This window comes from Bacillus sp. Xin1 (assembly GCF_013314535.1).
In the GTDB taxonomy this organism is placed as follows: Bacteria; Bacillota; Bacilli; order Bacillales; family Bacillaceae_G; genus Bacillus_A.
In genome coordinates this window covers 1-91332 of the sequence record NZ_JABUAE010000018.1, presented here as the reverse complement: position 1 = coordinate 91332, position 91332 = coordinate 1, and the positions used below count along the sequence as shown (strand labels likewise).

Below are 91332 nucleotides of genomic sequence, written 5' to 3'. Positions count from 1 at the left end.
AATATATCGACCGTTTCTCACCATATATCGGCGATTCAGCACAACATATCGATCAACCGACAAATTTCGCCATCTCATTCCAACAAAAAAGAGTTTCCTCTCACACTTAAATTATTCACAAAAAATAAAATAATAAGAATAATTAATATAATGTTACTTAAAACCCAATATTAAATAGCATGTTCTCCTACTGAATTTGATTCTACGTTATTTTTAAAATATACTTTTATATATAACTAGAAAAGGAAGTGCATTACATGATCGATACTTTTAGTAAATTTCTTGAAATAACGAATAACATTTTATGGTCATATATTCTTATTGTAATGTTAATCAGTCTCGGACTTTATTTTTCTTTTAAGTTACAATTTGTACAAATTAGCCATTTTGGTGACATGATACGATTAATCAGTAATGGGTTTAACAAAAAGACAAAGAAAAAGGATAGTATATCCCCGTTTCAAGCATTTTGTTTGAGTGCAGCAGCTCGTATTGGTATCGGAAACTTAGCTGGTGTAGCGCTAGCTATTTCAATGGGCGGACCTGGTGCAGTATTTTGGATGTGGTTCATCGCGATTATTGGAGCCGCTACAAGCTTTGTAGAGTGTACACTTGCACAAATTTATAAGGTCAAAGACGGACGTGGATTCCGCGGGGGTCCTGCTTATTATATGGAAAAGGGCTTAAATAAACGCTGGATGGGCGTTTGGTTCTCACTCCTCATTACCGTTACTTACGGATTAATTTTCAACTCTGTACAAGCAAATACAGTAACATTAGCATTTGAAAATGCTTTTGGTTTGGAACGTTACATCGTAGGAATTGTAATGGCTACACTCGTTGCGATTATTATTTTTGGTGGTATTAAAAGCATTGCACGTATTACAGAAACGATTGTTCCGCCAATGGCTATTGTTTATATCGCCGTAGCTGTTTTTGTTGTGATTAAAAACTTCTATATATTACCGGATGTTTTTCTAGAAATCTTTAGAGGTGCATTTGGTTTAGATCAAGCAGTTGCGGGTGGCATTGGGGCAGCAATGAAGTTCGGTATTCAGCGCGGTTTATTCGCAACGGAAGCTGGTATGGGTAGTTCACCAAACGCTGCCGCTACATCGGATGTCTCGCACCCTGTAAAGCAAGGACTTGTTCAAGCGCTCGGCGTTTTCGTTGATACATTTTTAGTATGTACTTCAACAGCATTTATAGTCCTATGTTCCGGAGTATATAAGCAAGCAAATTTAGAAGGAATTGAGTTAACACAAAATGCATTAAGTTCTCAAATTGGCCCATGGGCAAGCAGTTTCTTAGCGATTATTATTTTCTTATTTGCGTTCAGTTCATTACTAGGAAACTACTATTATGGTGAAACAAATATTGCATTCATTAAAGAAAGTAAAGGCTGGTTAATGATTTATCGTGTTGCGGTAGTTGCGATGGTTGTATTCGGATCCGTTGCGACACTTCAAACAGTTTGGAATATGGCCGATTTATTTATGGGTCTGATGGTATTTACAAATTTAATTGCCATTACCCTTCTTGGTAAGTTTGCATACGCCGCTTTAGCAGACTATATAAAACAAAAGAAAGCTGGAAAAACCCCAGTTTTCCAAGCTGATTCTATTCCTAGCTTACAGAACACAGAGTGTTGGGAAAAAGATAATTCAGAAAAAGAAAAACAAGCCGTATAAGAAAACAAATTCAATTTCTTACTATGAAAAATCCCCCTTATTACAATTCCATTTGTAATAAGGGGGATTTTTTTGCTCTCGTTTGAATTAGAGAAAAGTGTGCTGCGTTACTTATTCAATCAAATAATTTTAAAAATTGCAAAAATATATGTTACTTTTCATACATTATGAGTTTTTCACTGCTTCAATTTCTAAAGATTCTTCGTGCCACCAAAGTGCTTCTTCTGGGTCTTGCTTCGCTATTTCGTGTGCTTCTTTTTTTGTTTCTACAGTCGGGTACGAACCTTTCAGTGCACGACCTGACGTTGTTATAAATAGTAGGCTAAATACAAGTAAGCCGATGACGCTGACACCAGTTAAATAAAATGCGGGTGCTAGTGCATTTCCAGTAGCATGAACTAAATATGAACATACGAGCGGTGTTGTTCCACCAAATATGGATACGGAGATATTAAATGATATCGAGAGTGCACGATAACGTACATCTGTGAAAAAGAGAGATGGTAATAAAGAAGGCAGTGTTCCTTCATAAACACTAAGGAAGAAACCTAAAATAATGATACCTATAAAAATTGCTGCAATATGTCCATTGCCGATTAGTAAAAAGGCAGGAATTGAACATAATGTCAAACCGAGTAATCCGAATTGTACTACACGTTTATTACCAACTTTATCGCTTAATTTCCCGAAATAAAGCGCCAGTGGAATCATGAGTGCCATCGTAATTGAAATAATAATTAAACCAGTCGTTTCTTTGACTTTTAATACTTGTGTTAGATAAGAAGGAATATAAGAAAGGATCATATAGTTTGTAATATTAAAGAAGGCAACAATTACTGTGCTTAAAAGAAAGTCTTTTTTATGATATTTCAAAATATCAATAAACGAAAATTGTTCATCTTCTTTAGAATCTTCTTGTGCTTTTTCCATCTCTTGGAATATAGGAGATTCATCTAAATGGCGGCGTAAATATAAACCGACCAAACCAATTGGTGCAGCAATTAAGAACGGGATACGCCATCCCCAGCTAAGCATTTGTTCATCTGTTAACACGACTGTCAAAACAGTAACGATTACCGAAGCGGCGATGTAACCAGAAAGCGTCCCAATTTCAAGGCCACTGCCGAGTATACCACGCTTCTTATCGGGTGAAGATTCAGCGATATATACCATCGCTCCTGAATATTCGCCTCCTGTGGAAAATCCTTGAACCATACGAGCAACTAATAATAAAATCGGTGCCCAAATTCCAATTTGTTCGTATGTTGGTAGTAGCGCGATAAATAATGTGGAAAGTGCCATTAAAATAATCGTTGTACTCAGCACAATCTTTCGGCCATGTTTATCACCAATTCTACCGAAGAAAATACCACCAATCGGTCTAACAAGAAAGGCAGCAGCGAATGTACCAAATGTGAGTACAAGCTGTAAGCCACTATTGTGAACACCAGAGAAGAATAATTGACTTAGTATAACGGCTAAATACGCGTATAATCCAAAGTCAAACCATTCCATCGCATTCCCGATACCAGTAGCAATAACAGCTTTCCTGGCTTGTTTTGGGTTCACTACATTTACATCTTGAGGTCCAAAATCTAAATCATTTTTTGTTTGCATATAATAAAAACAGCTCCTTATTTCATTTAAATCATTAAGCACACTTTCTCTTATAGAATAAATTCAATACGAAGCACTTAAGGAAAAGCACCCTCTCCTTATCTGTTACTATTGTTTCATAAAATCAATTCCCTGTCTAACGATGTGGAATATAGGTTAACGAATAAAGCGCTTTCAACAGAGAAACTACACCTTGTCAATATTTCAATACCATCCGGATACCCCCCTATTTCATATAGAAATATCGAGTATTCCTATCCCATATTAGTTATTTTTCAAATATATCGCTTATTTCTCAAGATATATCCGTAATTCAACAAATTTCATAATTCACCAAAAAAAAATTAAAAAGCTACCTCAAAAAGTAGCTTTTGACAAAGAAATTCGGTCTGAAATTACACCTGGTACTTTCCCCGCAATCTCCTCCCCAATCTTCAAACTCGCTGTTGCCGCTGGGGACGGTGCATTGCAAATATGCATCGAGTTGATGCCTGGGATAATGCAAAAGTCATCTACCATGTTTCCGTTTGATAAGATTGCCTGCGCTCTTACACCGGCATGAGTTGGAACGATATCTTTCTCTGTAAGTTCTGGTATTAAGCGTTGCAAGCTTTTAAGAAACGATTGTTTACTGAAAGAACGAATCATTTCCTTCATGCCTTCTTTCATATTCGGCATTGCCATTTTCCAAAAGCCGGCGTATGTCATTGTTTCCATGAAGTCTTTTATATCAAAGTCTTTTTTCGTGTAACCTTCACGCTTGAAACTTAATACGGCGTTTGGCCCAGCATGTACGTCCCCGTTGATCATTCTTGTGAAGTGAACACCAAGGAACGGGAAGTCTGGGTTTGGGACAGGATAAATTAAGTGTTTGACAAGGTGACGTTTTTCTGGGACGAGTTCGTAATATTCACCTCGGAACGGTACGATTTTCATATCTGTTAGTATTCCTGTTTTTTTAGCGATTCGGTCACTATGTAATCCAGCGCAATTAATGAGAAATTTTGTTTCGAAGACACCTTTGTTTGTTTCGATTGTAACGAAATCTTTGTGTTCAAAAATTTGTTCTGCTTTTGTGCCTAAGTGTACTTCTCCTCCGCTTTCTTCTATAAAACGGGCAAATGCATGACTGACTCCTTTATAATCGGCAATGCCGCAAGACGGAACGCGAATGGCTCCTAACCCTTTTACATGGGGCTCGATTTCTGCTAGTTCCTCTTGATCGATTTTCGAAATATGTAACCCATTTTGTAAGCCTCTTTCATACAAGTTATGTAAAAGAGGGAGTTCTTCTTGTTCTGTCGCAACGATCACCTTGCCGCACATATCATAGGCAATGCCATTTTCTTTGCAGAATTCAACCATCGCTGCGTTTCCTTCTTTCGCAAATTTCGCTTTATAGCTGCCTGGTTTATAGTAAATGCCAGAATGAATGACACCGCTATTATGTCCTGTTTGATGATGCGCAAGTTCGTCTTCTTTTTCGATGACTGCGATTTTCGCATGTGGAAACTTTTTCGTTAAGGCCCTTCCCGTTGAAAGACCGACAATTCCTCCGCCGATAATTAGAAAATCATGCATGTAACTTCCTCCTTATGTTTGTATCCCCTATATTAGGAAAGGCAGGCCTTGTGAAAAGACCCGCCAAATCTATTATTTAGAAAAGCAACCGCGCTGACGCATAAGCTCACGATATAAATCTTTGTTTTTCTCAAAAGCAGCGCGCCCGTGCATCCAAAATAGATTATTTAAAAGAACTAAATCTCCAACTGGTAATTTCAATGCGTGTGTTGCTGGAGAATTCTCCACAGAGTGTGATAATTCCTTCAAATATGTTGCCTGTTCAATGTTATCTGGATAAGCGAATTGATCAATAAAGCAAATGCATGGTGCATTGTTTACATCAAAAAACGTTTCACGATATACAATTTCTTGCATATTTTTACTTGGAGGTGCTTTATACGTAATTTTAACTGATGCGAGTGGGTGCTTTCTAAATCTATCAAGCTCTTCCCAATCATCTAAATGAAGTAAACGTGATTCTCCTCCTACTGCATTCTTTTCTTCTATTTTCATCATCAGAAGCCAGTCTGTCGGTTCGTCAACAAATGTTCCATCTGTATGAAGCGTAAATAATCGATACGCTTGGCGAAGATACGAATCGCTGCTGTCTGTATCTTTCACATTAAATCTTGCATAGTACGTTCCTGTCATCGCATCAAAGTTCGATGTCCCGATTAAATGCGTTAATGCCGTTGCGAATTTCACATAGTCTCCTGCGTCTGTTGTTTCGCCTTGTACCCCAATTGTAAATCCGCCTGTTTCCCGGTCGTGAATAATACCTCGAACATTTTCCATAAATGAATCACCAAATAGTTTTTTCATTTGATCTGCGATAATAAAGCGGGAATACGGAATGTATTGCAGTGATTGCTCCGAATGATCTTTTACCTCTTGGAAAAATTGCTGAAGCAATTGCCCGTCTAACACAATATGATACAAACGTTTATGTTCTGGATGAGGAACAATTTCATACCCCTCATATTTCTTTGCGAACTTCATCTTCACTTCTTGCTTCGTAATCACTGACATGTTATTTCCTCCTTTAGTTTAAATAAACAAAAAAGCCAGTCATACGCATCTACAATACAAATTGTAGAAAACGTACAACTGGCTTTAAATTACGAGTGTTCTTTAATCTCTTAAAGTACAGTAATAATAGACAGTTTATTATTTTAATATGGGCAGACAGAAAATGAAGATCGGATATAGAGAAGGCTAATTTCTCATATGGATCTTATCACTTACAATTAAATGATAATTCAAAATATTCACACTGTCAATATGTTTCTTTCGTCAATTTTAATTTTTTCTCATGTTGTAGTTCCTTTACCACTGTACACGCTTTACACATCTTACAAGCTTTCACCACACCATTTTCCGTACATCTTCTTTTTTGTTTTCCACCCTGATTTAATTTTGACATTTTTTTAGCCTCCTCATTCATTTAAAAATAAAAAGCCAGTTATATTCCGCTCACCAAATAAGCTGAAATATAACTGGCTCTCGTTTATGAATGTACTTTAGGAAATAAAGTACGATAAACTGGGCAGTTTGTTATAGATTTGTTTCTTCATATTCTTCTTGTGGTTTTTCGCCGTTTACATAGCTTGTATATTGTCGGTACAAGTCTTTTAACGCACTAATAATCGCATTTTGTGCTTTTCCTTGATAATGGTGCGAGATTTCTTGCGTGATCTCTTCAATACCATCTCGCAAACTATGTCCTCTTAACATTTGAGCAATAAAGTCTCTCCCATGTTCTGTAGCAAGGGTACATGACGCTTCAATAATAACGTGATATTTATGATCTGCTTCTATTGTAATTGTTAATGTTTCATAGACACTGCGCACAGCCATCCCTTTCGGAAGTCTTGAGTGTCCTGCCATGAAAAAAGTACCTTTACGCATGTTCATCCCCCATTATTATGTGTTTATTCTATAACTCATACTTGATCGATATATACCGTTTTGACTCTTGTATAAAATTCTGAAGCTGTTTTTCCTTGTTCTCTTGGTCCCGCGCTAGAATTTTTCATACCACCAAACGGAACTTGCGGCTCTGCTCCTGCTGTTTCTGAGTTAACATGAACCATCCCAACTTCCATATCATCAATGAATTGCTGGGCTAGACTGAGATTATTTGTACAAACAGATGCGCTCAGTCCGTATTCTGTATCATCCGCTACATGAATCGCTTCTTGATAATTGTTCACCTTAAATAAACAGATAACAGGACCAAAGATTTCTTCTTTCGCAATTCGTGCATCTTGTGGTACGTCTTCAAAAATCGTCGGCAGGACATAATATCCTTGTTTTAACTCATCTTCTTCTGGTACACTGCCTCCGCAAAGTAAAGAAGCTTCTTTCTTTCCTACTTCAATCATCGATAAAACTGAGTGCTGTTGGCTCTCGGATACGCATGGTCCCATAAATGTATCTTGCTCAAATGGATTGCCCACCTTTAATGCCTTTGTGCGTAATAAGAGCTCATTTCGAAACTCTTCATAAATAGCTTCTTCAACAATGACACGACTTGTCGCTGTACATTTTTGTCCTGTTGACACGAATGCACCTTTGATTGTAATATCAATTGCTTTCCCGATATCAGCATCCTTTAATACGACTAATGGGTTTTTCCCTCCCATTTCTAACTGCACTTTCTTTCCGCTTGCAACCGCTGTTTGCTGAATCGTTTTTCCAACGCCATTTGAACCTGTAAAAGAAATCGCTTTTATATCCGGGTTTTCTGTTAATTCCGTTCCAACGACGGAACCTTTCCCAAATACACAATTGATCACTCCTGGTGGAATTCCTGCCTCATGAAAAGCATTCACAAGATGATAGACTGATTTTGGCGTAATTTCAGCCGGTTTTATGACAACCGTATTCCCGTAAATAAGCGCCGGTGCCATTTTCCAAGCTGGAATCGCAATTGGGAAATTCCACGGTGTAATGAGTCCGACCGGCCCAACTGCGACGCGTTTACTGTAAAGCATCGTATTCGCATTCACCGAAGGAATCATTTCTCCAATCGGCTGATTTGCTTCTCCTGCATAATATTCCAAAATGCTGATCGCTCGATTCGTCTCGCCGATTCCTTCGGCAAGTGTCTTCCCTTCTTCACTCGTTAAATCTTGGCCAATCTCCGTCACTCGTTCTTTTAAAATCTGAGCTGCTTTCCATAAGTAACTAGCGCGCTCATGAAACGATAACCGTTGCCAACTTTGAAACGCTTCTTTCGCTGATGCAATCGCAGATTGTGTATCTTCCTTTGAGCTTAACGGAAATTCACCTAATACTTCTCCGTTATGCGGATTGTAGTTTTTCGAATATTGATCGGTAGATGGCTCTTTCCACTGGCCGTTTATATAATTTAAAAACTTCATTGCTCTGCCTCCATCATCGTTTCCTATTTTGATAGTTTTGCAATTGCCGTTTCAAGAATATGAAGTCCTTCTTCCAGCTGTTCATCTGTTATAACAAGCGGCGGTAAGAAGCGTAGGACATTTCCATAAATACCAGCGCTTATTGTGATTACACCTTTGCTATGTGTTTCTTGCATAATCGCTTTTACTTCTTCTGTTGCCGGTTCTTTCGTATTGCGATCTTTGACAAGTTCAATCGCCGTCATCGCTCCAAGGCCTCTGGCATCTCCAATGCACTCATATTTTTCCTTCCAACTATTGAACACTTCCATCATACGGCTGCCGATTATTCTAGCACGTTCTACTAGCTGCTCTTCTTCAATTACATCTAAAACAGCGAGTGCAGCTGCGCAAGCAACTGGACTTCCTGAGAACGTACCACCAAGTTGTCCCGGGCCAGGTGTATCCATCAATTCCGCTCTTCCTGTCACTGCGCTAAGCGGCATACCTGCAGCAATCGATTTTGAAAATGTCATTAAATCAGGAGCAACGCCAAAATGATCCATTGCAAACAAACTTCCTGTACGAGCAAAGCCCGTTTGAATTTCGTCTGCGATCATAATGATTCTATATTTATCACAAAGGTTTCTGACGCCCCTCATAAACGTAGTGCTTGGAACGATAAATCCACCTTCCCCTTGAAGCGGTTCTAAAATGATGGCAGCGATATTGTCACTTGCTACTTCTTCTAACATAAAGCGTTCGAAATACGCTAAAATTTGCCCATCTACTTCTTCTTGCGTCAAACCGTTTTCCGCGCGGTAATAATATGGATAAGGAAGTTTGTACACATCTGATGCAAATGGACCAAATCCATGTTTATAAGGCTTTACTTTACTCGTAAGCGACATTGTCATCAGTGTACGGCCATGATACGCACGCTCAAACGAAACAACAGCACTCCGTCCAGTCGCTTTTCTCGCGATTTTGATCGCATTTTCTACCGCTTCTGCCCCGCTATTAGCGAACATCGTTTTTTTCTTGAAATCTCCTGGCGTTAATTCGTTCATTCTCTCAGCTAGCTCAATATAGCTTTCATACGGCGCTACGTGAAAACAACTATGAATAGAAGATGCCACTTGGCTTTGAATAGCTTGTACAACTTTCGGATGACAGTGCCCGACATTTTGCATACCAATCCCGCCAGCAAAATCGATTAATTCATTGCCATCTACATCTGTAATAATCGCTCCTTTTGCCGACCCGACATACAACGGTGTAATATTATAGGGACCTTGAGGAACCGCATTGTTTCTTCTTTCATGTAAACTATTAGATTTTGTCGTTACAATATTTTGCTTTTCTTTTAACATGGAATATACCCCTTTCTTACTCCTTCTCTAAGCTAACTTCTGAATCTTTTATTATTGTAAAATCTTTGTTTATCGGTACGCGCTTATTTCTATCTCTTATAAAATAGATTGCGATTACGATAGCAGTCGCTAAAATTGTCATATAAAATTGCATACGCATATCCGCGATAAATGCTTGTGCAACAAATATCGTAATAATCATCGCAAGCGTTACATATGTGAGATACGGGAACAACCACATTTTCACCTTTAATTTCCCTGGGTCTTCTCTTTCAGCTTTTTTTCTTAACCGAATATGTGAAACGGCAACAAACATATACATCAGCATCGTAACCCCGCCTGAGCTATTCGCTAAAAAAGCAAATAGTTTATCAGGAGAGATAAACTTCAGCATGGCGCAAATGAATGCAAATACGATACTTGCATAGATCGCCCAAACCGGTGTCCCGCGACTATTTAACTTAGAAAACACATCTGGTGCGTCCCCTTTTTTCGCAAGTGAAAATAACATACGAGAACTCGTGTATATTCCGGAATTCATAACCGAAAGGAGCGACAGAAATACAACCCCATTCATGATTTCCGCAGCCGCAGGAATCCCTGCCATCTGAAATAAACTTGCATAAGGCAGTTTCAATAATTCTGCATTGTTCCACGGCATAAAAAGAACCAAAATTGATACAGAACCTACGAAGAAAATCATAAGGCGCCATACAACGCTGTTAATTGCTCGTATTACATTCTTCTCTGGATTGTCAGATTCCCCAGCCGCAATCGCTGCGACTTCACTCCCCGATAAAGAGAAAGAAATAAACACAACACTAAGTAGTACTGGCATAATCCCTTTTGGGAAAAAGCCTCCGTTTTCAGTAATAATCGAAAGACTTGGCCTGTCTACACTAGGAACAATTCCAAAAATCATCCCAATTCCTAACGCTAAAAATGCTAGAATCGCAACAACTTTAATAAACGCTAACCAATATTCAAACTCGCCGTATAACTTTACCGAATAAATATTTGTCATTGTCATAATGATCAAAACAAGCAAACTCGCAATCCATGTCGGTATGGACGGGAACCAATTGTTAAGCATCACCCCTAATAGCACTGCTTCAATTGCGATAATGATGAGCCAATTGAACCAATATAACCAGCCAATTGTATACCCTGCCCAAGGTCCAATCGCTTTATGAGCATATGTCGAAAAAGAACCACTATCAGGATTTACCGCAGCCATCTCCCCAAGCATCCGCATCACAAGTACAACCATTAAAGCTCCGATAATATAGGACAAAATAGCAGCTGGACCTGTTGATTGAATAATTGCCCCACTTCCTACAAACAATCCGCCCCCGATTACCCCGCCAATTGAAATCATCGTGATATGTCTGGTTTTCAAGTCTTTTTGCAATTCTTGTTTTTCTTTCGCCAAAAAGATCACCAACCTATACGTATTTATTTTCACAAACCCTCTGAGTGAGCATATATAAGGTTGAAATATCACTATGATTGATAACGCTTTCTTTGAATTCTTCGACAAATGAGCCACCTGCCCAGCACACGCCACACTCAACCTTTTCCTGTTTAAAGGAAAAATAAAAAGAGCCAGAAAAGCAATGTAAAGAATTACATTGGATTTTACTGTCTCTATCCCTACGGCTCGTCTTCCTGCTAAGGAAGTTCAAGTGGAAAGAAGCCAATCATCTTCTATGAAATTAAACGAAATTGTATCCGGGCATGCAGAGAGGCTAATCACTGTCATCGGATAATAAGATAATATTAATACAAATAGACTGAATATTCAACATTTATTTTAAATTCAGTTATATATCATAAAAAGCGAAATTTATCAATTCTAAAACATATACTGTTCAAAAGCAAAAAGGAAGTGATCTCCATGTATTTCGGATCAAAAGGGTGGTACGTAGCGGAACTAAAAAAATTAGGCGTCCGTTATTTGGAAGGAAGAAAATTAGAAAGCTATCGAGGCCATGTTTTACGTAACTTATTAGCTGCAAAACAAGAAGAACTTAAAGAAAAGTAATCTATGTATACATCAATAAAACGATATCGATCGTTCTTTCAAATATATCGGCGATTCGACATAGGATATCGACCGCTCGACAAAGTTCACGCCGCTACGCACACAAGAAGAAGCTATCCTATAAAAGGATAGCCTCTCTATCTATTATAAACGGTAAGCCGAAACGTCATTACCTTTCCACTCATAGTAATCTAAAATTCCAGAGTAAATCGCTTCTGCAGCACGTTGTCTCCATTCTGGGGAGGATAGTTTTTCACCATCGATCTGGTTGTCAACGAATCCTAATTCTGTTAATACAGCAGGCATCGTGTTTTCTCTAACAACGTAGAAGTCGCCTTCTTTTACGCCTCTGTCACGTGTTCCAAGTGCGTCCACAAGACGATCTTGAATTTTTTCTGCTAGCATGCGGCTTTCGTCTACATATGGGTTTGTTTGGCTTGTTGCTGATCTATAGTAGTATGTTTCTGTGCCACTAGCGCTTCCATCAAAGCCATTGCCGTGAATACTTACAAAGACATCACCATGATTTTCTTGTGCAAATTCTACACGTTCTTGTAAAGAGTCTTTTGCATCCGTTCCTGGTCTTACGTCAGTTTCACGTGTTAACAATACAGTGAATGGTGTTTTTTGTTCAAATAATTTTTGTACTCGTAAAGATGTGTCCAGTACAATTTGACTTTCATCCACGTTTACGCCTTCATGGCCTGGATCTACACCACCATGACCTGGATCAATAATAATTGCTTTTCCTTCTAAGAAGTTGACTTGGTTTAATTGATTTTTATCAAGCCATTGGAAACCAGCGTTTGTACGAATACGAATCCAGCTTCCTTTTTCTTCAATGACTGTTACAGTTTGCGGGCCATATTTTCCTAATACTTTAGAAGAATGTGATGCTTCTTGATATGTAGTAAATGCTTTATCGATATGCTCTGTTTTTTCTTTTAACGGCGTCCATTTGTCACCGTTATCCGTTACGATCTTTAACCAACCATCTGCACGTTGTTCTTTCACTACAATAATTTGCGGATTATGTTGATTAGATGTAATACCTGATGATAGTGATGGCTCATGATATGTAATAAAGTTTCTATTCATGTACATTCTTTTCGATGTATCTGCTTTTCCCATATCTGTTTGTGCGATAAATTGAGCTGCTTCGGCACGCGTTACAATCCCATCAGGTTTCCAGCCGTTATCAGTTCCGTTAGAAATTCCTAAACCCACTAAAATATTAGCTAGTTTTTCACCCCAATGACCTTTTAAATCATTAAACTGTGTCGGTAATTCCCCAATGATTTTGTTTTCTAATCCATAAGCATTCACAAGCATAGATGCCATAGAAGCACGATCGATATTGCCGGACGGATTAAAATTCCCTTTATCATCACCTTGAATGACACCTGCTTTTTCTACAGCTGCGATGTATGATGCTGCCCAGTGAGTTTGTGAATCTTTGAAAGTTGGTTTTGCGCTTTGATTAATCTCTAATCCTAGTACCATCGCCATTAGTTTTGCAGCTGAACCTCTATCAATCGTTTCAGTTGGCCCAAAAGTGCCGTCGGGCTTTCCATGAAGCGCTCCTTTATCAACTAAATAGTTCACCGAGTTTTCGGCCCAGTTTGGAACATCCGGAAATGTTTGAGTTGCGGCTGAACTACTTAATGGGGCAGATAGTAAATTTACTGCTAGAATTCCTGCTGCGATTACTCCGTATTTCATTAAAACTTTTCTCCTCTCAAATCTTTTCAACAATTTTTTCTATTAAACAATAAAAAATTGAAGGGATCATTTCCCTTCTACTAATCTACTATTCAATAGCAACTCAATTAGTTTATGCCATTACTATCCTAGAGTAAATACGTATATTGATAACAATTATTAAGTATTTATTACAGGTAAATTACGGTAATATATTAGGAGATATTGATGTTACAGTAATTTCGTTAGGAGGTTAATGTAAGGATATACATTAAGTGGTTTTTGCTGTTATAGAAAAAAGTGATTGGCTTATACCAATCACTTTTTATTCTAAAATATAAAATTTCTCTCTATTATTCCCCAATCAACACAGACATCACATAAGCAAACACAAGCGCCTCTGTATGCGCAATCGAGCTTTCATGCGTACGTTCAAATGCATGAGAAGAATCAATTCCCGCACCGATTAGGGCGTGTTTTACATCAAAACCTGCGTGGATTGCGGCAGATGCATCTGATCCGTAGTATGGATAAATATCTACTTTATATTCGATATTGTTTGCTTTCGCAAGCTCTACTAAGTGTTTACGTAAAGCGTAGTGGTATGGACCGCTAGAGTCTTTCGCGCAAATAGATACTGTGTATTCATCTGATGCTTGCCCGTCTCCCAGTGCTCCCATATCAACAGCTAAGTATTCTACTGTTTCTTCTGGAATATTTGAGTTACCACCATAGCCGATTTCTTCATTATTAGAGATCAAGAAATGAGTTGTATATGGCAATTTGATATTTTCGTCTTGTAATCTTTTAATTAATTTTAATAGGATTGCTACGCTTACTTTGTCGTCTAAGTGACGTGATTTTATGTAGCCGCTCTCTGTAATTTGGACGCGTGGGTCGAATGAAACAAAGTCCCCTACTTCAATTCCGAGTTCACGAACTTCATCTGCTGAAGATACGCGCTCATCAATGCGAACTTCAATATTTTTTTCATCGCGTTTTGCTTCACCTGCGTCTTTGTAAACGTGGACAGATGTTTGGTGCATTAAGATTGTACCTGTATATGTTTTTCCGCTTGCTGTTTCAATTTCGCAATATTCCCCTTCAACAGAGTTCCAGCGAAATCCGCCGATCATCGATAAGCGAAGGCGACCATCAGATTTAATTTCTTTTACCATTGCACCTAATGTATCAACGTGAGCAGTTAGTAAGCGGTGCTGCTCGTCGTTTTGTCCTTTTAATGTTAAGATAAGCGCACCTTTATTGTTACGCTTCGTTTCTACATTCCATTCTTTTACGTAGTTTGCAATAAAGTTAATGATTTTCCCTGTGTTTCCAGATGGACTTGGAATGGAAACAAGCTGTTTAATAAGTTCCATTGTTTCTTTTGCATGATGTGCCAATGTTGGTCCCTCCACTTCGTTTTTCTAATATTCAGTATAACGGAATTGTCATAAAACCACTACTAATAACGTTGGGGATTTATATATATTTCACCTTTACAATTACATAATTATGGTAAAATATTTTATAGTACATTTGAATAACAAAGGGGATTGATTGTAATGAAATTAACAAAAAAACATGTAGAAATTGCATTCATTTGGTTTTTAGCATCTTTGTTTTGTTTACAAGTTTCTTATGCTCTTCATACCTCTACTGCAATTATAATTGGATGGGTGCTAACAGGAGTGTTTTTTATCATTAGTCTTTTTGTAATTAAAATAAAGTGAAACTTTAATCAGTGGGGATTTTCTTCATCCCCCACTGATTATTAGTTGAACCAATCGGGCTTTTACGGGCAGTTTATCTCCCACCTAACTTCTTTGCTCTCGCCGAATTTTGAGGTGGGAGTATTACTGCCCGTTAATGCGGGATAAAACTAGCAAAAGCCAAATAACAAAAAGCTCAACCTTTCTAGAAAAGGGTGAGCTTTTCATCTATATATACTTAATTACTTATTTTCCTGCTCTACTGGCTTGCTGAAAAAGTCATTTAATAGCCGCTCGTACAATTTCGTATTCTTCGGTATGTTGTACAATTCTCTATTCCCGTCAAGTTTCATTTGCAAGGCTCCTGTTTCAGTGTTTAGCCATAGACGATAGTCCCCAACCTGATACAAGTGTTTGCTGTTTTCCATATCATTCTCTCCCTATCTAAAATAGATCCCCTCTATCAAACTACTCCTCCGAAACATCCAGCAAATAGATTCCTCTTTCAAACCCACCGCGCTCTTCTTCTTTTTGCTTACGAAGACGTTCAATATCTTCCAATGTTGCACCTTCTGCACGCGCTAGTGAGATAATAATTTCTAGTGCATCCGCAAGTGAATCTAATGCGTGTTCTCGCTCTTTCATTGAAGCGAATTCACGGATTTCTTCTGTTCCGATTTTCGCTAATGCTTCTATGTATGCTTGACCTGTTAATTTTTTCGACGTATATGTTTTTCCAGACATTAAAATCTTTTCTGGAACACGATCTCTAACTAGCTTGTTATAAGTTGACATAGCCTCTCTGTCGCTCCTCTCATTCCTTACAATTTACCTAATTCTGCATTGTACATAAACCATACCTTCTTTACGTACGCGCTTCCCAAGTCTCGCCCTTTTTCCTTCGCATATGGACTAGGGAAATAATATACATCATAATCCTCTTGCTTCTCTCCATATATCACTCGCAGTGATTCTGGTATCGCTTCTTGATATGGATTCGGCCTCTTTTGAATTTCTCCCTGAAAAGCAATAGTAGGATGTCCCGAAAGAAAAATCGCCGTTCGGACTGCCAAATACGGAGTGCTATGCAACGTAATGTACATAACAAATAAAAGTATAATCACAGTAACCCTTTTTCTCATCTATATCTCCCAATAAAAAAGTGCTAACACAATTATACTAAAATGTGTTAACACTTTCTTCCCTTTTATTCTCCTTTAAACGCTGGCGGACGCTTTTCTAAAAATGCAGCAATTCCCTCTCTATGATCAGCCGTTTTTCTCATTGCGTATTGTCCACGTTTTTCTAGTTGCAGTGTTTGTTCTAAATTTGAACGATTGACTTCACATAAAATTTGTTTCGTCTGAATCATTGCTTTAATTGGTTTTTGAAGCCATTCATTAATTTTTTGTTTCACAGCACCTTGGAAGTTTTCTCCGATAACTTCGTCAATTAATCCAAGTTCTAGCGCTTCTGTTGAAGATAACTTTTTACCTTCCCAAATGATTTGTTTTGCCATATTTTCACCGAGGCGTTTTTGTAAGAAGAAATGCCCTCCGCCGTCTGGTATTAAAGCGATTCCAATAAAGTTCATCGCAATGATCGATGAAATGTCTGCCAATACATAATCAGCTGTTAGAGCGATACTTAAGCCAAGTCCTGCAGTCGGGCCATGAATAGCGCTAATCACAAGCTTCGGCATCGTATATAATGTAACAACTATTTCAGAAATGGTATTCATGATACTTTCAAACTTGCTTTCATCATTACTGGAAAGCATAGATTTAATATCTCCACCCGCAGAAAAACCGCGTCCATTTCCGCATAGTACGACAATATGAACGGAGCTCTCAGCTACTTCTTTCAGTTTTGCTAACAATTCTTTGAGCGTAGGTTCATCTAATGCATTTAATACTTCTGGGCGATTCATCATAATCGTTGCTACTCGTCCTTCATATTTCACAACTACTGACTCTGCTTTACTTTTTACTTCCATTATATATCCCTCTTTCTTCCCTAAAGATTATACTTATATAATTAAAGAAAAGAGGTAGAAAACCCTTCTTTTTTCGTAATTTTCTGTCTAATTTAGCCGAAAATTTAGGAATCTTACCATTATCATGTAAAAAAGAAACTGAATTAAAACATATTTTTCGCATATCTGCTTCTATTTACCGTTATAATAAAATGGTGTATTCTTATTTTGATGTATGAACATTATCATGTAAAAATGAAGAAATGGAGGAAACCATGGTTAACAAGTTGAACCAGACGAATAACTACTTCCCACATTTCCTGTTACTATTCATTGTGTTGCAACCAATTTTAGATTTATTAACATCTTTTTCTATCTACACATTACACATGAGTGCGACAGTCGGAATTGTAGTAAGATTTGCCTTTATGACTCTCGCTCTAGCATATCTACTTTTCAATTGGAAACAACCTGGTAATAAGAAATACGTTATATACATATTCTTACTAGGCGTAACGATAGCAGCTAGTTTCATAAACAATATGTTCGTGAAGTCTCCTTTTTATATAGGAGAAGAAATTAAATTTATCGCAAAAAGTATATACCCAATCTGTTTATTATTCGGATATATACTCGCATTCAAAGCTTTGAAAGATTTACAATACTCTTACCATAAGTTAATGACATATTTCTTATATACAACATTAATTTTAAGTATGGTTATGTTTGTCTCGATTGTATCTGATACGGATTTCCAAAGCTATCCGCATTCAAAACTCGGTTCTAGAGGATGGTTCTTTGCTGGAAATGAATTAAGTTCCATTTTCGCAATTACGTTCCCGGTGGTTGTACTTTACTCTATACATAAAACGACGTCGTTTTCAAAAGTATACTACTGGATTCCAACAATTTTTGCGATGTACGCGAGCATTATGGTTGGAACGAAGGTTGGTTACGGGGCAATTGTGATTACACTAGGCGTTGCGCTTCTGTTCTCTTTTATTGAATATATGATGAATCGTAAAAAAGAAGGGAAGGGTTTCGCGAAACTTGTAAATACAGTCGTTGCTCTCGTTGTACTAGGGGGTTTAATTGTCGTAACACCACTTACCCCTATTGCGAAAAATATGGGCATTCACTTACAGATGTATGAGTATAAGAAATCAGTAAGAGACGATGAAGCAAGAAAACAAGGAAAAGTCGTTAAAGAAGATCCTGAAGACGCAAAAAGAGAAGCGGAAGGAAAGCTAACCGCTGGAGAAATGAACAGTTTAATTTATAGTGACCGTGATAGATTTTTAAAAGTATATAAAAAATCTTATAAAGAAGCTCCAATGTCACAAAAGTTACTCGGTATGGGCTATGCAGGAAACTATAAAGATAAAGATAAAATTAAACTAGTTGAAATGGACTTCCATGACTTATTCTTCTCCTTTGGAATAATTGGTTTTCTGGTGTATTTGTTACCATTTCTCTACTTTGGAATTCGATTACTCATTCGTGTCATTACAAATTTCAAATCAATTCTAACTGTAAAATATATGCTGCTTGCTAGCGCATTAGCGCTATCACTCGGCATCGGCTTTACGGCTGGACATGTATTAACTGCACCGGCTGTTAGTATTTTCTTTGTTGTCATATTAGCTTATCTCATTGTTGATTTGAAAGCAGACTAAAAAGCAACATCCGGGAATCCGGATGTTGCTTTTTTAATGTTGAACAGATGCATAAATATTTTGCAATACATCATCTATATTCTCTTTCGTTATAACGATACCAAAGTCTTTCGGAATTGCATGATCTTCTTGTTTTACAACTTTATGTGCAATCATTTTTCCAATCTCCGGCCTAAAATGATGCCCATCCATATAGTTGTCCAAATTCGTTGTAACAGAATTCACATACATGAAATGATGTACTTCTCCAAATACATCTACCGCATCATGAAGCCACCTTTTGTAATCATTCCATCTTCCTTCTTTTATCATCGTTTGGAACAATGGCTCTGAAACTGGTGTTGTAAAAATATAAAATTTTGTATTCGGATTATGAGCCTTTACATTCTCTAATATTTCTTTCATATTTTGATATTCATAATTCCCGCCGTATATTTCCTTGCTAAACTTATCAACTTGCGCTTTAACTTGCGCATCTCTTTCTTCTTTCGTATACTCACGCATTTTCTTTATATTGTCTCGATTATAACGATCTACATCTGTACCACCATGAGTAGACCTCTCAATTGTATTCCGGGAATACGTAATCTCATCCATGCTCACATATGATTTTATCGGATATAACCAGCTTCGTGCATTATTAATATACACTTCCGGTTTATCGAAAGCTATCTCACGGTTTTTGTTTGTCCCAAGAAAATCTAAGCCCAGCACAATAGATGACAAACTACCTCCCTTTTTTTCTTTTGCATACTCAATATACGCATCATATTCACGAGGATCCATACTACTTACTGCATAGTTAAATGCGTGTAGTCCAACAAAATCATTTTCATTTATAAATGTCGTTCGACTACTCCCTAATATGACACCATCGTAATGAAAAGGCCGATGCGATATATAATTTGTTTTCTGCTGTCTTTCATTAAAACCAAACTGAACATCATTCCACTTATTTTTATGAGGAAATATCCAAAGGGAATCTATATAACTATTAAATAGTCCTACACCTGTAAGCGGAATAAACACACATACGAAAACGATGATAAGCCAATGTTTGTTTTTCATATTCTCCACCTAGAAATTAAAATATAAAAACTCACTAATACTTGTTAAATGTAGTACACTGTACACGAGTAATGCCGCTGTAAATAAGGCCGTCCATACATTCGGACGGAATGTATCCTTTAATTGAATGGAGTTTTTGAAGAAGAAACTAATACATAGTGCTCCTAAAATGTAAGCAACCATTTTGGAATCTAATAATGCCATATGATAATTTTCAGTAAATGAAACACCGTATGGGATTAAAAATTGTAGTTTCTGTAATAGAACCGCTGGAAATACACTGTTCGCAAATTCAAATCCGTTCAATCCAAGCATTCCTTTTAACACTTTAATCGCATTATGCCAAGATGTCGCACGGAAAAATACCCATGCCGTATTAATAAATAGAAACGTGATGAGCCAACCAGCCCATGCCGGCATACGTCCCCCCGCTTTACGCCATAAGCGATGAATAACTGAAGCAACGCCGTGCAAGAATCCCCAAAATATAAATGTCCAACCAGCCCCATGCCAAAGTCCACTTATTAAAAATACAATCATGATATTTACATATACGCGAATCGTCCCTTTTCGATTTCCACCGAGTGAAATATACACATATTTCGTTAAAAACTGACTAAGTGTCATATGCCAACGATGCCAAAACTCTTGGATATTCACTGCTTTATATGGCGAATTAAAGTTTTGTGGTAATGTAATATTAAACATTAAAGCAATCCCAATTGCCATATCAGAGTATCCGGAAAAGTCAAAATACAACTGAAATGTATATGCCAAAGATGAAATCCATGCCTCCACAAATGTTAACGATGGTTGTACATCAAATCCTTCATGTACAAGTGGAGATAAAACATCCGCAATTCCTACTTTCTTGAAAATCCCCATTCCAAAGACAAATATTCCAAGAACAATATACTTTGATTGCCAGCGTTTGTTACTATTATCCGCAAACTGCGGCATAATTTGAGCATGATGAACAATTGGCCCTGCGATAAGCTGCGGGAAAAATGTTACAAACAATGCATAATCAAGAAAATGACACGCTTCCGTCTCCCCGCGATATGTATCTACTAAAAAGGCAATCTTTTGAAACGTATAAAAACTAATTGCAAGCGGTAACATTAATGATAATAACGTAAAATGTGTTCCAAATAACTCATTCACATTTTGCACAAAAAAGTCGTAATACTTAAAATAACTAAGCATTCCAATATTAAATACTAATCCGATTGTTAATAGGAATTTACTCTTATGACGGACGAGCCGTATACCAATATAGTAATTCACAACTAAAGACACTAACATAAGAGGTAAATATTTCACATTCCAATAACTATAAAAGAACAACGAAGCAGCAACAAGCCATGCTTTTGCACCTGTTACATACCCTAGTTTATTTAATAGAAAATATACGAAAAATGCTATCGGTAAAAATAAAAAAATAAACTCAAATGAGTTAAATAACACTCCATCTCTTCCCTTCTAAACAGATCGCACTTCATCATCTTATCGTATCCAAATAGTGGGTGTCAAAGGTATTCCGATTCCTTCCATTATATTCTATCAATGCGGATTTTCTATTCTCCCAGTTACCTTCAGCTTCTAAAAATAAAGATTTTAAACCTTCCAAACTATCAAGAATATTTACGGGTCATGGGACTAAAAAAGGCTTAACCTCTTCTATGCATGAGTGGATCCTCTCCCCCATCTAAAAATTTTATATGTATATACTTTCCTTCCAATAAAGTGAAACTTTAATCAGTGGGGGTTTTCTTCATCCCCCACTGATTATTAGCCCTCACCAATCGGGCTTTTACGGGCAGTTGATCCCCCACCTATCTTCCTCGTTTCTCTCTGAATCTTGAGGTGGGGGTCTTACTGCCCGTTAATGCGGGATAAAAATTTTGCGTTCCTATTATTGAATTTTTTCATCCATAAATACACGATTCAGAAAAAGATTATATAATAGATATGTTGTGTCACGAGAGAGTATAAACAATTTGAAAGACGAATACACCATCTAGCAACTGGGGGATTATTACAATTATTTAGATAGGGATACATTTTCGCAAAAAGTGAGGAGAGTCTTTTGGTATTTAGTAGTTCCGTTTTTTTATTTATCTTTTTACCTATTGTATTATTTTTTTATTTTATCGTACCAACAAAGTTACGTAACTTTGTACTACTAACATCTAGTTTAATTTTCTATGCATGGGGAGAACCACGTTTTGTATTGTTAATGCTCTTTTCCATCGTATTAAACTATGTATTTGGCTTACTTGTACATTACTATGATACACGTAAAAATATGAAATTTACGTTTTTAATTATGGCTGTTATCGGCAATATATTGCTTCTTTCATATTTTAAATACATTACGTTTTTCATTGATATTTTAAATCAAACATTGCACCTATCGCTTCATGTAGAGCCGATTCCGTTACCAATCGGAATTTCATTCTATACATTCCAAGCAATGTCTTATGTTATTGATATTTATCGTAAAGATGGCGACGTACAAAAGAATCCGCTGAACTTAGCACTCTATATTTCGATTTTCCCGCAGCTGATTGCTGGACCAATCGTCCGCTATAATATCGTTGCGGAACAAATTAAGAAGCGTGTTCATTCTTTTGAACGTTTTGCAGAAGGAATTCAAATTTTTATTATCGGACTTGCTAAAAAAATATTAATTGCGAACCAAGTTGGATTTGTGGCAGACAAAATTTTCGCTATGCCTCCTTCTGAACTTAGCGTCGGTACAGCTTGGATTGGAATTATTGCCTATACGCTTCAAATTTACTTTGATTTCTCAGGTTACTCGGACATGGCGATTGGTTTAGGAAAAATATTTGGATTTGATTTTCCACGTAACTTCCATTATCCATACATCGCAAAATCGGTTTCTGAATTTTGGAGAAGATGGCATATTACACTTGGATCATGGTTTCGCGATTATGTCTATATTCCGCTCGGTGGAAATCGCGTCTCAAAACTAGCTAACTACCGAAATTTATTTATCGTTTGGGGACTCACAGGTTTATGGCACGGAGCAAGCTGGACCTTTATTGCCTGGGGGTTGTACTACGGACTATTGATTTCACTAGAAAAAGCAGGCTTAGAAAAAGTATTAAGTAAATTATGGTGGCCACTGCAACATATGTATGTACTCATCATCGTTATGATTGGCTGGGTCTTTTTCCGTGCCGATAACTTTGCGTACTCTTTTAACTACTTAAAAGCCCTGTTCGGTTTGCAGCAGCAACCGCTCATAGACGCAAATACAACGCTTTATATACACGAATACGGCGCTATATTTATCATCGCCTTTTTAGCAGCAACACCAATTATAAATTGGATCAAACACGTGATAGAACTTTCACAGAAAGTACATGTCGTTACTATTCAATTTGTACGTCCATTATTGTTACTGGCATTATTTATGATTTCAATTATGTACCTTGTCAATGCAACATATAATCCATTTATTTATTTCAGATTCTAACCCGATAAGGAAGGAAAAGCATTATGAAAAAAATAGGAAATATACTTCTATGCATCGGTTTTCTCTCCATTATCTTTTCGTTTGGTATACTTTCTTACCTAAAAACAGATCGGACGGTTTCAGCTGTTGAAAATCGTCCTCTTGCTCAAAAACCTGATTTAACAATGCAAGCCGTTAAATCAGGAAGCTTTTTCAAAGATTTCGAAACATATACAAACGATCAATTAATCGGAAGAGATGAGCTCATTAAAGACTATACACTTGCTCAAATTTCTATGAACAAGTCGCTCATTAACGATATTATCTTAACCAATGATCAATGGTTATTAAAAAACCCAGCATGGTCACCAAAATATACTGAAATTGATCAATCTATGCCTGCGGTAGAAGAACTGTCGCGATTTCTAAAAGAACAAAACATTGAGTTTTACTTTGCTTTACCACCATCAAAAACAAATGCATTATCATTTAAGTTACCTTCTCATATTCAAACATATGCGAAGGAAAATTTAGATTACTTTCTCAAAAAACTACCAGCAAGCGTAACACCAATTAAAATGATGGAATATTTCGAGCAAAACTATACGCAAAAAGAAATACAAAATATGTACTTTAAAACCGACCATCACTGGAATATGGACGGTGCCTTTCAAGGTTATCAATATATTATGAATACAATTAACCAAGAATCTTCTATATATAAAGGAAAAGAAGTAAAAGCGGAAGATTATACACGAACATGTGCAAAAAACAAACATCTCATTGGCAGCTTTAACAATCAATTGTATCAACTCATTGACGCAACTGGAGAAAAACTTTGTCATTACACACCGAAAGACGGATTTCATTTTACAAGCGTAACTGCTAAAGACCCAACCGGTGCAGTCTACCATTCGTTAGATGAAATATACGGTGTAGATAAGCAAAAAGACACGACGTCGTATGCAGGATATTACGCAAGCGATTATCAAGAAATTGTTTTTGAAAATAATAAAGCACCTAATGATGTTCACGCACTCATTTTAAAAGATTCATTTGCAAATGCGATTGCACCGCACCTTGCTCAAAATTTCAAACGAACATCAATCCTTGACTTGCGTCACTATCATGAAAAAGATATATACCAATATATTAAAGACAATCACATCAACATGGTATTGTTTGTGTATAGTGATTCTATTTTACATGGCGAAATGTATAAATTTAAAAAGTAAGAATGCAAGAAACCCTTTCAAAAAATACGAAAGGGTTTCTTTTTATATAAAGTGAAACTTTAATCAGTGGGGGTTTTCTTCATTCCCCACTGATTATTAGCCCTCACCAATCGGGCTTTTACGAGCAGTTGATCCCCCACCTATCTTCCTCGTTTCTCTCTGAATCTTGAGGTGGGGGTCTTACTGCCCGTTAATGCGGGATAAATCCATTTTGATTTTCCAACATATAAATCGCGGCTATGGAAACAAAAGCGAATCTCCACTCGTTTGCTCACTTTGTTTTAACATGGCATGGGACAGGAAAAGGACCTGACCGCTTCTATGCATGGCCGGATGCTCTTTCCCACTTAAAGAGAAAGGTTTTATGTCGATTTTTCAATTTGTCTTTATATAATCAGAAAGAAGCCCCGTGTAAATAATTTACACGAGGCTTCTTGTTATAAACCTATAATCGACTTATAGATTTTTGTTGTTAAGAACGTTAACTGTTACAGCTTTTGAACCGTACTCAGTTGTTGGTTGGTTTTTATCTTTTAATACTTTGAAGACAATTGTACCTTTATCAGTGTATTGAGTCGTTAAAGTATTATAGATATCACTGCTGAAGTTATTAAACTTAGAATCGCTTGTTGCAGAAGCAGTTACATAACCAAGTGATACATCACCTTGATCGAATCCAGCGTTTGCGTTTCTATCAAGGTAAACTTTACCTTGTTCTGCTCCAGCTTTCACAACGCGTACTTTATGTTGTGATTCTTTCGTTAAGTTGATGCCATTAACAATATCATCAGCATCACTTGCTGTTAAATCTAATACAGTGTTGATGTTAATTTTCTTATTCACGAAGTTTTCTACTTCTACAGGCTTGAAGTTAACAGAATCGATAGCAATTGTTTCTTGAACAACTTCGATTGTTGCTTTTCCAGCTGTTGCACCATCCTTAGTTAAGTGTACATCCACTTTACCTGGTTTTTTAGCTGTTACGATAAATGATTTTTTATCTTGGCTAAATGCAACTGTTGCTACATCTTCATTTTTAGATTCTACTTCATAACCAGTTAAATCTTCTGCATCAGAGTATACGCGCTCTGAAGTGTATTTAGATAATTGGTATGCAACTGTATTTGAAACATTTAGGTCAACTGTAGTGTTTGGTGATGCACCGTAGTTACCATAGTTTGAAACAAGTTCTAAGTTTTTGAAGCCAACGTTACCTTCTTTAACATTTACGTATAGTGATCCTAATGTGTCACCATTCGCATTTTGGAAGTGAATTGTGCCTTCGCCAACTTTGTTACCTGTAATAGATACAGTTTTCTTACCAACTGAACCTTCATCAGTTGTTACAACGTCTAATTGGCTAACAACATCTGTTTTTGGAAGAATTTCTTTAATTACACTAGAGTTTGCACCAAATGGATCGCCGTATTGGTCAGTTGTTACAAATGTTACAGGTAATGCTTTATCTTGAACAACTTGTAATTTATCTGGATTTGCTTTTACGCTTGCAAGTTTACGAGAATCCGTTGTTACAGTGAAGTCGAATGTTTTTGTTACATCGCCCACTTTAACTGTAATTGTTGCTTTACCAGCTGCTTCAGCTGTAATGTAGTTGTTTACAACAGAGATAATTCCAGGATTTGAAGATTTTACTTCAACTGAAAGTGGGTCAACAACTTTGTCTTCACCAGCAATTGTCGCAACAACGCTTTGAAGCGATGCTTTCTCACCAGCAACTAATGTTTTGCTGTTTAGTGCGAAGTCTTTTCCTGTAAGTCCATTACCGTAGACGACACCATTTTTATCAGCATCTACTGCAAATACAACATTTTTAATTGCAGTAGCTTGTGCATCAAGGTTTTTCACTTTCACGATGCCAGTGTTAGAAACTGTTAAGCCGCCTTTTTTCGTAACTTGTACTTCTACTTTGTAACTACCGTGTGGAATATTCACACCAAGTTTACCAGTAGTTGAAGTAGCGTTTCCACCTTCAAAGATGTATGCTGGTGTACCGTCTAATTTGTTTGCAACAAATTTAACGTCATGACCAGCTAAGTTTAAGTACTCAACATCAGCGTTACCTTTTTCGTCATTTAATTTGAAGACAACTGCTTGATTAGCGCGATCGTCATCAAATGTAAGTTCTTCTACAGCTAATTTCTTAACTTCGTATACGAATTTCACTTTAAATGATTGATCTTTTACTTTTACAGTAAGATCTTTGTTTGGAGCTACTTTACCGCCAAGTGTTACAACTGCAGATGTACCGTCTGTAGTTGCTTCAATTCCAGTCGCTTTGTCTCCTTCAAGAGTTACATCGCTAGCTGAAAGGTTATTTAAACCAGTACCTGTTAATGTTAATTTTGTAGGTTCAGAAACAGTCACGCTTTGTACGTTTGCCTTGCTGTTATCTGGTTTTGCATATTTGCTATCAGTTAGTGCAAGGAATTGAGCAGCTTCTGCACGAGTTACAGATTTATTTGGCTCCCAACCATTAGGAGTACCTTTAGAGATACCTAGGTTGATTAAGATATTAGCTTTTTCTTCTCCCCAATGTCCTCTAATGTCATCAAAAGTTGTAACTAATGGGCCGTTTACTTTCTCTTTTAAGCTATAAGCATTTACAAGCATTGATGCGAAAGAAGCACGGTCAATTTTTCCTCCTGGGTAGAAGTTTTCTTTACCGTCACCTTTAATAATGCCAGCTTTTTCTACAGCTGCAATATATTTTGAAGCCCAATGATTTTTAGAATCTTTGAAAGATGGTTGGGCATTTTCGTCAACTGGTAAATCTAAAAGTAACGCGAAAACTGTTGCTGCAGATGCACGATCAATTGTTTGAGTAGGACCAAATGTACCATCTGGTAAACCAGTAATAGCGCCTTTACCTACTAAATAATCAATAGATTCAGCAGCCCAGTGATTTGATGGTACGTCTGGGAACGATTTGCCTGCTGCTGCAACCGGAGATACAACTCCTGCTACCATTGCTGCTGTCATTGTACCTGCGATTAATTTTTTGTAAGAATTATTCTTTGCCATCCTGTTATTTCCCCCTTTAGGAATATACACTAGTTTCATAATATGTAGTTTGAAAACTAGTTACTCACAAACTATCAAGCCGTAAACCCAAGAAAACAAATAGGAATGCTCATATTAATGAACAAGTTTAATATGGAACAAAATAACTATTATAGTAATAAAAGTATTTTTTACCATATTGTTGAAACATGTTCATAATACTACATTCATTTGTTTTGTTACAAGCGTTTTATCAAAAGAAAATTCGACAGATTCTTATGATTCTGTTAATTGAATACGTTTTTTTAACATTTTTTTACTTTAATTTAGGGATATATTAACATTTTATCTTCACAATGGAAATTATAGCATAAAAAACCTTTATGAATTCCAACTGATTTTCTACAATACATGTAATTTTCAGACTAGTTTTGACATTCTTTCTTTGCTTTCGACATAATTTTCCATTTTTTACGGTTTACACCGAAAAATATTTTAAGTTTACACAAAATTTACATTGTAACCAAAATGAAAAACAGGTAGTTACAACTACCTGTTTTTAGTGGTTTACATATTCAACATTTTCTTTGGCAATATACGCATCTGCTACGGAAGGGTCATCTGAAATGACTTTTATCCATGCTTGTCCATTTCTAATTTCTTCACCAATAACCGTTATAACTGCACCTTGGCGAACTTGATAAAGTTTGCTACCATCAGTACTTGGCAGTCGTTTTACTTCTGCATTTTTTACGATGCGTGCAAGTTTATATTTATTATAATCTTTCTTACCTAAAGAAGAATCAAAACGGGACATATGCCCAGCTACTTTCGCTCCCCAATATTGATCGGAGGCATACTTCGAGTTAATGCCAAATGCTTTATTCCCTGTATATGCCGCATCATAACGCCAGTGCGACGGATTTAAATATCCTTCATTCATATACACTTTCGCTACATATTCGATACAATCTTCTTTACTATTAAACTGTAACCCGTTACCAAACGGATTATCATCTGTTGCTCGTAATCCGAATAAATTATTCTTTTCCCTCGCTAATTCACTTGTTCCATAATTACTCTCATGTATTGCTAAAGCATATAAGAATAGAGCATTTACATGATATTTACTTTCAACTTCTTTAAATTTCGCTCCTAAACCAATCAATGAAGAATCGGGTTTTATTGATTTTACATATTGATCAAGTTCTTCTGCTGTATAGCTCGTTTTACTTCTTAACGATAGATAATTGAAATATTGGTAGAATGTTTCATTCCCAAAAGTCTTACCGTCTACACTATACATTTGCTCGCCAGGCTTCATAAATGATGGTGCTTTTCCGTATCTATAATCTATGTAACTAGGGGTAGCAGAATAGTAGGAATAATATTTATGATATAAGTAACCATCTGATTTCACATAATAATAAGATGGCTTCATCGTTCCAGTAGGATATAATGTAACTTCATTTTTCTTTACATAATAGCCATTATAATCAGAGGTTTGTACTTTTATCCAATCCCCCTCAACTTGCAATACTTTAAATTCAGTACCGTACTGGAAATAATTCACATAAGCTTTACTGCTATTATATAAACTAATCGTATTTCCCTCTATCTTCTTCGCTACTGCAAATCCATCTTTGATCCAGACAAACTCGCCTTTATGCTTTACAGCCGTTACACCTGTATTTTGTGCCTGCTTTACTGCTTCAGCATAAGATTGATAACGCCCAGCTTCACGCTCTTCACCATTTTGATTTACATTTGTAAGTATGAATGCTTCATTTGTATCTGTCACTTTCCCATTTTCAATCACTTGCATCATGCGGTTAATAAATGCCGCCGCTGTTCCTCTTGTCGCAGGAAGACTTGGGCGGAATGTGTGATCCTCATATCCTGCAATGATTCCTGCACCTACGACAAATTGAACAAATTCTGGATACATAATTTGTTCTTTATCTACAAATGTTAACGGTGCTAATGGCACTTTAATATTTTTGTAGACTAATGCATTTTTTACCATAATTGCCATTTCTTCACGAGTTACATTCGCATCTGGATCAAATGTATTATCTCCGCGACCATGAATAATTTTTGCACCAGCCGCTTTGCTTACTCCATCATATAAAATGTATGTTGCTGGTACGTCATCGAAATGTGAATCAGCTTTCGGAAGTTGTAATGCTCTTGCCAAAAACGCCGCAAATTCTGCTCTCGTCACATTTTTATCTGGTAAATATGTATCATTTCCATATCCGGCCATCACACCTTTATCAATTAAAACACGTATGTCCCTCTCAAAGAAATGGCCCGTTATATCATCTGTTGCTGCATAACTAGATATCGGATAGCTAAGTAGCGATCCTACCAATCCGAAAGTAATCATATGTTTTGAAACTCGCTTCACTGTTATCCTCCTCTTTCTTATAAACTATCAAACTCATATATCTATTGACTTATAAATTATATACTAACTACATTCTCAAAATAAACGAAAATCGAAACGCTATATATTGCTATAACGTTTGCGAAACGACATTCATTTGTGAATAAAAAAAGAGGATGCCCTCTAAGAGTTGGCTTTCACCTTTCTTTTCGGGCATTCTCTTTCTTTTAAATTCTGAATAATATGTTTAGATGCTTTTGAAATTTGCACACGCAGTTCGATTACTCGTTGCTCTAATGCAAACTTCACAGCTTCTTTTTGATGCAATTGTTTTGCTGCCATGTTATATAAGGTTTCTTCGCTCCAATCTCCATCAACACTACCGATAATCGGTTGATTTACTTGCTGTAAGAAGGAGTCTATCTTTGGATCATATGAAATACCAATCATCGGTGTGTTTGCTACTGCAGATAAAATAAGAGCATGAAGCCTCATCCCAATTAGAAGAGAGCACTCCGATAAAATCGCTATTTTTTCATGAACGTCCATTTTATATGGGAGCATATGTGCCTCTGTTCCCATCAAATTAATAATATCTCGTGATGCACTTTGATCAAATGGTCCATGCATAGGTACAAATAAAATATCATACCCTTCTTGCTTAAACTTTTTCAACGTTTCAGCTAATTTTCTCATATAGTCTTCCTTGGCATCCCAGTACCGTACGCTAACTGCAATTACTTTCCCTTGCACAGAATGCTTTTGCAACCAGTTTGATTTCACATCACAATTACAAGCTAGTACTGGATCTGGAACAACTTCAACATCTTTCTTTATACCGATTTCTTTTAAATATAAAAAAGAGTCTTCGTCACGTACAGATATATATTGCGCTTTCGATACATGCCATTTTACTAATAGGCGGTTCTGCCTCTTTGTAATCGGACCAATTCCTTGTGCATAAATATAATATGGTTTCTTCAGAAAGCGCGCCAGACGCATTATACCCGTATAATAAAAAATACTTTTAATACTAGTCTTATCTTGAAGAAGACTTCCGCCCCCACTGATCAACCCATCACTCTTTTTTATCTCTTTATAAATCGCTCTTATATCCCAGCGGTTTACTGCTTCGACACCGTACATTTTCTTTGTATAGTCAGGGTCATTTGAAAGTACAACAAGTTCAAGGTTAGGCTCCTCATCATGCAATGCTTTAATAATTGATTGCAAAATTGCTTCGTCCCCAACATTATAAAAACCATAATATCCTGATAAAACTAACCGCACGCTTAATCTCCTCCAACATTTCGCAATCAACTTACAAATTGCCAACAATCTCTCATTACAAGAGATTGGGTAACTTACAACTTTTCTCTCTATAACATAAAAGAATTGAAATACTTCTCTATAATAAATCCGTTCCAATTTACTGCTACGCTATCACTTACATTACTATTTCCATTGCATATTCCTTACTTTCACTTTATTTACGCAAAAATGGAATTCGCTCTCTTGATATCCAGTTTAATTTCAGCGCACAAATCATATATAAAAGTGATACAACACTTAATGCAATGAAACTATACAGCAATGCGATAAAACGCGAAGTTGTTACATTTATTATAGTAGCTAATTCATACAATCCTATTCCAAATATACAAGATATAATGATTACGGATAAAAATCCCCCAATTTTTATCGAATAAGTAAGATACTTTCTAATATAGGCGTAATTTATAGTGCAAATCATTATATATATGATAAGCGTGCTGTATGCCGCCCCATCTATTCCAAACTTTCCAACGAGTACAAGGTTTAACAATCCCTTCACAACGCTTGCCCCAATGACAATCCATGCAGCCTGCATAGAACGATTGATGCCTTGTAAAATGCCTATTGATAGTACCATAAAAGAGGTGAAATACGAACTTCCAATTATAACAGCTAACATGCCGCTTCCTTTTGCATCTGTAAACAAACCAATATTGAGTGGTACTGTTAATGCAATAAGCCATACTGTCATTGGCGTTGTTATAACGTGCGCAAGTTTATTTGTTTGCTGCACCGCCTCTTTCGCTAATTTCATATCTTTCTTTGTTAAAGCAGATGTTAATAACGGGATTAGTGGAAATACAATCGCACTAGAAAATACAACAATTAATTGTGTAAATGCAAAGCCGCGACTATAAATACCGTACTGCGTTTGAATCGTACTTGCAGTTCCATCAAGCGCATGTGGAATCGTTACAGAATCAATCAAATTTAACAGCGGCATTGATAATGCTCCAATAGCAATTGGAATCGATACACTGAGTATCTTTTTTCCATCTCTTTTTAAATCTTGAAGTGAATACGTTATTTTCTTATAATAATACGAGCTTTTTATATATTTCACTCTTAAATAAATGAGCGAACTAATAACTCCTAGAAAAGAACCCACCATCGCTCCACCAGTTATAACACTGCTACTTTTATTCCAAGTCACAAATAGATAGGCAATTGTCAGCATAAAGAATACGCGAACAAATTGTTCAATTACTTGTGAAACTCCAGTTGGAACCATGTCACCAAACCCTTGAAAATACCCACGATATACTGCCATATACGGAGCAATTAGAAGTGCAAATGATGTAATAACTAATGCTAATCTTGTCTCTTGTCCCCCCAGCATCTCTGCGATTGAACTTGAGCATAGTAAAATAATCACACAGCCTAACGCTCCAAATATAACACCTATAATAGAAGCAGACTTAAATAATTTAGCGATTCCTTCTCGATCATTTTGTTCATTACGTTCTGCGATTAACTTTGATATTGCAAGAGGCACTCCTGCTACTGATAAAGTTAGGGCTATCATATACACAGGAAAAACGAGCCTGAAAATACCAAGCACCTCATCTCCTGCGATATTTTGCAAAGGAATTTGAAAGAAGCTTCCTAACAGTTTCGATAGAAAGGTTGTAATCGTTAAAATGGCTGCCCCTTTTACAAATTTTTTATTCATATTTCTTCTCTTTTCTTTCTATACGTATATTCTAAATTCATGTAGAACCATATTGGAATCTGAAATATATTTTATTCCTTCTTCGTATATATTCACAAAAACTATCTATCCATCTTGATTTGCAGGCATATACATCACCGCCATAGAAACAAAAGCGGATTTCCATTCGTTTTATCTCTTTATTTTAATATGACATGGGGCTAACAAAGACCCTGACCATAGCTCTAGATCCTCTCTCTAACCTAAAAAAGAGGGTATGCCGGTTTCACTATATATCCATCTCGACTTTCCAACATATAAATCGCGGCTATAAAAACAAAAACAGATCTCCACTCGTTCTCTCCTTCTGGTTTCACACGGCATGGAACTAAAAAATGCTCTGACCGCTTCTATCCATGGCTGGATCCTCTCTCCAACCCAAAAAGAAATGTTTTATGCCATTTTTTCATTATCTCATTAAATTATCATAACAAATTTATTATATATTGAATACTCTCTTTCTTTTTTATACATCAAAAATAAAAAATCAATTTAAAAGTGCAATATTTACATTTAATGATGTTAATTACCATATTTTTCTTCTATTTACTACTTCTACTTATTCCTTAGGAACATGTGCTATAATGAAGCTATTGTCAGTAAGAGGGGTGTAATAGCATGCTGAATTCGTTCAAAAAAATATTAGGGGATTCACAAAAACGTAAGCTAAAAAAATATGAACTACTTGTTGATGAAATTAATGCACTTGAACCGCAAATAGAAGCACTATCTGACGAGGCATTACGCCAAAAAACTACTAGTTTCAAAGAGATGCTTCAAAATGGGAAAACAATTGATGATATAAAAGTAGAAGCATTTGCCATCGTTCGTGAAGCAGCGAAGCGTGTGCTCGGATTACGCCATTATGACGTACAACTTATTGGTGGACTTGTATTATTAGAGGGAAATATTGCAGAAATGCCTACGGGAGAAGGTAAAACACTTGTCTCTTCCTTGCCATCTTATGTACGTGCTCTAGAAGGAAAAGGTGTGCACGTTATTACAGTGAATGACTACTTAGCAAAACGTGATAAAGAACTAATCGGCCAAGTCCATGAATTTCTCGGCTTACAAGTCGGATTAAATATTCCAGATATTGAGCCTATCCAAAAGAAACGTTCCTATGAGGCTGATATTACATACGGCATCGGAACAGAATTTGGCTTTGATTATCTAAGAGATAATATGGAAGCTTCATCATCCTCACAAGTACAGCGCCCTTATCATTTCGCAATTATTGATGAAATTGATAGTGTCTTAATTGATGAAGCAAAAACACCTCTAATTATCGCCGGCAAAAAATCCAGCAGTTCTGGATTACATTATTTATGTGCGAAAGTAATTAAGTCGTTTCAAGACACTGTTCACTATACGTACGATGCAGAGACGAAATCATCTAGCTTTACAGATGAAGGTATTACAAAAATTGAAGATTTATTTGATATTGATAACTTATATGACATTGAGCATCAAACTTTATATCACTATATGATTCAATCATTACGTGCACATGTTACGTTCCAACGTGATGTTGACTATATCGTACATGATAACAAAATTATGCTCGTTGATATTTTTACAGGCCGCGTGATGGATGGCCGTTCATTAAGTGATGGTTTACACCAAGCAATTGAAGCGAAAGAAGGTTTGGAAATCACCGAAGAAAACCAAACATATGCATCCATTACAATCCAAAATTTCTTCCGTATGTACCCTGCCCTATCTGGAATGACAGGCACAGCAAAAACGGAAGAAAAAGAGTTTAATCGTGTATACGGAATGGATGTTATACCGATTCCAACGAACCGCCCTGTCATCCGTGAAGATTTAAAAGACCTAGTCTATATGACTACTGATCATAAATATACAGCAGTACGTGAAGAAGTTATAAAGCGACATACAAAAGGACAACCAATTTTAATTGGAACGATGTCCATCTTGCAGTCTGAACTGGCAGCTCGTTATTTAGATGAAGCAAACTTATCCTATCAGTTACTAAATGCAAAAAGCGCAGAGCAAGAAGCCGATTTAATTGCGAAAGCTGGACAGAAAGGCCAAATTACAATCGCTACAAATATGGCTGGTCGTGGTACCGATATTTTATTAGAAGACGGTGTTCCAGAACTTGGAGGTCTACATGTTATCGGGACAGAACGTCATGAATCCCGGCGCGTTGATAACCAATTAAAAGGTCGGGCTGGTAGACAAGGTGACCCTGGTAGTTCACAATTTTTCCTTTCATTAGAAGATGATATGCTTCAGCGCTTTGCTCAGGAAGATGTGGAAAAATTAAAGAAATCATTAAAAACAGATGATAAAGGACTTATCCTTACTCCGAAAGTACATGATTTTATAAACCGTACGCAACTGCTTTGTGAGGGAAGTCATTTTTCAATTCGTGAATACAATTTAAAACTAGATGATGTGATTAATGATCAGCGAAATGTAATCTATAAACTTCGCAATCATTTCTTACATGAAGAAACAAATATGATAGAAATTACAACTCCAATGATAGAGCATACAATCGATTCGATCGGAAAAAAACATCTGCTAGAAGGTATGGTTCCAGAAGAATGGAATTTCATTGCATTAACAGAAGAATTACAATCTATTATGCCAACAGAAGAACTACCACTATTATCAGAAAACACCGTTAATTCGATCGAAGAATTAAACAATCTATTAAAAGATTCGATTTCAAGTTATCTGGATAAAGTGCGTGCACTAAATGATCATACAGAACTGCAGCAAGCATTGCGCCAAGTAGGATTACACTACATCGATCAAAACTGGGTAAATCATTTAGATGCGATGCATAATTTAAAAGAAGGCATCGGATTACGACAATATCAACAAGAAGATCCAACACGTATTTATCAAAAGGAAGGTCTCGACATTTTCTTATACACATACAGCAATTTTGAAAAAGAAATGTGCCTATATGTTGCCCGGCATTTAACCGTTCCACAAAACGTATAATGAGGTGAACTTTCATGTTATCATTCTTCAAAAAAGCAAAGAAAAAAGGAAAAGATACAGTCATTTCTGGAGATCAATTATTTGGACAAGAAGAGACAACTTCTCAGCATACAAATGTAAAACCTACATTATACTTCCATCCCTCTTGGGGAGAAGTTACAATCGAACACAAATATATCTATCAGTTTTTACATAAAGATTTACCTAGTTTAAAAGAAAATCAAATTTCTTTATCTGGAATTGACGTGGAAAAACGCGATGGTGCCTATCATGTAGCTGCTTTTCTGCGAAGCACCATTTCCAAACCGATTAACTTTGAAAAAGTTGCATTACTTCTATTTAATAATGAAGAACAATTATGTGCACGGAAAACATTTGATCTTTCTGCACTTGGTAATATACCCGCAAACACCAATATGCCATGGGTATTTCAATTTGAAGAAGAAACAATAACAGAGGCCCCCCTCTCCCAAGCAGATTGGCAATTAGCATTTGATTTAGGAGAACTACATCGATTCGAATTGGATCCAACATGGGAACAACAATTATCTAAAGAAAGCAAAGACGAACTACGAGATTTTGCAGAAGGGTTAACACCTCCTGCTGAAGACGAAATCAATTTCTTAGGGTTACAAGCAACGCATCAAGAAAATGGTGACCTGAGTGTAACAATCCTAATCCGAAATGGATTTTCCCATAGCATAGAACTTGAGCAGCTTCCTCTTCAAATTCTAGATGCTTCTGAAGAAGTTATTGCAAATGGGGCATTTACATTACCAAACCTTGAAGTAAAAGCAAATACAACAAAGCCATGGGCATTTGTATTCCCAGCCTCTTCTGTTTTAAAGAAAGAGATAGATATAACTACTTGGTCTGTGGTTGTCCCACAAGGATAATATAGTAATCTATATAAAGTGAAACTTTAATCAGTGGGGGTTTTCTTCATCCCCCACTGATTATTAGCCCTCACCAATCGGGCTTTTACGGGCAGTTGATTCCCTACCTACCTTCCTCGTTTCTCTCTGAATCTTGAGGTGGGAGTCTTACTGCCCGTTAATGCGGGATAAATCCAAATTAAAAAACTAACATCAAACCATTTTTTTAGATGGGAGAGAGCATCCGACCATGCATAGAAGCGGTCAGTGCCTTTTTTAGCCCCATGCCAAGTGAGAACAAAAGGAGCAAGCGAGTGGAGATCTTCTTTTGTTTTCATAGTCGCGACTTAGGTACTTGAAAAGCAAAATGGATATATGTTGGAAAATCAAGTTGAATATATATATTAACAAAAGAGCCTGTTTGGTAAAGTGATAGCACCTTACCAAACAGGCTCTTTTTCATATGTAAAATTTCATTTCGCTACTAAACGATCAATTTGATACTGTGCTTCTAATTTACAAAGTGATTCTTTAATTTGCACATGCTGCACCTGAAGCACTTGTAGTTGCTCATCTGTCGGTTCTTCTTGAAGTAATTGACTAATTTTTTCATTTATCCGATTTGCTAACTCTTGATGAAAACTTGGATCTTCTTTTACATCATCATTAATTTGCTTAATCCACTTTGATTTTGTATACAAATACTGTTTCCACTGTTCAACAAATTGTTGCATATCAAATTTCTCTACATCCCACTCGATTGATTTCATGTATTCTGTAAAAGAAGTAGTAATTGAACGTGTAATCCCGATCTTCACACTGTGTGGTAACTGTTTGTACATCAAACTCTCTCCTAACTTTAAAAAATAGTCCCCACTTTTATGATAGCACATCGTGTTTCAAAATATGGATATATTGCTAAAAAAATACATTCTTCTTACTATGCACTGCATACAAAAAAGCGCCTTCCTTTTCGGAATGACGCTTTACAATTCTATTGTTCTTTTACCATGTTTAACTTTTCTCTTTGCTGATCATTTGCCAAGCTGAGCAGTGTCTTTTCAATATGTGGTTGTACATGTTCAAGCGTTACACTCGCACCTATTTTCTCCGTATGATCCATAAAGTTTAATAGTGCCATCGCCCCCGAAGTATCCATATAGTGCACATGATTCAAGCGTAACGTCAAATGAGACTTCACTTCTTGTAAAGAAGAAAAAATATGATCAACAGATAAGAAGGACAGTGGTCCCTGAATCATATACGTGTCATCTTCTCCTTTTACAATAGAAGCTTCTCGTTCCTTGCATTGCACCATATATAAAAGGAAAGAAAGGATTATACCAAACGCAACCGCAATCATTAAATCAAATTTCACTGTAATCACCATTGTTAAAAGCATGACAACAACGTCACCTTTTGGCGCTACATGCATCTTTTTCATACTATCCCAATCAAACATTCCGATACCTGTTAAAATTAAAATACCTGATAGTACTGCAAGTGGAATATATTGTACAACTGCACCAAGCCCCATAATGAAAATAAATAAAATAACGCTATGCATACAAGCCGATAGTGCTGTTTTCCCGCCGCTTCTTATATTCACAATAGACCGAACCGTCGCACCTGCTCCTGCTAATCCTCCAAACAATCCACTCACAATATTCCCTAATCCTTGGCCAATCAATTCTTTATTACTTTTATGCCTTGTACCTGTTACATTATCCATCACAACGGATGTTAATAGCGAGTCAATTGACCCTAATAATGCAATACTAAGTGCTGGCAAAATAAGTTCTAGTATTGCCAGCCCACTAAAGACAGGTAAATGAGGAGAAGGCATCGCTTCTGGTATTGTTCCAATCTTTTCAATCATCTTGTTTAATGGGATCGTTCCCACAAAAGGTAATTGAATCGTAAGCCCTTGTAAAAGTTGAGAAAATAACGGCAATGTCGCCGTAACACCAACTAACGCAATTAAACTTGCCGGAATCGCTTTAATCCACTTCCCTGCGACAAGCATAACAAGTATCGTTAACAAAACAAGTAAAAAGCTATTTTTCACATGCTTCATCTCGCCTAAAATAATAATAAGTGCAATTCCATTCATAAACCCTGAAACGACAGAATATGGAATGGAATGTAACGTATATACGAACCGAGCTTACATACCCCAAATAAAATTTGAAATAGCCCAGCCATCATAAATGCAATAAAACTCGCCTCAAGCCCATGACTTGCAATAATACCTGTCGCAATCACGGTAATTGGACCGGTAGGACCCGTTACTTGCCCTGCTGTACCACCAAACAATGCTGCAAATAACCCAGCAAAAATCGCACCATACAACCCAACTAGCGCACCTTCCGACGTTCCTGTCGCCGCAATCCCGAATGCAATCGCAAGTGGCAATGCAACAATTGCTACGGTAAAACCCGCTAAACACTCTTTTGCTATTCCTTGAATCATAAAAAAATCACCTCTATTAAAAGTCCACGTTTTATTGTAACGCGAGAAATATGTATTCGTCAGTGGTTTTTAGAAGAAACTCTTTACAGTCTCGTGAAGTAACCGTATTCATGTATTCTATCTTTGGAAAGATAAGCGACTATGCTATAATGAACAGATTAAATCTTTTACTATATATTTGGAGGCATTATGCTAACTTTTGAAGAAAAATTATCGATTATCGAATCTTTCCCACAATTAGAAAGAAAGAACGTATCATTAAAACGTGTGAACTTTCACTTTGAAGAAAGCCGCTTAGATAAAAAGAACGTTGTGTATCATTTACACCCAAATGGTAACGGCTTTGTATATGCAGGCGGCATTAAAGGTTATAAAACAGACGATAAAGGCATGGTTAACATCCGTGAATTTTCAGCAGACGAACTACGCTCATTAATTCAAAAATCAATTGAACTTCTATCTCAAGAGCCAGAAGAAATCGTTGTACAAGCTGAACCTGCTAAAGAAGAAGAATGGCAGAGTGAAGAAGGACATATCCTTACTCTTATCCACGAAGATGATATGTGGAACGTGTACGCTGGCGTGAATTTAGATGGAACATTTAATTCTTATCCAGAAGCTGCAGAATACCTTGATGAAGAAGGTTTCTCGCGCAAATAATAAGAGAGTTTGTTGATATACAATAGTGAATGAAATTTTATCGGCGATTCGACAAAGGATATCGACCAACCGCCAAAGAACGACACAAAAACAAGTTAGAAAAAGCATAGCCATCTATGACTATGCTTTTTCTTTATGATTTCTGAGCGCCTTTTAAACTTTCTCTCAACACAAACTTCTGTAATTTTCCACTCGCGTTACGAGGAAGTTCATCTGCAAATATATAATGACGCGGACGTTTATAGTCAGCTAGTTCATCACTTTCTTTACAGTAACTTTCTAAATCAGCTGCTGTAATATGCTCATCTTTTTTAACTACTACCGCAACAACACGTTCCCCCCATAGCTCATCCGGTTCACCAAGTACAGCCACATCTAATACACTAGGATGACTATGCAAGAAATCTTCAACTTCACGCGGATAAATATTTACCCCACCACTAATCACCATATCGTCAACACGATCTGCTACATATAAATAACCATCCTTATCAAAATAACCTAGATCTCCCGAATGGTACCAACCTTTATACATAGACTTTGCGTTCGCTTCTGCGCGATTATGATATCCTGCCATCATAGTTGGCCCACGTGAAATAATTTCTCCCACTTCATACGGTGGCAGTACATCATCTGGTTCTGCCGGCCCCTCTTCGTTCGGCTTTACAATTCGAATTTCGTGACTAAAGCAAGGAGTTCCCGCTGAACCAGCTTTCGTAATTTGATCTTCTTCTACTAAGAATGCAATAACCGGCCCCATCTCTGTCATTCCGTAAATTTGGACAAGATCAATATGTAGACGCTCTTTACATTCTTTTACAAGTGCAGGTGCCATTGCAGCCCCACCGTATACCCCAATTTTCATCGAGCAAAGTTCATATTGTGATAAATCCTCCTGTAACAGCATATTCCACATCGTTGGCGCCGCAAAGAATGTTGTGATTTTTTCTTTTTGAATCGTATGTAAAACTGTCTTTGTATCAAATTGGTGTAAAATGATATTTTTCCCGCCAACTTGAATTCGTGGTATAATACCAGCGTTTAATTCCCCGCAATGGTACAGTGGTGCTACAACAAGCCCGATACTGTCACGGTTATATTTTAAGAAATACGTACAAATCATACTATGTTCTGCCATATCACGGTGACGGTGCAGCACCCCTTTTGGATGCCCTGTTGTACCACTTGTATAAAGCATCGAGCAATAATCTGTTTCCTCAACGACAATATCTACAGCCTCAGATGAAGCGGCATTTACTTTTTCATGATAAGATGCAGCATATGCAGGCGCATCATCTTCTATGTACCAAAAAGAACTGTTTGGGAAATCTCTTTCAACCATCGCGACTGTTTGTTCAACCGCCTTTTCAAATACAACCACTTTTGAAGACGCATCGTGGAGAATGTAAGCTACTTCTTTTGCTTTTAAACGGAAATTAATCGGATTGAAGATTGCACCGATTTTCGCGCAAGCGAGGTAAACGTTTACAAATTCACGACAGTTATATAAATAGACAGATACGGTATCTCCTTTTCTCACACCTTCTGCAAGCAAAGCATGCGCCGTTTTATTCACCTGTTCATCCCACTCTTTATATGTCCAGCGAATATTCTTTTCCGGTTCTACTAACGCTTCTTTATTCGGATACTTGCTAACCGTTAAATCAAAAATCCTCCCAATCGTCATATACATGTCAAACTATGCCCCCTTTTAACTTTCATAAATCTATCATTTCGTCTATAAGTAGACATTTCCTCTACATTTTTACCTTCTTTTTCTGATCATTCTCGACACTGTTTTACAAATATGTATTCATTTTTGATGTTCTAACATGCAAATCGTGGCTATGAAAACAAAAGCAGATTCCCACTCATTTTCCACCTTTCTTTTTACTTAGTATGTGGCTAAGCACTTCTATCCATGGCCGGATTCTCTCTTCCATCCAAAAAGATAAATTTTATACCGGGGTTTCACCATATATCCATCTTGATTTTCAACATACAACTCGCGGCTATAAAAACAAAAAGAGATATCTACTCGCTTTCTCCTTTTGTTTTAACATGGCATGGGGCTAAAAAAGGCACTGACCGCTTCTATGCATGGGTGGACGCTCTCTCCTACCCAAAAGAAATGGTTTTTTTATAAAAAAAAGACTGAAACCTAAAGCCTCGCAACATGCGAACCTTTAGGCCAGCCTCTTCTCTTAAGAAAATAGCTCTTTTAAAATCTCAAGCTTATCTTCTGTATATTTCATATAACCATCATTATATGACTTTGGATCTTTTGGATTTGCGAAGTGCGTAATTGCCCCCGTTTTTGGATGTACAAATTTACTTGATGCACCGCAGCCAAGACCGATAATCGATTGTACTTCTTCCATAATCACGATATTATAAATGCTTTCTTGGGAAGGCATTGCGTAGCCAACATTTTCTAAGTTACCTAAAATGTTCTTTTGGCGGTATAAATAATAAGGTACGTAATTATGATTCTTCGTCCACTCTTCTGCTTCGTGCATCATCGCTGTAATTTCTTCACGACCTGCCACTTTATATTTACGCTTGTTTTGCGTCATTTCAGAAGCACGCTTAAATGATAATGTGTGAACTGTTAATGATTCTGGCATTAACTTTTCTGTCTCATCTAACGTATGTTTGAATATTTCTAATCCTTCACCAGGAAGACCAATAATTAAATCCATATTAATATTGTTCATTCCCATTTGACGTGCTAAGTGATACTTCTCAATCGTTTCTTCCACCGTATGGTGACGTCCGATTGCTTTTAACGTTTCTTGATGGTACGACTGCGGATTAATACTAATGCGGTCAATGTTCCATTTATTTAATACTTCTAGCTTTTCTGGCGTAATCGTATCTGGACGACCTGCCTCAACCGTTACTTCACGTACTTTTGTTACATCTGGGAACGATTGATACATTTCTTCATACAACATGTCCATCTCTTCTGCTGTAATACTTGTTGGCGTACCACCGCCGTAATAAATCGTTGTAACCTTAACACCTTTTTCTTTTAGGAACTTACCAATTTCACGAACTTCATAATGCAGACCACCTAAGAAAGAATCGACAGATCCTTGACGTCCATTAATTGCATAAGCCGGGAATGTACAATATGCACATTTCGTCGGACAGAACGGAATACCGATATAAATACTTACCTCTTCTTTTAAACGATATAAATCTGGAACAACTGCTAATTGGCAATCAACAATGCGCTGCAGAAGTTCAATTTTTTCTTCATGAATTAAATAGCTTTCACGAAGTTCTTTATGCGCTTCTTCTTTTGACATACCATTTTGAAGCATCTTATGAAGAAGTTTCGTTGGACGTACACCTGTTAAAATCCCCCAGCTCTGTTCAATTCCAGTTAGCTGCTGTAAAACAGAAAGATATACATAAGAAACGACATGCTTTACCTGTTTCATACGTTCTTTTTCTTCTGTAAAAGAAGATAAATCTTTTGAAAATGTTTCTTCATATACATCACCAGTCTGGGCGTCTGTTAAACGCGCTGAAGCTGTCACGTTTCCTTCTATCTGTATTTCAACAATAAGATTTGCATCTTCCTGCTCAAATCCTATCGTGCTTTCTTCAAAAAATAAGCCGCTAATATTTTGTAGCGGACGTAAAAAACGATCATCTTGTAACGTTTTTATTGAAATTAACAACACTTATCACCTTTTCATTTGTAAACTCTCTTTAGTTTACTTGAAGGGCGTGTACAGGTCAATACAGAAGCTTTTACCTCATTTTCCCGAAAAATCCTCACAAAACTGCGGAATAAAGACACTAAAAAACGTAGCTGTTAAACTACGTTTTTTAAAAGCCCTATCATCGCTTATGAACTTGCGAATGGTTTTTCAAAAATGGAATTGGAAATTGCTTTCGGAAATGTTCCTTAATCATATATTCCACTCCGTTTTCACCATTGGAACGCGTAATCCAGTCCGCTGCTTGCTTCACTGGAATAGGTGCATCTCCCATTGCGACTCCTAATCCAACACTCGCAATGACATCTAAATCTTCCAAACTATCTCCAATTGCCACCATTTCATTCAGTTCTACTCCAAGATGTTCTCCTAATAATTGCAACCCTCTTAATTTTGATACATGCAGCGGAAGAATTTCTATCCTTCCCCCACCAGATTCTATATACTCCACATTTTCAAATGCTTTTTTCAATGTTTTGAGCGCACGGTCTTTTTCTCCTCTACTTGAAAAAACAACATCAATTTTCGGAGCTGCAACAGGCTGATCACGGAGTGTGTCACCTAATGAATCTACAAATTGAACAGGATAAAATAGTGGTTCTGTGCTTGATAATACAGTACGTGCAATTAAATTCGGTGTATTGCGCTCACGGTTACCGATAGAAAAACGTTCATGTGAAATCCGGACATTACATTCAAAATGTTCCAGTACTTGCACAATATTAAACGTCTTTTCTTCTGATAATCGTTTTTGAACGAGCGGTTTATCTAATGAAGCAGAAATAAAAGCGCCGCTATGCGTAACTAATATGGAATCTAGTTTTAATGACTTCGCTATTTTATGAGCAGATTGAAAGTGCCTGCTTGTAAACAGCGTAACATATACACCTTTTCGCTTTACAAAATCAATAGCTTCTCGTGTTCCTTTTGGTATCTTCCCATTTTTCTGCACGAGTGTCCCGTCTATATTAAGAGCCAACAAGCGATAAATCATGTCGTATCCCCTCCTCTTAGCTGCTTTTACCCTATCCATAATTTATGAAAGAAATTTATTAATTAGAACGAGTTAGAATCTCGCACACAAATTTGGTTTAATATATACGTAAATCATCAGTAAAGGAGATACCAATATGAAAGCACCTCCTTCTTTTTATGAGGGCGATACACTAGAAGTTGCTAAAAAGCTACTTGGTCATAAGCTTGTACATATAGTCGATGGGATAAAACGAAGTGGATTCATTGTAGAAGTCGAAGCATATAAAGGGCCAGATGATAAAGCGGCACATAGTTATGGGGGAAGACGAACGGAGCGGACAGAAGTTATGTTTGGCGCACCAGGACATGCTTATGTTTATCTTATTTATGGCATGTACCATTGTTTTAATGTCATCACTGCTCCAGTTGGCACCCCGCAAGGTGTTCTTATTCGTGCAATAGAGCCCCTTGATGGAATAGAAGAAATGAAAATGGCACGTTTCGGCAAAACAGAGCTTACGAAATCACAATCCAAAAATGTCACGAACGGACCTGGAAAGCTATGCCGCGCACTTGGCATTACGTTAGAAGAGCGCGGATTATCCTTACAAGGTGATGAATTATATATTGAATTAGTCCCTGAAGAAGAACATCTATCTTCTCAATATGAGGTCGTTGCTGGCCCCCGCATTAATATTGACTATGCGGAAGAAGCGGTTCATTATCCTTGGCGGTTTTATTTTGATAAACATCCGTTTGTATCTAAATAGGGTACATACTACAACACCCAAAATATTCTTTATATCAAAATGAAAGAGCATTTATTTCCAATGTGAAACGAATGCTCTTTTCTTGTATCTATGTAGAATAACTCTCATTACCATTCATTATAATGCCCTAAAGGCAGGTGATTTGATGAAAAAAACATTCATTATGATTCTGTCCCTATCTATATTTCTACTGTTAGCAGGGTGCAAGACACCTTCAGTAGATGAAATTTTAGGAGTTGGAACATCTACAACTCACAACGAAGTAAGATTTGAGCATACAACGAATAAGAAAAAAATAAAAACTGTATCCAATGTATTTCACACAAAAAAATGGATTGCCAATACAGAATTTGATCCAATCGGAAAAGATCCAGACGTTGTGTTTCTTATCACCAATGCAGAGGAAGGCAGCCCATTATTATACGTCAGCATATATTATAATGACCACGGGGCAGATGTAGTAAATATGAGAGGAGAGTATACCTCTTTAAGTAAACAAGAAGCAGATATTCTAAAGAAAATTACAATATAAATCAAAAGAAAACTACCGATATTGCGAAAACAACTCCGGTAGTTTCTTTTGATTTATATATTCCTGTAGCGATTATCGCACATACAGTAGACATGAATTGTTTTCTTTTTCCTCCGCACCTTCCGCGGTCGCAATATCATTTTCAAGATTTTCTCTTGATAAATCCGCTGCCATAAAATCTGCTGTTTCTGGGAGTGCTAAATGCATATGTGCCTTTTGACAAATTTGAATTGTACAATTGTCTACCACAAAGTCAAAAACATGTCCGCCTCCGCTTCGTTCGTTATCAATATAGTGTAAATGGAAACCAGCTACCCCAATACCTTGCGCATAATCTGGTGTCCAAAATCCGGCCATTGTTCCTTTTGTATGAGAGAAAGAAAAAATTGGCTGTGATTTTGTTACTTCTACAAGCGGTGTATATGGTTTTTCCTGACGGGGAACCGTTCTTGTTCTTACTTCACGGAATGTTCCATCCATGGAATACCATAAAATAAATTTTTACTTGGCATTAATTCCTGTAATAAAGCTTCCACTTCTTCACGATTCATCGGACGTTCAATTGTATAACTCATTTCTTTTTCGAAAAATGTTACAGTGGAAAACGGCGTTGTTTCTTCTGGTGCTACCATTTCCGCTGAATCATCGGAACGTAAAAATTTCTATTCGTATCACATATTTTTCAAGCGCACTTCCTTCCTTATCTCCTATCTAACTTTACTTTTCTACCGTTAGTTAAGAAATGGTCCTTCTATCAAAGTATTGATGAATTCCATAGAAAAAAGACGCCTCCCTCTCAGGAAACGTCTTTTTTTATATTAAGCTTGGTATGCAGTATATAATTCTTCAAGTGGCTTCATGATAATTTTGTTAATATCGCCAATTACAACGTTTAGGCGTTGCTCTGCTTCCATTAACTTAACGATTTTTGGATCTTGTTGAATAAGCGCTACAACTTCTTGTGCTTTTTGATTATCTTCTTCAGTAATCTCTTGTCCTTGCATCATTTTTTGTTGTAACTCTAATTGCATTGTACGGAACTGTTCAAATAATTGTTTTGAAGCTGCGTCTCCTTGTACTTCTGCATAGCTTGCTTTTAAAGCTTGGAAATCTGTATTTTCTGCGATTGCATTTTGTAATTCATATGCAACATCATGAATATTTTTTGTCATTGTATTTTTCCTCCTTTAGCGAGCTTGGTCTAATGTCCTTGCTCTTTGAGTACCTTTTGATACGCACCCTTTTACAATAACAAACTATGCACTATATGTGAAGAAATTTCACTTTATTTATCAATTTATAAAATCGATAAGACGATTGAAAACCTCTCTTTTTTGGTTGGAAGAGATCATCCAGCCATGGATAGAAACGATCAGAGCCTTTTTTAGCCCCATGCCGTATGAAACCAAAATGAGGTAGCGAGAGTAGGGCTTCTTTTACTTTCATAGCCTTAATTGAGATGGTGAGAAAGCACACGTTCATGCACCCCATGCTATGTAAAAAGAACAGGAGAACATAAGTGAATATCTCCTGTTCTTTTCATGGCTGGATTCTATCTTCTCTCTAAAAAAAAAGTTTGTTCAATTCATTTCATTACATTAAGAGAAGCAACAACACACCTTGAACCAATCCAATGGTCCCTCCTAATAACGCTCCTAAATAAGTAATCATCTTCAGTTCACTCTTCGTAATCGATAATACAAGGTCTTCTAATCTCTCTGTTGAGAATGTAGCTACTTCTTGTTGTACGATTTCAGCAAGACGGAAATTTTTCAAAATCTGTTCGGTATTGTTTATCCCCCATGCTAAACCTTTTTTCACTACATTCGGAATCATTGTTTGTACAACCCGTTCCCGAACTGGTTCACACACTTTTTGAACAGATTGATTGAAAAACCCTCTTACCGTTTCCTCTATTTTAATTGTTGATAAGATTGACTTTACAACCGTTTCTTTCTCAATAAAGGACTCCAGTTCCTTCACTTCTCTTCCTTTTAATTTCCCCCACTCTTTTTGCAGGACATCACTTAAAAGCTGTTTCGTTCCTTCTTGTCCTAAAAACTTAATCACTTCTGGCTGCAGACGATCCACTAAACTTACATTCCCTAAAAACATCCCTACTAAATTTAACAATGTGCCTCGGGAAGCAAAAAAGTCATCAATCATTTTAGCAAGCCGTTCTTTTCCTTCTTCACTTTCAAAAAAGCTTATCCCTCTTTCTAAAATAAATGATGCTACATTCGGAATCATTTGTTCCACTTTTTCATGAACAGAACGAGGCAAAGCTTGTTCCCACGTATATGTATCATATTTTGATAAAAACGTATCAATTTTTTCGACAATCATACTTTTAATTTTTTTGATTGTCTCCCCTTCCACATGCTCCAAATCCCATTTCCCTAAAACCTCTCGCAGCGATTGCTCATTCACCAAAATTTTATCTATTTCTACTTGCGCCCACTGAATAAGCTCTTGCTGAAATTTCTCATCTGTTAATTTCTTTCCGATTCCCTCTGGTGTTAACAAATGATCTACAACCATTTTTCCTAATTGAACAGCAAGTTCATCACGACGTTTCGGAATTAATCCTGGTGTAAATGGTACACGAAACTTCCCAATATAAATCGGGCGATGCGGACGAAATAACATTTTTATCGCTAAATGATTTGTATATCCACCAATTATTGCTCCTAATCCTGTTGTCGTTAACATATTTAACCACATATTCATTACACTACCAACTTTCCATTTCTCCAAGTATATACACATCTTACTACAACCTATTACAAAAATAATACGTGAAAAGCTCCTATCAGTGGCGCTTTCGTTTTCGCTACAATCCAATCACGGCTATAAAGAACAAAAGGAGATCCCCACTCTCGTGTTCTCCGTTGGGTTTCATTTGGCATGGGGCGAACCGCTTCTATGCATCATCGGATCCTCTCTTCCCTCTAAAAAGAAAGGTTTTCCCTTTGTATTCTCTCGCCCTAAAACATTGATCATCCAAAAATAGAATATCGTTATACGGACAACAGTATAATGATATGGAAGCATATTTGCAATGTATTGAAGCCACTATCGCGCAACTTCACAATAGAAACAAAAAATAATGGAGTATTTCTCTTTTCTCTTTCTACATAATGGATAAAATAGAGCACTTGAGATTATACATGCTAATGAGAAAACAGCATGATTATTTACTGGCCGGAGAAGTTTTTCACGGCCAATTACGGTTTAACTCATTTACACCGTAACTGAAAAAGGAGTGACGACGATATTGAAAGATTATATTTACACATTACAAATTTCTACCGATCATCCAAGGTCGCTAACATTGCCTTATATATTTTCTAGCACTTCTTCCCTTACATTTCTTTCCTTCGGCACACGACATACGGCATGTGAAAACATTGAAATTCATTATACTTATGCCCACCAAATTATAATAGGCGAACAGATTGCGAAAGAACTCTTGCTTCCATCTTCAACTGCCATGCATGCTTTCATTCAAAATCAAACCCTTATACTTGGGCCACTGATCGGTATTTTCACAACAGGTTTTACAGAATCCGCTTCCCATCCCGTCGGCAATCGTTCTATCAGTTTCAAAGATTTATTAATCCCGCCCGATCCTTTACATCCATTCGTTTTCTTATTTGGTGCACAACATATAAACTGGGATGAAGAAACGATTGATGGCTACTTTTTTAAAGAGGAAAGCTGGGTGCAATGTAAAGTTCCTTTTCCAAACGTTATTTACGATCGGTTACCTAATCGGCAAGCAGAGAGTTATAAACCTATTATTCGGGCAAAAAAACGATTACAAACAAAGTACGCCATTCCATGGTTCAATCCAGGATTTTTCAACAAATGGAATATACATGAGCTTCTTATAAATGAAAAAACAGTTGCTTCTCTGTTACCTCAAACAGAAACATTTCAGCACTTCGAACAAGTAGAACGTTTCTTATCATCATACAAACACGTTTATATGAAATCTGTGCATGGTAGTTTTGGACGAAGCATTTATCAAATTCTTTATTCTACTACAGAAAGCTGTTATTATTGCCGTTACCATGAGGGGAAACAAAATAAATTTCGAAAGTATCACTCTTTAGAAACATTAATTAATCACGTTATGCAAGGGCAAGATTTAAAAGAATTTATCGTCCAGCAAGGAATTGTTTTATTACGTATAGGTGGGCAACCGGTAGATTTTCGAATTCATACAAATAAAAATCGTTTTGGTAATTGGAGAATTAGTGCCATCGTTGCGAAAATCGCTGGAAAAGGCAGTATGACAACTCATATAAATAGCGGCGGAGAAGTAAAACTACTCCAAGATATTTTCCCTGACGCAACGGAGCGTATTCGAATCACGAATAAATTAACAGATGTAGCCATGCAATTAAGTTCTACTTTAGATCGGTGCATGAAAGGAAATATTGGAGAAATTGGTTTTGATTTAGGGTTAGATAAAAATGAGAAGGTTTGGTTATTTGAAGCCAATTCCAAACCTGGAAGAACTGTCTTTCAATCCGAAGAATTACAAGAATATGATGAATTGACGAAACAGTTATTTTACGAGTATGCCATATATTTAACAGAAAGCAGTCTTTCTCGTTCGAAAAGGCAATTACCAAAGGACGAAACTTCCACCCGATAATAGGTGGAAGTTTTTTTATTATATCAATTCCACTGTTAATTCAGTTTGTGTCCCGCATGTCCCACAATAAAAAATATGAACACAATATTGCTCCGAATTCTCCCTCGTTAAACCGTCTACTGCTGTTAATAAATCTTGATCCATATACGCACTATAATCATCTATATAATCGACAACTTTTCCATAATCTTGGAGTACATTCGTACAAACCCGGCAAGAATATGTTTGAGATTCCAATGCATTACAAAGTGGACATATTGCCATTACAACTCCTCCAATCATAGAGGTTTCATATTTATGATTAGTGTGACCTTATTTTAGGAAAATACAAATTAAAAAACCTTTTTTTAGACGGGAGAGAGCATCCAGCTATGCATAGAAGCGATAAGTGCCTTTTTTCACTCCATGCCATGTTAAAACAGAAAGAGAAAGCGAGTGGAAATCTGCTTTTGTTTTCATAACCATGATTAATGTGTGGAAAGATCGAAATGGATGGGTATAAATACAATTTGAAAAACCTTTCTTTTTAAAAGGGGAGAGAGTATCCGGTCATGCATAGAAGCGATAAGATTCTTTTCCTGCCCCATGCCACGTGAAAACAGATAGAGAAAAAGAATGCAGATTATCTTTTATTGTCCATAACGGCGGTTTATACATTTACAAAATTTACAAATTATTATTTCGCATATCTTTCTAGGTAACACCCATACTATGAGTACACTCACCACAAACGATGGATTGGCGCCAAACGGGGCGATCATCTGGTTCAACTCCAGCTAATCCAACCAAAAAAACTTTTATACTCTAAGGAGGATATATTCCTATGGCAAACCAAAATTCTTCAAATCCATTAGTAGTACCAGGTGCATCAGCTGCAATCGATCAAATGAAATACGAAATCGCTCAAGAATTTGGTGTACAATTAGGAGCAGATTCTACAGCTCGTGCAAACGGATCTGTTGGTGGCGAAATTACAAAACGTTTAGTAGCAATGGCTGAGCAAAGCCTTGGCGGATTCCAAAAATAAATATATATGGCAAAAAAGGTCTCAGGGCATTCGCCTTGAGACCTTTCTATTTACTGAAGCATTTGTAAAAATTTCTTTGTGCGTTCTTCTTTCGGAGTAGTAAATACTTCTTCTGGCGTACCTTGTTCCACAACAACGCCACCATCCATAAAGATAACACGATTCGCAATTTGATGAGCAAAGCGCATCTCATGCGTTACAATCACCATTGTCATTCCTTCTTTTGCAAGTTCCTTCATGACTTTTAGGACCTCTTGCACAAGTTCTGGATCTAGCGCTGACGTTGGTTCATCAAATAATAAAACCTCTGGTTCCATCGCTAGCGCACGAGCGATTCCTACGCGTTGCTGTTGCCCGCCTGACAACTGGAATGGATATAAATCCATTTTGTCACCAAGTCCAACCTTTTCAAGGAAATATGTCGATTTCTTCTTCGCTTGTTCTTTCCCCATCTTTTTCACTGTAACAAGCCCTTCCATTACATTTTGAATCGCTGTTAAGTGAGGAAATAAATTATGATGCTGGAATACCATACCCGTTTGCGTACGAAGATTTACAATATCGCTCTTCGTTATTTTCTTTGAGAAATCCAATTCCTTATTACCAATACGAACAACACCCTCATTTGGTGTTTCTAACACATTTAGGCAACGTAAAAATGTTGTCTTACCAGAACCAGATGGCCCAATAATTACGACTACCTCGCCTTTTTCAACTGATAAGTCTATATGTTTTAGTACTGTATTATCTCCGAAACTTTTCTGTAAATGTTGAATTGAAATCATAAAAACAAAAACTCCTTTTATGAAAGGATTATTTTAAAGTATAACGTTCTGAACGTTTTTCTAATATTTGTTGCACGATAGATAGTAAGAAACAAATTACCCAATAAATAAGGCCTGCTTCAAAATAAACAATTAAAAACTCATAGTTCATCGATGCGATTTCTTGTGCCTTTCGGAACATCTCTGTCACTAAAATTAACGATGCTAATGAAGTATCCTTCACTAAGCTGATAAACGTATTGGAAAGCGGTGGAATCGATACACGTGTTGCTTGTGGTAAAATAATACGTTTTAGCGCTTGTGGATATGTCATCCCAATTGTATAAGCTGCTTCCCACTGCCCTTTTGGAATAGATAAAATGGATGCACGAATAATTTCAGATGCATACGCACCAACATTTAATGAAAATCCAATAACAGCTGCTGGATATGGATCAATCTCAATTTTTAAAGTTGGAAGTCCATAAAAAATGATAAATAATTGTACAAGAAGTGGTGTTCCGCGAATAATAGATACATAGATACGAGCGATCCATTGCAGAGTGCGACTATTTGAAATACGTGCTAAAGCCGTTAAAGTCGCTAATATAATACCGATCACAAATGTGATAAGCGTTAATGGAATCGTCGTGAAAAGAGCACCCTCCAGCATAGGCATGAAGGATGTTTGCATAATATCTATCCATGTAGATAATCGATCTGTAACGACTGCACTACTTAGATACATTTTCACCGAACCATTTTTTCGTTATTTTGTCATACGTACCATCTTTTTTCATCTCTTCTAACGCTTTATCTACTTCTTGTACTAATGTATCGCTACCTTTACGGAATAAGAACCCACTTTGTGATGCTTCTTTTTCTGTTGCTGCAATTTTAATGTTTGCATCTTTTTTCGTTTCTAAATAGTTTAATACTGATAATTTGTCATTGATTGTGAAATCAACGCGTCCTGAGTTAAGTAATTCTACTGCTTGGCTAAATCCTTCTACGCCCTCAATTTTTGCGCCATTTTTCTTTGCAATGTCTGCGTAATTACTTGTTAAAGACTGTGCTGCTTTTAAACCTTTAATATCTGTAAATGAAGCTGGCTTATCTTTATCTTTTCGAACAACAAGTGCTGCTGAAGAAGAAATATATGGTTTAGAGAAGTCATATTTCTTTTGACGATCTTCACGAATTCCAACTTCATTCGCAACCATATCGAAACGTTTTGCATCTAGTCCAGCAAGTAAGCTGTCCCATTGCGTTTCTTTAAATACTGGCTTCACACCTAGACGTTTTGCAACTTCTTCTGTTAACTCAACGTCAAATCCAGTTAATTTTCCACTTCCATCGTGGAATGTAAACGGTGGATATGTACCCTCTGTACCAACAACAATTTCACCGCTCTTTTTAATTTGTTGTAATGCATCTTGACTAGCTGTATCTTTTTTCTCTTCTTTGCCACAGCCCGCCACAATACCGACTGCTAGTGTAGCTACTGTAAGCACTGAAAATAATTTCTTCATAATGTTGATCCTCCAAGTATTCAGATAGGAATTTAAAAACTATATTGATTGTATGCAATCTTGAACAATTTTTCAATGAAAATGTTCGTGATTAGTGTATCCTTTTTTTTCATAATCAAACAAAACACCACTAATTACATACAAAAAATAAGTAACACGTTTTAATATAGTATTTATAAAAGAAAAGGTAAAACAATACCTACTTTATCTATATGAATATAAATTGAAAACCATTCTTTTTTAGATGGGAGAGAAGATCCAATCATGCACAGATGCGACCAGGGCCTTTTTTAGCCCCAGGCCAAGTGAAAACAAAGGGAGAAAGTAAGTAGGAGTCTTTTTTTCTCCTTCATAGTCATAACTGGGCTGTAGAAAAATCAATATGGATTTTTCTATACAAAAAAAGAGCTTGCCACATAAACAAGCTCTCTCAAGACTCTAATACACAATATCCAATCATCCCGTACAATAATAAAAAGAAAGCAATGTTAAATGTTACTGATAACTCTTCCATCCCTATCTCCCCCTTTATTCAAAAATATCACATGGATAAAGGGAGAAGAGGTCCTATTTGTAAACATTGCTTTAAAGTTTTCTGAACATTTCGTGAAAGTTAAGCACTTTGACTTCCCTCCATTTGTGTTTTGTACATGTCATAATAGCGACCCTTTTTCGCCATTAGTTCGTCGTGAGATCCCTTTTCAAGAATCGTTCCTCGGTCAAGCACAATAATTTGATCTGCGCTCTTAATAGTAGAAAGGCGATGTGCAATAATAAATGTTGTTCGCCCCTTCTTCACAACTTCTAACGCTTTTTGAATCATCGCTTCTGTCTCTGTATCAATACTTGAAGTCGCTTCATCTAACACTAAAATGGCAGGATCAAATGCTAACGCACGTGCAAAAGAGATAAGTTGACGCTCTCCTGTGGAAAGCGTGCTTCCTTTTTCCGTAATTTCTTCTTCTATATTATTAGCAAATCGCTCTGCTCCCACATCGTGCAGTGCTTTTACAATTTTAGCCTTTGAAATCCTCGGATGTTCTAAGCTTACATTCGATGCGACTGTACCACTAAATAGAAACGGATCTTGCAGTACAATTCCCATATGCTCTCGGAGCGCTTGCTTCGGTATATCTTTCACGTCATGTTCATCGATTGTCAGTTTTCCTTTTTGAAACTCATAAAATTGGAAAAGCACATTCATAATCGAACTTTTCCCAGAACCAGTATGCCCAACAAGAGCTACTGTTTCTCCTTTTTTCGCCTCAAAAGAAATGTTTTTTAACACTTCATCTTTCCCGTTATAAGAAAATGAAACATCATCAAATCGAACATTTCCATTCAGACGTGGGATACGTTCCTCCTCAACTACTTCTCCCTTTTCATCTAACAGTTCAAATACACGTTCCGATGCAACGCGCGCTTGCTCTAAATTCGCAAGCTGATTCACCATATTGGTAATGGGTGAGAAGAGCCTTGTTAAATAATCGACAAATGCATACAGCACCCCTAAAGAAATAATTCCCGTAGCACTCAAAGAGGCGCCGCCAAAGTACCAAATAACTCCCGTAAAGGCAATATTACGCAAGACACCTACTAAGTTATGGGATGTCGCTGCATTTAAATTTAAAATTTTATTTTGGTACTTGAAGTAATCTTCATTTAATTCTTCAAATTCTTTCTTCGTTGTACGTTCTTGACGAAATGCCTGAATAATCGGCATTCCTTGAATGGATTCATTCACTGTTCCATTAATATCTGATAGTCGTGAGCGCATTTTATGATTATACACAGACGCATATTTTCGATATACAATAGCCCAAACGATTAAAATTGGGATGATGATTAAACAAAGAAGTGCTAATTTTATATCCAGTAAAAATAACGCAATAAAAATTCCGATAATGTAAATAAAACTAGAAACAAATGTCGCTAAAACTGTTACATATAACTCCCGAATTGCCTCTGTATCATTCGTTACACGCGATACAATTTTCCCTGCTGGTAAATGATCGAAATAACGAATCCGCAGAGTTTGAATATGGGAAAAGACATCTTCACGCATAATTTGAATGATTTTATTAGATGCTTTCTGTAAGAAGAACTGTTTACCATATGCAAATAAAGATACAACTAATAATAATGCAAAATACCCTCCGCCAAGTAAGAGTAATCGTTTCATCTCCGGTTCATAAAACGAATATACTTCTTTTCCTGTTAACATTTTCGCTTTATACACTTGCGTTGCTTTCCCGCTTTGAATTGTAATCATATCTCCCTTTACAGAACGTGTTCCCTCTATTGCGACTTTATTAGGTACAAAATAATAAGTGAAACCGACTTGTATAATACGAACTTCTTTTCCTTTTTGTTCCCCTTGTTCAAAACGGTCGCTTCGTTTATACCAAGCTCCGTTATAAAGTACGGCATCCTCACCTTGCACCGTTTCATGCCACGGCTTCTCAATTCCGACAATATGATCATCAATCATTATCTTTGCTACAAATGGGCCTGCCAGCTCTGCAATAACGAAAATAAATAACATTGCTAGTGCCGTAAAAATAGTCCCTTTTACTTTCATAGCATACTGAAATAACCTCTTTCCTACATTCATATTTTCACCTCACCCTCGGCCTTTTCGCCCTGCTGTCTTTCAAACTGCTCCGCATACCAGCCACCATTCAGCACGAGCCTATCATGCGTTCCTTCTTCTATGATTTCACCATTATCCATAACGAGAATCCAATCCGCATGCTGCACAGCTGACAGACGGTGCGTTGTAATAATGGTTGTTTTTCCGCTTCTTTCTCTTCGTATATTTTCAATAATCGCTGCTTCCGTTCTGGCATCTACAGCTGATAATGAATCATCTAAAATTAAAATTTCTGGATTTTGAATAACCGCTCGCGCAATCGAAATCCGCTGTTTTTGTCCGCCAGATAAAGAAACACCTTTCTCTCCAACAAGCGTCTCTAACCCTTCTGGAAGGAACTCTAAATCTTTTTTGAATGCTGCAATTTCAATCGCCTTTTCAAGTTCCTCTTCGCTTGCTTCTCTGTTTCCAAATAAAATATTTTCGCGTGCTGTTTTTGAAAATAGAATATGCTCTTGTGGTACATACCCAATCCAGCCTCGTACGTTCTCAGTTGAAATTGAACCAAGCGTAACGTCTGACACTGTAATGTCTCCTTCTCCAAGTGGATACTGACGAAGAAGTTGACGAACAAGGGTCGTTTTACCACTCCCTGTTTTCCCAACAATGCCAAGTGTTTCTCCTTGTTTTAATAAAAAAGACACATTTTTCAAATTCATATCTGGTGAAGCTGGATATGAAAAGGAAACTTTATCAAAGTCGATATACTCTGGTTCGTGTACACGCTTCGGCTTTTTCACATTCTTCACGTCAGGCTCATACGCTAACGTTTCATGAACGCGGTCTAGCGAAGCATTTCCACGCTGCATCACATTGATTAATTCACCAATCGCAAACATCGGCCAAATCATCATTCCAAGGTAAACGTTAAAGGAAACAAGTTCACCGAGTGTCACCTTCGACTGGAATACTAAAAATGCTCCATATACAAGACCAATCAAATAACTAAGACCAACTAGCATCTTCACAGTCGGCTGGAACAGCGCATCAATTCTTGCTACTTTCATATTTTTTTCATATACATCTGTTCCTAATCTATGAAACCTTTCTTCATCCGCTTTTTCCTGTACATATGCACGAATCACACGCACGCCTGCAATCGATTCAAGCACTTTATCATTCATATCTCCAAACGCATCTTGCGCAATTGTAAAGCGTTCATGTAACTTCTTCCCATATATATTCATCGCATATGCCATAACCGGCAAAGGAAGCAGTGCCGCAATTGTAAGTTCCCAACTAATTGAAAATCCCATCATAAAAACAATCGTTAACATATATAAGCTAGAATCGACGAGTGTCAAAATCCCAAAACCAGCAGTCATAGAAATCGCCTTTAAATCATTTGTCGCCCTTGCCATTAAATCACCAGTACGATTTTTGTGATAAAAGGTCGGTGTCATCTTCAGCAAGTGCCCCATAAATTTTGAACGCATCGTTTTTTCAAGGACAAATGAACCACCAAATAATTGGTGCTGCCATACATACGTGAGTATATATCCAATGATCGTCGTCACTATTAAAATCCAAATATATTTCATAATGACTTCGCTTGTTAAAGACCCTATTTTTATATGATCAATTGTTAAGCCGATTACTTTTGGAGGAATAATTTCTACTACATTTACAATGAGAAGCGCTCCAATTGCGATACTATACCTCTTCCAATGTTCTTTAAAAAACCATGTTAGCTTTTGTAATACTGAAAACAATGAAATCTCTCCCTTCTCAATCTTGTTTCAATCCACTTCCGATTTATCCGCTATCAAAAGCTCCTACTTTTACACCGTACCAATTATGCTCATTCCTCATCACTTCTCACCTTCCATATATTGTTTTTATCGAAACCATACAAAGTATGGAAACAACCAAAGATAGAGACAAAAAAGCGCATACCGCCGCTTGACGATATGCGCAAAAACGCATAAAAGCGTACGTTACGAAATACGCAACGTACGCTTTTTTAAAGACAAAAAAGCACTATCTTTCCGTACGGGTTGCGTAATGATATGAACGTTTTCCAACATGTATTCCAGCTAAGCCAGTCATATTTACAATTACAATCATTACGCACACCTCCTTCATTTATTTTCCATTTTTAATTTTATAACTTTATGAACTTTTCTGTCAATTGTTTTTTTTATTATTTTACAAAACAAACTTTTATCACAAAAAATGAAAGATATATAATCCCCTTTCAATACTCAAGAAAAATTATCTATCGATATTATTATGGATTATCCTATATTCCCCTTACAAATAAGGTAAACCCCTTTAAGAAAGGGTATACAAAATAAAAATCACATAAGAAATCGTTTTCAAAAACATTTTGTTTGAAAAACATTCTCACCCCCCTACAATCACCGTATACTCACTCTTACAAGTTGCTATTTTAGGAGGACGAATCATGACAACGATAACTAGCAATACGTACAAATTTTATTTAAACGGTGAATGGAGAGAAAGCTCTTCAGGGCAAACAATTGATATTCCATCACCATACTTACATGAAGTAATTGGACAAGTACAAGCGATTACTCGCGAAGAAGTTGACGAAGCAATTGCATCAGCAAAAGAAGCTCAAAAAGAATGGGCTGAAGCTTCACTTCAAGATCGCGCAAAATATTTATATAAATGGGCTGATGAGCTTGTAAATATGCAAGATGAAATTGCCGATATCGTAATGAAAGAAGTCGGTAAAGGTTATAAAGATGCGAAAAAAGAAGTTGTTCGTACAGCAGATCTTATTCGTTACACTGTAGACGAAGCATTACATATGCATGGCGAAAGCATGATGGGAGATAGCTTCCCGGGCGGATCTAAATCGAAACTTGCAATCGTTCAACGTGCACCACGTGGTGTCATTTTAGCGATTGCACCATTTAACTACCCTGTAAACTTATCTGCTGCAAAACTTGCACCAGCTCTTATTATGGGTAACGCTGTTATCTTTAAGCCAGCAACACAAGGCGCAATTAGCGGTATTAAAATGGTAGAGGCACTTCATAAAGCAGGTCTTCCAAACGGACTTGTAAACGTAGTAACTGGACGCGGTTCAGTTATCGGTGACTACTTAGTAGAACATCCTGGCGTAAATATGGTATCGTTCACAGGCGGTACAAACACAGGCGCTCACTTAGCGAAAAAAGCTGCTATGATTCCACTTGTATTAGAACTTGGCGGTAAAGACCCTGGTATCGTTCGTGAAGATGCTGATTTACAAGAAGCAGCAAATCATATCGTAAGCGGTGTGTTCTCATACTCTGGTCAACGTTGTACTGCAATCAAGCGCGTACTTGTACATGAAAATGTAGCAGACGAGCTTGTTAGCTTATTAAAAGATCAAGTGGCTGAATTAACTGTTGGTTCTCCAGAACAAAACAGCACAATCGTGCCATTAATCGACGATAAATCTGCTGATTTCGTTCAAGGATTAGTTGACGATGCGGTAGAAAAAGGCGCAACAATCGTGATCGGTAACAAGCGCGAGCGCAACTTAATCTATCCAACAATCATTGATAACGTAACAGAAGATATGAAAGTTGCTTGGGAAGAGCCATTCGGCCCAATCCTTCCAATCATCCGCGTTTCTTCTGATGAGCAAGCAATTGAAATTGCGAACAAATCAGATTTCGGCTTACAAGCAAGTGTCTTCACAAAAGACATTAACAAAGCATTTGCAATTGCGAACAAAATCGACACTGGTTCTGTTCAAATTAACGGACGTACAGAACGTGGCCCTGACCACTTCCCATTCATCGGTGTAAAAGGTTCTGGTATGGGAGCACAAGGTATTCGTAAGAGCCTTGAGTCTATGACACGTGAGAAAGTGACTGTATTAAACTTAATGTAAATTTTAGAAGCTAGTCTACGGTTGTAGATTAGCTTCTTTTTATATAAATACAGATAGAAGCGATCAATTCCTTTTTGGCCCCATGCCAAGTGAGAACAAAAAGAGAAAGCGAGTGGAGATTTCCTTTTATTTCCATAGCCGCGACTTAAGTGCCTGAAAATAAAAATGGATATATGTTAGAAAATCAAGTTGGATATATATTCTTTTATTCACCTATTCACTTATCTCATATGTTTTAGGGCTACTATTCATTACCCAATCCATTACATTCTCTAATAAAGGTACATCATAATGATGTTGTTTTTCATTGTTCAAGTTAGACAAAATCTCAAAAATATTTTTTACATTTTCTTCAATACTAACTGCATCTACAAAATGGATTCCATAAGGAGAAACAGTATTCATATATTGAAAATACTGCTTTTGTGGTTCTATAAGACTTAGATGTTTTTCAAAGTTACTTCGTCTTCGAGTAGTATCCTTTTCTTTCCTTTTTCTTAATTCTGTTTCACTTGTAGAAAGATGAATGTAGACATTCGGAAATCCTATATGTTTTCGTTTCATTCGATTTACATAAAACTCTTTCAAAAACGGTAAAGTTTGTGGAAATTCCCCCTGATAAATCCAGTTATACCAAATGGGCTGAAAAATATCTCCATCAAATAGAACTACATCATACGATTTTAGTTTTTCTTGTGCGATTTGCCACCTTTCAACTTGCCTTTCGAGATACCAATTTTCCGGTTCAGGATTAGGACGCTGAAATAAGAAATTCACCTCTGGAATCACATAAGCATTGTACAATTCTGCAATCCTTCTACACGTTGTCGTTTTGCCAACACCACTTGCACCCTCCAAACAAATTAACGTCATACCGCACCTCCATTCTTCTTTATAAAACACGATTTCAATATTCTGCTTTATCAATGTAACACAACTATCAACAAGATTCTTCAAAAGAACCTATTTCGAAAAAACTCTCTCTTCTTATATAAAGTGAAACTTTAATCAGTGGGGGTTTTCTTCATCCTCCACTGATTATTAGTTGAACCAATCGGGCTTTTACGGGCAGTTGATCCCCTACCTATCTTCCTCGTTTCTCTCTGAATCTTGAGGTGGGGGTCTTACTGCCCGTTAATGCGGGATAAATCCATTTTGATTTTTCAGCATATAAGCCACTGCTATGAAAGAGAAAAGGTGACTTGCACTCGCCTGCTTTCTCTGTTTTAACTTGGCATGGGGCAGGAAGAGGATCTGACCGCTTCTATACACGGCCGGATGCTCTCTCCCGTCTAAAAAGAAAGGGTTTATGTCAGTTTTTAATTTGGATCTATATATAATGACAAATTCTTCACTATAATCTGATTATTAACATAGCCATTGACGTATAAAAATTCATTTGTTACCCTTGATTATGTGAATTTAATACATAAATCCTCATTCGTATCTCGGTGAGGTAGAGGTTGCAGTCATTAAGAGTATCATTTCGGGAGATGTAGTGGCATCGATGAACGAATGGGAAAGGAATGATTGCCGAAGTAAGAAATGTCCACCATGCATTCTTGCTGGGTCTGCTACTTAATAAGTACAGAACTGTCACAAGCATTTTGTTTGTGGAGAGCTATCGAGAGGTATGTCGTGGGTTTCTTATAGGATAGAAAGTACGTAGCGACAATGACACGTGCTTTTTTTGTTTTGTACGAAGCTTACCTCTCTTCCATTTCGGAAGACATACATATCTCCTCGCTTGACTTGGTTATACTAACTTTGGAGGTATTTTTTATGCAACAAAAAAAATGGGGCTTTTGGGTACTGACAGCATTCGTTGTCGGCAACATGGTTGGCGCTGGTATTTTCATGGTGCCAAGTACGTTAGCACAAACAGCAAGCCCTCTCGGTGTTACTTTAGCTTGGTTAACAACAGGGTTTGGTGTTTTAATGCTAGCTCTTGTTTTTGGTAATTTAGCAATTCGTCGTCCTGATTTAACAACAGGACCACAAAGTCATGCATATGCGTTATTCTCATCACCAAAAAAGAAAAAAATGGCTGGTTTCAGCATAGTTTGGGGCTACTGGGTCGCAAACTGGGCCAGTAATGTTGCGATTATTACATCTTTTGCAGGTTATTTATCACTCTTCTTCCCAATTATGAAAGATACACGCATCTTATTTTCAATTGGCACTTTCGATGTGGAAGTTGGAAAACTAATTACATTTTGCATCTGTTCTTGTTTACTATGGGGAACACATATGATTTTAACAAACGGTGTAAACGGAGCTGGTAAATTAAACTTCCTCGCAACAACAACGAAGGTGACTGGATTCCTTCTATTTATCGTTGTTACTTTGTTTGCATTTCAAGCTTCTAAATTTGGACAATGGTACACACCAATAGTTGATAAAGAAGGCGTATCACATGGTCTACTTTCACAAGTGAATTTAGCTGCACTTACAACACTTTGGGCATTTATCGGTATTGAATCAGCTGTTCTTTTATCAAACCGAGCGAAATCTCCAAAAACGGTAAAACATGCAACTGTAGCTGGATTATTAATAACTGTTGCCATTTATTTAGGAATTACCATTTTAACAATGGGTGTTCTTCATATGGATAAACTACAAGCGTCTGAACGTCCATTAGCTGATGCATTAAATGCTGCAATGGGTCATGGCGGCGGGAAATTAATGGCCTTGCTTGCCCTTACTTCCCTATTCGGCTCAATCCTAGGCTGGATTTTATTAAGTTCAGAGGTACCGTATCAAGCAGCAAAAGAAGGATTCTTCCCTTCCTTCTTTGCAAAAACAAACAAAAATGGAAGCCCAATTTATTCATTAAGACTAACAAATATTATGTCGCAAGTCTTCCTTTTCTCAACACTATCAGGAACAATTGCTGAGGCCTATACATTCGTTATTACTGTCTCAACTTTAGCTTACTTAATCCCTTATCTCGTTTCACCAATCTTCCAATTAAAACTCGTTGCAACTGGTGAAACATATAAAAATGAAATGGGTTCACGAATTATGGACGGCATTATCGCATTCATTGCCCTTTGTTATGCACTATGGGTAATTAAAACAGGATCTTCAGATATAAAAACATTTCTTCTTGGAATCGGCTTATTTGTAATTGGTTTCGCCTTTTACCCATTAATGAATCGTGATCAAAAACGAAATGAAAAAAATAAAAACGAGCAAGTTGCTTAAAGCAATTTGTTCGTTTTTATTTTGGTGCAAGAAAGAAACCTTTATAATAGATGATAGAGGTGAAAAACATGTCAATTGAAACGCTATGGCGTGATCGTTTCCAAAAACATATACAAAACAGTCTTACATATTTTTTTCGAATGATTAGTGGTTTATTATATAGCTTCATCTTTATCTCATGTATCGGTGCATATTATTACGCCAAGTTTTTAAAAACAGCTCCTTCTAAAGGAATCTCATTATTACTCATCATAACTGCACTTACAATCGTTATAACAAGATGTAACATTCGTACGTTTACCCAAAAGCCTGACGCTGTCTATTTACTGGCTCTTGAAGAGAAATTAACATCTTATTTCAAACAATCTCTTCTTTATAATTATGTCATACAGTTATTTCCATTACTATTTACGTTTCTAATCATTACACCACTGGCAATACAAACATTACAGACAACTGTTCCATTCTTATGTACAATCTTTTTCATTTTAATGTTACTAAAAGGTTGGAACTTATATATCAATTGGATATGGCGTGATCATGATAGCAGCCACATCTGGTTTATTATTCGATTCGCTTGCACTTCACTAATTCTTTACATGCTTTTTCAATCCGTACCAGTTCTTCTATTAGGTGCTGTTCTCTTACTTCCAGCATTTATACTTATTTATACAGTAAAGCAACCGACAAAACGAATTAGCTGGGAATATATCATTGAACAAGAAGAAAAAATGGACATGCACTTTTACCAATTTGCAAACTTTTTCACCGATGTCCCACAGCTGAAAAAACAAGTAAAACAAAGAAAGTGGCTAACGAGTTGGCTAGAACCTATATTACATAAAAAACAATCTACTTTTTTATATTTGAACGCTTTATCATTTTTACGTGCAAATGATTATTTTGGTATATATATTCGATTAACTATCATCGGTTCTTTCATTTTATATTTCGTACCAAATGTATTTGCAAAAGGTGCTATTACTTGTTGTCTCTTATATATGACCTCTATGCAATTGCGTGCCTTGTGGAAATATTTTTTGGGAAATAATATCGTGACATTATATCCTATTTCACACGCCACACGAATAGATCAATTTCTCACTCTTGTATTTTCATTAGCAATCATTCAACTAGCGGTATTTTCCATGATTATATTTGCTTCAGTGCAGCAGTTTTTACCGATACTTTCAACTAGTATAGTCAGCATATTTTTCATCAAATTTATTATCGTCCCAAAAACAAAAAAACGAATTTCTTTGCCGAGAATTTAAATTAGGGCCTTAACAGCTTGTTAGTCATTTAGAATCATGATTTATACTTCTTTTATTTTAAAAATTAAAAGAGAGCATTTGAATGTGCTCTCTTTCTTTGCATGAGTAACAATAGATAATTTTATCCGCTCATTGATTAATTGCTTCCCAATAAGAGTATACAGCTGCTTTCGCTTGCATCAATTTCATAAGCTATTCCTTTCACCTATTTCTCCTTGTGGTAAACTACCTCTCCTTGCAAAACAGTCATTAAAACTTTTGCATCTGGAATTTTATCCTTACTCATTTCAGTTATATCCTCATCAAGTACTATCATATCAGCGGATTTACCTACTTCAATAGAACCAGTTATATGATCAAGTTCTAATGATTTTGCAGGCTTAATTGTATACGCATCAATAGCTGCGTATACATCAGGTAAACCTTTTTCACCAATGCTTAGTGAATTCGAAATAGTGAAAAGTGGATTCAGTTCATTTACATCCCAATCGCTACTAAGCGAGACATTTGCTCCTGTTTTCCAAATTCGCCCTAACGGCATAATTCGTTTCATCTGTTGGTCTGAAAAATACATACTTGCTCAGCTTTGCTTAGGATCTTCTACAAAATCATGGCCTACCTGAAAATCAGCGCTAACACCTAAATCAGCAAAACGGTTAATATCACTATCTTCTACCATTTCCACATGAGTAAGAGTATATGGATGAGTTGCCCCATCATTCTTTGCTGCTTCAATCGCATTTAAGCTCTCTCTTGCCCCACCGTCTCCAATCGTATGAATCAGTGCACCATAACCAATTTTATCGAGTTCGGTCAACCACCATTTCATTTTTTGTTCTGGAATATAGTTCAAACCATATGGAGTTCCTTTAAACCACTCAAATTTATATTTTTCCAGTGTTTTAGCTGTGCTGTTGATGCTAATTCCATCACTATACATTTTCACTTGATTAATAAGCATTCGAGACGATGAATCATCACGCTTAATTTTTTTGAAATACTCAATTTGTTCCGCTTCATTTAAATTTGGATACACCCACGGACGAAGTACTACTCGTGATGTTAACTTTTTCTCATCATACACTTTATTCCAGACATCTAACCAACCTCGTTTCCAATATAGACGTCCATCACCAACTGTAGTAATACCATTCTTCGCAACCTCATCTAAGCCATCCAACAAAGCTTCGTAATTTTTTTCAAACAGATCTGGTTGTGAACTCCATGCTTTTTCCATCACAATATCACCAGCTGAGTCATAAAGAATACCAAAAGGCTCTCCTGTTTCTGGGTCCCGAATAATTCTTCCCCCTTGTGGATCTTTCGTCTCTTTATTCATTCCAGCCAACTCCATTGCTTTGGAGTTAACCCATACAGAATGAGCGGTTCTTTCCATAATTACTACAGGATTATTAGGAAACAGCTCATCAAGGAGTTGTAATGGCGTTTGTTCTTCTGATTCTTCATCCATATCTTCTAACAAACTTTCCAAACTAAATCCTGATCCGCTTATCCATTCCCCTTCTTTTACATCTTTTTGGCAAGCCTTTAAATAGGAACGTTGGTCTTGTAATGAAGCATCTGGTGACACACTACAATCCCCTGCCGCTGGTGATTTCGCTTCAAATATATGATTATGATTGTCCACAAAACCAGGAAGGACGGAACGCCATTGTAAATCTATGACTTTCGTATCTGTATCTATAAATTCTTCTACATCCTTGTTAGAACCAACGAATGTAATTTTACCACCTTTAATGGCTACAGCTTCTGCCATATCTTGTTTTTGATTAGAAGTATAGATTGCACCATTTTTAAATACCACATTGTCTGGCAAATGGCTAGGAAGGACAGTACTGTCTTGCTTGGCTCCCCCTACTTCAGGAGTGCATGCTGAAATCAACATCATATTAAAAATCAGGCAAATGGCCATTATTGCTTTCTTCGGAATTTTTTTCATACTTTTGCTCCTTATATTAAAATAAACTGCTTTTGAAAATAGAATAGACGTTAACATCGTCTCAAGCTCAACTCGTATTGATGTTACATTTTAAAAAGATCCCAAATAGAAAATTCATTCTCCCGATTTTTCATTCTTTTGAATTTTTGAGGTAACAAATGAATGGGACAATACCATGTTAAACAATTCATTGCGCCTCCCATTGTTGATATATCTCCTACATGAACTGGAATCGCATGTTTATCAGTATGTTTTTGGATGTATCGTAAGACTTCCTGATCTTTAGATAATCCAAACCTAGAAACATAGATGAAATCACTTGTTTCTAATATATTTATATATAAACCTTTAGCTGATGCTATTTCTTGATCATATTGTCCTTTCTCTGTATAAGAAGAAGGAACAACTACAAATTCAGCTTCTGGCATCTGTTCTTGAATTATTTCTTGAATGCTATGCCTAAATTCGGAATCTCCTAGAAAGTCACTAATAAACATGGTATGTTCATCAATAAATTTAATCATACCGTCTGCATGCGCAAGTACATCTCCTGGTTCAGAAGGAATTATAATAACACGACTGACATCTAAATCCCATTCCAGTTGCTCTATAATTTCTTTTTCTGTCCAATCATAATTATCGTCAAGTACACGATCCGTTAGTATAATTGTATCTTTTTTATTCCAAATGAGATTACCGCCATCTAATATCAATGGGGAAGTAATATATTCAAAGTCATTTTTCTTCAGCCATTTATTGAATTGTTGATTTAAATATCGACTTTGACTTTCAGGTAAGTAATCTGGTTGCTATTTAAATTTAACGAGGTGATTTGTTACAACTGGTGCAACGTCTCTCAACCAAATGTCATCATACTCAAAAAAGTTTGTATCAAAGTCTTGTTCTTCAACAGTTAAAGATATAAGTTGATCGGTACATGCTTTATTTTCATTTAGGTTCTCATTAAAATAAATAAGATCCTCATAAAATGGTCGATAATATTGGTTCGATTTATGTGGTATTGCAGTAAAAATAATTCCATTGTGCATTTGATTCATATTGTTTACCTCACTATTTTTACGGTTATTGAGTAACTGATTGACACAAGTTATTATCAAAATAAAGTGAAACTTTAATCAGTGGGGATGCTTCATCCCTCACCAATCGGACTTTTCCGAGCAGCCCGGCCCCCACCTAATTTCTTTTCTTTTAGACGGGTTCTTGCTACCCGCAAATAGCGGGATACATACAACTACTCCCCAATTCAATTCTCTTATAGTTATATATTTTAGAAACGTGCACATTTCATAGGTGGATTATAGCACGGAGAAATATTATATATTTATATAAAAAATATAAAGCCGTGGTTAAGCGAAAAATTCTCTCTTGACAAGATTTTTATAATAATTTTTTTATTTATTTCCTAAATACAGTATGATAAATCGGTTTGAAAATAAACCATCTTAAAAATAACTTCCACTTTCTCTTTAAAGGACTGTTCTTTTATAAAATCGCTACTTAAGAATATAATAAAACCTTGATCTCCTACTTAACGTAAGGGAACCAAGGTTTTATTTTCCACAAAATACATTACCATATATACGCATTTTGACATCAGAACTATTAGAGGAAGCTTATAAGTATGAACTGAAAGTCTCTATTTTTAATCACTTTTTTTAGGCATCTCTCATATAGTGAAAATGACTAGAACTTTCCTGATCGTATGCGTCATCCATAAGCTAAAATGTTTAATCATATATAAAAGATGGGAGCCTTCCTATGAACAACAAGCACACTTCAACGCCCCCAAATCACTCCGAAGAAAACAAAAGAGAAATTAGCTTGCAAACATTAAGGGTCATTGGACTCATTGTACTAATTAGTGGCTATATCCTTGTCGCTCTCTCTGAAGTTGGTGAACTGAAAAATCTTTTAATGAATCCTCGCGCTAACAATACATTAGCTGAAGAAGATGTTTTTTAAAAAAGTAATACTATATAAAAGCGAATCATTATACGAACGATTCGCTTTTTGTATATTCTCTTATCCTATATGAGATATATTTTCTTCACGGTATTTTGTCCTATTAATTGCTTTCATAAATAACAAAATACTACTTATACCAACTAACAAATAAACAATGCTCATCCGCCATGACGCTATAAAAGAGCCTAACATAATCCCTAATGCCCCATTCATTTTTGCTACTTGAAAGACCATACCATTGATTGCCATATAAGAGCTCCGTGCATCATCCGGAACCATATCAGCCATAATCGATTGCCGAACTGGCACATACATCATCTCTCCAACTGTTTGGAAAAGCCCTGCAATTAATAAAATCCACAAGCTATTACTTGATCCCAGTATTGTAAATCCAATTGTATAAATGAACAAACCCACATATAACAGTTTTAAATCATTAAAACGCTTCGTCATTTTAATTACAAGAGCTGAAAATAAAACAATCAAAATCGTATTCTCTGCAGAAATCCAACTTAGCATGCGGATACCTGTTAAATCAAAAGTGACGTTATTCCCAAATGCAAATTGAATTATTTCGAACTCCTTTTGCAAGCGTACACCTAAATAATTATTAAGCTGAAATTCTAATGATAACGTACATATACTTGCCAAACAGAATATCAAAAATGATCGGTCTGTCATAACAACTTTATAACTTTCAACCATTTCCTTTAGTACATGCTTCTTTTTTATAATTGACCGAACAACATATACTTCTTCCATATATACAGTAATCAAATATAATGTCAGCAGTGCCACTACTGTTAACAATATAAATAGTTGAAAACGGTAATGTTCAAATAATAATCCCCCAAAGATTGCTCCAATCGCAATAGACAAGTTGATTGCCCAATAATTGATACTATACATGACCTTTCGATTCTCAGGTGTACTCACATCAATTAGCATTGCCTCTGTTGCTGGGTTCATAAGCCCTGAACCCAGACTATTCGTTAACATAAAAACGAAAGTTAACCAAGGCGAATCTACATAATCTGAATTCGCGATTCCCATACAAGCGATAGAAACGACTTGTATCACTTGCCCTATAATCATAACCTTTTTTCGTCCTAATCGATCTCCAATATAACCACCATAAAGCCCAATGACTAGCGCTGCCATTACATTTATTAGTAATAAAACACCTGCAAGGGCACTGCCTAGCTTTACTGAAAAATAAATCGCCATAAACGGGAAAATCATTGTTGATACCGTACGTGTTAAAAATGATGTTATAATTCTAATCTTTATATTTCGATGCATACTCCAAAATCCCATATTCTCTCCCCCTTATGTGTATTCATTTTACTTTGAAAAAGTGGAAGAAAAAGGTTAGAATATTCTAAAGAATTTCCCCTTTTACTAAGAAGGAGTCGTTAAAACATGAAAGTGATGGACTACTATATTCAGCTGCGATTGCATGATCCAGAAAAACAGCACATGCAAAATAGCTTGCAAGAATTAGCCGATATTTTATATTGCAGTACAAAAACCGTGAAAATTTTACTTAGAAAAATGACTGAAGAAAAATTAATTGCGTGGACACCAGGGCGAGGACGAGGAAATAAAAGTGAACTTCTCTTTCTCCATACCATTTCCGAAGTGGTTATGCCCTATGCTGAGTCTCTTTTACAACAAGATAAATTAAAGGAAGTATTTCTTCTTTTAAAACAACCATTTCCTGCTGCTCTTCGAAAAAACCTAGAAGACAAACTACAACAACATTTTGGATACCAACCTTTAAATGATATGTATGACGTGCTAAAGATACCTTGTTCACGAAAAATATTACCGCTTGATCCAGCATTTGCAGCTGTCACAACAGAGAGTCATCTCATTCGCCAAATTTTCGATACGTTAGTTCATTATAACTACGTCACAGAAGAAATTGAGCCGCACCTCGCTCATACATGGGAGGTGCGTAAGGATCAACTTACATGGACTTTTTATTTACGAAAAGGAATCCAGTTTCACCATGGAACAACTTTATCTTCCAAAGATGTGCAATTTTCATTTGAAAGACTACGCCGTGTACAATCTCCTTATGCCTGGCTAACTGAAGAGATTGTACAGATTGAAACACCATCACCGTTACAAATCAGCTTTCACTTACGAAAGCCTAATTTGTTTTTCCTGCGTTATGTAAGTTCGATGCAATTAGCCATTCTACCTCATGATGTAGAAGTGCAAAATCACCATTATATCGGAACGGGAGCTTTTACATTACATTGTTATGATGAAGATCAAGTTATATTAGAAGCATTTACGGATTATTTTAAAGAACGTGCGTTACTTGATCGTATCGAATTTTGGCGTATTCCAGAACATACACAAATACATACCCATTATGAACTACCAAACACTGAATATACAAAAGAACGCGAAGTACAAATAGAAGAAACCGGGTGTATATATGCTGCATTCAACTTTACAAAACCCGGTCCACATCATGATATTTATTTTCGAAAAGCTTGGAGAGAACTATATGATGTTGAACCTATCATTCGTGATTTAAAAGGTACGCGTACTATTTCCGCATCAAGCTTCTTTCCAGAGAGAAGTCGGATAGCGGAAAAACAATCCTACTCCTTACAGAAGGCGAAAAATTACTTACAGAAGAGTACCTATCAAGGTGAAACGATACATATTTATTTTTTCTCTTTTAAAGATAGTGCTCATGATGCTATTTGGCTAAAAGAACGTTGCCAGGACTTAGGCATACAAGTAGAACTACACCCTTTTCCAGTCTCAAGTTACTCGGATTGTTCTATTGATCAAAACGCCGATATTATTTTAATGGGAGAAGTTTTTGATTCTGATTTAGAAATCGCCTTTTTAAATGTATTCAAAAATAAAAGCTGTTTTATCAATCGTTTCATGCACCCTCACTATCAAAAACAGATCGATTGTTTACTAGATACATTCTTAGCAGAAGAAAACAAAGAAAATCGTTATAAACTTATATACGAAATTGAAAAATTTCTTCAATCGGAATATATTATCCTATTTAACTATCATGTTTTGAAAAAGAAAACATATCCATCTTCTTTAAAGAACGTAACCATTGATTCTTTTGGATGGACAGACTTTTCGAAGCTATGGATTCACCCAACATAAAAACTTCCTCTTCTAAATTTACATACTTTAGAGGAGGAGTTTTAACTAATATACTTAATCATCGCAACCTCATCACAGCAATCAAATTTTGGACAATGTCGACAATCGACCCAAACCTTTTCAGGTAGCGATTCCCTACCAACAAAGTCAAATCCGCACTTTTGAAAAAATACAGTTTGATATGTTAAAGAAATGACCCTTTTCACATTTATTTTAGAAGCTTCACTTATTACATGATTGACTAACATACGTCCTAATCCTTTACCTGCATATGTATCCGATACAACTAATGATCGTATTTCCGCAAGATCTTCACCTAAAACATGCAAACCAGCAACTCCCAAAATCTCCTCGCCCTCTTTCACAACATACAAACACTGTAAGTACTGGTAAAGAGACAAAAGTGAACGCGGTAGAACAACCCCCTCTTTCGAATATATTTCTATTAAGTTATATATATCTTTCACATCACTTGTAATTGCGTTAGAAATTTGCATGACCTATCTCCTTATATTAAATATTTATAACTTTAAATGTATATTAATTCATAAATTTATATAATAATACACCCACTCTGTAATCGCGTCAATTATTATTCTGAATTTTTTATATAAAAATAAGAACCTATCTCTTCTATGATACCCATTTCAATCTCTCGCTTTTTTCTTATGGTACAAAATGCACAACAAAAAACCTCCAAAACGGGAGGTCACTTTGAAACTATAACTCAATTTCACTCTTTCTTTTGACTAGAAACAAAAACCACGATACAACTAAAAAAGAATAGTTTTTATTCAGTTCTCGCCTCCAACTCCCGTATCGGCAATACCGTAGAAGATTTAATCTCCCTTAGCGCTAAACTCGTCTGTATTCGCGTAATCCCAAGCTTATTTAACTTTCTAATAAAACGCTCTAACTCTTTGCGATCTCTGTTTGCAACTTTTAATAAGTAATCATACTCACCTGTTAAACAATGACACTCTAATACTTCAGGCATAGATTCTAGTTCTCGTTCCAGCACTTCAAGTTTTTCAGATTGATGAATATTTGTACTCATAAAAATAAAGCATAATAAATCAAATCCAAGCTTTTCTTGATTTAAAATCGCAACTTGCTTATCAATGAAACCTTCCCCTTCTAGCCTTTTTATTCGTGCATGCATCGCAGCCGGTGATAAATTAACACGACGTGCAAGTTCAGCATTACTCACTTGTGACTCCTTTTGTAAAATATCTAAAATTTGTACGTCCAAATCATCTAATACTTTAATAACAGACGACTCCATAAAAATCCCCCTTTTTTCTTACCGACGATTCTTCGAAAAAATGTATAACAACACTAGTTAAACCGAATGAAATTTTGTATTTATAACCTAAAACAAAACATTTTATCTAATTTCCACTATTATACGAAATAATATATTAGATAACAAAGAAAAATGCTAAAATTATTTACAATCCACATGATATAAATCCATTTTTGGTTTTCAACACATAAATTACTGCTATGAAAACAAAACAGGACCTGCTCTCGTTTTTTCTTTTTGTTTTTACTCGGCATGGGGCCAAAAAGGGCTCTGACCGCTTCTATGCATGGCCGGATCCTCTCTTCCCCCAAAAAAGAAAGGGTTTTGTCGTTTTTTTATTTACACACTACTTAAAAGGAGTTCCAAACTATGCCTTATTTTTATGTCTTTTTACTACTGCTAACAAGCTTACTATGGGGAGGAAACTTTGTCGTTGGAAAATCACTCGTAGGTCATGCTTCTCCTATGACGCTTACAAGTTTAAGGTGGATGATTGCCGTTCTTTGCTTATTCCCAATTGTTTGGTTTAAAGAGAAGAAGCTATTCCCGCCGCGCACCGCAATTCTGCCCTTACTACTAATGGGAATCACCGGCGTTGTTCTCTTTAACATTTTTCAGTTTTTAGCATTAGAACACACATCCGCAACAAACGTTGGACTCATTTCTACACTAAATGCAATTTCAATCGCATTATTTTCATCTTTATTCTTAAAAGAAAAAATAAATGGCCTTCAAATTCTTTCTATGATTCTTTCTTTTTTCGGTGTTCTTCTCGTTCTTTCAAAAGGACATATCGCGCTTTTATTTTCATTACATTTTAATAGCGGAGATTTATGGATGATTGCGGCGGTTTGCATTTGGGGCATTTATTCTGTTTGTAGTAAATGGGCAACAAAAACGACCTCGCCAATGATGGCAACCTTATATTCTGGAATTTTCGGTGTTATTATATTACTTCCATTTAACATACCAAACTTTACTGTTTCCCATATTAATGCTTCATTTATCACTTCACTACTGTACACAGGTTTAGTTTCAACTGTAGTCTGTATGGTATTTTGGAATATTGGCGTTCAAAAATTAGGCGCTACTACGTCAGGGATTTTCCTAAATTTCAATCCGATTTTCACCGCTATGTTAGCGTTTTTATTCTTAGGCGAAGAGTTAACGTGGGTACAAATTTTAGGAACTGCCATTGTCGTTACTGGTTGTTATTTATTTTCTCATTTTAAAACAGCGACTGTACAACCGAGTACAAATTTAGCACGTAGTCACTAACAAAAAAATCGTCGATATCATATTATCGACGATTTTTTTGTTATTTTTCAGATATAAGTTGAAACTTCTGTCCCGCTCCTACATAAGACAATAATGGAAGATCCTCTTCAATCACGCTCCCAATTACGTTCACCTTTTCACTCTCAGGTAAATCATTCATTGTAATTTGCATCTCTCCGGCATATCGACCATACAGTACATTATCGATTGTAATCGACCCTACTTTTCTTTCTACTGTATTCATAGGTTGTAAGGCTAATGAGGATTCTTCTCTTGATTCCACAGAACGAATGACATCACGTGCTGGATCAAGTCGATTCGTATGGACTCGCTCTATATTTTCTAACACTTGCTTCTCTTTCACAAACGCTGTATACCGAATCGAAATCACTCCTTCTTTCACAGTAGAAACCTCACTTATGCTTTGCAGCGTTGCACTTATATCTCCAATTAACACTTTATCAACGAAGCAATCTTGCACAAGTTCCAAATATGCCTCAAGCGGGCGCATATACCGATGCTTTTCTAATGTAGGAAGTCCTTCATATAAAGGTCCTCTTTTGTCACTATCACCTGGAATAAATGCCATTGTCTTTATTCCGCACTCATGCAAAAATTGATTTTGTTTTTGTAAAAATGATTTAGCCAATCCTGTTTCTGGACGTGGATAAAAGTTATGCCAAGCTTCTACATGTTCTACTTTCACATGTTCCTTAAGAAGCTCATTCCAAAATGATTCAGTAATTGTACTCGCATTTAAAGCAATCTTCATTTTATGTGATACATACGCAATTTGTTTCGGATCTATCCCATAGTCCATACGTAAACCAGTAATTCCCCACTTTAATAGTGGCTCCACATTTTCATATGTAACCCCTAAATATTGCAGTGACTTTGGTGAAACATCAACCATGAGTTCCATTTCATGTTTTTTTGCTTGCTTTCCAAGTACTTGTATGAGCTCTTTATAAGTTGTAGGGTCATCTTCCGGAATATGAAGGGAGGTGAAAATAGAAGAAAATCCGTACTTCCTCACCGTCTCCAACCATTTTTCCTGCGCCTCCATTTGATCTTTTGAAAGATATATAGAAACTCCGATCATCGTAATCCCTCCTTCTATAAAAAAAGAGAAAGGAATCCCTTTCTCTATATATTCTCTGCCATTTCTTCTTTAAATCCGAAGAAATACGTAAAGATAAATCCAAATACATAAGCAATTACAAGCCCAAGAAAATATAGTAAATATTTATTATCAGCAATTAATGGAAGTAATGAAAGTCCCGATACACCAATTCCTAATGAAGCCGTTTTCATAACTGCTTGGAATGCACCGCCAACTGCTGCTCCTAAGCAAGCCGTAATAAACGGTTTACCAAGTGGCAATGTAACCCCGTATAATAACGGTTCTCCAATTCCTAAGAAACCAACTGGTAGTGCTCCTTGAATTACATTGCGAAGACGTTTGTTTTTTGTTTTTACAAAAATCGCAATAGCTGCGCCTACTTGTCCAGCTCCTGCCATTGCTAAAACAGTTAATAATGGAGTTACATGTGTTTGATTAATAAACTCCATATGAATTGGTGTTAAACCATGATGCAGCCCTACCATAACAAGTGGTAAAAATGTTCCTGCAAGCACTGCTCCTGCAAATGCTCCACCAACATTTAAAATAGCGTTAATACCATTTGTAATTCCGTCAGATAATAAACCAGCCACTGGCTGAATTGCTAACATCGTTACTAAACTTACAACTAATACGGTAATAAGCGGAGTCACAATAATATCAACTGCATTTGGTACTGCTTTTCGCACTTGTCTCTCCACAACAACCATCAGCCATGCTGCAAAAATAACGGCAAATAATCCACCGCGTCCCGGCACCATTGCTTCACCAAATATCTTCACGTTTGCCATAGCCGGGTTGAAGATTAAAATACCCGCAATGGCGCCGAGAACTGGGGGCCCACCAAATTCTTTCGCTGTATTCAAGCCCACCAGAATACCGAGGAATGTAAAAATACCACCGCCAATTAAAAGCAACATTTGCAGCCAAGTGGCATTGGGATCTGCCCCTGCATTTTTCGCAAAGTTGGCAACACCATTAATAATTCCTGATGCGACAAGACCTGGAATTAATGGAATGAAAATATTACCGATTTTTCGCAATAGATTTTTAACAGGCGTATTATTTTTCTTCTTAATTGCTGCTTTCATATCTTGACCACGCTCTTCAAGAGGTTGTTCAGCAACCTCACCCATTCGTAATCCCGTTAAGCCTTCCATTTCCGCAGCTACTTTATTCACAGTTCCTGGTCCAACGACAACTTGCAATGTTTCATCTTCAATCACACCCATGACACCGTCTACTTTTTTCAAAAGTTCCATATTCACTTTACTTTCATCATGAAGTGTTAAACGTAGACGCGTCATACAATGAGCAATACCACGAATATTTTTTATTCCCCCGAGTTGCTCCGTAATTTCATTGGCCATCCTTTGTTCTTTCTTCATTACAAAATCCCCCTCCCTATATTTTATAGTGCCTTTTTCACAAATCCTTTCGCATCTTTTAATTTTTCAAGTGCTTCCCCATATTCGCACTGCAGTAATATCATAACAATCGCAGCTTTCACATTACGATTTGCTTTCTCGTAATATGCCTCTGCTTCCTTGTAATCTGCCCCTGTCGCCTCCATAATAATTCGCTTAGAGCGTTCGACTAACTTTTCATTTGTTGATTGCACATCAACCATTAAATTTTTATAAACCTTTCCTACGCCAATCATAGAGGCAGTTGAAATCATATTCAGCACTAATTTCTGCGCCGTTCCAGCTTTTAAACGAGTAGAACCTGTTAACACCTCTGCACCTGTTTCTACTTCTACGCTAATTTTGGCAAATTTACTTATCTCAGCACCCTTATTACATGAAATGCTAGCTGTACTTGCTCCCACGGAATTTGCATATTTCAATCCACCAATTACATAAGGTGTTCTGCCACTTGCAGCAATTCCAATAACAGTATCCTTATCATTCAACCCAATACTCTTTAAATCTTCTACCGCAAGATCCTCTCGATCTTCAGCGCCTTCTACCGCTTTCGTAAACGCTTTCAATCCACCTGCGATAAATCCTTGTACCTGTTGCTCATCTGTCCCAAATGTCGGTGGACACTCGACAGCATCTAAAATTCCTAAACGTCCGCTCGTACCAGCGCCAATATATATTAACCGGCCACCATTTTGAAAGGATGAAACAACGCTTCGAACAATTTTTTCAATTTGTTCTATTTCACTTTCGACCGCTACAGCCACTTTATAATCTTCTCGATTCATCGTTTGTAAAATCTCTTTTATGCTCATCTCATCTAAGTTCATCGTATTTTCATTTCGGTGTTCTGTTGATAAATTTTCTAGCATATTCTCACCTTCTTTGAAATTTTATTTCACACCTTCATTATATCTTTATGAAATTAAAAATCAATATTTCTATTTTATTTTATGAAATAAAATTTCTCTTCATAACAACTTTGTGTCTATTTAATCAAAATAAAAAAGAAGATATCAACCTACTGTAGGTGATAATCCTCTTTCCACTTACTTCAATTTCCGCAATCGAATTGCTTCTTCTCTCGTTGTTGTAAATTTATCCAATACTTGATTCCCTATTCTGTTAAAGGTAATCACATACAATGCATCGATTATATTCAGCTGCGTCATTCTCGAAGCAATACTTGCAATGCGATGATCTTGTTCTACATCTGGCATACAAAGACGGATATGTGATTCTTTATATAACGGAGATGATTGATCGAGCGTTGTAATCGCAATAACAGTTGCCCCTTGTTTATTCGCATACTGCGCCATTTCTAGTACATCTTTCGTCCGGCCAGAAGTAGAAATGGCGACAAAAATATCCCCTTCTTCTAAATTCGTTACAAGCGGCAGCATCATATGGAAATCAGATAGCATCATCGCCGTAAAGCCTAAACGAGTAAACTTATACGCTCCATCCATCGCTGGCGTTGCTGACCCACCCACTCCATAAAATAATAGTTTTTTTGCCCCTAAAATGGCATCTGCTGCTTTTTCTAACTCTTTTTTATCAATCGCAGTAATGCTCGCTTCAATCGCGGCCTTATTTACATATGTAACTTTATTAAATAAATCAAACGGTCCATCCTCTGTATTCATCACCGAAAAATCGTTAATATTATAGTCGGCAATTGTTAATTCTCTAACGAGTGCCAACTTAAACGCTTTAAAACTTCCAATTCCAATTGTTTTACAAAAACGAACGACACTGGCTTCACTGGATCCTGCATGATTAGAAACTTCTTTTGTCGTTAAATTAGGAACGATCTCTGCATGATTCATGATATACTCGGCAACCTTTTTTTCAGCTGGTGAAAATTGATTCATATGATTTTCTATTTTAGATAGTAGCGTTGATGCTTTCATATTTCACCCTCCATTCCTTACGGTTGCTTTTATTTTAGCGTAATAATCCGCTTTATTCCAAATGGTTTAGATAAATACACTCAAACTGAAAAGGAATTGCATATCTAATTTGGTTCTTTTTAGGTGGGTTCGGTGGTCGTCGCTACTATGCTCGTGATTTTGGTATGGCAATCGCAATGACCTTTACTCTAGGCGGATTAGGGATTTGGGCATTAATCAATGTCTTTTTTATTAGACGTCGTATTGGAAAGAAAAATGAAGAGTTAGAGCGAAATATTATTATGAATGTAAAAGCAATGTCTTCTAATACACATTTGTCTTCATAAGAAAAGAGGGACTTTTCAAGAAAGTCCCTCTTTTCTATATATCATAGATCCGCTTTTCACCTTTACACAAAATACTTCTTCAACAATGGCGGCGTAATAATCGTCGTAAGTATCACAACAATCACAATCGCAGTGAAATTTTCTTTCGCCAATAAATTCGCTGTTAATCCATTCGCCGCAATAATGAGCGCTACCTCTCCGCGCGATACCATCCCAGCCCCAATACTAATCGAGGATTTCAAATTAAACCCTGTTAACCTTGCACCTAATCCAGATCCCACTAATTTCGTAAGGATCGCGATAATTGTCAGGATAACGATAAACCAAATTTGGTTCCCAATCCCTTGAAACGTAATCTCCATCCCAATACTTACAAAAAAGACCGGCACAAAAATCGCATACGCAATCGGCTCTATTTTATGTTCTACCTCATGTTTATATGTTGTTTGTGAAATGGCAATCCCCGCAGCAAATGCACCGATGATACCAGCAATCCCCATTTGTTCACTATAGTACGCAAATGAAAAACAAATAATAAGTGCTGCACTAATTAACGCCTCCGACACGCGAAGCGGCACCAACATTTTCATAATCCACGGTACAACTTTCCAGCCAATGAAAACGATACTAACGAAGAAGATAATTTTCTTCGCGATAACAAGTGTAATGCTTACATCTTGTGTACCTAAAAAGCTCATTACAAACGCTAACAAAATGACTACAATAACGTCATCGAACACAGCAGCTCCTAAGATTGTCGTACTTTCTCTTGTATTCATTTTCCCTAAGTCACGTAATGTTTGAACAGAAATACTCACCGATGTTGCGCAGAGTAACAATCCTAGAAAAATGGCATGTGATTGCAACATTCCAAATGCGAGTCCCGCCAAATATCCACCGAGAAAAGGAAAAATGATACCTCCCATTGCTACTGCGAATGAAGATTTTAAATTACGATTTAATTCTTCTAAATCTGTTTCTAACCCTGCCATAAACATAAGTAATAAAACACCGATCTCACTAAGTTCATCAATCAGTTCAGAACTATTAATAATTCCAAAAACAGCTGGTCCAATAATAATCCCAACAATTAATTTACCTAATACCGATGGCTGGCCAAGCCGAACACTAATATCACCGGCCAACTTCGTACAAAGTAAAATCACGACAAGTTCAAAATAAAACAGCATAATATCTTCTCCTACTTTATAAAGTGCATCTATTTCTGATGGTAGTTTTTCCTTACACCTACGATTTTATTTGTCATATTTTTATTTGACAAAATATTCTGAATTATAATAAAATAACTACAGCAATTCTATATGTTTTATACTCACACAACTGTGCCTCTATTCACTTACATACTCTTTTACAATGGGCTCATACTATTTTTGCAGTTGTGAAAATTGAAGAATGAGAGGAGAGTCCAAGTGAAGTCTTTATTACGAAAGAAACCACTTACGACTGAAGCACCACGGCAATTACAAAGAACATTAACCGCATTAGATTTAACTTTTTTAGGCATTGGTGCTGTAATTGGGACAGGCATTTTCGTCTTAACAGGTATTGTTGCGGCCAAACATTCTGGTCCTGGTATTATGTTATCTTTTCTTATTGCTGCATTTACTTGTGCATGTGTTGCCTTCTGCTATGCAGAATTTGCTTCTTCAATCCCTATGTCAGGAAGTGTTTATACGTATGCCTATATGACAGTTGGAGAAGTCGTTGCCTTTATCGTTGGTTGGTGTTTAATGCTAGAGTACTTGTTAGCCGTTGCAGCAGTAGCTGTTGGATGGTCCGGATATTTACAATCCTTACTTTCGGGATTTAATATTCACCTGCCCGCCATCATCGCCTCAGCCCCTGGGACGGGAAAGGGCGGAATCATTGATTTACCCGCTGTATGTATTTTACTTTTAATTACAGCTCTTCTTAGCTTTGGTGTACGAGAAAGTGCTCGCATTAATAATGTTATGGTACTAATTAAATTAGCGGTTATTATCGCTTTTATCGTAGCAGGTGCAAAATACGTTAAACCGGAAAACTGGACACCGTTTTTACCATTTGGATATGATGGGATTATTACAGGTGCAGCAACTGTATTCTTTGCTTTCTTAGGATTTGATGCGATCGCAACAGCCGCGGAGGAAACGAAGAAACCACAGCGCGATTTACCAATTGGTATCATCGGTTCCCTTCTCATTTGTACGGCACTCTATATGATTGTATCCTTTGTGTTAACAGGAATGGTACCTTACACACAACTAGATGTTTCTGATCCAGTTGCTTTTGCACTTCATTTCGTTGGTGAAGATACAATCGCTGGCTTATTAGCCGTCGGAGCCATGACAGGAATGACGACTGTTCTTTTAGTTGTTATGTACGGACAAGTTCGCGTTTCTTATGCGATGAGCCGTGACGGTCTACTTCCAAAAGCGTTATCTCGCGTCAATCAAAGAGTTAAAATCCCACTATTGAATACATGGATTACTGGAATCGCAGCAGCTTTATTAGCAGGCCTACTCGATTTACACTTACTTGCAAACTTAGTGAACATCGGCACATTAACAGCCTTTGTATTTGTTTGCTGCGCTGTACTTATCTTACGCAAAACACATCCAAATTTACAAAGAGGCTTCCGTGCTCCATTCGTCCCTATATTACCAATCGTTGCAATTTGTTGTTGTCTCTATTTAATGATTAACCTTTCTGCAACAACGTGGAAAAGTTTTGCTGTTTGGCTAATCATAGGACTATGTGTATATTTCTTCTACTCTAGACGTAATAGCCACTTACTGACTGAAAAAAATAGTGATGAACAAAAAGAAGCATAAAGAAAACAGCTCGCCATATTTGCGAGCTGTTTTCTTTTCCAGTTGGTTTCTCTGTTAACATTTGTATATACCGATGCAAGGTATACTAGATCCAGCCACCTTTATTATTTTGTTTCCTTCTTCTTCTTTTTCCATACAGCTAGACTATCAAAGAAAAAGTTAATAAATAGCGTGCCAAGTCCCGCTAATAAAAAAGTCATTAAAAATAGAATCCAGATACTTTTGTCTTTCAAAAAATAATATCCAACAAGGAGCACAACTGCAATCCATACGTATTCAAGAATTCTTTTTAGCTTTTTCTCTTCCAAATTATTCGCTCCCTTATCCTGTCTTTCTACTTTTAGTATAACAAAAAAGAAGCTTGCCATGACAAGCTTCTTTTTTGTTTTATTGATTTACACTCTTTTCTACAAGCTGAATCGCATATTCTAATGTACGATTCATTGTTTCTACGTACTGATCTTTTACCTTTGCGTCTTTTACTACAGATTCTGCTACTTTAATTTTTCCTTCTAGTGCTTTAACTGGCCCCTCTTTATATTGCCCTAGTTCTTGTCCTACTTGAACTTTCGCTAATAAAGCTTTTGCTACATCAATTGTTTTTTGTAAATTTTCTTTCGGTGTTTCTGGTTTTGGATCAACTACTTTTGATTGTAAAAATGCTTGATGCGCTGTTTTTAAATCATGATATGCTCCAATTGCTTGTTCTCCTGTAGTTGCCATATTTTCAAATGCTAATTTTGCTCCGTTATAGCTCTTTTGTAATTCTGTAAACGCCCATTGTGAATATTGACCTGGCTTTTCACCAAATTCATATGAACCCGCTAATGTTTCTTTCGCTTTACCGATTTCTTCATATAAAGCGTTTAGCTCTTCTAATTTTGTACGATTTGAAAATTCGTTATATGCCGCTAATACTTCAGATGAAGTAAGTGCTTTACTATATAATTTCGCAAGTGCGACTTGTCCATTCAGTGGAACTCCACCGTTACCGTTACTTGTTGGATCTGCCCCAATCGCAAATGGTACATTCGGATGATACACTTTACCTGTCACTGGCTGACTATTTACTTTTTTTCCATCTACATAAATCGCTAATTCATTCCCGTTATATGTTCCTGTTAGGTGATATGTTTTATTGGCTTCTAATTGTGTACCTATCCGTTTATAGCTACCACCAACGTGAGCCCATAATTCTACATATCCATTTCCTGTAGATTCAAATCCAATTCCGCCGCTCTCTGTATTTTCCATAATAGCTTGACCGCGAATTTCATTCATAGAAAATGCCGCTTCTAATGTAAATGTATCCACTACTTTTGCTTTTTGTGCTGCAGAGAATGGGATATAACCAAATGTATTTGCCCCGCCATTTAATTTCATTACATGTTTTTTCAATGCTTCATCATATTCAATTGATACATTTCCTTTTACATCACCTTTACTTTCAAATGATGAATTGTCTTTAAACGTACCATCTAAGAAATTAACATCAAACACATCCGCTTTTGGTACTTTTACATTTGGATCAATAATTTCTTTTTTCGTTGTTACTTCTGCCTGTAATGGCTGTTCACTTTCGTTTTCAAATGAATCGATGGCAACTGCTTCCAGTGTATACGTTTTACCATCATCTAGTCCGCCTAATGTAAACGTAAGTTCTTTCGGCACTGGATCGCGATAAAACTCTGAGAATGCTAATAATTTATTTTTGATTTCTCCTGTTTCTTTATCTCGTGCTTGCAGGCGATAAGAATGAACAAGTAGGTTATCCACTGCTTGCGGGAAAGTCGCAGTTACTGAACTTTCAGTTACATTTGAAGCTTTTAACTTTGCATGTTTCTCAAAAGATGGTTTTTCTTTATCCCGGTTTTCCACATGTTTAAACGATTCTTTTTTCGCTGGTAATTGAATCTTCCACGGTTCACCTGTCCAAGAGTTTGTATGGAAATCACGACGGTTAATTGTTACTTCTTTATCATCGGCTTCTACTAATAAACCTTGGCTTAATTCGCTTGCACCTGGCGGAATATTTCCTTGCACTTTCCCGCCCTCTACTTCCATGTAACTTACTGAAGATGTTCCAACAGATGTAAAGTCTTTTTGATGAATTGACCTTGGATCATCTAATGGATAATGCGAATGACCAGAGAATGTAATTGCTTGTGGGTAATCTTTTAATACTTCATTAATTTTAGCACTGTCCTTCGTTCCCCACTCATGACTACCATACACAGTTTCTTTAATGTGCTGGTGTAAGAACACGAAAATTGGCTTTTCCGGATCATCAGCTTTTGCCTTTGCAATTTCTTCCTTCAACCAATTAATTTGTTTATCAGAATAATACCCATGTGTCGTCCCATCTTCTGGTGACATAACAAGGAAATGATATCCCTTCACTACCTTATGATAATAAATAGATTCCATTCCTGTCTTTTCTAAAAAGCGTTTTTGCGCCCCCTCTACCGATAAACCATTCCAGTAATCATGGTTTCCAAGTGAATTCATTCTTACTGCATCTTTATTGGCATATTGATTATACACTTGCATAAAACGATCATATTGCTGATTCGAACCTGAATCGGTAAAATCACCAACGATAACAAATGCATCTTGCTTTGGCGCAAGTGTATTCAACTGTTCAATCGCTCTTTGCCAACGAAACGTATCATCTGTTCCGCTATTTTTAATATGTACGTCACTTACAACCGGAAAGACAAATTTTTTCTCCTCCGGCTTTTTCTCTTGTGGCTTCTCTTCTGCTTGTACAGAAGTATTCCAAGGAAATGATACAAATGCTAAAATAAAAACTGCTAATAAACCTATAAGACGTTTTACCTTCTGAAACATGTTCCTGCTCACGTAAATCCTCCTCGTATGTTTAATTCAGTACAAGGATTATTGTAGCTGACACATATTAACCCCGTTTAAATGAATAATGAAATATATTACATCTTTGTAAAGATACAGTCAGTTTCCTGTAAAGTTCCACAGCATCTTTTTTAACGCAAAAAACGCCACTTATAGGCGCTTTTTACATTGATTCCACTTTATTTTTCTTTTTCACAAACTTAAAAATGAATATTCCTATTACAATTAAACAAACCACTCCTAGTATTGGTAATGTATATTGTTCGACAATTGCACCTGCCTTTTTCCAATGAGGGCCTAACTTCAATCCAATATATATATATAGCGCCGTGAGCGGTAACATCGCGACAAATGTGTATATACTAAATTGCCAAATGTTCATTTTGGCAATTCCACACGGAACTGAAATAAGTGTACGGACCCCTGGAATAAAACGTCCAAGAAACGCCACTGCTGGTCCATATTTTTCAAAGAAATCATCCGCTTTTTGAATCTGTTCTTCTTTTATAAAAAAGTATTTTCCATATTTCAGCAACAATGGGCGACCACCATAATAACCGAGTGCGTATAAGGTTAATGGTCCCGTTGTCCCTCCGATTGTTCCAGCTAATACCGCGAGCCAAAAGTTCATATCTCCCTCATATACCCAATACCCAACAAGGGGTAAAACGATTTCTGCTGGGATAAATTCGAATGTTAATGCTAGAACGACCCCAAAATATGAAAACTGCTTTAAATAGTCAATTACATCTAAAATAAACTGCTCCATTTATTCACTCCTATCCTTTATTTAAATTATATTTTTCTTGTAAGTGCCTCGGTGCCATTTTCACAATTCGCTGCAAAATAAATAGGACAACAGCAATATCATCTAATCCCCCAAAGAATAGCAAAAAATCAGGGATAATATCAAATGGAAATACGACATACCCGATTAAAAATACAATCGATAATAATTTCTTTTTCATAGCGACTTCTTTTGATGTAAAAAAGTCATATAGAAATGGACCAAACTGGCGAAGATGAAGCATAAATCGAAATCGATTTATAAACTTTTTCACTTTTTACCTCTCCTTTTTTGCATACAAAAAGGACCTTTACCAAATATAGTAAAGGTCCTAAAAAAGACAATAAGGGGCCTTTACCATTGCTGGTAAAGGTCTCACTAACAACAAAACTGTTGCCAATAAAGCCGAGGGTTTCTCCCTGTAATGACGACTTTATTGCGACAAGTTACTCCCCTTTGTATACGCAATCTTATAAAATCACCTTAAAATATTTGATAGAACTTGTCAATCTTTTTCGATTATCCTTCATTCATAGGCTGATACATACTTGCTATTGCTTGCATTTCAGAACTCGGTGCTGGCGATAACTGATAATATCCCTTTTTCACCATATACTGCCAAATGTCAAAAGCGTGGTGACTACTATTTAAAAATGTATTTTCTAAAAGCGTTCTTAACTCTGGGTTCGCAATCTCTAATAAAGAACCTGCACAATTAAATGCAGACGACTTTTGATTCAGTAAATACCCGAGTGCAATAGATCGATCATTAGGAGGCTGCGCCGTTACACTTGGCGTAACTGGCAAGTACTCTTGTGAAGGTGCCTTTGTATAAGAAGATAAAACCGGATTTAACTTGGATGGCTGAAACCTCGAAATATTGGGAGTTGATTCTTTTTGTACAAATTCTACCTTCAAATTGTAAGCCTGTACATGAAGAGTAAGATGCTTCTGTAACATTTGTTTCAGCTCAGGATCCTGTGCTTGTTGTATATATGTAGACATCGTATTAATCGTGTTATAATCCCCAGCAATCAATTCACTTAAATCACGTAATTCATGCGTAGCTAATTGCATTTACTATTCCCCTTTCTATAATTCTTTTCTAGCATCTCCTAACAAAACAAAAATACTATATAAAAATCCACATCACTGCGAATTTTTATATAGTATGACTTAAAGCGGATTACACTTCGGCATCTCTAATCCAGAAGATTGTGCTAATTTCATTAAATAATAACATTCTTCTCTAGCCATATGGTCTGCCATTCTTCCAGATATTAAGCTTAATACTTGATTAGATAACTCTAATTCCTCTAATTCGTGAAGGAAACGTGAGAATAGTGTTAGTTCTAATGAAACATCTTTTGTAAATTTCTTTAGGGCTGGAAAAGAATGTAGTTCCGTCCGTAAATAACCCGTCATTTCCACAGCTTTCAAGTAAAATTGTTCAAAGTGCTTTTCATATTCCTCACACTTTTCTTTCAGTCGTTTTTCGACAAGATCTAGCCCACCTGAAATGGAACCTGCATGCCCTGCTGCATCTGTTAACCAAGCAAGATGATAATGTAATTCATGGAAAATAGGTGGCACTTCACCTTTCATTAAATACTCTAGTACTGTTATATACTCTTCCACTTCGTTCACCATATGATTAAGAAAAGTTGGCGTAAAATGAATTTTGATTTTTCCTTCTAGCTGCCTTTGTATCATACTTAACTTAAATTTCCTAATTCCCTCTGCGGCTTCATGTGCATCTTTCGCAAATGCAATCAAATTTACTGTATGAATATTATTGAGAAATCTATCAAATATTTGAACAAAATACATCGCTTTTTGAATATCTTCTTTTTCATTTGGAGCTAAAGCATCTAAAAGAAACTGAGCATGATCCCCAAGAACCTTGAGCCAAAATTTATGTTCAAACAATGCACTTTCTTTATATGTGCTATTCATCCGATTAACCCCTCCTTATATAGTCTTAACTACTCCCTCGGCTCAATTAAAATTCTATACTGGTCAGGATCATGCACAACAATACCCCTTTTCTCCGTTTTACAGCCCTTTAATTCTTCAAATGGCACATGATAGAATTCTAGTTTTTTCCGCACTTTTTCTATCTCACAAAATGACAAATTAAAATTTATATAAGAAGATAATACCCCACTGACATCCTTAGCTTTGTCCCGATTTAAAACGAAACAAATCCTCGTTGTTCCAACATCATACCAAACACCAGGCACATGTAATTGTGGTCGGTGTTTGCTCGGCTTAATTCCTAAAATCCCTTCATAAAAGTATAATGTGTCCTTTAAATTCTTTACTTCTAATACAATGCTATTTGTAATCGTCTCCACATACATTTCCTCCTTGGCCCTACTAGTTTTTCTATATGAGTCATAAATGACAATTATGTCTGAATACAATACGTAGTGATGAATGTTTCACTTGTAAAGGAGGCTTATGTGATGGACAAATTTATGAGATCTTACACACCTTTCCATGGTCCAAACGATCCTTGTCCGCCGATTGGAAAGAAATTTTATTCAACTCCTCCTCATTTATTCATGGGATTCCAGCCACCAAACTTGCCTCAATTCCCGCCTAACGAAGCGTTAAGGAAGGGCACTTTATGGCCTGCTTTCTATGATTTTTATGAAAATCCCTATAAGAAAGGAAGGTGAGGAAATCCGTGGCTCAAACATTGCCAGCTGAATATTATAAGTGGATAGAAGAACTGCAAGAACTCGATTTTGTATTAGTTGAACTCACGCTTTATTTAGATACTCATCCAGATGATGTCGCAGCTATCAACCAATTTAATGATTTTTCCTACAAAAGAAGATTGCAAAAGCAAAAAATTGAGGAAAAATATGGTCCACTCCAACAGTTTGGAAATAGTTACTCTAAGGCTCCGTGGGAATGGAGCAAAGGTCCGTGGCCATGGCAAATATGAAGTGAAACTTGAATCAGCGGGGCTGCATCCCCCACCTAACTTCTTTTCTTTTGCTGAAATTTAAGGTCGGAGTATTACTACCCGCAAATAACAGGATAAAGGAGATAAAATATGTGGATCTATGAAAAAAAATTGCAGTATCCTGTGAAAGTAAGTACTTGTAATCCAGCACTTGCTAAATTATTAATAGAGCAGTATGGTGGTGCAGATGGCGAATTGGCTGCGGCTCTCCGCTATTTAAACCAGCGTTACACCATTCCTGATAAAGTAGTCGGTTTATTAACAGATATCGGTACAGAAGAATTTGCACATCTTGAGATGATTGCCACAATGGTGTATAAATTAACAAAAGATGCAACACCTGAACAGATGAAAGCAGCTGGACTAGATGCTCAGTATGCCAATCACGATAGCGCACTATTTTATCACAATGCAGGCGGTGTTCCATTTACAGCCACATACATACAAGCAAAAGGTGATCCAATTGCAGATTTATATGAAGACATTGCTGCAGAAGAAAAAGCAAGAGCGACTTACCAGTGGCTAATTGATCTATCAGACGATCCAGATATAAATGATAGCCTTCGTTTTTTACGCGAACGTGAAATCGTTCATTCCCAACGGTTCCGCGAAGCTGTAGAGATTTTAAAAGAAGAACGCGATCGAAAAATATACTTTTAAATATTTCGTGCACATACCGAAACGGTATGTGCACGTTTAATACTAATATTTTTGAATAAAAAGGCTCCCTTCTTTACTCCACTCCGCATAACATACTTCTGTCAATTCTGTTCTCTGCTTCTTTAGCTCTTTCTGCAACCATACTTCCTGTAACCCAAACTTTTTTAAATTGTATGTAATAAACTCCCCATCGCTATTAAACGTATAATTATCCAACTTAACGCATTATTTTTAAAATTATTTAAAATTTCCTGTTGCTTTCTAGTCATCAGACGATTAAAATTATAACAGTTACTCGACAAATTATTTGAATTTTCGACAAAAAAGATTATTAGGAGGATTTTCTATATATGCGTACAACGTTAAAGCCATCGCAAATTCTCTCGATTAGCTTATTGCTATTTGCAGTGTTTTTCGGCGCTGGTAATATGATTTTCCCGCCCCTTCTCGGACTTTCTTCAGGAGAAAACATGTGGGTTTCTATTTCAGGATTTATCATTACAGATGTAGGTTTATCATTATTATCAATCGTTGCTGTCGCCCTTGCAGGTGGTAGTTTTAAAAACTTAGCGAGCCGTGTTCATCCAAAATTCGCAGCAATATTAGCTATCATTATCTACCTTTCAATCGGCCCACTATTTGTTATTCCACGAACTGGATCTGTTTCTTATGAGATTGGAATCGCACCACTGTTTCAAGATCAATGGTATTCTATGTTACTATTTAGCTTAATTTTCTTTACGGTTGTTTACTTCCTATCATTAAATCCATCCAAATTAGTTGATCATATTGGAAAGATATTAACACCGATCTTACTTGGAATTATTGCAGTTATGGCAACAAAAGCAATTCTTTCTCCAACAGGCTCATTTGCGACTCCTGTCGGGGACTATAAAGAGATTCCGTTTTTCAAAGGGTTTTTAGAAGGATTTTTAACATTAGATGCGATTGGCGCTCTCGTTTTGTCGACAATTGTCGTAAATGCAATTCGTCAAAATGGTGTAACAGAAAAAGCTTCTATCGCAAAATACACAATTATTTGCGGAAGCATCGCTGCTTTCTTTTTAACAATCGTTTATTTCTTACTTGGATATATCGGAGCATCAAATGGAAACTTAGGACAATTTGAAAATGGTGGTCAATTATTAGCAACTGTTATGTACCAATTATTTGGGACAAGCGGTAACATCATGCTAAGCATCGCAATTATATTTGCTTGCTTAACAACAGCTATTGGTGTAGTGAGTGCATTTGCCAACTATTTCACAAATGTATTAACAAACGTTTCTTATAAAAAACTTGTATTATATGTTTGTATGTTTAGCTTTATCATTTCAAACTTAGGACTAAGCTTACTAATCAAAATTACATTACCTGTATTAATTATTCTGTACCCAATTACAATCATTTTAATTTTCGTATCATTCCTTGATAAATATACGAATCGTAAACCATCTGTATACATCGGTGCTATGATTGCTGCATTTGTCATTAGCTGTATTCACGCACTTGATAATGTGGGAATGATGCCACATGCTATTACATCTATCGCAAGTACAATTCCTTTTTACAAATTAGGAATTGGTTGGATTGTCCCAGCAATCATTGGAGGTATTATCGGATACTTAATTCCGCAAACAGAAACAGAAGGCGAAGTTTCTACCAAATAAAGAAAGAAGCAAGCATTGGCGAATGCTTGCTTCTTTTTCATTTTCTATCGCTTTATACAATGTTTGTATACGAACGAACCGTTAACATATAGTAGCCAAAATCAATGAAGAAAGAGCCTAGTTTT

Annotated in this window: 73 protein-coding genes, 5 pseudogenes and 1 riboswitch; of the genes and pseudogenes, 25 read left to right on the top strand and 53 right to left on the bottom strand. The window is 36.6% G+C overall.

Features of this window, described 5'->3' with window-relative positions:
- The first annotated feature begins 257 nt into the window (after positions 1-257).
- The gene (locus HRG09_RS16590) at positions 258-1691 is read left to right on the top strand and encodes an alanine/glycine:cation symporter family protein (RefSeq protein ID WP_174102010.1); all 1434 of its coding nucleotides are present in this window, start codon (positions 258-260) and stop codon (positions 1689-1691) included.
- Positions 1692-1856: 165 nt separating this feature from the next.
- Here the strand turns inward: HRG09_RS16590 and HRG09_RS16585 are convergent, their stop codons facing one another.
- From HRG09_RS16585 to HRG09_RS16550, 8 genes are all read right to left on the bottom strand, one after another.
- Positions 1857-3308, bottom strand: coding sequence for an MFS transporter (locus tag HRG09_RS16585; RefSeq protein ID WP_174102009.1), 1452 nt, complete (start codon positions 3306-3308; stop codon positions 1857-1859).
- Between the two features lie 357 nt (positions 3309-3665).
- Complete coding sequence (gene lhgO / locus HRG09_RS16580; RefSeq protein WP_174102008.1) at positions 3666-4889, bottom strand: L-2-hydroxyglutarate oxidase; 1224 nt, start codon at positions 4887-4889, stop codon at positions 3666-3668.
- A gap of 72 nt (positions 4890-4961) precedes the next feature.
- On the bottom strand, positions 4962-5900 hold the full coding sequence (glaH, locus tag HRG09_RS16575) for a glutarate dioxygenase GlaH (RefSeq protein ID WP_174102007.1): 939 nt from the start codon (positions 5898-5900) through the stop codon (positions 4962-4964).
- A gap of 247 nt (positions 5901-6147) precedes the next feature.
- Entirely contained in the window at positions 6148-6294 is a 147-nt protein-coding gene (locus tag HRG09_RS16570; RefSeq protein WP_174102006.1) for a hypothetical protein, read from the bottom strand.
- Positions 6295-6425: 131 nt separating this feature from the next.
- Positions 6426-6779 (bottom strand): DUF3870 domain-containing protein, encoded by a 354-nt coding sequence (locus HRG09_RS16565; RefSeq protein ID WP_174102005.1) that lies wholly within the window; start codon positions 6777-6779, stop codon positions 6426-6428.
- 35 nt (positions 6780-6814) lie between these two features.
- The gene (locus tag HRG09_RS16560) at positions 6815-8257 is read right to left on the bottom strand and encodes an aldehyde dehydrogenase family protein (protein WP_174102004.1); all 1443 of its coding nucleotides are present in this window, start codon (positions 8255-8257) and stop codon (positions 6815-6817) included.
- Positions 8258-8280: 23 nt separating this feature from the next.
- Positions 8281-9609 (bottom strand): 4-aminobutyrate--2-oxoglutarate transaminase, encoded by a 1329-nt coding sequence (gene gabT, locus HRG09_RS16555; RefSeq protein WP_174102003.1) that lies wholly within the window; start codon positions 9607-9609, stop codon positions 8281-8283.
- Positions 9610-9625: 16 nt separating this feature from the next.
- A complete protein-coding gene (locus tag HRG09_RS16550; RefSeq protein ID WP_217448070.1) occupies positions 9626-11041 on the bottom strand; it encodes an amino acid permease in 1416 nt (471 codons plus the stop codon).
- A gap of 465 nt (positions 11042-11506) precedes the next feature.
- Here HRG09_RS16550 and HRG09_RS16545 point away from each other — a divergent pair, with 465 nt between their 5' ends.
- A complete protein-coding gene (locus HRG09_RS16545; protein ID WP_174102002.1) occupies positions 11507-11653 on the top strand; it encodes a YflJ family protein in 147 nt (48 codons plus the stop codon).
- Positions 11654-11797: 144 nt separating this feature from the next.
- Here HRG09_RS16545 and HRG09_RS16540 read toward each other — a convergent pair whose 3' ends face one another.
- A complete protein-coding gene (locus tag HRG09_RS16540) occupies positions 11798-13375 on the bottom strand; it encodes an N-acetylmuramoyl-L-alanine amidase (RefSeq protein WP_174102001.1) in 1578 nt (525 codons plus the stop codon).
- A gap of 332 nt (positions 13376-13707) precedes the next feature.
- Positions 13708-14757 carry a M42 family metallopeptidase gene (locus tag HRG09_RS16535; protein WP_174102000.1) on the bottom strand — a complete coding sequence of 350 codons (1050 nt, stop codon included), beginning with the start codon at positions 14755-14757 and terminating at the stop codon, positions 13708-13710.
- Positions 14758-14919: 162 nt separating this feature from the next.
- On the opposite strand from HRG09_RS16535, the gene HRG09_RS16530 reads away from it, so the two are divergent.
- On the top strand, positions 14920-15087 hold the full coding sequence (locus HRG09_RS16530) for a hypothetical protein (protein WP_174101999.1): 168 nt from the start codon (positions 14920-14922) through the stop codon (positions 15085-15087).
- A gap of 221 nt (positions 15088-15308) precedes the next feature.
- On the opposite strand, the gene HRG09_RS16525 is transcribed toward HRG09_RS16530, so the two are convergent.
- From HRG09_RS16525 to HRG09_RS16510, 4 genes are all read right to left on the bottom strand, one after another.
- Positions 15309-15494 (bottom strand): hypothetical protein, encoded by a 186-nt coding sequence (locus tag HRG09_RS16525; protein WP_098359332.1) that lies wholly within the window; start codon positions 15492-15494, stop codon positions 15309-15311.
- Between the two features lie 40 nt (positions 15495-15534).
- Positions 15535-15861, bottom strand: a complete 327-nt coding sequence (locus HRG09_RS16520) for a nucleoside triphosphate pyrophosphohydrolase (RefSeq protein WP_174101998.1) — start codon at positions 15859-15861, stop codon at positions 15535-15537.
- 26 nt (positions 15862-15887) lie between these two features.
- Positions 15888-16208 (bottom strand): hypothetical protein, encoded by a 321-nt coding sequence (locus HRG09_RS16515; protein WP_174101997.1) that lies wholly within the window; start codon positions 16206-16208, stop codon positions 15888-15890.
- 65 nt (positions 16209-16273) lie between these two features.
- Entirely contained in the window at positions 16274-17062 is a 789-nt protein-coding gene (locus tag HRG09_RS16510) for an enoyl-CoA hydratase (protein ID WP_174101996.1), read from the bottom strand.
- 254 nt (positions 17063-17316) lie between these two features.
- On the opposite strand from HRG09_RS16510, the gene HRG09_RS16505 reads away from it, so the two are divergent.
- Entirely contained in the window at positions 17317-18717 is a 1401-nt protein-coding gene (locus tag HRG09_RS16505; RefSeq protein ID WP_174101995.1) for an O-antigen ligase family protein, read from the top strand.
- A gap of 33 nt (positions 18718-18750) precedes the next feature.
- On the opposite strand, the gene HRG09_RS16500 is transcribed toward HRG09_RS16505, so the two are convergent.
- On the bottom strand, positions 18751-19785 hold the full coding sequence (locus HRG09_RS16500; RefSeq protein WP_174101994.1) for a hypothetical protein: 1035 nt from the start codon (positions 19783-19785) through the stop codon (positions 18751-18753).
- Between the two features lie 9 nt (positions 19786-19794).
- A complete protein-coding gene (locus HRG09_RS16495) occupies positions 19795-21252 on the bottom strand; it encodes an MBOAT family O-acyltransferase (protein WP_174101993.1) in 1458 nt (485 codons plus the stop codon).
- 622 nt (positions 21253-21874) lie between these two features.
- Between HRG09_RS16495 and HRG09_RS16490 the strand changes: the two genes are divergently transcribed.
- Positions 21875-23290 (top strand): MBOAT family O-acyltransferase, encoded by a 1416-nt coding sequence (locus tag HRG09_RS16490; RefSeq protein WP_174101992.1) that lies wholly within the window; start codon positions 21875-21877, stop codon positions 23288-23290.
- A 23-nt stretch (positions 23291-23313) separates the two neighbouring features.
- Positions 23314-24504, top strand: a complete 1191-nt coding sequence (gene patB1, locus HRG09_RS16485; RefSeq protein WP_174101991.1) for a secondary cell wall polysaccharide O-acetyltransferase PatB1 — start codon at positions 23314-23316, stop codon at positions 24502-24504.
- Positions 24505-24960: 456 nt separating this feature from the next.
- Here the strand turns inward: patB1 and HRG09_RS16480 are convergent, their stop codons facing one another.
- From HRG09_RS16480 to HRG09_RS16465, 4 genes are all read right to left on the bottom strand, one after another.
- Positions 24961-27546, bottom strand: a complete 2586-nt coding sequence (locus HRG09_RS16480; protein ID WP_174101990.1) for an S-layer homology domain-containing protein — start codon at positions 27544-27546, stop codon at positions 24961-24963.
- Positions 27547-28084: 538 nt separating this feature from the next.
- Positions 28085-29935 carry an S-layer homology domain-containing protein gene (locus HRG09_RS16475; RefSeq protein ID WP_375335765.1) on the bottom strand — a complete coding sequence of 617 codons (1851 nt, stop codon included), beginning with the start codon at positions 29933-29935 and terminating at the stop codon, positions 28085-28087.
- Positions 29936-30097: 162 nt separating this feature from the next.
- The gene (gene csaB, locus HRG09_RS16470) at positions 30098-31204 is read right to left on the bottom strand and encodes a polysaccharide pyruvyl transferase CsaB (protein ID WP_174101989.1); all 1107 of its coding nucleotides are present in this window, start codon (positions 31202-31204) and stop codon (positions 30098-30100) included.
- A gap of 196 nt (positions 31205-31400) precedes the next feature.
- The gene (locus tag HRG09_RS16465) at positions 31401-32921 is read right to left on the bottom strand and encodes a putative polysaccharide biosynthesis protein (protein WP_174101988.1); all 1521 of its coding nucleotides are present in this window, start codon (positions 32919-32921) and stop codon (positions 31401-31403) included.
- 657 nt (positions 32922-33578) lie between these two features.
- Here HRG09_RS16465 and secA2 point away from each other — a divergent pair.
- Positions 33579-35942, top strand: coding sequence for an accessory Sec system translocase SecA2 (gene secA2, locus HRG09_RS16460; protein ID WP_174101987.1), 2364 nt, complete (start codon positions 33579-33581; stop codon positions 35940-35942).
- A 14-nt stretch (positions 35943-35956) separates the two neighbouring features.
- Positions 35957-36838 carry an accessory Sec system S-layer assembly protein gene (locus HRG09_RS16455; protein ID WP_174101986.1) on the top strand — a complete coding sequence of 294 codons (882 nt, stop codon included), beginning with the start codon at positions 35957-35959 and terminating at the stop codon, positions 36836-36838.
- A gap of 452 nt (positions 36839-37290) precedes the next feature.
- Here the strand turns inward: HRG09_RS16455 and HRG09_RS16450 are convergent, their stop codons facing one another.
- A complete protein-coding gene (locus HRG09_RS16450) occupies positions 37291-37659 on the bottom strand; it encodes a hypothetical protein (protein WP_174101985.1) in 369 nt (122 codons plus the stop codon).
- Positions 37660-37811: 152 nt separating this feature from the next.
- Positions 37812-39289: pseudogene (locus HRG09_RS16445) on the bottom strand (SulP family inorganic anion transporter).
- Between the two features lie 189 nt (positions 39290-39478).
- On the opposite strand from HRG09_RS16445, the gene HRG09_RS16440 reads away from it, so the two are divergent.
- Entirely contained in the window at positions 39479-39949 is a 471-nt protein-coding gene (locus tag HRG09_RS16440) for a hypothetical protein (protein ID WP_174101983.1), read from the top strand.
- Between the two features lie 133 nt (positions 39950-40082).
- On the opposite strand, the gene HRG09_RS16435 is transcribed toward HRG09_RS16440, so the two are convergent.
- The 3 genes from HRG09_RS16435 to HRG09_RS16425 form a co-directional block, all read right to left on the bottom strand.
- Entirely contained in the window at positions 40083-41642 is a 1560-nt protein-coding gene (locus HRG09_RS16435; RefSeq protein ID WP_174101981.1) for a fatty acid--CoA ligase, read from the bottom strand.
- A 511-nt stretch (positions 41643-42153) separates the two neighbouring features.
- On the bottom strand, positions 42154-43644 hold the full coding sequence (locus HRG09_RS16430) for a coproporphyrinogen III oxidase (protein ID WP_174101979.1): 1491 nt from the start codon (positions 43642-43644) through the stop codon (positions 42154-42156).
- A gap of 160 nt (positions 43645-43804) precedes the next feature.
- Positions 43805-44677: a Cof-type HAD-IIB family hydrolase gene (locus tag HRG09_RS16425; protein WP_174101977.1), complete on the bottom strand. Its 873-nt coding sequence runs from the start codon at positions 44675-44677 to the stop codon at positions 43805-43807.
- 136 nt (positions 44678-44813) lie between these two features.
- Between HRG09_RS16425 and HRG09_RS16420 the strand changes: the two genes are divergently transcribed.
- Positions 44814-45428, top strand: coding sequence for a DNA-3-methyladenine glycosylase (locus tag HRG09_RS16420; protein WP_174101975.1), 615 nt, complete (start codon positions 44814-44816; stop codon positions 45426-45428).
- Between the two features lie 145 nt (positions 45429-45573).
- A complete protein-coding gene (locus tag HRG09_RS16415; RefSeq protein WP_174101973.1) occupies positions 45574-45960 on the top strand; it encodes a hypothetical protein in 387 nt (128 codons plus the stop codon).
- A gap of 72 nt (positions 45961-46032) precedes the next feature.
- Here the strand turns inward: HRG09_RS16415 and budA are convergent.
- The 3 genes and pseudogenes from budA to HRG09_RS16400 all read right to left on the bottom strand — a co-directional run.
- A pseudogene (gene budA, locus HRG09_RS16410) lies at positions 46033-46616 on the bottom strand (acetolactate decarboxylase); the annotation flags it as partial.
- Positions 46617-46778: 162 nt separating this feature from the next.
- Complete coding sequence (locus HRG09_RS16405) at positions 46779-47132, bottom strand: YlbF/YmcA family competence regulator (protein WP_174101971.1); 354 nt, start codon at positions 47130-47132, stop codon at positions 46779-46781.
- A 421-nt stretch (positions 47133-47553) separates the two neighbouring features.
- On the bottom strand, positions 47554-48690 hold the full coding sequence (locus tag HRG09_RS16400; protein WP_483862114.1) for a DUF445 domain-containing protein: 1137 nt from the start codon (positions 48688-48690) through the stop codon (positions 47554-47556).
- Between the two features lie 547 nt (positions 48691-49237).
- Here HRG09_RS16400 and HRG09_RS16395 point away from each other — a divergent pair.
- Positions 49238-50626 (top strand): YheC/YheD family endospore coat-associated protein, encoded by a 1389-nt coding sequence (locus HRG09_RS16395; protein WP_174101967.1) that lies wholly within the window; start codon positions 49238-49240, stop codon positions 50624-50626.
- A gap of 18 nt (positions 50627-50644) precedes the next feature.
- On the opposite strand, the gene HRG09_RS16390 is transcribed toward HRG09_RS16395, so the two are convergent.
- Positions 50645-50890 (bottom strand): hypothetical protein, encoded by a 246-nt coding sequence (locus HRG09_RS16390; RefSeq protein ID WP_174101965.1) that lies wholly within the window; start codon positions 50888-50890, stop codon positions 50645-50647.
- 559 nt (positions 50891-51449) lie between these two features.
- On the opposite strand from HRG09_RS16390, the gene sasP reads away from it, so the two are divergent.
- Entirely contained in the window at positions 51450-51653 is a 204-nt protein-coding gene (gene sasP, locus HRG09_RS16385; RefSeq protein WP_174101963.1) for a small acid-soluble spore protein, SasP family, read from the top strand.
- A 50-nt stretch (positions 51654-51703) separates the two neighbouring features.
- Here sasP and HRG09_RS16380 read toward each other — a convergent pair whose 3' ends face one another.
- The 5 genes from HRG09_RS16380 to HRG09_RS16360 form a co-directional block, all read right to left on the bottom strand.
- Positions 51704-52438, bottom strand: a complete 735-nt coding sequence (locus tag HRG09_RS16380; protein WP_174101961.1) for an amino acid ABC transporter ATP-binding protein — start codon at positions 52436-52438, stop codon at positions 51704-51706.
- Positions 52439-52466: 28 nt separating this feature from the next.
- The gene (locus HRG09_RS16375; RefSeq protein ID WP_174101959.1) at positions 52467-53165 is read right to left on the bottom strand and encodes an amino acid ABC transporter permease; all 699 of its coding nucleotides are present in this window, start codon (positions 53163-53165) and stop codon (positions 52467-52469) included.
- Positions 53152-53949, bottom strand: a complete 798-nt coding sequence (locus HRG09_RS16370) for an amino acid ABC transporter substrate-binding protein (RefSeq protein WP_174101957.1) — start codon at positions 53947-53949, stop codon at positions 53152-53154. Before HRG09_RS16370 ends, HRG09_RS16375 begins: the two co-directional genes overlap by 14 nt.
- A gap of 613 nt (positions 53950-54562) precedes the next feature.
- Positions 54563-56563: an ABC transporter ATP-binding protein gene (locus HRG09_RS16365; RefSeq protein ID WP_174101955.1), complete on the bottom strand. Its 2001-nt coding sequence runs from the start codon at positions 56561-56563 to the stop codon at positions 54563-54565.
- Positions 56560-58314, bottom strand: coding sequence for an ABC transporter ATP-binding protein (locus HRG09_RS16360; RefSeq protein WP_174101953.1), 1755 nt, complete (start codon positions 58312-58314; stop codon positions 56560-56562). Before HRG09_RS16360 ends, HRG09_RS16365 begins: the two co-directional genes overlap by 4 nt.
- A gap of 695 nt (positions 58315-59009) precedes the next feature.
- Here HRG09_RS16360 and HRG09_RS16355 point away from each other — a divergent pair.
- Complete coding sequence (locus HRG09_RS16355; protein WP_174101951.1) at positions 59010-60455, top strand: NADP-dependent glyceraldehyde-3-phosphate dehydrogenase; 1446 nt, start codon at positions 59010-59012, stop codon at positions 60453-60455.
- Between the two features lie 213 nt (positions 60456-60668).
- Here HRG09_RS16355 and HRG09_RS16350 read toward each other — a convergent pair whose 3' ends face one another.
- Complete coding sequence (locus HRG09_RS16350; RefSeq protein WP_174101949.1) at positions 60669-61328, bottom strand: AAA family ATPase; 660 nt, start codon at positions 61326-61328, stop codon at positions 60669-60671.
- 576 nt (positions 61329-61904) lie between these two features.
- Positions 61905-62087: riboswitch (Lysine riboswitch) on the top strand.
- Positions 62088-62237: 150 nt separating this feature from the next.
- Between HRG09_RS16350 and HRG09_RS16345 the strand changes: the two genes are divergently transcribed.
- Together HRG09_RS16345 and HRG09_RS16340 are read left to right on the top strand one after the other, a co-directional pair.
- Positions 62238-63662, top strand: coding sequence for an amino acid permease (locus HRG09_RS16345; RefSeq protein ID WP_174101947.1), 1425 nt, complete (start codon positions 62238-62240; stop codon positions 63660-63662).
- 68 nt (positions 63663-63730) lie between these two features.
- Positions 63731-64936, top strand: coding sequence for an ABC transporter permease (locus HRG09_RS16340; RefSeq protein ID WP_174101945.1), 1206 nt, complete (start codon positions 63731-63733; stop codon positions 64934-64936).
- A 205-nt stretch (positions 64937-65141) separates the two neighbouring features.
- On the opposite strand, the pseudogene HRG09_RS16335 reads toward HRG09_RS16340, so the two are convergent.
- Together HRG09_RS16335 and HRG09_RS16330 are read right to left on the bottom strand one after the other, a co-directional pair.
- Positions 65142-66896, bottom strand: a pseudogene (locus HRG09_RS16335) (amidohydrolase).
- An 83-nt stretch (positions 66897-66979) separates the two neighbouring features.
- Positions 66980-67954 (bottom strand): annotated as a pseudogene (locus HRG09_RS16330) (agmatine deiminase family protein).
- A 721-nt stretch (positions 67955-68675) separates the two neighbouring features.
- Between HRG09_RS16330 and HRG09_RS16325 the strand changes: the two are divergent.
- A complete protein-coding gene (locus HRG09_RS16325) occupies positions 68676-68879 on the top strand; it encodes a hypothetical protein (protein WP_174101943.1) in 204 nt (67 codons plus the stop codon).
- Between the two features lie 60 nt (positions 68880-68939).
- On the opposite strand, the gene HRG09_RS16320 is transcribed toward HRG09_RS16325, so the two are convergent.
- On the bottom strand, positions 68940-70199 hold the full coding sequence (locus tag HRG09_RS16320) for an MDR family MFS transporter (RefSeq protein WP_174101941.1): 1260 nt from the start codon (positions 70197-70199) through the stop codon (positions 68940-68942).
- Between the two features lie 105 nt (positions 70200-70304).
- Between HRG09_RS16320 and HRG09_RS16315 the strand changes: the two genes are divergently transcribed.
- Positions 70305-72038 carry an SgrR family transcriptional regulator gene (locus HRG09_RS16315; protein WP_174101939.1) on the top strand — a complete coding sequence of 578 codons (1734 nt, stop codon included), beginning with the start codon at positions 70305-70307 and terminating at the stop codon, positions 72036-72038.
- 41 nt (positions 72039-72079) lie between these two features.
- On the opposite strand, the gene HRG09_RS16310 is transcribed toward HRG09_RS16315, so the two are convergent.
- Together HRG09_RS16310 and HRG09_RS16305 are read right to left on the bottom strand one after the other, a co-directional pair.
- A complete protein-coding gene (locus HRG09_RS16310) occupies positions 72080-72535 on the bottom strand; it encodes an N-acetyltransferase (protein ID WP_174101937.1) in 456 nt (151 codons plus the stop codon).
- Between the two features lie 293 nt (positions 72536-72828).
- Positions 72829-73323 carry an Lrp/AsnC family transcriptional regulator gene (locus HRG09_RS16305; protein ID WP_174101935.1) on the bottom strand — a complete coding sequence of 165 codons (495 nt, stop codon included), beginning with the start codon at positions 73321-73323 and terminating at the stop codon, positions 72829-72831.
- Positions 73324-73713: 390 nt separating this feature from the next.
- On the opposite strand from HRG09_RS16305, the gene HRG09_RS16300 reads away from it, so the two are divergent.
- Positions 73714-74622 (top strand): DMT family transporter, encoded by a 909-nt coding sequence (locus tag HRG09_RS16300; RefSeq protein WP_174101933.1) that lies wholly within the window; start codon positions 73714-73716, stop codon positions 74620-74622.
- Between the two features lie 40 nt (positions 74623-74662).
- Here the strand turns inward: HRG09_RS16300 and HRG09_RS16295 are convergent, their stop codons facing one another.
- The 4 genes from HRG09_RS16295 to HRG09_RS16280 form a co-directional block, all read right to left on the bottom strand.
- The gene (locus HRG09_RS16295; protein ID WP_174101931.1) at positions 74663-75724 is read right to left on the bottom strand and encodes a DUF871 domain-containing protein; all 1062 of its coding nucleotides are present in this window, start codon (positions 75722-75724) and stop codon (positions 74663-74665) included.
- Positions 75725-75768: 44 nt separating this feature from the next.
- Complete coding sequence (locus tag HRG09_RS16290) at positions 75769-77133, bottom strand: PTS transporter subunit EIIC (protein ID WP_174101929.1); 1365 nt, start codon at positions 77131-77133, stop codon at positions 75769-75771.
- 23 nt (positions 77134-77156) lie between these two features.
- Positions 77157-78041, bottom strand: a complete 885-nt coding sequence (gene murQ, locus HRG09_RS16285) for an N-acetylmuramic acid 6-phosphate etherase (RefSeq protein ID WP_174101927.1) — start codon at positions 78039-78041, stop codon at positions 77157-77159.
- A gap of 177 nt (positions 78042-78218) precedes the next feature.
- Positions 78219-79082, bottom strand: coding sequence for a MurR/RpiR family transcriptional regulator (locus HRG09_RS16280; RefSeq protein ID WP_174101925.1), 864 nt, complete (start codon positions 79080-79082; stop codon positions 78219-78221).
- An 89-nt stretch (positions 79083-79171) separates the two neighbouring features.
- Here HRG09_RS16280 and HRG09_RS16275 point away from each other — a divergent pair.
- Positions 79172-79408: pseudogene (locus HRG09_RS16275) on the top strand (TM2 domain-containing protein); the annotation flags it as partial.
- Between the two features lie 62 nt (positions 79409-79470).
- Here HRG09_RS16275 and HRG09_RS16270 read toward each other — a convergent pair.
- Positions 79471-80598 carry a cation:proton antiporter gene (locus tag HRG09_RS16270; protein ID WP_174101923.1) on the bottom strand — a complete coding sequence of 376 codons (1128 nt, stop codon included), beginning with the start codon at positions 80596-80598 and terminating at the stop codon, positions 79471-79473.
- Between the two features lie 240 nt (positions 80599-80838).
- Here HRG09_RS16270 and bcaP point away from each other — a divergent pair, with 240 nt between their 5' ends.
- Positions 80839-82242 (top strand): branched-chain amino acid transporter BcaP, encoded by a 1404-nt coding sequence (gene bcaP, locus HRG09_RS16265; protein WP_174101921.1) that lies wholly within the window; start codon positions 80839-80841, stop codon positions 82240-82242.
- Between the two features lie 104 nt (positions 82243-82346).
- Here bcaP and HRG09_RS16260 read toward each other — a convergent pair whose 3' ends face one another.
- The 7 genes from HRG09_RS16260 to HRG09_RS16230 all read right to left on the bottom strand — a co-directional run bounded on the left by HRG09_RS16260 (position 82347) and on the right by HRG09_RS16230 (position 88257).
- Complete coding sequence (locus HRG09_RS16260) at positions 82347-82550, bottom strand: hypothetical protein (protein WP_174102012.1); 204 nt, start codon at positions 82548-82550, stop codon at positions 82347-82349.
- Between the two features lie 79 nt (positions 82551-82629).
- Entirely contained in the window at positions 82630-85092 is a 2463-nt protein-coding gene (locus tag HRG09_RS16255) for a LamG-like jellyroll fold domain-containing protein (protein WP_174102011.1), read from the bottom strand.
- A 184-nt stretch (positions 85093-85276) separates the two neighbouring features.
- Entirely contained in the window at positions 85277-85882 is a 606-nt protein-coding gene (locus HRG09_RS16250; protein WP_174101919.1) for a DedA family protein, read from the bottom strand.
- 10 nt (positions 85883-85892) lie between these two features.
- Positions 85893-86174, bottom strand: a complete 282-nt coding sequence (locus HRG09_RS16245; RefSeq protein ID WP_174101917.1) for a YkvA family protein — start codon at positions 86172-86174, stop codon at positions 85893-85895.
- A 245-nt stretch (positions 86175-86419) separates the two neighbouring features.
- On the bottom strand, positions 86420-86977 hold the full coding sequence (locus HRG09_RS16240; RefSeq protein WP_174101915.1) for a spore coat protein: 558 nt from the start codon (positions 86975-86977) through the stop codon (positions 86420-86422).
- A gap of 99 nt (positions 86978-87076) precedes the next feature.
- Entirely contained in the window at positions 87077-87856 is a 780-nt protein-coding gene (locus tag HRG09_RS16235; RefSeq protein WP_174101913.1) for a DUF2935 domain-containing protein, read from the bottom strand.
- A 29-nt stretch (positions 87857-87885) separates the two neighbouring features.
- Positions 87886-88257, bottom strand: a complete 372-nt coding sequence (locus HRG09_RS16230; RefSeq protein WP_174101911.1) for a VOC family protein — start codon at positions 88255-88257, stop codon at positions 87886-87888.
- A 111-nt stretch (positions 88258-88368) separates the two neighbouring features.
- Here HRG09_RS16230 and HRG09_RS16225 point away from each other — a divergent pair, with 111 nt between their 5' ends.
- The 3 genes from HRG09_RS16225 to cotJC all read left to right on the top strand — a co-directional run bounded on the left by HRG09_RS16225 (position 88369) and on the right by cotJC (position 89537).
- Positions 88369-88584, top strand: a complete 216-nt coding sequence (locus tag HRG09_RS16225; protein ID WP_174101910.1) for a spore coat associated protein CotJA — start codon at positions 88369-88371, stop codon at positions 88582-88584.
- An 8-nt stretch (positions 88585-88592) separates the two neighbouring features.
- Positions 88593-88856 carry a spore coat protein CotJB gene (locus tag HRG09_RS16220; RefSeq protein WP_174101908.1) on the top strand — a complete coding sequence of 88 codons (264 nt, stop codon included), beginning with the start codon at positions 88593-88595 and terminating at the stop codon, positions 88854-88856.
- 111 nt (positions 88857-88967) lie between these two features.
- Positions 88968-89537: a spore coat protein CotJC gene (gene cotJC, locus HRG09_RS16215; protein ID WP_174101906.1), complete on the top strand. Its 570-nt coding sequence runs from the start codon at positions 88968-88970 to the stop codon at positions 89535-89537.
- A gap of 42 nt (positions 89538-89579) precedes the next feature.
- On the opposite strand, the gene HRG09_RS29690 is transcribed toward cotJC, so the two are convergent.
- On the bottom strand, positions 89580-89753 hold the full coding sequence (locus HRG09_RS29690; RefSeq protein ID WP_375335764.1) for a YetF domain-containing protein: 174 nt from the start codon (positions 89751-89753) through the stop codon (positions 89580-89582).
- 134 nt (positions 89754-89887) lie between these two features.
- Between HRG09_RS29690 and brnQ2 the strand changes: the two genes are divergently transcribed.
- Positions 89888-91207, top strand: a complete 1320-nt coding sequence (gene brnQ2, locus HRG09_RS16210; protein WP_174101904.1) for a branched-chain amino acid transport system II carrier protein BrnQ2 — start codon at positions 89888-89890, stop codon at positions 91205-91207.
- Positions 91208-91332 lie beyond the last annotated feature (125 nt).

Bases quoted from the DNA above. Each gene is read 5' to 3' on its own strand.
- HRG09_RS16590 (WP_174102010.1), top strand. From the start codon at position 258: ATGATCGATACTTTTAGTAAATTTCTTGAAATAACGAATAACATTTTA.
- HRG09_RS16585 (WP_174102009.1), bottom strand. From the start codon at position 3,308: ATGCAAACAAAAAATGATTTAGATTTTGGACCTCAAGATGTAAATGTA.
- lhgO (WP_174102008.1), bottom strand. From the start codon at position 4,889: ATGCATGATTTTCTAATTATCGGCGGAGGAATTGTCGGTCTTTCAACG.
- glaH (WP_174102007.1), bottom strand. From the start codon at position 5,900: ATGTCAGTGATTACGAAGCAAGAAGTGAAGATGAAGTTCGCAAAGAAA.
- HRG09_RS16570 (WP_174102006.1), bottom strand. From the start codon at position 6,294: ATGTCAAAATTAAATCAGGGTGGAAAACAAAAAAGAAGATGTACGGAA.
- HRG09_RS16565 (WP_174102005.1), bottom strand. From the start codon at position 6,779: ATGCGTAAAGGTACTTTTTTCATGGCAGGACACTCAAGACTTCCGAAA.
- HRG09_RS16560 (WP_174102004.1), bottom strand. From the start codon at position 8,257: ATGAAGTTTTTAAATTATATAAACGGCCAGTGGAAAGAGCCATCTACC.
- gabT (WP_174102003.1), bottom strand. From the start codon at position 9,609: ATGTTAAAAGAAAAGCAAAATATTGTAACGACAAAATCTAATAGTTTA.
- HRG09_RS16545 (WP_174102002.1), top strand. From the start codon at position 11,507: ATGTATTTCGGATCAAAAGGGTGGTACGTAGCGGAACTAAAAAAATTA.
- HRG09_RS16540 (WP_174102001.1), bottom strand. From the start codon at position 13,375: ATGAAATACGGAGTAATCGCAGCAGGAATTCTAGCAGTAAATTTACTA.
- HRG09_RS16530 (WP_174101999.1), top strand. From the start codon at position 14,920: ATGAAATTAACAAAAAAACATGTAGAAATTGCATTCATTTGGTTTTTA.
- HRG09_RS16525 (WP_098359332.1), bottom strand. From the start codon at position 15,494: ATGGAAAACAGCAAACACTTGTATCAGGTTGGGGACTATCGTCTATGG.
- HRG09_RS16520 (WP_174101998.1), bottom strand. From the start codon at position 15,861: ATGTCAACTTATAACAAGCTAGTTAGAGATCGTGTTCCAGAAAAGATT.
- HRG09_RS16515 (WP_174101997.1), bottom strand. From the start codon at position 16,208: ATGAGAAAAAGGGTTACTGTGATTATACTTTTATTTGTTATGTACATT.
- HRG09_RS16510 (WP_174101996.1), bottom strand. From the start codon at position 17,062: ATGGAAGTAAAAAGTAAAGCAGAGTCAGTAGTTGTGAAATATGAAGGA.
- HRG09_RS16505 (WP_174101995.1), top strand. From the start codon at position 17,317: ATGGTTAACAAGTTGAACCAGACGAATAACTACTTCCCACATTTCCTG.
- HRG09_RS16500 (WP_174101994.1), bottom strand. From the start codon at position 19,785: ATGAAAAACAAACATTGGCTTATCATCGTTTTCGTATGTGTGTTTATT.
- patB1 (WP_174101991.1), top strand. From the start codon at position 23,314: ATGAAAAAAATAGGAAATATACTTCTATGCATCGGTTTTCTCTCCATT.
- HRG09_RS16480 (WP_174101990.1), bottom strand. From the start codon at position 27,546: ATGGCAAAGAATAATTCTTACAAAAAATTAATCGCAGGTACAATGACA.
- HRG09_RS16465 (WP_174101988.1), bottom strand. From the start codon at position 32,921: ATGAATAAAAAATTTGTAAAAGGGGCAGCCATTTTAACGATTACAACC.
- secA2 (WP_174101987.1), top strand. From the start codon at position 33,579: ATGCTGAATTCGTTCAAAAAAATATTAGGGGATTCACAAAAACGTAAG.
- HRG09_RS16455 (WP_174101986.1), top strand. From the start codon at position 35,957: ATGTTATCATTCTTCAAAAAAGCAAAGAAAAAAGGAAAAGATACAGTC.
- HRG09_RS16450 (WP_174101985.1), bottom strand. From the start codon at position 37,659: ATGTACAAACAGTTACCACACAGTGTGAAGATCGGGATTACACGTTCA.
- HRG09_RS16440 (WP_174101983.1), top strand. From the start codon at position 39,479: ATGCTAACTTTTGAAGAAAAATTATCGATTATCGAATCTTTCCCACAA.
- HRG09_RS16435 (WP_174101981.1), bottom strand. From the start codon at position 41,642: ATGTATATGACGATTGGGAGGATTTTTGATTTAACGGTTAGCAAGTAT.
- HRG09_RS16425 (WP_174101977.1), bottom strand. From the start codon at position 44,677: ATGATTTATCGCTTGTTGGCTCTTAATATAGACGGGACACTCGTGCAG.
- HRG09_RS16420 (WP_174101975.1), top strand. From the start codon at position 44,814: ATGAAAGCACCTCCTTCTTTTTATGAGGGCGATACACTAGAAGTTGCT.
- HRG09_RS16415 (WP_174101973.1), top strand. From the start codon at position 45,574: ATGAAAAAAACATTCATTATGATTCTGTCCCTATCTATATTTCTACTG.
- HRG09_RS16405 (WP_174101971.1), bottom strand. From the start codon at position 47,132: ATGACAAAAAATATTCATGATGTTGCATATGAATTACAAAATGCAATC.
- HRG09_RS16400 (WP_483862114.1), bottom strand. From the start codon at position 48,690: ATGAATATGTGGTTAAATATGTTAACGACAACAGGATTAGGAGCAATA.
- HRG09_RS16390 (WP_174101965.1), bottom strand. From the start codon at position 50,890: ATGGCAATATGTCCACTTTGTAATGCATTGGAATCTCAAACATATTCT.
- sasP (WP_174101963.1), top strand. From the start codon at position 51,450: ATGGCAAACCAAAATTCTTCAAATCCATTAGTAGTACCAGGTGCATCA.
- HRG09_RS16380 (WP_174101961.1), bottom strand. From the start codon at position 52,438: ATGATTTCAATTCAACATTTACAGAAAAGTTTCGGAGATAATACAGTA.
- HRG09_RS16375 (WP_174101959.1), bottom strand. From the start codon at position 53,165: ATGTATCTAAGTAGTGCAGTCGTTACAGATCGATTATCTACATGGATA.
- HRG09_RS16370 (WP_174101957.1), bottom strand. From the start codon at position 53,949: ATGAAGAAATTATTTTCAGTGCTTACAGTAGCTACACTAGCAGTCGGT.
- HRG09_RS16365 (WP_174101955.1), bottom strand. From the start codon at position 56,563: ATGAATGTAGGAAAGAGGTTATTTCAGTATGCTATGAAAGTAAAAGGG.
- HRG09_RS16355 (WP_174101951.1), top strand. From the start codon at position 59,010: ATGACAACGATAACTAGCAATACGTACAAATTTTATTTAAACGGTGAA.
- HRG09_RS16350 (WP_174101949.1), bottom strand. From the start codon at position 61,328: ATGACGTTAATTTGTTTGGAGGGTGCAAGTGGTGTTGGCAAAACGACA.
- HRG09_RS16345 (WP_174101947.1), top strand. From the start codon at position 62,238: ATGCAACAAAAAAAATGGGGCTTTTGGGTACTGACAGCATTCGTTGTC.
- HRG09_RS16340 (WP_174101945.1), top strand. From the start codon at position 63,731: ATGTCAATTGAAACGCTATGGCGTGATCGTTTCCAAAAACATATACAA.
- HRG09_RS16325 (WP_174101943.1), top strand. From the start codon at position 68,676: ATGAACAACAAGCACACTTCAACGCCCCCAAATCACTCCGAAGAAAAC.
- HRG09_RS16320 (WP_174101941.1), bottom strand. From the start codon at position 70,199: ATGGGATTTTGGAGTATGCATCGAAATATAAAGATTAGAATTATAACA.
- HRG09_RS16315 (WP_174101939.1), top strand. From the start codon at position 70,305: ATGAAAGTGATGGACTACTATATTCAGCTGCGATTGCATGATCCAGAA.
- HRG09_RS16310 (WP_174101937.1), bottom strand. From the start codon at position 72,535: ATGCAAATTTCTAACGCAATTACAAGTGATGTGAAAGATATATATAAC.
- HRG09_RS16305 (WP_174101935.1), bottom strand. From the start codon at position 73,323: ATGGAGTCGTCTGTTATTAAAGTATTAGATGATTTGGACGTACAAATT.
- HRG09_RS16300 (WP_174101933.1), top strand. From the start codon at position 73,714: ATGCCTTATTTTTATGTCTTTTTACTACTGCTAACAAGCTTACTATGG.
- HRG09_RS16295 (WP_174101931.1), bottom strand. From the start codon at position 75,724: ATGATCGGAGTTTCTATATATCTTTCAAAAGATCAAATGGAGGCGCAG.
- HRG09_RS16290 (WP_174101929.1), bottom strand. From the start codon at position 77,133: ATGAAGAAAGAACAAAGGATGGCCAATGAAATTACGGAGCAACTCGGG.
- murQ (WP_174101927.1), bottom strand. From the start codon at position 78,041: ATGCTAGAAAATTTATCAACAGAACACCGAAATGAAAATACGATGAAC.
- HRG09_RS16280 (WP_174101925.1), bottom strand. From the start codon at position 79,082: ATGAAAGCATCAACGCTACTATCTAAAATAGAAAATCATATGAATCAA.
- HRG09_RS16270 (WP_174101923.1), bottom strand. From the start codon at position 80,598: ATGCTGTTTTATTTTGAACTTGTCGTGATTTTACTTTGTACGAAGTTG.
- HRG09_RS16255 (WP_174102011.1), bottom strand. From the start codon at position 85,092: ATGTTTCAGAAGGTAAAACGTCTTATAGGTTTATTAGCAGTTTTTATT.
- HRG09_RS16250 (WP_174101919.1), bottom strand. From the start codon at position 85,882: ATGGAGCAGTTTATTTTAGATGTAATTGACTATTTAAAGCAGTTTTCA.
- HRG09_RS16240 (WP_174101915.1), bottom strand. From the start codon at position 86,977: ATGCAATTAGCTACGCATGAATTACGTGATTTAAGTGAATTGATTGCT.
- HRG09_RS16235 (WP_174101913.1), bottom strand. From the start codon at position 87,856: ATGAATAGCACATATAAAGAAAGTGCATTGTTTGAACATAAATTTTGG.
- HRG09_RS16225 (WP_174101910.1), top strand. From the start codon at position 88,369: ATGGACAAATTTATGAGATCTTACACACCTTTCCATGGTCCAAACGAT.
- cotJC (WP_174101906.1), top strand. From the start codon at position 88,968: ATGTGGATCTATGAAAAAAAATTGCAGTATCCTGTGAAAGTAAGTACT.
- brnQ2 (WP_174101904.1), top strand. From the start codon at position 89,888: ATGCGTACAACGTTAAAGCCATCGCAAATTCTCTCGATTAGCTTATTG.